Genomic DNA, 113,174 nt, shown 5'->3' on the forward strand with positions numbered 1-113,174 from the left:
GTTGCTGACTGGACGAATGCTGACAGGTGTAGGAGCGCGCTTGCCCGCGAAAAATCTTGCCGGCGCCGGAGAGGTGTCGGGTGTACCTGCTGCATATGGGGGATTGATGGTGTGTCAGCGCGGAATTGGGTGCTTGCTCTATCTTTCGCGGGCAAGCGCGCTCCTACAGTGGGGGTGTGCAGCGCTGCGCGAGCTGGGCTTTTGGTCGCAGCCTTGTCACTACAGATACGCGATCACCACACTCTTGATCACAAACGCCAGAATCCCAAGGCCCAGCACTCCGAAAAGAAGAAAGGTGCCGAAACGTCCGGCTTTGGACTTCTTCGCCAGGTCCCAGACGATGAAACCCATGAACCCGACCAGCCCCGTGATCAGGAGCGTCATCATCCATTTTTCGAACGCTGCCGGATCCATGCACGACTCCTTGCCAGACGCGAGTTAGCCGCGCAAATGAACCAGCGGCAGTTCGGTGCTCGCCAGTACCTGGTTCAGCACAAAGCTCGAGCGCACGCTGGTCACCCCATCGATACGGGTCAGGTGGCCGAGGAGGAATTTCTGATAATGGTCCATGTCCGGCACGACCACCTTGAGCTGGTAATCGGCGTCGATCCCGGTCACCAGGCTGCACTCCAGTACTTGCGGGAGGTTGAGGATGTGCTGCTCGAAGTTCTCGAAGCGGTCAGGCGTGTGACGGTCCATGCCGATCAGCACGTAAGCGGTTAGGCTTAGTCCCAGCTTTTTGCGGTCCAGCAGCGCGACCTGGCGCACGATATAGCCGTCGTCCTCCAGTTGCTTCACGCGTCGGGAGCAGGGCGAGGGCGACAGGCCGATGCGCTCGGCCAGCTCCTGATTGGAGATGCGCGCGTCCCGCTGCAGTTCGGCCAAAATACTCAGGTCATATCTGTCGAGCTTGCTCACGATGAGGGCCTTTAATGAATGGATTGCGCTGGATTATCCATCTGAGGAGAATTATTGCGCAAGCGGTGTTTTCATCAGCAACATTCGCAATCTTGTGTCACCTGCAGAGGCCTATTCTTTTAACCAGAATCACTGCCCGGACATAGCGTCCAGTGCGGCCCGCCCAATCAGGCCAGCCGCGGCCTCCAGCCCGACAGGGTTGATCAGGCCACCGGGCTACGCACTGTCCAGAAGACGATGCGAGGTGAGCCGGCGTCAAAAGCGTCGAGCCAGGACGAAGTATTCGAGAGAGGGCCATTGAGCCCTCTTTTTTTGCGCCCGAAATTCAGCACTGAACGGCGCTAGCGCTTCTAGGGTTTCGTTCGCCACGCTGATAGAGTGCGGCGAACGGCGCACCCGACCCGCAGTCCTATCCATAGGTATCCGCGCCGCAGTGAGGAAAGCATGAATATGCGCATCTGGCGTTTGGCAGGTGTCAGTCTCTTGGCCTTGAGCATCAGTGCTCAGGTGTTGGCCGACGACAATAATCAGCAGCAGCAACAGCAGCAACAGCAGCAGCGCCAACAGCAGCAGCGCGGCTTCGAGATGCAGCGCCAGCAGCAAGAGAACCAGCGCGGCTTTGCCGACGATCAACAGCGTCAGCAGCAGCAACAACGCCAACAGCAGGCGCAGCAGCAACAGCAGCAGCGTCAGCAGGAACAGCTGCAACAAAATCGGCAGATTCAGCAGAATCAGCAAGAGCGCGCCAATCAGCAGCGCCAGCAGCAGGAACGCGAGCGCAACCTGCGCGACGACCAACGCCAACAGCAGCAGCAACAACAGCAACAGCGTCAGCAGATGCAGGACCAGCAACGCCGTCAGCAGGAACAGCAGCAGCAACAGCGTCAGCTGCAGGACCGTCAGGGTGGCCTGCCCATTCAGGGTCGGCCTGACACGGTCGTTCAGACGCAGGAGCCGCGTCAGGGTTTTTACCGGGACCAACCTCAGGACACCCGCTGGCGCGGGGGTGATCATCGCCCCGACAACGGCAACTGGCAGGGCGGCCGTCCCGGTGGACATGGCGACGGTTGGGGCGCGGGCCCACGTTATCGTCCCGGCTACCAGATCGACCGCATGCCAGGCGGTTATTCGCGGGTGCCCTATCGCGGTGGGGATTATTACTACTCCAGCGGGTACTGGTATCGCCCGCAAGGGCCGCGTTATGTGGTCGTAGAGCCGCCGCGCGGTGTTCGCGTCCGCTACCTGCCGGACTACGCGCAACAGGTCTGGCTGGGCAGCTCGCTGTTCTTCGTCGCTGCCGGGACGTATTACACCTACGAGCAGAACACCCAGGAATACGTGGTGGCCGAGCCGCCGCAGGGTGTCGAGCCGGTCTATTCACCGCAGCAGCCGCAGCAGCAGCCGATTCAGCAGGCAGCGAACCCCTACGACGTGGTGGCCTATCCGCCTAACGGCAAGCCGCAACAGGAAATCGAACAGGATCGCTACGATTGCTACCGTTACGCGGTGCAGCAGAGCAACTTCGACCCGGCCAGCGCCGGCTACCAACCCGCACCGGAAGTGCTGGGTGTGTACCGTCAGGCGATGGCCAGTTGTTATGCAGGGCGGGGGTATAGCATTCAGCAGTAACAGCGCGGGTCTGTAACCGCATATGCCTGAGTGGGACCGGCTTCAGCCGGGAAGAGGCCGGTTTGAACACCATCAAATCTGCGGCGTGACAACCGACGCCTTCCCGGCTAAAGCCGGTCCCACAAAGGCATGTACACCCAATGTCCACAAGTGCACGCGGTGAGTCAGTGGGACCGGCTTCAGCCGGGAAGAGGCCGGTGTGTGCGCCGTCAAATCTGCGGTGTGACGCCTGACAGCTTCCCGGCTAAAGCCGGTCCCACAAAGGCGTTGTCAACTCAAAATCGGGCCGCGTTGGTGTGCGCCATCGCGGTTCACGACTTCCTGAGGATCGGCATGCACCAGCACTTCGGCTTTGGGGAATGCCTGCTGAATCGCCGCTTCAACCCGCTCGCACAAGTCATGCGCCACCGACAGCGTCAGCGTGCCCGGCAGTTCCAGGTGCAGTTGTACAAACCAGTGGTTGCCTGAAATCCGAGTGCGCAGGTCGTGCGCGCCCAACACGCCCGGTACGCCCTCGGCCAGTTCGAGCATCTTTGCGCTGACGTCCACGGGCAACTCCGCGTCCATCAGCACCGACACGGTCTCGCGGGCGATGGAGATCGCGCTCCACAGAATGTAAAACGCGATGGCCAGACCGAAATAGGCGTCCAGCTGGGAATAGCCGTAATACGCCAGCCCAAGCGCCAGCATGATGCTGAAATTGAGGAGCAGGTCCGACCGGTAATGCAGCGAGTCCGCGCGAATTGCCGCCGAGCCAGTCGCCTTGACAACGCGGTGCTGCAGCGTCAGCAGCGCGATCGTCAGGCCAATCGACAACACCATCACCAGCAAGCCCAGCCCCGGATCACCGAGCGGATGCGGGTGTTGAATGCGATCGATCGCCTGAAAGCCGATCAGAAACGCACTCACCGCAATGAACAACGCCTGCGCCATGCCTGACAACGCTTCGGCTTTGCCGTGACCATAACGGTGATCGTCATCAGCCGGGCGCAATGCGTAGTGCACCGCCAGCAGATTGAGAAACGACGCCGCGCCATCAAGCAAGGAGTCTGTAAGGCCGGCCAGCAAACTGACGGAACCGCTGAGCCACCATGCCACCGCTTTGGCGACAATCAGGATGCTGGCGACCGCAAGCGACGCACGGGTGGCCAGACGCAATAAGCGGGCGTGTTCGGGGCTGGTGCTCATGGCGCTTCCTTCAAATCAAAAAACTCAAGCCGACGGCACGAGGCCCAGAGCGGCAAGCTGCTGGGTACTGCCTTTGTGCTGAATCAGGCGCGGGTCGTCCAATGGCAGCGAGCGGCCCAGTTCAGTCTGGATAATGGCCTGCAGTTTGAGATTGTCGACCGTGCCGTCAGTGCGAACCGCCGGCGCCAGCTTCTGCGGATCGACCTGCGCTTGTTTGCCGCCTGGCAGGTAGATCGCGCCCGTAGCGAAGTCCACGCCGAAAGCGATTACGCCGGGGATGATGTAGAACAGCAGGCCGATGGCGTCGAGGATGACAATAGCCGGGTCCATCCGGCCGCTGCCCTGAATCTGGCCACGACGTTCAGGGTAAAAAATACTGCCGCAGGCAGTCAGTTGCGTCAGCAGACTGGCAACCAGAACACCGCCAATCAAACGGGAAGGAATGCGCATGGGGATCTCCTCAGAAGAAGTCGCAACTATACAAGGCAAACGCCTAAGCAATAAGAGTATCCGTGGGGGGAGGGAGTTCGGTGGGCGCAGATGAACAAAGCTTTAGCCGCGGCCGTATAATCGTCGCCCTGTTTCAGGAGCCCACATGAATTCACTGCCCATCGATGCCGTCCTGCCCGCTTTGCGTCAGGCCTTTGCCGACCGCAACGAGGCGGTGCTCGAAGCGCCGCCCGGCGCGGGCAAAACCACGCGCGTGCCGCTGGCGCTGCTGCATGAAGACTGGCTGGCGGGGCAGACCATCCTGATGCTTGAGCCGCGGCGTCTGGCTGCGCGTGCTGCTGCTGAAAGATTAGCGAGCGAGCTGGGGGAGCGCGTCGGCGAGACCGTGGGTTACCGGATTCGCCTGGACAGCAAAGTCGGCCCGGATACCCGCATCGAAGTGGTCACCGAGGGCATTCTCACCCGGCGCTTGCAGGATGACCCTTCGCTGGAAGGCGTCGGGCTGCTTATATTCGACGAGTTTCATGAACGAAGCCTCGACGCTGATCTGGCGCTGGCCCTGACCCTCAACGGACGGGCACTGTTTCGTGACGAGCAGCCACTGAAGATTTTGCTGATGTCGGCAACCCTCGAAGGCGAGCGCCTGTCGGGTTTGCTCGACGACGCGCCGGTTATCAGCAGCGAGGGACGCATGTTCCCGGTGTCGATGCAGTGGGGGCGGCCTTTTCAGCCGGGAGAGTTCATCGAGCCGCGCGTGGTGCAAACCGTGCTTGATGCGCTGGGCAACGAATCCGGCAGCGTGCTGGTATTTCTGCCTGGGCAGGCGGAGATCCGTCGCGTCAATCAGCAACTGGCTGATTCGATTGGCGAGCGCAGTGACGTGATGTTGTGTCCGTTGCACGGCGAACTCGATCTGAGCGCCCAGCGTGCGGCAATCGAGCCCGCCCCCAAAGGCAAACGCAAAGTCGTGCTGGCCACAAATATCGCCGAAACCAGCCTGACCATCGACGGCGTTCGGGTGGTTGTCGACGCGGGGCTGGCGCGGGTGCCACGCTTCGATCCCGGCAGCGGCATGACGCGTCTTGATACGCAGCGGATATCCCGGGCCAGCGCGACTCAACGCGCGGGCCGGGCAGGGCGGCTTGAACCGGGTGTGTGCTATCGATTGTGGTCCGAGGCGCAGCACGATCAACTGGCGGCGTACGGCGCGGCCGAGATCCTTCAGGCCGATCTGGCCGGCCTGGCCTTGCAGCTCGCGCGATGGGGTGTCGAGCCGGCGCACTTGATCTGGCTGGACCTGCCGCCGGCGGCTGCCTATGCCCAGGCCCAGGACCTGCTGGCACGACTGGGCGCTTTAACGCGGGAGCCGGGCGGCGCATGGAAAATCACTGCCCACGGCCAGTCGATGGCGCAGGTGCCTGCCCATCCGCGCATCGCCCATTTGTTGTTGCGTGGTCATGAGCTTGGCTTGGGTGCGCTGGCGTGCGATGTGGCTGCGCTGTTGGGCGAGCGCGATATTCTGCGCGGCGCCGGTGCCGATCTGCACAGTCGGCTGACGCTGCTGGCGGGCGCCGAGCGAGCCGCGAAAGGCGCCCAGGGCGGGGTGCAAAGGGCACGGCAGTTGTCTCGGCAATATCGCGGGTATCTAAGGGGGGCGGCATGCAAAGCGGTCACTGACCCTGATCATCCTCGCTGGCTCGGCGCGCTGCTGGCGTTGGCGTATCCCGACCGTGTCGCGCAACAACGCAGGCCTGGTGGCGCGGAGTATCGGCTCGCCAATGGCCGCGCCGCCTTGTTTGCCGAACCCGACGCGCTGATGAAACAGCCATGGTTGGTGATTGCTGACCTGGGCAGTCGGCAGGGCCAGCGCGAGGAGCGGATTTACCTGGCGGCCGAGTTCGAGCCTGCATTGTTTGAAAGCGTGCTGGCCGAGCAGGTGACGGTGTTCGATCAGCTGGATTGGGATGAGCGCGAAGGCGTGTTCCGCGCTGAGCGTCAGCGCAAGGCTGGCGAGCTGATTATTAGCCGTGAGCCGTTGACCGGTCTGGATGATTCAGCGCGCGGCCAGGCCTTGCTGGCGTTGGTGCGACGCAAAGGACTGGAGCTGCTGCCATGGACGCCGGAGTTGCGCCAATGGCAAGCCCGCGTCGGTCTGCTGCGTCAGCTGGATCTCCAAAAGCTGAGCGAAAGCGAGTGGCCTGATGTCAGCAATGACGCGTTGCTGGCAGCGCTGGAGCATTGGCTGTTGCCGTATCTGGGCAAGGTCACGCGGTTGAGCCACTTTGGCAATCTGGACCTGTCGTCGATCCTGCATAACCTGCTGCCGTGGCCCTTGCCGCAGCGGCTCGAAGAGTGGGCGCCGCACCATTTGACCGTTCCCTCGGGGTCCTCCGTACGCCTGGACTACAGCGAGTCACCGCCTGTGCTTGCGGTGCGCCTGCAGGAACTGTTCGGCCTGGCCGACACCCCGCGCATCGCCAACGGCCGGCAGAGCGTCAAACTGCATCTACTGTCCCCGGCCCGCCGCCCGGTGCAAGTCACCCAAGACCTCGCCAATTTCTGGCGCAGCACCTATGCCGAGGTGAAGAAGGATTTGAAGGGCCGGTATCCGAAGCACTATTGGCCGGACGATCCGTTGATCGCCGAGCCGACCGCGCGGGTGAAGCCGAGGAAGTAAACGGGCTGCGCACTGGCATGACAACGAGCGGACGAAAAACAACTTCACACGCCATGAGGTAAATGCCGCTTCAACTCGTGTAATAATAACGAATCGCATTTGCGTTGGTTTTATTTACGGAGTCAGCTCGTGGTCAAGCGCTTTAACCGGATTCATGCATCAGTCCTGCTGTGCTCCGCTCTACCTGGTCTTGCAACGGCTGCTCAGACGGTTACCGAACTGGCGCCCAGTGTCATCCAGTCCACACGCGATGCAGCTGACGGCTCGGGAAGCTATACGGTTTCTGAAGGGAGTACCGCCAGCAAGACCTCAACCCAGAATCGGGATGAAGCCCAAACGGTCAACACGGTCACTGCGCAAACCCTGGACGACTATCAGGTCAAAGACCTGAATGACGCCATGCGCTTCGTTAGTGGTGTGTCACAGACGAATACCTTGGGGGGCACGAAGGATGCTGTGATCAAGCGCGGATTTGGCAGCAACGACGACAACTCCATCTTGCGGGACGGGGTCCGCTCGGCGATTGGCCGCAATCTCGGCGCCACCACCGATCACGTGGAAGTGTTGAAGGGCCCTGCGTCGCTGATGTATGGCGCGCTGGAGCCGGGCGGGCTGATCAACGTGATCAGCAAGCAACCGCAGTTCACCCAAAGCACGACATTGACGGGCTCTGGTTTCAGTGAAGGCGGCGGGACGCTTGGGGTGGACACCACCGGACCGCTCGGTGATACCAATCTGGCTTACCGTCTGGTTGCCGAGCGCTCCCACGAGGACTACTGGCGTAATTATGGTGTCGATGAGCACACGCTTATAGCGCCATCGATCGCCTGGGTCGGCGACCGCGCCAGTTTCTCGCTTGCCTACACCTACAACGATTACGCGAGTCCCTTTGACCGCGGCACCGTATTTGTCAAAGGCCACCCGGCCGACATCAGTTACCGCGATCGCCTGGATGAGCGCTGGGCCAAGACCGTCGGCATCAGCCAAAGCACTACCGCAAAGTTTGAGTACCAGCTCAATGACGACTGGCGAAGCCGGTTGACCTACGGCTGGACGGAGGATCGTTACAGTCTGGCGATTGCCCAGCCCAGCACCTTGAACGGCAGCAACCTGCGCCGGATCGCCAATGGTGGGCACTATGACTATGAGAGCCGCTATACCGCGCTGGACTTCATAGGCGATCAGCAGTTGTTCGGCCAGCGGCACGAGATCGTCGTCGGGGTGGACAACGAGTCGCTGGATAAATACCGCGGCAAAACCTACCGCAACGCCAGTAGCTCTGCGGGCAACCTCAACATCCAGAACCCCACCTACGGCAATCTCGCTGAGCCTTCGACCGTCAGCGCAGCGCAGAGCAACGCCGAAAATAACCTGGTCACGACCTCGGCGTACTTCAAGGACAACTGGCACCTCAATGACCGCTGGATTTTGGTCTTTGGTGGTCGTCAGGAACACTGGGATCAATACAGCGATCAAGGGCTGGGCAGCGCGTACGCACCGGGTGCCGATTCCAACGGCGATAAATTTTTGCCCTTTGGCGGGATCGTTTATCAGCCGGCCGACAACGTCGCGCTCTACGCAAACTACAGCCGTTCCTTCGTGCCGAATGATGCCGACGATGCCGGCAACAGCTTCAAGCCTACCGAAGGTCGCAGCTACGAAGTCGGTATCAAATACAGCCCGGTCCAGGCGCTCAACGTCAACCTGGCCGTGTATGACATCGTCAAGAAAAACCTGGTAAACAGCGTGCTGCAGAGCAACGGCGACAGCATTGACGAGGCGGTAGGGAAGGCCCGCTCGCGAGGGGTCGAGCTGGATGTGACCGGAGAGATAGCGCGCAACTGGAGCATCATCGGCACTTACGCCTATGACCACACGGAGGTGCTGAAAAACGCAGAATCCCCTGAGCAGGAAGGCAACCGTTTGCCCAATGCGCCGATGCACACCGCGAGCCTGTACCTCAGTCATCAACTCGGGCTGCCTGCCGAAACCGGCAAGTGGCATGTCGGTGCAGGTGCCCGATACGTCGGAGAGCGGCCGGGCGACGATGCCAATAGCTTCTGGCTCGACAGCTACACGACGGCCGATGCCTTTGTACGCTGGGATTTACCCACCCATGACTACAAGACCAGTCTGCAGCTGAACATCGACAACCTGTTCAACAGAGAATACTACCCGGCCACCACGGGCAGCAGCACGCTCCAGGTGGAGGAGGGCGCGCTCCGAACCGCGCGACTTACGGCCAGCGTCACGTTCTGATTGCAGCGACCGGTGCCGGGGAATCCGGCACGGGTCGGGCAGGAGCAAGTGCCCCTCTCATGCGCCCGCAAAGAGGGCTCTACAACGGTCTTTCTACTCCGCCTTCGCTGGCACGCTGAACCGCGCAATCACCGGCATGTGGTCAGAAATCAACAACGTATCGGCCTGCCTCACCCGCGCTTCAATCTTCTTCAATTCCGGGCTGTAGAACACAAAGTCCTGCGTCCGGTCCGGGCCGCTGATGCGGGGATCGTTGGGGAAGCGGGTGTACCACTTGCGCCGGTCCTCGCCGTTCACCTCGTCGTTGCTCGGGATCATCGGGAAGCTTTCCCACAAGCCCTGAAGCTCACTCACCGCCGAATACGGTGCGCGTTGTTCAACGGCCAGTCGCTGATATTGCCCCAGCGGCAGCAAGTTGAAGTCGCCGCCGGTGATCCACAACGTGGCGTTTTGCTCGAAGGATTGTTGCAACTGACGCACCGCCGCCACCTGTCGCTGTTGCACGTCGCTGCCTGACGCAACGCCGCTCAGGTGCGTGTTGGTCACGGCCAGGCTTCGGCCATCGCTGAGGGGGAGGTAACTGACCAGCAGCGCAGGTTGGGGCTGAAACAGTCGGCTGATGAAATTGCTGGAGGAGGAGGGCAGGTGCAGGCGTTCGGCGCTGTCGAGTTGATACCGGCTCAGCGTCGCCAGCTTGCGCCCGACGCTGCCGAAGATGTGCCGGTCCGGTACAAAATCCGACTTCCAGTAAAACGCTTCGGTGCTGCACGGGTAGAGATCCGCGACGCGCGCCTGAAGCAGGGCGAGTTGGTTGCCGTAGTCGGTGTTCTTCGCGCCGTCGTCAACTTCCTGCAACAGCAAAACGTCCGGTTGCTCGTCACGAATGACCCGCGCCACCTCGTCGAGGTTATAGGCCAGGTCCTCCGGGGTAGGGCGTTCGTCCGGGCCGCTGCCATCGGGCAGGTCGTACCAGAACACGTATCGTTTGCCGGCCAGGTATTGAATATTCCAGGTCATCACCTTGAGCGTCTGACCTGCCGCCAGCACCGGTGGCTTTGCATCCATCGCGTTGCAGGACACCGCCACGTTCTCCCGTCGGGCAGGATGCCAGGTCAGGTCATACAGCAGAATCCCGGACAGCCCGACGAACACCGCGACGTACAGGAGATAGCGCACCGGACGGGCCATCGTCGTGCCTCAGGTCGGCCGGGCGGGGGTGTCGATGAGCATGAACAGCCGGAACATCACCACGCTGATGAACAACTGCAAGAAACTGGAAACGCTGTCCACCGCGATCGACAGCATCGGGCTTTGCTGGTCCGGCAACACGTAGTAGCTCAGGGCTTCCAGCAGCGACAGCGGAATGTAAACGCACAACACGCAGGTGAAAATGCGCAGCACGTGGCCCTGGGTCATCCTGAAGCTTTCGCGCATCGCCTCAAGCGGGCCCATGCCACGCAGCACCAGCAGGTACTCCGACAGGACCAGTTTGATCATCACCCACACGCCCGGCAGGATGAACAGCGACATCCCGGCCATAATCAACAGCGTGCTCAACGCGGTCAGGACTGCGAACATGGGCCACAGGCGCAGCGCTGCGGCAAACAGATTCGCCTTGGGAGGCTCTTCGCCGCGCGTTTTTGCGTCCAGAAAGAGAATCAATGCGCCGGTGTAGAGGGGGTAAAACAGCAAACCGACCAGCAATTGCACGGTCCCGGGGCCTTGGCCAAAGCCGATCAGTTGCTTGGTCAGTGCCTCCAGAATCACCAGCGGCAGGCACAGCGTGAGAATGCTGCCGAAGTTGCGTCGGAAGAAGTACAGCGAGTCTTGCAGAATGGTCAGCGGATTCATGAACGGATCACAGGGCTAAGCAGGCCAACACTGTAACGTAGACCCGCAGAACGGGCCAACCGGCGGGATGAGGCGGGTGTTCTTAACTTTTTTTACATCCTATTGAATCCCCCTTGAAGGCCCCCATTACTGGATGCGTCCGAGCAATGGCTCGAAACAGAATTCCTACGGCAATCTAACGAGGTCGCCATGAACAGCGAAGAACAAACCCTGATCGACGGCTTGTTTGGCAAACTCAAACAAGCGGAAACCGAATCGGCCCCCCGTGACGCGCAGGCCGAAGCGCTGATCAAGGAGCACCTGACTCGCCAGCCTGCCGCGCCTTACTACATGGCGCAGTCGATTCTGGTGCAGGAAGTCGCGATCAAGCAGCTGGAAACTCAGAGCCGTCAGCGCGACGAGCAGATCCAGCAATTGCAGGCGGAATTGCAGCGCCTGCGAGCCGCAGCGCCCGCCGCGCCGTCCAACAGCGGCGGCGGGTTCCTGTCGAGCATCTTCGGCGGCGGCTCGCGTGAACCGCAGGCTCAGCAGCCGGCTTCGTCGTTTTCTCGCCCATCGAGCCCGCAGCCTTCCACTGGCGGCTGGCGTGACAGCGGTCCTGCAAGCCCGCCGCCCTACAACGCGCCGCAGCAGAACTACGCTCAGCCACAGCAAAACTATGCCCAACCGCAACAGGCCCCGGCTGCACCGGTCGGCAGTGGCTTTCTGGGCGGCGCGCTGAAAACCGCAGCAGGCGTGGCCGGTGGTGTGATGCTGGCCGAGGGCATCAGCAGCCTGTTCCACCACAACAGCCAACCGCAGGAAATCGTCGAGATCATCCAGGAACAGCCGGCGCTGCCTGCCGCCGAACATGATCAAGGCGGCAGCGGTGGTTGGGGTGATGATCAGCAGCGCGTGACGGGAAATGACAACACCGGCAATGATGCCTGGGGCAGTGATCCAAACGGGTTTGCCGACACCGATTACGGCGGCGACACAGGTGGTGGCATGTTTGATGACGACGATTCGTTCGTCTGACCTCGTAGGCGCAAACCCCACCGCCCTGTGGAAACGCGGTGGGTCAGCAGTCCCTGTAGGAGCGCTTGCCCGCGAAGAATTTGTTCCGACGACAGATATGTATCGGATGTACCGGCCTCTTCGCGGGCAAGCGCGCTCCTACACCGTTCTGGGATGAATCGCGACTGCGGGGTGTCAGGAATACAGATTGTGTCCCGCAGTCACCTCCACACCCAATCCTTCAATCCCTCCCTCAAACTGGCATACTGAGCGCCGGTCCGGTTTTCGGCCCCTGTCGCTTGTCAGCGCATTGAGGAATTTGGGTGAGAAGAATCGCGGTCTTCGCCGACGTACAAAACCTGTATTACACAGTACGTCAGGCTCACGGTTGCCACTTCAACTACGCCGCCCTGTGGGCCGACATCAGCCAGCGTGGCGAGATCGTCGAGGCGTATGCCTATGCCATTGACCGTGGCGACAGCAAGCAACAGCAATTCCAGCAGATCCTGCGCAACCTCGGTTTTACCGTCAAACTCAAGCCCTACATCCAGCGCAGCGACGGCTCGGCCAAAGGCGACTGGGACGTGGGCATCACCATCGACATCATGGACGTTGCGCCGAATGTCGATGAGGTGGTGCTGGCGTCGGGCGATGGAGATTTCGACCTGCTGCTGGAGCGCATCATCAGCAAGCACGGCGTCGAAGCGATTGCCTACGGCGTGCCCGGGTTGACCGCGAATTCGTTGATACGCGCCGCCAGCCGATATGTGCCGATTGAAGGCGGGTTGCTGCTCAGGGCGTGATTGCCATGCTGACCAGTGCCGATTGAAACCACATTGTTCGCTAGACTTGGCCGCAAAGGCTGACACCGCCGAACCCGTAGGAGCCGGCTTGCTGGCGAACCCGGCCCGGCTCATGATCACGGGTGGACTGCTCCACCGCGTTCGCCACCGTCGTAACCTCCGACAGCTCCTACGGGGGCGTGCCACGAAGGCAATCAGTGGTGAGCCACCAGAACGATTTCCGAGACTGAGCCTCGCGGCCAGCCGGTCTGCGTTGATTTAAAACACGTTGTTCGCAAGACGTGACCGCAAAGTGACAAACACCGCCAAACCTGTAGGAGCCGGCTTGCTGGCGAACCCGATCTGTCTGATCATCATTGTTCGACTGACCCACCGCGTTCGCCACCGTCGTAACCTCCGACAGCTCCTACAGAGGCGTGCGTGAAGTCGATCAGGGACGTGCGTGGAGTCGATCAGGGGCGTGCCACGAAGGCGATCAGTGGTGAGCCACCAGGACGATTTCCGAGGTTGAGCCGCGCGGCCAGCCGGTCTGCGTTGATTGAAACCACGTTGTTCGCGAGACGTGACCGCAAAGTGACAAACACCGCCAAACCTGTAGGAGCCGGCTTGCTGGCGAACCCGATCTGTCTGATTATTATGGTTCGACTGACCCACCGCGTTCGCCACCGTCGTAACCTCCGACAGCTCCTACGGGGGCGTGTCGTGTTCGCCGAAGGGGTGTTCACTGCTGCATTCGCGCAGCGCTAATACCTAAAACGCGAAAAACCCGCTATTTTTTGAAGGTCATTCCATGCAAGAACGCATCGCCGTCATCGACTTCGAGACCACCGGCATTTCCCCCAGCAGCTACTGCCGCGCCACGGAAATCGCTGTGGTCATCGTCGAGCAGGGTGTGATCGTCGAGCGTTATCAGAGCCTGATGAACGCCGGCGTGCGCATTCCGTCGTTTATCGAATCCCTTACCGGCATCAGCAACAGCATGCTGCGCACAGCGCCACCGGCCGAACGCGTGATGAACGAAGTCGCCGAGTTCGTCGGCCTGACGCCGTTGGTGGCGCACAACGCCTCTTTCGACCAGAAGTTCTGGGATTTCGAGCTGTCGCGCATCAAGCGCAATCGCGTGCAAAGCTTTGCCTGTTCTATGTTGCTCGCGCGGCGTCTACTGCCAAGCGCGCCCAACCACAAACTCGGCACCCTCACCAGCTGGGCGGGCCTGCCCCACACCGGCAAGGCTCACCGGGCCATGGCCGATGCCGAAATGGCCGCCAACCTCACGCTGCACCTGGGCCATCAACTGCGCGACACCCATGGCCTGGCGGGCGTTTCCCACCAGTTGCTGTGTACATTGCAGAAGGTTCCGGCGAAGAAGATTGCCGAAGCGATAAGCAAGCATCGGGGGCTCTAGCCCTGTTCTTGTAATCGGCTCAGCGTTTGGACAGGTATTGGCGATAGCCAGTCTTTGCAATGCCTCCACCTGCTCGAAGTGCCTGCGTGCCGAGGGAGCTTGCGCGTGCAAATGCGTTTCCAACAAGCCAGGCGGGATGAAACCCTGCAGGATGTTCCTCCGCAGGGTTATCCAGCCTCTGGCGCAGGAGGCTTAAGCCCAGTCTGCATGCCCGACCAAGTGGATGAACCCGGCATCGCCTTCGGTTAGTGCAGCAGACTCCGCCACGTTGGCAATATTGAATGCGACCTGCCCACGGCTTGTGCCGCTTTCCAGCGAGTGGACCCAATAGGCCAGGCCGTCAGCGTCGCTCCCTCTGCCCAGCACCTTGTTATACAGCTGGTCTACAAAGGCTGCGTTGCTGCCATTGGGCAGGCTCTGGGAAAATTCGGCAGATTGTACAAAGGTATTCGCAAGCTGCGCACCGGTTTCGCCTGAAGCGCCCACAGACAGCCAGAACTTCAGGCCTTCGGTATCTGGAGCACGATCCAGAATGGTATACAGGCGGCCAATACTCGCCTGCGCCGAGTCGAGAATGAACACATCGCGATCTGCGAAATCAAGCACATTGAAGCCACTCAGCTCAAAGTGCGCAGCAGCACCTGTGGAGCGACCGATTGATAGCGCGTCGGTACCGAGTGCGCTAATCCTGTAGGCGGATGCAGCGTCGTTGAAAATAAACGTGTCGACACCGGCGTTGCCCAACAGATATGAGCCCGCGGTGCTGTCCAGCCTGACTTCCTGCTCGCTGATCTGATCATCACCAGCCGTGCCAATGGCTAAACCCTTGCCCACCATCATATCCAGGTTATTCCAGGCGTTATGATCCACGATCCTTATGAATCCCGTTTCGCCTTCGGAGAAGTCTCGGCTCTCGCGCGAGTTAAGTAAGTTGTCAATGACTGCTGTTCGACTTAAACCATGTTCCTGAAGCGTGTTCCAGTACGACACACCTGAATCATCGCCCGTGCGATGCAGCAGGGTCTTATACAGATCAAGGACAAAGTCCCGGTTATCAAGCACGCTGTAGCGCTGTACTACTTCAGCGGAATTCACAAAAGCATCGCGAATCTCTGCGTACGAACTGCCCATCGCCTGCTGCGCCAGCCAGTAATTCAAACCTTGATAATCGGGCGTACGACCGAACACTGCATAGAGCCTGGCGACGTCAGCCTGGTCCTCAGTGAGCGCGATGTGATGAAGGTCCGTACTAAAACTCAGCGAAACAGTGGCGTCACTCTCGCCGTTGAACGCGCCATACCGGCTGCGAAAAGCCATGAGCAGTTCGTCCAGACTGGCACTGCGGTCCATGAAAGCCAACTGTTCGATGCTTGAGAGCGTGTCCACATCGGACGATTGCGCATCATGAACGCTTAAGGTGGCATTTCTTACAAGCGCGGCATCGTAGGTTGCGAAATAACGGCCCCCTACCTCCGCATACACAGCGGTGTCGATGCCGTTGCCACCGTAGAGCAAATCCGAGCCGGTTCCACCCATCAGCCGATCATTGCCATCGCCGCCTTGCAGCAAGTCATTGCCCGCGTTTGCATTGAGAAAGTTGTCACTGGCATTGCCGATCAGCGCATCCGCACCTGCACCAGTAATCGCGTTCTCGATAACTGTGCCGCGTGCGATTGCAATATTCGACAGGCCGCCGTACACGCTGGAAAAAGCTTCACTTCTCAAATCGACTATTTGAGCGCCGACATAGGCGCTGACGTTGATCGTGTCATTGCCGGCCGAATCATAAATCGTGGCCACCAAGCCAGGCGTAAAGTCGGTTCCGGTGTTAGTCGCATTATTGTTGAAACTGTAAGTATCGTTACCCGTGCGGGTAACGGCGGTGCCGTACAGTGACTGGATGGCCACGATGTCTGCCAACATGGGCGTAGCGACGTAGCCGAAGGAGGCATCGGAGTAAATATTCTGGTCCTGACTGAAGTAGGACATTATCGAATATTTCCAGCTGTCCTCTTGATAGAAGGCATCGTTGGGAAAGACCGCGTCGCCGTTGTAATTGCCCGCATGGCCTAACCCCAGCGCGTGGCCGATTTCATGAATATAGGTTTGCTGATAATACCGACCGTAATTCACCCAATCGGAAGCGATGTTAACGCTGCTGTCCGAGATAACGCTGCCGACGTAATTGGAGCTGCTGTATGCGCCGCTTTTGTTTTCGCTGAAATTGATCGCAGCGGCAGCGGAGGTTTCTACAAAGTGGAGGCCACTGACGTTGGTCCAGGTTTGCAGCGCAGATCGCGCAACAGCCTGGGCGTTCGCACTCAAGCTGGCCAAATTGACGGTGAGCGACCCACCGGCATGCACGTCAAAGTGGTGCTGGGAACCGCCATAGGAATCGTACCAAAACCCATCGGTCAGGTAGCTGGCTTGCTGGTCCAGCGTCAGATGTCCAAGAACCGCCTGGCTGGTGGCTGTCTGTTTGCTCACGCCTTGGCCGGTTGCTCCTTCGGCCCAAAGTTGGGTGAGCGCATCGCACACTGAACACATGTAGAAACTCCGGGGCAAGGCATGCCTGCCCAAATCAATGAAGCGAGAATCGGGTAAGGATCGGGATGACTTCAAACCGCTGAAACGGCTTGAAAGCGGGCGTTGTGACCCTCGAGCGAGTTTCCCTCGCCTTGAAATGACGCTGGTGTTTACTCGGCGAGAAGGTACGCCAGGGCACGCCTAAACCCCCTCAATCCCATTACTGATGAAGTTGTCGGCACGTTTTCTTGTGACTTAAGGCCGTTTATTTCTGCAGCCGATGAAAGACAGGGGGAAGACGCCGGGGAATGCGCTAAAAGTGTACGGGTCGAATAATCCCCATTTGTAACTGACGTCATTGCCCCGGACATTTCTAGAATCAGTCCCACAATAAATGACTGCACCAGAGCCCTTCATGCCTGCCGCCCGCCGTTTTCCCCTGCTGCTCATCGGGGCCTTTTTCGCGCTTTATGTGATCTGGGGCTCAACCTACCTCGCCATCCGCATCGGCATTGAGACCTGGCCCCCACTGATGATGGCCGGGGTGCGCTTCACCATCGCCGGCTCCATCCTGTTCGCCTTCATGCGCTTTCGCGGCGCGCCGATGCCTACTTGGAAACAATGGAAGGCCGCCGGCATGATCGGCTTTCTGTTGCTCGCCTGCGGCAATGGCGGCGTCACCCTGGCGGAACATGCGGGCGTTGCCTCCGGCGTTGCCGCACTGGCGGTGGCCTCGGTGCCACTCTTCACCTTGCTGTTCGGTCTGTTCTGGGGCCATCGCAATACCGGCCTTGAATGGGCCGGCATCCTGCTCGGCCTCGTCGGCATCTCCCTACTCAACCTTGGCTCCAACCTGCAGGCCAGCCCCATGGGCGCGGCGCTGGTTATCTTTGCCGCCGCCACCTGGGCGTTCGGTTCGGTGTGGAGCCGCTACCTGCCGCTGCCTTCAGGACCCATGGCCAGCGCCTGCGAAATGCTGGTGGCCGGCGCCGTGCTGCTGCTCGGGAGCTTCGTCAGCGGTGAGCGCGTCACCCAGTCCCCCGGCCTGTCCGGCTGGCTGGTGATGGCCTATCTGGTGGTGTTTGGCTCCATCGTCGCGTTCAGCTCCTACATGTACCTGCTCAAAAATGTCCGACCCGCTGCCGCGACCAGCTATTGCTACGTCAACCCCGCGGTGGCGGTGCTGCTCGGCGTGTTGTTCGCGGGCGAACACATCGGCTGGGCAGAAGGCGCGGCGATGGCGGTGATCATCAGCGCCGTCGTGCTCATCGGCCTGCCGCAGTGGCGCAAGCAGAAACCGGTAGAGAAAGGGTAAACTGCGCGCAATCGTCTTCTACAGACGCGTGTGCGCTGATCTTTTTCCAACGGTATTCAAATGACATTCGCCTCCCTCGGCCTGATCGAACCCCTGCTGCGTGCCCTCGAAACACTGGGCTACCAGACGCCCACCCCCGTTCAGGCCCGGGCCATCCCGCCCGTGCTCGAAGGCCGCGACCTCATGGCCGCCGCCCAGACCGGCACCGGCAAAACCGGGGGCTTCGCGCTGCCGTTGCTGCAACGCCTGACCATGGAAGGCCCCAAAGTCGCCCCTAACTCGGTGCGTGCGCTGATCCTGGTGCCGACCCGCGAGCTGGCCGAACAGGTTCACGAAGCCATCGCTCAATACGGCGAACACCTGCCGCTGACCACTTACGCGGCCTATGGCGGCGTGAGCATCAACCCGCAGATGATGAAGCTGCGCCGAGGCGTCGACGTGCTGGTGGCCACCCCCGGTCGCTTGCTCGATCTGCATCGCCAGAACGCCGTCAAGTTTTCCCAGCTGCAAACGCTGATCCTCGACGAAGCTGATCGCATGCTCGATCTGGGCTTCTCCGAAGAGCTGCGCAGCATCTACGCCGCCTTGCCGAAACGTCGCCAGACGCTGCTGTTCTCCGCGACCTTCTCCGATGCCATTCGCGCGCTGGCCGAGCAAATGCTCGACAACCCGCTGAGCATCGAAGTCAGCCCGCGCAACGTGGCGGCGTCGTCGGTCAAGCAGTGGATCGTCACCGTCGACAAGAAGCGTAAAAGCGAGCTGTTTATTCATCTGCTCAAAAAGCAGCGCTGGAGCCAGGTGCTGGTATTCGCCAAGACCCGCGTCGGCGTCGATCAACTGGTGGAGCGCCTGCAAGGCCTGAGCATCAACGCCGACGGCATTCACGGCGACAAACCCCAAGCCACTCGCCAGCGCGCACTGGATCGTTTCAAGAGCGGTGACGTGCAGATCCTCGTCGCCACTGATGTCGCCGCCCGTGGTCTGGACATCGACGACCTGCCGACCGTGGTCAACCTCGACCTGCCGATCGTTGCCGAAGACTACATCCACCGCATCGGTCGCACCGGCCGCGCGGGCCAGACCGGCGAAGCGATCTCTCTGGTGTGCGCCGACGAGGTCGACTTGCTCAGCGCCATCGAAGTGCTGACCCGCCAGACCCTGCAACGCCGCGAAGAACCCGACTTCATCCCGGAACACCGCGTACCGGTGACCGATGCCACCGGGCAAATTCTCAAAAAGCCGAAAAAACCGAAGAAACCCAAAACCAGCGGGGGCGGCGGTAAACGCAACCTCGGTAAGTGGGTAGACAGCGGAGAGACTGCGGCGGAAGTGCCAGCGGCCAAGCCTGTTCGGAAAGTGCCGGTGTTCAACACCGGGCCGCGCAAGCGTAAGCCGTAAGGAAAATACGGCGCGAGTCCGGGCGATCTCACCAGTGCCCGGACTTCAGCGCGATCAATGCAGGACCGGCTTCAGCCGGGAAGAGGCCTGCATGAGCACCGTCAGATTTTCAGCGTGACAACCGACGCCTTCCCGGCTAAAGCCAGTCCCACTAGGTGACCGCGCTGTGTCAGTGGGACCGGCTTCAGCCGGGAATAGGCAGGTGTGATCGCCATCAATCCTGCGGCGTGACCACTGACGCCTTCCCGGCTAAAACCGGTCCACAGGGTGAACGCTGCGGTCAGTGGGACCGGCTTCAGCCGGGAATAGGCAGGTGTGATCGCCATCAATCCTGCGGCGTGACAATGCCCCTTTCCAGGCTAAAGCCAGTCCTACAAAAATGCCTATCGCTTGCGCAGCACGTCCTGATACAAATCGGCGTACGCCTTCACCATCGTCGGCGCCGTAAACATCGACTCAAACCGCTGCACCGCTTTCAATCCCATCTGCTTAGCGAGCTCTCTGTCATTCCAGAGCGTCTCCATCGCCACCGCCAACGCATTTGAATCACGCGGCGCCACGACCAGCCCCGTCTCGTTCGCGATGTTAATAAAGGTGGTCCCCGTGCCCATCTCGCACGAGATCATAGGCTTGCCATACATCGCCGCTTCCAGCAGCGAGATGCCGAACGACTCCGAACGCTGGTGTGACGGAAAGACAAACGTCTCACACAGCATCAGCAGCGCGTTCTTGTCTTCATCCGGCAGGCTGCCCACAAACAGGACATTGTCGAGCCCAAGCGCATTGGCCTTGGCCTTGAGTTCAAGCTCCTGATGCCCGCCGCCCATGATCACCACCGGCAAGCGATTCTTCGCCGCAGCTTCCAGCAGGAAGTCGAGGCCCTTGTAATAACGCAGCGCACCGACGAACAAAAAGAAGCGTTCGCCCAGTTGCTGTTTCCAGTGCGCAAGCTTCGCAGGCGACGGGGCAGGGTAGGTGGCTCGATCAAGACCAAACGGAATGATCTCCACCTTATCCTTGAAGCGAGTCAGTACATCGCTGCTGGCGGCGTAGTTGGGGGAGGACACCACAATACGGTCCACGCTGCCGAGGAAGCGATTCATCAGCGGCGCATACAGCTTGAGCAGCGTCTTCTGCTTAATGATGTCCGAGTGGTAACTCACCACCGTCGGCTTATTGATCTGCGCGGCGAAGTGCGCAATGTCCATGTATGGCCACGGGAAGTGGTAATGCACGATGTCCGCTTCGCTCGCCAATTCCTTGAAGTCCCGAATGCCCGACAGCGAAAAACCTGTCGAGGCCACGTACAAGTCCTGCTTCGATCGATGGGCAATGTGGTTGCCGACCGTCTCGTTACGCGCCGCCCCTTCCTTGCTCAGGGAAAGCACTTCGGAATGGATACCGTGAGCCTGACAACCCTGTGCCAGCTGAAAGATGACTTGCTCGACGCCACCGCCCTTGCTTTCCGGGAAGTAGGTCTTGAAGAAGTGCAAAACTTTGGTCATCAGCATTCTCTGACGAAACGATAACGTCCGCTGTTCTCGCGAGGTGTGCTTTGCGTATAAAGCGGAGATGTGTGGTGCGGAGAATAAAGGAAAACCCGAAGCGCCTCACAGCGCTTCGGGTTGGATGTTGCGGAGTTACGCGTCGGCCAGCATCCAGCCAAGCGTTTCGCTCAGCTCGGGTGTCTGCCAGCCTGGGACCAGAGACTTCAGCTTGCTGTTGTCACCACACAGGGTCTTCACCTCGTTGGCTCGCACGAAAGCAGGGTTCACTTCGACGGTAAGGTCGTGGCCCGTGATGGCGCGACACATGTCGAGCACTTCGCGGAGCGAGTGAGTCTTGCCCGAACTGACGTTCACGTACTGACCAAACGGCTTGGCCTCCAGCAGCCCGCGGTAGGCGGACACCAGCGCACGGACGTCGCTGAAGTCACGCCACACATCCAGGTTGCCCAGCTCGATCTTGTCGGCCTTCTCGCGGAAGTGTTTGACGATTTTCGGGAGCAGGAAGTTATCCGCCTGCCCCACGCCGGTGTAGTTGAACGGACGCGCGATGATGATCGGCAACCGCCCGAACCACAGACTGGCCATGTATTCCATGGCCAGCTTGCTGACGGCGTAATCGTTGGCCGGCGCCGGTGTGGTGCTCTCGTCAAGCAACCCCTCCGACGCATTGCCGTACACATTGGCACTGCTGGCGATCAAAACGCTTTCAGGCGTTTTGCCGCAGTGAGCAATGGCTTCGAGCAGGTTGCGCGTACCGATCAGGTTGACCTGATAGAACGCATCCGCTGCGCCGTGCCCGACAAAGGCCAATGCTGCGAGATGAACAACGATGTCCGGCTGAAGCTCTGCCAGCAGCTTGCTCAGACCCACCAGATCGGTGAGGTCAGCCTGATGATAATTGGCATCGTCGGACGGATGACTGCCCAGACCGACGACCTCGCAGCCTTGGGCTACGAGCTCGGCCGCCATGTAGCGCCCCGTGAATCCATGAATACCCGTTATCAGCGCGCGCTTGCCGGCCATACTCATCAGAACGAAAACCCTTTCTCGTTACGACGCAGGTCGGCTTCCACCATCATGCGGCACAGCTCTTCCAGGTTGGTCTTCGGCTCCCAGCCCAAGACTTCCTTGGCCTTGGCCGGGTTACCGATCAACAGCTCAACTTCAGTCGGACGGTAGAACTTAGGATTGACCGAGACCAGGACCTTGCCAGTGTCGGCGCAGGTGCCTTTCTCTTCTTCCGCTTCACCACTCCAGTTGATGGTGATACCGACAGCCTTGAACGCCATCGCGACGAAGTCACGAACGGTTTCAGTGCGGTTGGTGGCCAGGACGAAGGTGTCCGGCTCATCAGCCTGCAGCATGCGCCACATGCCTTCGACGTACTCTTTGGCAAAGCCCCAGTCGCGCTTGGCGTCCATGTTGCCCAGTACCAGCGAGTCCTGAAGACCCAACTTGATCTTGGCAACAGTGTCAGTAATTTTGCGCGTTACGAACTCACGGCCGCGAAGTGGCGACTCGTGGTTGAACAGGATGCCGCTGGTCGCAAAAATGCCGTACGACTCGCGATAGTTGATGGTCATCCAGTGTGCGTACAGCTTGGCAACGCCATAAGGGCTGCGCGGGTAGAACGGAGTGTCCTCGACCTGAGGAATGGCCTGAACCTTACCGAACATCTCGGAAGTCGACGCTTGGTAGAAGCGGACTTTCGGGTTAACGATACGGATGGCTTCCAGCAGGTTGACAGCGCCCAGGCCGGTGATTTCGGCGGTGGTGATTGGCTGCTCAAAGGAAACACCCACGAAGCTCTGCGCGGCGAGGTTGTACACCTCGGTGGCTTCAGTGGTCTGCAGCAGACGGATGCTGGCCGAGAGGTCTGTCAGGTCGTATTCGACCAAGTGCAGGTTTGGATTGTTCTGGATGCCCAGTTCTTCGATCCGCCAGAAATTGACAGAACTGGTACGACGATAGGTGCCGTAGACGGTGTAGCCCTTGCCAAGCAGCAGTTCAGCCAGGTAGGCGCCGTCTTGACCAGTGATGCCGGTAACGATTGCTTTCATGCGAATCCTTTGAACTCCGTTTGGGTGCGCTACTGCACGTATTGAGATGAGGCCATGTAAGACAGGTGTGCATGGTACAACGTGCCAAGCTGCACACCAAGGCCTGACCAACTTGCTAATTCGTCACGTGATCATCCGGCGAACGACGCTCGCAACGCCTAACGTAAAGCCCGTCCATACGATTTAACGTTTAGACGATCTGGCGGTACGGATGGCCGTGCTCGGGCCGCGAAATGTGGCGAGTCTTCTTATTTCACGGACCGTCAAGCCGTCTCAATGTCGCGCAGACGGTGTCTGCCGAGAGTTTATAGCCAAGTGGGAGGGATGGGACATTAAGCGATAGCGCGAGAGTCTGAAAAACAAAGCTCGGCCGGGAAGAGGATGACGCGTAAAAAAGGCCATCTGCCCGAGGGCAGACGGCCGCATGCATGTGTTACTTGGCTGGAAGAATGATCTTCTTGAGCAGAGCTACGCTTTCGCTCCATCTAAGCCATGGCATCCCTACGGCTGCGGGGTGTGAGTTGGTTTGATACAGCTCTAGCCAGCCTTCAACCGCCATCGCTAAAGGCTCAGACTCCAGACCGTCGAAATAGTAAGCGTGATTGCCCGCGACTTCGCGGAACACCGGAATATCGCGAGCAATTATAGGCATACCATGTTGCGCGGCTTCGATCAGCGGCAAGCCAAAACCTTCTGCTTCCGAAGACGCAATCAGGCAATTGCAGGTTTCATAAACCCTTGTAAGGGTTCCGTCGCTTATGCCTTCAAGCCAGAACAATCTCTTGTTCAGCATCGGGTGGCGTCGCAGTCGCCGTACCAGCCGATCAACTGCCCAGCCTTCCTTGCCGACGATTACGAGGTTGACATCAACGTCCCGTTTCCAGAGCTGCTCAAATGCCGCCAGGGTCTGGGCATGGCCTTTGCGCGGTTCCAGAGTCCCCACCATGAGGAATGAAGGGCGCTGTTTTAAAGCAACCATCAACTGTTCATGTTCGCCATCAGGGGCCGTGGGTTCACTGACACTTTCGATATCTGCACCCAGATGGAAGTGGTCCACGTAGGGAATGACTCGTAAACCTTCTCGTTGCAGCAGCCACTGACGGGCGTCGGTCGCAACGGCGTCCGAGATGCCAATCAATCCGTCAGCGTATTTGCCTAGCGAGCGGATCCAGTTCGCGAACGCCGTATCAATTCCTGGATACGCGAAACGGGGGTGAATCAGGGGAATCAAGTCGTAAACCACAAAGTAGATTTTTACATTGGCTCTCTTCATGCGCTCCAACTCGGAGTCAAACTCCGGGAACAGGTGCGCACTTAGATCGAGACCAAGGAAAATATCGCCTCTGGAAAAACTGACGGGTTGTTCGTTTTGGCTGGCGACATACTCACTGGTGTTCGGATAGTTGCTTGCGTAGCGGTAGCCGTGACCAGACGCTCCGAACACAGGCACTACCTGATATTCAGCAGTTTCCGAACGCTGCAGCTCGTTAATCACATTCTTGACGACGCGCTGGATGCCGGTCTTCGCGTCTCTAAAATACAACTCAGACACATCGACGAAGAGCTTCTTGGGCCCTGTCGCCGCTGTTATTTCCTGGCTGTCGCGCCGATAAGGAGTCACTGCCAGACTTAGTTTTTTATCGATCTGCAAACTGTGGATCATGTTGTCGACCCGACGCGATATACGACCCCAGCTGCGTTCAGCCGTCCAGCTCTTCTGACGCTCGACAAGTTCAGCCTTTAACTGTGGCTTGGCTTCGAGCTCCATAATTGCAGTCACAATATCAGCAGCTCTACTGCCTTCCATGCGCCATGTGACTTCTGCCAGATCGGAGAAGATATGGATCGGACTGACCAGGACCGGCTTTAGAGTTGCCAAGCCAATGGTGACAGCAGCACTGGCGCTTTCGTGTGTCTCCTTGTAAGGGAAAATCACGTAGTCCGCGGCCGACATGAGACGCAAGCATTCATTGATAGGAAGATAATCTGTGATCCACGTGATGCTCGCCTCTACGCCAAGCTCATGCGCGCGAGCACGATAGGCATTAAGGGTCTGCTCACTCCTGACGTCCAGGATCGAATGCAATCCGAGCATCCGCACCCCTCTCCCACTGGCTGCGGCCAGCGGCAGCACGGTTTCAATAAGCGTATCGATCCCTTTGTGAGGAAGGATGAAGCCAAAGCAAGCGATCACCAAGTCGTTCTTGGCAATGGAGAGTTCCGTACGGACGTCATCGGAACTGACTTCTGGCAGCGGTTGAATAACCCCCAGACCGATCATCATGACGTTGGCGACCAAACCGAGAACCAGAAGGTTGTTAAGATCCTCAGGTTTATGAACGATTATTCGATCGAGTTTGCGAAGCGCATTGACGCCTGCTTCGGAGATTCGGTGCTCCGCAATCAATGGCAACGTGGAGTGCAGCTCGAGAATCACGACTGCCCCGGCTTCTTGTCGCGCAGCCAGTTGAAGACACAGTTCGTCGTCCAGCCTGAACAGGCTAGGTTGATGCTGAACCAGCAAAACCTCGGATTGGAGGCAGTCCGGGTGCTCCAGTGCCTCTTTTACTGCTTCGGTATCACCGAGTGCCCAAGAGGGTCGGTAGACCGTTTGGGTATCATCGGGTTGAGTCCGAAGGTCGCACAGAACCTTTATGTCGAACTGTGAGCGATCAAACATACTGAGCAGCGAGTGTGTGTATTCCGCGACGCCGCAACGGGTTGCCCACGGGCCGATCACCGCCATACGGGTTTTGCCGACCGTTTGCTTACCTTTGTTTTCTTTCGCCCAGGAAGCGCTCGCCAATACTGCCCTCGCGCTTTTCTCCCAGGTGTAAGTGCTGCGCACATGGCGAAGGCCATCTTGTCTGCGCGTTTCCAGTTCTACATCCTGATTGAGCACTTGACGGAAAACTTCCCGCATCTGCAATGCCAGGCTGGCGACATCAGGCTCAACCCAACAGGCGTCGGCACTTCTCAGGTGGCTTTCGGACTTCGCAAACTGGTATGGAATCAGTGACGCGGTAGAGCGAGTGCAGAAGTCAACATGTGCGCCGTAACCCGTGACGATGACAGGAAGCGCCAGTGCCAGCGCTTCGGCAGCAGGCAGATTGAAACCTTCTCCACGGGTCGGAAGTACCATCGTATGTGAAGAGCGATACAGCTGTATCAACTGCTCATCATTCATATGATCTTCGTTGATCACGATGGCAGGGAGCTTGGCCCGGCCCGCCGACAGCTCTGCAACAAGATCGTGGATCCGGTTATGCGGATTAGGGAATGTCTTGATGTAAAGCTCAACGTTGTCCTGGTCAGTAAACTCATCCAGGTACGCTTTGATGAGTACATCAGCACCTTTACGTTCAAATACCGACGAGATGTGCAGGAACCTGAATTTCGCGCCATCCGCAGGCTTCAACGCACCGATAGGCTCAATGGCATCGGAGATAAGGTGATCGATGCCAATCGGGCATGTGGTGACTGCAATGCGGCATCCGGAGTCCTGCAATGTCTTCTTGACGAAGGAAGTTGCAACGATGATGAGATCAAAGTGCTCATTGAGATAGGCAATGGTGTCGTGCGGCACCACTGTCTCTTCCCAGAAGAAAAAGACGACTTTCAGACCGGCCTGTTCGGCGTCGAAGATCATTGGGTAGTGGTGCACGATCGACAGTATCTTTTCGCTGTCTTCTTCGCGCAGCTCCACATCTACAGCTTCCAGCAAACTTGACTGAGAGAGAGGTATGTCGGTCGGATTCTCATAGAGTTTGCCGTGATAAGGGACGAACTTGAGTTGACCTCCCACCTGCGGCATCAGCGCTGCCGCCAAGCCGCGGTTCACGATTGCCAGGCTGTAATGTCCCTCGATGTGGCCAGTGAAGCGTACGCAGGTAAAGCTTGCGCTGTCGGCACTGGATTCAAGGAAGGAGCCCTCAGGAACCACCGGCTGCGTGGGCATGACTTGTGGGTTGATATGCGCGTAGGCCGTCTCGTGGAGCGGCGGGCGTTGTGAAGAAGCGGCCGTGACCGGGCCTCCAGGTATCAACCCTCTATTTCTTGCAAACAGCTTCAGCTGTTGGTGTACGGCAGGGAACTTGCGAATGACAGAGTTCGCATGTTTGCGTACGGAAGCATTAGCCAGAACTGCCCCCACGGTATTGGTTACCAGGGGACGGACGGCGCGACGAATGATCGCTTTGAATGACAACGTGCGTTTCTCTTGTAGACCTCGCAGCGCTGCTTCTGCCAGATCGGCCCGAATTTCCAGTTCACTCACGCGGCGCTCAAGCGCCGTTGCGTAGGCCACAGCTTGATCGTTATTGAACGAAACGGCAGTGATTGCTTGCTTGGCTTCGACTAAAAGGCCAGCCAAATGCTTGAGCTCGCGGCTCAAGTCGTCAGTCACCGCATCAACGTCCAGCTTGATCAGGTCCACGTCCAGTTTGACGGAATCCGCATCGAGCCTGGCCGCAGCAAACGCTGATCTGGTCGTGTCCACTTCCAGCCTGATCAGCTCAAAGTCGACGCGGGATTTCTCCAGACCGGCCGTGAGGCTCGAGGTCGTCTCGTCGAGTTGAGTCAAGCGGGTGTTGAGTCCGTCCTCGTAGCGCGTAGCCAGCTCGTTCAAGGCAATACCATGATGGGCCGCGAAGGCGCCATCAAACTTCTCCATGACCATTTCGCCGGCTTTTTGGGCGACGATGGCGTAGTCGGGACTGGCCCCCTCCAACACCTGAAAAAGCGATACGTCGGCTGCGTCTATCAGCAATGGAGACTCTTGCAAACGAAGCAGTTTGGTGCGGGCGAATCCACAATGCTCTGTCAGAAACCCCAGGAGCAAATGGGGTATGGGACGTTCGTGAGTGGGGTCCAGATAAAAGTTGTTGGTCCCAACCACCAGGTTCTCTGCGTTGGGGGTCTCCAATATCAGCAGCCCACCCGGTTTCAAGACACGTAGCGCTTCGCTAACCAGCTCCTGAAGCACAGGGAACGGGATATGTTCAGCGATATGGAACCCGCTCACGACAACCTGGCTTTCACTCTCCAGGCTTCGCAGCGCCGTTAGGGCATCAATGTTTTGAGTAGGAAGTCCCAGCGTCGAGCACGCCTCAAGCATACCGTCGTCCAGGTCCACACCCAGCGGCGAGAATCCATGCTCAACAAGGATTTCAAGCCACTCGCCGCGACCGCAACCCAAGTCGAGGGCGTTGCAGGTTTCGTAAATGTCCTTCAGCGGCAGGATAAAGGGCAGGTACACAAGCTGCCGGTGCTTGATGAGCTCGCGAGATCCACGATAACGGTCTTCAAAGTCACGGTAAAAATCTGATGTCATCGGCTGTACTCCAGAGAAGGTGGCACCCAGGCGACGCCCACGAACTCAGGTTTTGAAATGTTGATCATGTTGAAAACGAGGGCCAGGTCCTGCCACTCATAGTTACTCCCGATATGAACGTCATTGGCATGCAGCGCGACGGCAACGGAATATGAGCCCGGACCAAAATTCGCGTCAAACGCGAATCGGTATTCGATGACCTCACCGGGCTGCAGGTCAGTCAGCACGGTTTTCATGTGATGGGTATTCGTGCCGAACAGCTGCTGCCCCAGCCGATCCTTGATGACATAACCCACGACCAGTTCTGGCACTGCATCGTTGATTGCGACCTTGATCTTGAGCGAAACCCTGTCCCCGACAGAGACAAATTCAACGAGTTGGCCGTTCTCTGCGCACAATTGGACCGAGGCAATACTGGCCTCTCCAGATCCCGACCGGGTTTGCTTGGACCCGTCCGCAAGCTCCCTGACCTGCACGGTGCTGTTTTCTTTTTCCGCGATAATGGCGTTGTAGTAGTCCATTACCTCTTCCGGCGCGCCGTCCTTAAGCACAGAACCGTTCTCGAGAAGAATGGCGCGGCTGCACAAGGTTTGAATAGCGCCACGGTCATGGGAAACAATCAGAAGCGTTGTACCCTGCCGCTGAAATTCGCGAATCCTGTCAAAACTTTTGTGCTGAAAATAGCTGTCGCCGACTGAGAGTGCTTCGTCGACGATGAGGATCTCAGGCCTGAACGCTGTTGCCACGGCAAACGCAACCCGCATCTGCATACCGCTCGAATAGGTACGCACCGGCTCGTCAAAATAGTTGCCAATCTCCGCGAAATCCTCGATTTCGTTCATTACGTCAGAGATCTGCTCGGTGCTGAAGCCCATGAGCCCAGCTGCATGGTAGACGTTTTGCCGGCCACTCAACTCAGGGTTGAAGCCCATGCCCAGCTCCAGGATGGCCGCAATACGGCCGTTTACCTGGACGTTGCCCTGCGTCGGCTCGAGCGTGCCAGTAATCATCTTCAGCAGGGTCGACTTACCGGCGCCGTTTTGCCCCACGATCCCGACTGCTTCACCCGCACGAATGGAGAAGTTGATGTTTCGCAACACCCAATGTTCGGTGCTGGCCTTGGTCGGTATATAAAACCAGTTCGCGATGCGCTGCCATTCCGATCGATAGGTTCGATACGCTTTGCCGACGTTGTTAACGGACAATAAATTCATAGCGCATCCACCATTTCAGGAACTGCTCTTCGGAACAGAAATAGACCTACAAGAAGAAGCCCGACGGAGACCCCAACGATGATCAACGGCTGTTGCAAGTCTGGAGCTTTGCCATACAGCAGTATGTCGTGGTACGCGCTGACGATTGAGAACATCGGGTTGTAATCCAGCGTGCCTTTCAAATAGTCGGGGATGATGCTGATGGAATAGACGATAGGAGTGAACCAGAACCATATCTGCATGATGATCGGGATAACCTGGCCCACGTCGCGGACAAAGACGTTAAGGATGCCCAGAATCAGGCCAAGGCCAACGCCTAGCGCCACGACTGCGAGAGTCATGGGAATAAGCCACAGCATCGCCAGCGTGGGGTAATGCCCTAGCAGTGCGAACACGATCATCACTGCGACGAAAAGAAGAAGGTTGTTAAGCAAGCAGGAGCCCACCACGATGACGGGCAGGGTGATCCGCGGGAAACGCATCTTCTTCATGAGGTTGCCCTGTTCGATGAACAGGGTCAGGCAGCGACCAATCAGCTCTGAAAACAGGTTCCAGGCCAGGATGCCCGCCATCAGATAAAGCGCATAAGCGTATTTGTTATCAACGCCCGGCAGCTTGGCCGCCAGCACGTTTGAAAGGATCAATGCGTAGATGGCGACTTGGGCAAGGGGGTGGATGATCATCCACAACCCACCCAGCTTGCTTCTTGCGAAGCGAGCGACAAATTCGTTTTTGATGGACGTGCCAATGAAGCCTCGATAGCTCCATAGGCCTTTAAGCATGCTAAGCATCATTATCCCCATGGTATAGCGGCGTATAAAATCCGCAGGACGGCTGGTTTTCAGCTCTTTTAGAGAGCTCAATCGCCGGGTAGTCAGTGGCCACCGAAATCAGGCAAATCGCCCGTTCCGTGGCACCGCAGTTGAGAAATTCGGAACGCATCCCGGTCGATCCGCAATCGTTGAGCCTGGTTTTACCAGGCATGTGTGGTGCCGCTGCAATGGTAACGGATGGGAGACATATCGAGTACTTGAGGAGGTCACCCGATCCGGGCGACCTCGCGATGGGTTGAAGTCAGACAAAAGTACACCTCAGGTCACGACCGCAGTAACAACGCGACCTGGCGGGTGCGAGCGTCACGCTCGCGATTACTGACCAGCGCGGCCGTAAACATCCTCAAAGCGCACAATATCATCCTCTCCGAGGTAGTCGCCGCTCTGAACCTCAATAAGCACCAGGTCTATGACACCGGGGTTCGTCAAACGGTGCGTGTGGCCGGCACGAATGAACGTCGACTCGTTGGTGTTGAGCATGAGCTCCTGGTCATCGTTAACCACGACGGCCATACCGCTGACGACAATCCAGTGCTCGCTGCGATGGTGGTGCATCTGCAGCGACAGCGAAGCCTTGGGCTTGACCACGATGCGCTTGATCTTGAAGCGCTCGCCATTTTCCAGCGTGGTGTACGTGCCCCAAGGACGGTGAACCGTCTGGTGCAATTGGTGCAGTGTATGGCCCGAGCTCTTGAGCTGAGTCACGATGTGTTTAACGTCCTGCGCGTGATTCTTGTGCGCAATCATCAATGCGTCGGGGGTGTCGATGATCAGCAGATCTTCAACGCCCACCAATGCGGTCAACCGGTCTTCGCTGTTCACGTAGTTGTTACGCGAGCCGTGGGAGAGCACTTCACCTTCAAACCGGTTGCCGTTGTCGTCCTGGGCCGTCAGCTCGCTCACAGCGTTCCATGAGCCGATGTCACTCCAGCCGATGTCGCATGGCACAGTTGCAACCTTGCTGGAGCGTTCCATCAAGGCGTAGTCGATGGAGATGTCCGGGACCTTGGCGAAGGAATCCGGGTCGATGGACAGGCAGTGATAGGCGGAACCTTCGGTCAGGCGAGAGCTGGCGATCGAAGCAGCCGCGGCCTCAAGTACGTCAGGCGCGTGAGCGGCAAACTCTTCCAGCACGGTGCCCACCTGGAAGCAGAACATGCCCGAGTTCCAGAAGTAGTTGCCTGCAGCGACGTAAGCCTCGGCAGTCTTCAGATCCGGCTTCTCGACGAAACGCGCGACCTTCAAGCCGGCGTCGTGCCCGGTGGAGTCACCGGCTTCGATGTAGCCAAAGCCCGTCTCGGGGTACTGCGGCTGAATCCCAAAAGTGACCAGCCAGCCTTTCTCGGACAGATGAACAGCCTTGGCGACGGCGGCAGCGAATGCCTTCTCATCCTGGATCAAGTGATCGGCAGCCAATACCAGCATATGGGCGTCGGCACCGTGCAGCTGCTTGATCTGCAGCGCGGCCATCGCCACTGCCGCAGCGGTATTACGACCGAAGGGCTCGAGGATGAAGCCTTGGGCCAGACCGTTTTTGTTGACGGTGCGGTACTCGTCTTCGGTTTTGAAGAGCAGGTCACGGTTGGTGACCGTCATGACTTCAGAGACGCCCGCCAGCGCGGCCGCGCGCAGGAAGGTTTTTTGAATGAGGTTCTGGCCGTCAGGCAGCGTCATAAACGGCTTGGGATGGGCCTCGCGCGAGACGGGCCACAGCCGGCTGCCTACGCCGCCTGACAAAATTACGGGGATTAAATCCATCTTGATAAACCTCATGCAAACAGACAGCTACTGATGATAAGGCGGAGAGGGTGGACATCTCCGCTTTGCGCTACGGCAGGTAGGCATGCCAAGGGTCAAAACATGCTAGCGGGAGCGACCTATCTGAAATCCGCGTATTCGTGCGCGCAAGGGTACCAGAGAACGGTTCGCTCTCTAAGGGCCTTCTGAAATCGCACAGGCATGCTGCCTCGTAGGCGTTTGCCGGAGCTGACTAGCAACCTGCTGTTGGCTTAAGTGGTAGCCAGCGAGAAAGGGCTTGGGCGGTCGGCGTGCAGTCCATACAGGGCATTCTGCCTGCTGAGATAGCTCTGTAACCACCGGAGTGTGGTGTTAGGGGAATATGCCACCCAGTTAACAGGGTGATCAGGAAAGTGGTTCCTATATCCAGACGCGCAGTTATCTCGCGGCGCCGACTGACCTTTCTGCAACGCTTCGCTCAGATCCATTCGTATGATTAGATGTATCTCCTGCCTTGTATGTGCCGCTAACACCGAGCTGATGTGCATTTCTACATACACCGAACCCTGTGCTTCACGGAGTTACAGGAGTGTGCTTAACTGTCGGGGTCGGCAGTCAGCGGCTTAATTTCCGATAAATCAACATGGCATGTGATGGCGTAATGATAGATTGTGACGCGATGGGAGTATCGAAAGAAATAATTGCCGACGAGCAGGGGTATCGGATCGTTTATTACCGGCATGCCGTCAAGCCAAATAAGCTGATCATCACCTTTGACCCTCATGGCCACGATATCAGGGACGCAGGCTTCGGATGTGATGTGAGTCTGGAGTCAGGGTTCGATAATATATTTATCTCCCATAGATTTAACAGTCAGTATCAAGAATTGAGCCTCGATCAGTTTGCGAGTCATGTTCTGCCATTTATTGAAGGTTATGAAGTCTATACCTACGGCTCAAGCTTGGGCGGCTATTGCGCAATCTATTATGCGGGTGCTGTCAACGCGAGGGCAATAGCTCTAAGTCCTCGTAATTCAGCACATCCCTCGATCAGCTCTCCATTGTTTTCTCACGTTTCATTTGCGCACAGTGACTGTGTCATGTCACCTTCGTCGATGTATCCGCCTACGATACTGTTTGATCATGTGCAGGAAGTTGATCGAAAATTTATCCAGGACTTTATTGTCCCAGCTTATCCTGAGGCCCGTTTGGTGGATATGCCGTATGCAGGTCATCTTATCGCCGAGGCGCTTCTTGAGGTTGGCCTGCTGAAAGCCGTTGTGCTGGGCATAATCAATCACGATGTGGTCAATACAGTAGACTTGAGTCAGTACGACAGCTCCTATTGGTGCGCGGAGATCGGATACGAAGAGATCCGGTCTGGTAATCCGTTATATGGTGCATCGTATTTGATTCGGTCCTTAAAGATCAGGCATGATCCTGCACACTTAGATGAACTGATCGCATTGGCTAGAAGCTCCGAGATTCCAACGAGTTTTCTAAATGATGTGATCCAGCCTTATCTGTGCGTTATAAACGAGAGCGGATTGTTTGACGCCGACTGGTACGTGAGTATGTATGGGCACACGATTCAAGGCGAGCTGGCGCCCGTACTTCATTATCTGCTGTACGGCGGTTATGATCAAAACTGCCCAAGTCCAAAATTCGACTCTGAGTTTTATCTCGAAAATAATCAGGACGTACGGGCTTCGGGTATGAACCCTTTGCTGCATTATGTCTTGTATGGGGAATTTGAAGGCAGAATAGCAAGCAGCGACTAAGAAATTCGCGCAACTGTGGGTAATCTGGGTATCTAAGTCTCGATGTCCGAATGCCAGCTGGTTGGCGGTTCTGCTTAAATGATCATTTGCCCCACAGGTTATCGAAAAAGGGGGCCAGCCCTGCAAAGCCCCCACCTGCACGATGGCTATTCGCCGATGAAGGGAATTCTTCCCGTATTACTGATCAATGCTCCCCATTTATGGATGCTGCTTTCATCAATCGTAGAGTGACCTGTTAGCACATCAGGAAAGCCTAGCGCGCGCCATTTGTCCATCGGGTGAAGGATATGGATCGTGGTCAACCCAAGATCCCCTGGTATTTGAGAATCGGCGACTACGTTGTCACCCACATGAACATGGTTGCTAACACCTTCGCGTCGTAGGTCCGACTTCACCATATGCCACATGCTCCCATTATCCTTACGTTTTTTCTCCTCGCTTGATACCAGAAGTCTATACGGGGCCGCAATGCCTGCCTTTCGGAGCATGAGACTCACTTGGGTCCCGGAGTAATAAGTGTCGGAAATGACCCAAAGAATGTGCCCTGCCGAGGCGAGGCCATTGAAAATATCGACCATTTCATTTTTTGCCAAGATGGAGTCTAAATCCAGTTCAAACTCTCTTTCCATGAGCTGCAGCGCATGCTCCTGTTGGATGTTTAATACGGCGCTGATTTCCATGTATATATCCTTTAAGGATACATCGCCTTGAAAGTTAGATCGCTTTCTTAATGTGTATTCAGCATCGTTTCTGAGCTGCACAAATGAATGCGCCGATTCGACCTGCTTGGCTTGGGCTATCTCTTTTCCAAGCTTGAATTTTGCATAATCTGCAGCGGTGTGTTTACGCCTCACTAATGTATCAAACACATCGAAGCTGACATGGCTAAACGTTTTTAATCTGCTTTGAAATGATTGCAGGCTGTAATGGTAGTTCATCATTATGAACGTATCATCAGTGGTCATTGCATTTGTTTCGGGGTAGTAGAAGAACTGGCGGTACCCATTAGATGCGGCAAGAGGGCCGAGTATGCGTTCCAGTGCATGAAGTGAAGAGCCATCGTTGGGAAGAGGCTCCTCAGGAAAATCTTCATACTTGAGGCCCAATTCCAGTAAATTCTTCAACGCTTGGGGTCGAGCCCAAAACATACCTCCAGCTGGATAGGCCAGGAAATCGTGGGCATGGGCGGAAATATTTAGCGTTCGATACCAATCATTCATGTGCCCTTTGTTCATCGTCACGTGATTGACCCAAGAGGGCATCATCCAGAACGTTGTGGGATAGTAAAGTCCCAAGGTAGTGTCGTCCGCAAATGCGTTCAAAAGCTCTGTTGTGACACGAGGGTCTCTGAGCAAAAACTCCGTGAGGTATTCAGCCCACTGGTGCTGCTCCCGGCCAGAGTATAGGGATTTCTTAGAGTGCAGGTGGCAAAATAGATCGTACTCGGAGAGTTCCGCGGCATATTCAGTTAAAAGAGGTCCGAAGTTTCTGCCCCTATTAGGAACCGTGCAGATTTCGACGCGTTTTACATTCACATGATTTCCGAATGCTTCTCGTGCCAGACTGTCGTCGACGCCGTGGGCCAATGTGATAAATACGTCCACCGCGAGCGGAAAGTTATCCAGTGCCTTGGAAAAGCGTTCAATATAGTCTTCGTAGAAAATGTGAAAACATATCGCTATTTTGAGTTTTTTTGCTTTGGCCGTTAGCCTGTTTTTTGGCAGAATCACGCTGCTGGGCCGCCACTTAACGTGGACAGGTTGGGGTGCTCTTCCTTCCGCTTCACCACTCAAAAGAAAATGCGTAAGAGGGCTCATTTGTGCATGATATACGTCTGAGTACATGCGGTGGTATGTTTCGTTGTCAAACGCAGGTGAGGGATTTACTTGGGAAAAACGGGACTTGTGGAGATAATCCTGGAAGGCTTGAAGCGGCGTTGCGAAGTGTCCACCGTAAGTTTCCTTATACCAGTCGAAATCAAAAAAGCCGCGGCGCAACGCTTGATCGAGTAAGTTCTCTTCATCTTGATTGGATGCGTATGGAATGATCGCAATGTCAGGAGCGACCATCGCAAGCTCAAAATGCTCCGGCTTGGTTTGTCCGTAGTTTTGGGTGAAGTGCTTGAGCGGGTTGATCTTGTCGAAGGCGATATCTGGGTGCAGTCTTCGATAGTCCGTAAGGCTGAAGTTCTCGCTAGTGAACCGGTCTTCTCGATACCCGAAAATGACGAAGTGTAGGAATGGGTGTATGTTCAACGCCCGGACGTCTTCGTTTGCTTGTACATAGTGATGAGTATCGAAGCATGGATGCGGGTTAAGGCCTATCTTCCAGCCTTCTTTTAGGTAGTGTGCAATAGGATCATTATGCTTCTTAGCCGCCCCGTTTCGTTGGGATCTGTAGAAGACTTTGTCAAACGCGCCGCTCGCGTTGATCAGCTCGGTAAGCGCCTTGAGATTTTTTTCGATCAGCTTGTGTTTAGTTGTCATAGATGTTCTACATGGATAAGGGGACGAAGATAAAGTAGTTACAGCCCAAAGATTTCCATTGGGGTTATTTCGCCGCCACCTGCAAAGTCGTCATCGATACTAAATAAATGTCTTACCGCCAGGGGGATTGCGCTTGGAGGGGTAGCAAATGCTGTGTAAAGCAACTCGATCTCCGCCACTGTATATTCGACATTGAGCCTGAACCCCTCTTCCACACCCTGTATAGCGCCATCCAATACGGCTTCAAGGTCCTGATAGAATCGTTGTGGCGCTGCGGATCTTCCATAAAAGAAATCTATGTCGCCATCTGTTCGAATTCTAAGATCTATCACGCTGCCGTGGGGCGCGGTCATCAAGCTCTCAAGCAAGAGGGATCTCTCTAGTAGAATGTAGCCGTCTTGCCATTTTACGTTTTCCTTAAAGACGCCCGCCATCGATGCGGTATTTTTTCCAATATTTTTATCTGTAGAGTCCGTCGCGATGAAATATAAACCGGCGGTGTCCCGGTCTAATAATTGGGTGAGAATTTTTTGAATGGTACCAGCATATCCCAAGTCGAGCATCATAGGGCAGGGCCCCCCGCTTAGATCCAGTTTCTTCAAGTAAGCGGCTAAAGCATGGCGAGTGGAAGCTACAACTTCTTTTAGTTTGGAAGCGTGTGGGGTCAGCCATTGTTTTAAAGCGTCAGTATCTCTAGGGAGTGATACGGGAAATCCTAAAACCTCTGCCGGTACCGCATTGAAAGCTTCATACAGCTTGAGCCCGTATCGCTTTATAAGCAGATCCAGTACCGTGCCTTCGAACTTGTTCTCAAGCCCCAACTCCCATCCCAATTCCTCACCCAACTGGCTTCGCAATAACACGGTCCTAGATACTTTGAGGTAAACGGGATCGTGCTCCAGCGTAATCAGACCGCATTGAGACAGATGGTTGAGCATTTTAAACAAAAGCCATCCTTCACGTGCCAGGCAGACAGCCTTGTGACCTTTCTCTCTGCGGACGAGCTCCCGAACGTAATGGTTCAGCATTGGAGACAGAAAACTGTAGCCAAATTCAAACAGCGCTTGGTAGGAGCTTCTCATTTTCTTCGTATTGTCTCTGCAAAAATTGCTAGGTTAACGATAGGGCTTATTTTGCCCGACCGAGGTCGTTGTAAATAATATTCGTAACAGACGCGAACTAACCCGCCAGCACTAGCACAGCCAAAGCCATGGTCTTTTTAGCTCATGCATCTGCAATTTTAAAAAGTCTGGCCCAACGAGGGTAACGCGCGGTGGTCCGGTGCCGCATTGGTAACGCTAGTCCTCCATAGGGCCCACTCAGATAGTCATGGCTCAGCGCAGGGTGATAATAAGTGTCAATAAATCCATACAGCGACCATTTTTCTATAAAACCCTGCTGCTCGCGATGAGCCCGCGCCCGTTTCTCAGGGCTCACATCCTTCCCCCTGCTCGCAGATTCTGCATGGATCAACTTCGCAAAGGCCGTCCAGACCAGGTTAAGCCCTGACGTCTGAATCCGCAGGCAGAAATCGACGTCATTGAAGGCTACGGGAAACGCCTTCTCGTCCAGCCCACCCAGTTCTTCATACACTGCCTTGCGTACCAACAGGCAAGCCGCGGTTACAGCGCTCTGGCGGCGGGTTAGCTGATTGGTCGCCAGGTAGCCTGGGTCGTTTTCTTCTAGATTATTGCCAGCATGCGCAGCCAGCCCATTGATCCCCACGACAACGCCGCCGTGCTGCACCATGCGATTGGGCCACAACAGCTTGGCACCGACGGCTCCGACATTTTCCCGTAGCAGCTGGCTGAGCATTTCCTTCAGCCAGCCAGCTTCGATGATTTCAATGTCGTTGTTCACCAGGCCAATGATTTCTCCACTGGCGTGTTCAACTGCGCGGTTGTTGATCGCCGAGTAGTTGAACGGAAACGGGTGCGAGAGCACTTTCACGCCTTGGGTTGGCAGGTAGCGCAGGTATTCAAGCGCTTCGGGATCGCTGGACTGGTTGTCGACGACGATGATTTCCAGATGCGGGTAATCGGTATTGTTCAGCAAGCCTTCAATGCACGTTCGCAACAGCCTCACCTGGTCGCGCGTTGGCACGATGAGACTCACCCGCGGAAGTGTCAGCGGCAGCGGCCAGCGGGCGCGCAGCAATGCCGGGTAGTTTGGCAGCGCGCTGACCGTTGTGCCCGGTGCCATGCTCTGGCACAGCCAGGCGATTGCCTGATGGCGGTCCATCGAGGGCCAGGCCAGTTCGGGGCTTGCCGCGCACTGGTGGTGCCGGTGGTAGACGACTTGCGGCAGGTGCGCCACGTTGGCTTGAAGGCGCTCGGTGGCGAGCACGATGCCCGCGATGAGGAAATCCCAGTTCAGCGTATGCAGCTCGTTGGCCGGTGCCAGTACCGAGAGTGCAGCCTGCACAATGTCGGCGCCGAACACGGCGCCGGGCGTAAAAATGTCAGCGCCTATGAACAGATCTACGTCCCAGACCGGTTTGAGCCAGGGGAGGGTGCGTTCACCCTGCGGTCCGTCGCGATCACAGTCGGCGTATCCCCACGCGACACCTTCGCCGATCAGGCCGATTAAATGGTCCAGCGCGCGAGCCGCGAAGTGATCGCCCGCCCTGATGGGGACAATGCAATCGCAGCCTGCTTCCAGCAGTTCTTTGATCTCCGGCAACAGGTTGTCAACCGAAGCCCTCGCCACTTTTAGTGGCGTAGCACGGTGGCCGCGCAGACTTGCCAGGCTCAAGCCTTCAAGCGTCATGTCACCTTCGCTGATCAAGAGGACGCCGATCCTGCTCTTCAGGGGTAGCGTATTTCGCGGAGGGGTGTGTTGAAACACCTCAAACCACTGCGCGTAGTGGTGAAAGCCGGCGCTCTTAGGCAAATGAAGCGCTTGCTCCCTTGCGATCTGGGTGAGCAGGGCCATGGTCTGCTCGTCCGGGCCGTGGTTGTCGTGCTGACGGAGCAACCCTTCAATGCCTTCGGGCCAGCAGCACATTTTAATGGGGCTGCCTGAAAGCGGATCGCCCAAGTCATTTTCAATGTGCAGGGTGTGGACTTCACCGTCCGCGAGTTCCCATGGAAGGTCGATACTAAAACCGTGGTCGCTGGTCGGCCGCTCAGCGAGGGCATGATGATGAATGTCGCAAGGCGCCCGGGCCAAAACGCGGTCACCCTCGCGCACGACCACTTCTACATGGCGTAACGGTGCGTCAGGGTCCCAGGACCATCCGCTCAGACGCAGCCCGCCGCTGTGCCAGACTCGCGAGGCCACGGGGGCGGGGTCTTTACTCGGGCGTGCTGGCAGTTGGAGATCGCCGGCGAGGCCAAAGTCCTGATTCGCAACGCGAGCGCTGATGTGTTTCGCCCCGTCCAGCCAACTCTGGCGCAGCTGCACCGCAAACCCATGAAACTGGTCACCAACCTCGGCGTTTGGTTGAAACTGATCTGCGCGGGTCAGTGCGACGCAGGCACCATCGATCATTATTTCGACGACCAGACGCTGCTCCTGCTGTGCATTGTCCAGCGCCCAGCCTTGCAGAACATCCCCATAGAGGCCGGTAATGGCACCGCACAGTGAAGGCGACTGACTGGCTTGGCGGGTGGCAATCGGTTTTGTTAGCACTTCTTCTGACATCACGCCCGGCTCAGTGAAAAGGGAAGGTGGTTCATCGGCAACGCGCCGGCTTCTTTGGCGACGGCGCTGGTGATGGCGTACAGCGGCAGCCCCAGCGTAGATGCGAGATGCGGCGCTTGCCAGCCTGCGCCTGGCTCGGGATCGAGGCTTAACGCTGCATCGCAACCCGCCAGGGACAGACAGTCGGTGGTTTCCAGCCCTTGCACCTCTGGCAGTGCATGAACCGCGCCAGTGGCGGTCAGGCTTTTCAGCCAGGGACTGTCGCCATTGACGAGCAGCACTACGGGAATATTCTTCCGGGTCATGTGTCGGGCAAGGTCGATCCATCGATCGGCCACATCGCCGTCGCGGAGGTCATCAGCGATCAGCAGCGTTTGTGGTGGTCGCCTTCTCGCGGGTGTTGCCCGGGTTTTTTTGCCGATCACAAGCCGGGCCGACGGCAAGGCCGCAGCATATCGCTTCAATAGCGCCTGCCAGGGTAGGCTGATGCTCTTCGCGTGGCGGGCGAACTCTGCCCATTCCGGCTCGCCGCTCCGTACCAATAGCTCGTCATCGCTGCAGAGAATGCGATAAGGCGTGTTCAGTCGCGACGCGAGCTTGAGAATTTCTGAAGGGCAGCCGGTCAACTGGCCGTACACGACTTCTTCCAACCCTAGCACGCTGAGGTCCGTAGCCAGCTGGTCTGCCTCTTTTGGGAGCTGGTATTCGAGGGTCAGTCCCAGTGGGGCCCACTTTGCGTGCAGGGTTGCCAGTGTGCAGGCGCCGTGATGACGCCACATCAGGCGCAGGGGAGCATCGACGTCCGGACCTTGAATATGCAGGCTTTTCGGGCCCGGTACTTTTTTAACAGTGGTTGTCGCCAAGTGCGCCGACAGCTGGCTTAGGCGTGCACGCTGCAAGGCCTGGCGTGCCGATTTGATCGGGTCTCGCAGGCAAAATGCCTGGTAGCGGTCGGATGCGTTCGGGTAGCGACGTCTGAGGATGGCGTTGTTGTGCGCGACCCGAAGCGTTTTTTCCTCACCAAAAGAAATGCCTCCCTGGTGCGCCACGAACACATTGGGTGCCCCCATATGGCGCCATCCCAGTGAGCGCGCGCGCAGGCACCAGTCGGTTTCTTCCCCGTAGCCGCGTAGCAGGTGCACTTCGTCGAGGTAACCCACCTCGTTGATCGCGTCACGCTTTAGATAAAGACAAAACCCGCACCCTGTCTCGATCTCCATGGCGGCAGCATCGACATTCAGTGCCAATTGGTCGAGCTCGGCCTGTTCTTGAGCCGTGGGCATGGTATGGCTGACGCGGCTGACCGGAAAGCTCATCAGCTCACCGTTGTTGGTGAAGGGCGTGACCGAGGCGATGTCCTTGTCGCGGTAAGCCACCGCGCGCAGGCGATCAAGCCAGTTACCGTGCACGCGGGTGTCGGCGTTGAGCCACACCACGTCGCGCTCGGTGTGCAGTGCCATTCCACGATTGACGTTGCGAATGAACCCCAGATTCGTTGCGTGCTGGATGTGCTCGATCTGGCCGTCGGCGGCCAGTGCCCGCAAGGCGTTGCGCAGCTCCGCATTCGGGGTCGCATCGTCGAGCACGATGACGCGATGCGCAGTCCGATTCTGGCTTCGGTTACGCAACACGCTGTTGATGCATTCCAGGGTTTCTTCATAGCCGTCGTACACCGGGACAAGGATGTCGACCGGCTCCTGACGGGCTGAGGTTTGGCCTTTTGGCGAAGGTGGGTTGAACGCTGGAAGGTTTGAAAACGGGCTTCCGATGAGGGCAGTGCTGTCGTTGAACCTCACGTGCAGCGTTTGCGCGGGCTCGGCGATCAAAACACGCAGCCCTCCGTGCGTTTCACAGATCCCCGCTTTGGAAAGCAGCGGATGGGGCAGGTCAGCCGCGCTTGCGAAGCGTTGCGTGTCCGACTCGATCTCGATGGTAACGACCGACGCAGGGGCCTTCACATTCACCGCCCACCCGGTTATTTCCCGGGTTTGCGGATCGAAGCGAGCAACGCCAATTTCGGCCGGCGCGTCTGTCTGAGCGGCCAACAGCTTGAGGACCAGCGCCAGTTCGGCAGCGTCATCTATCTCGGGCAAGTGAGTGAAGATCAATTTCCGCAGTTTTGCAGGCGGCAGGCTTTGGCTACGAGCGTGCCACAGCATGATTCGCAACGACGGTTCTGTCGGCATCTGCTGCCAGGCACAGGCCAAAAGACGAGTGGCGAGTTCTGGTTGTTGAAGCGCGAGAACGCTGCGTCCGATAAGGGCCCGGACATCGGCACGTCCAGGGGTGGCCTGAGCCGCAGAGCCAAAAAACAGAAAGGCGTGATGAAGGCGCTGCTGTTGCAGCGCCTCGATGCCTCGCCAGATAAGGGCCTCGGGACGGTATTCGGGGGTTTGTAGCGCTTGATCGATAAAAAACATGGCGCGTTCATGCTCGCCCAAATGGCGTGCATGATGAAATTGCTCCATGAGCGTTCCACGCTCAAGGTCGGTGTGTGCTGATTGGGCCATGGGGGTTCGCATAGAAATAAAGAGGGGCGCCCAAAGGTGCCCCTTTTTTCGAGTACCCCCAGCCTTGCGGCTGAGGGTCTTCAAGGTTGCAACGGTGCGAGTGTTTAGACCGCGCCGTGTACCACTACTACGTTGGTGTTGTGCTCAACGCCTTCTGGCGAACCGACGACGCCGATAGCGACGTCAGCTTGAGCGGTACCTTGATCCAGCGCAGCTACCCACAAGGCTTTGCCAGTGTCAACGTCGCCTGGTGCACGACCCAGTGCGTTCTCGTACAGCGAGTCTACGAACTCAGCGTTGGCGTGGTGCGCCGCTTCTGTCGACCCGAAGATCGAAGATACGACGTCCGCACGGCTGTTGCCGCCGATCAGAGCGCCGACCCAGTAGCTGCTGTCGGTAGAATCAGCGGTGCGACCCAGCGCGGTTTCGTACAGTGCACTGATGAAGTCAGCGTTTGTCTGACCCTTTGCCTGTGCTTCTGCCGAAGTACTGATCAGCGCAGCAACGTCTGCTTCAGACTTGCCGGCAGCCAGTTGGTCCTGCCAGTAGGTGACAGCGGTATCTTCCGCAGCACGACCCAACAGGTTGTTGAAGGCCTCGGAGATAAAGTCGCTGGCAACAGCGCCTTTATATTCGGCAGACGACAGGAACGCATCAGCGATGCTGGACAGCGAAGCACCGCTTTGAGCGGCGTTGCCGTAGAACTCGGCACCGCTGTTGTCAGCGTCACGGCCCAACAGGCCATCGAACAGGCGCAGAGCAGCTGCTTCAGCGTCGGTTTCAACGATTGCCAGCGTGTGGTTATCGGTGAAGGTGACGAATTCGCCGCCCTGGATGGTGATGTTGTTAGTACCGGTCAGGTTCAGGAAGCTGCCAGTGACGTCAACGGTGTAATCGGTGCTTGCGCCAGCGACGTTGATCACGTCACGGCCTGCGCCAGCCAGGATGACGTCGTTGCCTTCGCCAGTGTTGATGATGTCGTTGCCAGCACCGGTTTCGATGTGGTCGTTGCCCGCGCCGCCAGTGACGACGTCGCTGCCGCTGCCAGTGATCAGAACGTCATCACCAGTGCCGCCATCCAGAGTGACGTTAGCGGTGCCAACGTAGGTCAGTTTGTCGCTACCGTTACCGCCGTCGATGACCAGCTCGGTCGCGACAGTTGGGTCAACAGCGAACAGCGCTGCTTGAGCAGCAGGAGCTTGCTCGGTCACGGTCAGGCTGACGTTGCTTTCGCTGTCGATGATGATGACTTTTGCATCGGCAGCACCTTCTGGCAGAACCAGGTTGGTGGTAGTGCCGGCAGCGCCAGTGGTTTTGATTGCCAGTACGTCAACAGCCTGACCCGCTGGAGCAGTGACAGCGCCAACGCCATCCCAGCCAGCCAGGACTACGGAAGAACCGGCAGCGTCCAGGCCCAGCAGCGAGCTGATAGCAGCAGCTGTAGAGGCCGAGATGTCTGGGTTGCCAACGATAGCGGTTTTGAAATCAGCGCCGGTAGTAGGAGCATCATATTGCAGTGCCATGAGTCATATTCCTGATGTTTCAGGCCAGTTGGCCTATGTTGCTATCTGTCTGCGTAATCGCAGGTTTTTCCCTAAGAGACTTATGGCGGAGAGCGTTGATCTCGTTTTTGGGAGTAATTGAAAGCTGTATCGCAACCAGCGGCTCACTGCCGCTGGGTCCAAAAAGCATTTGCTCGGCAACGATGGGTTGCGGCGCTGCGCCAGCGAACACCACGTAGCCTGTCAACTCATAAAGAGATCGATCCGGGCCGGTCAGGCCGAATCCCACAGCAACCAGCGCGGCGCCTTTATTGCGGGCACCCGTGAAGCCAGGCGTGAGCACTTTTTGACTCGGGCCTGCGCCAGCGATAGTGCTGGTGTAAGCGAGGTCCACACCGCTCGGCTTGTTTTCCCAATGAATGGAAAAACCCTCAAGGCGAGCCACGCCGTGTTCATCACCCAGACAGTCATTTGCAATAGAGACGTCGCCGAGGGCTTCGACATGGCCGGTGAGATTCAAATTGGCGCGAACGGGCGTCGTTGCGGAGAAAGCCACTGCTTCAGGCGGGCGAGTGGCAGGCATGAAATTGCGCATGATTGCCGCTGACGTGTCGATGCGATCAATACGCAGATCGACCGGGTCGATTTCGACGTCAGCCAGATAATATTCGGTGATCAGAACGGTAGACACGCCACCTTTCACGCGACCGATAATGCAGTCGCCGAGTTTGGTGAGCATGTTTTTGGAGACGCCTTCAGCCGGAAAGAAGTCGATCACGCCCTTGCCCAGAGGCGCCTGCTGCAAGGCAATGCAGACGCTGCGCTCTGCGATGGGCTGTGAGGCGTAACGAAAGATATACATCCCGGGCTCAAGCAGAGTGACGCGGGAGGTAATTTTCAAGCCATCTAATGTTTGCGACTGCACTCAATAAGTTTCCTTCTTATCCCGAGCTGACAGCAGTTGAGAGTCGTAATCCAATCAACTCAGTCCAGAAGCCTTAGAACTTAGTGGCGTACTGGTGGCGTTTGCCGAAGGCTGAGACTAATTGATCCGACGAAAATGTCAATTCATTGGTAGGAAATTTCCTCAGAAGAGGTAAGAACACTCTGGGAGGCATAGTGATATGGATTCACCAATTTGTGGGGACCGTTGGTCAGACTAAAAGAAGACGACTCGACAAGGTGTCTCACGCCGTTAACACATCTCTATGACTTGACATGTGGTGAGCGCAATACCGTCTGTCGAATGGCGCTAAAGAAAACTCCCGCCCTGCCGATTCTGAATCGGAACAGCCGCCTTTAGCCCGTGCTAGAGCGGTTCGCTTTGTGTTGGAGTGTGGGAAATGCAGTTGGCATGCGTCTGCGGGGTGGCGCTTTTTGCCATTGCGCAAAGCAGCTTGGGCGGGTCAACCCTGACGCCGGATGTCCGGACCCGCCAAGGGCCAAGGCGGGGTTTTTAAAGGTCTTGCATGCCTTCAAATGGATAGGGCGGGGCTCCATTCCGAGGCTGCATTATCGGCGTTAACGAAGCGGTAAATATTCACGTTAGAGCTGTTGGATGCGAAGTTTCTGACATCGAAAGTTGCATATCGACATATCTTGAAATTATAAGCAGCTGGATGGTGAGTTAGCGAAAGTTGCAGGCATGTGAACCCGCACTCTGAGTGCGCATCAAACAGCGCAGGTGGTTTTTTAAAAAAAGTTTCATGAAATCTGCCGAGCGGCCGTCTTTTTGATGGCCCTTTAATGCTGTCCGTGCTCGATGCCGATGGTACACTCTGGCGCTTTCGCAGCCCCATCTCATCAGTAATGGATTCCATGAGTCGCTCACACGAAAACAATCTCCAGGCTGCCTTGAGGGCTTGTAAAGGCAGCTTCCTCTCAGTCGGTTTTTTCAGCTTCTTCGTCAACACGTTGATGCTGGTCCCTACTTTTTACATGATCCAGGTCTCCGGTCGCGTGGTGCCAAGCAGCAGCACCTCCACGTTGATCATGTTGACCCTTATCCTGACCATACTCATGGCCACGCTCGGTTCGCTTGAGTGGGTCCGATCGAGGATCATGGTGCGGATCAGTAATCGCCTGGATGTATTGCTCAGCCGTGACGTCTACAGAGCCAGTTTCAAAAAGGCGCTTTCCAGTGGCGGGATGGACGCTTCGGCCCAGTCACTCAACGATCTGACGTCGCTAAGGCAGTTCCTGACAGGCAATGGGTTGTTCGCTCTGTTCGATGCACCTTGGCTGCCTGTGTACACCGCTGTCATGTTTCTCTTCCACCCCTGGTTTGGCTGGATGACCGTCGGTGCGGCGGTGGTATTGATTTTCCTCGCCTACCTGACTCACCGCTATACCAGTAACGCGCTGGCCGAAGCGAACAAGCAGAGCCTCACTGCAAACCTTCACACCACCAAAAGCTTGCGCAACGCTGAAGTGATCGAGTCCATGGGCATGCTCGATACGCTGATGGGGCGTTGGGCGGTCCGGCAGCGTCGTGTCCTCGTTTTGCAGTCCAGTGCCAGCGACAAGAGCGGCATCATCAGCTCAATTTCCAAAACGTTCCGCAACTGGTCTCAATCGATGATGTTGGCGGCTGGTGCCTATCTGACCATCACGCATGAGATCAACCCAGGGCTGATGATGGCGGGTTCCTTGCTACTGGGCCGCGCGCTGTCTCCTATCGATCAGATGATCGGCAGCTGGAAGGGCTTCGTCGCTGCGCGCATGCAATATCAGCGTCTGAACGAAACGCTTGAAAAGCTTCATTCCGAGCCGAAACGAATGTCGTTGCCGGATCCGGAAGGGCATGTGCAAGTTGAAAATCTCGTCGTGGCCCCACCCGGCGCGAAGGCGGCAGTCATCCGCAACATCAGCTTCGTGGCACCAGCGGGCAGCATCGTCGGAATCGTTGGTCCGAGCGCCGCGGGCAAGTCGACCCTGGCCCGGGCGCTGCTCGGCATTTGGCCTCCGCAGCATGGCACCGTGCGCCTTGACGGCGCGGACATCAGCTCCTGGGACAAGCAGGAACTTGGGCCGCATCTGGGCTATTTGCCTCAGGACATTGAGCTGTTCGAAGGCAGTATCAGCGACAATATCGCCCGGTTTGGCAAGGTTGATCCGGAGAAGGTCGTTTTGGCGGCGCGCGTCGCGGGCGTCCATGAAATGATCCTGCAGTTGGTTGACGGCTACGACACGGTGATCGGTAGCGACGGGGTCAACCTCTCAGGTGGCCAGCGTCAGCGGATAGGTCTGGCGCGTGCGGTGTATGGCAGCCCTCGTCTGATTGTCCTCGACGAGCCGAACTCCAACCTTGATGAGGTCGGCGAACGTGCATTGGGCGTGGCGCTGCAAAAAATCAAGGAAACGGGCGCAACGGTGTTCATTATTTCCCACCGTCCGAACATCCTGTCCCGTCTGGACCGCGTCATGGTGTTGAACGCAGGTACGCTCTCGATGTATGGCTCGCGTGACCAGGTTATCGCTGAACTGGCTCAGCAACAGGCCAAGACTCAAGCCCAGGCGCAAGGTCAGACTCAGCCTCGCGTCGCAGCAGCGGCGCCGGGGCCGGCTACTCCGGCTGCACCTGCACCTGCACCGGCGCCCTCCGGTGAAGAACAGCCAAGCGCTTGAAAGGAATTCGTGAATGACCAGTAACGCTATGTCTGTGCTTGAAGAAAATACTGCCGATATGCCGACGTCCGACCGGGGAATCCGGCGGGTCGGGATGACGATTGTTCTGGTGACCTTTGGCCTGTTTGGCACATGGGCAGCATTCGCTCCATTGGGCAACGCCGTTTACGGGAACGGCATCGTCACCGTGCAGAGCTACCGCAAGACCGTTCAGCATCTGGAAGGCGGCATCGTCAAAGAGCTGCTGGCCCGTGACGGGGATACGGTGCACAAGGGCGATCCATTGATCGTGCTCGATGACGGCCAACTCAGTTCCGAATATGAGTCCACCCGCAACCAGCTCATCACCGCACGCGCCAAAGAAGCTCGCCTGCGTGCCGAGCGCGACGATTTGCCTGCCATCCCCGCGCTGAAAATAGACGGTGTGGAAAGCGAGCGCGCCCGGGAGGCGATCAATGGCGAAGCTCAAGTCTTCAGGTCACGACACGACGCGCGGCTGGGCGAGATCTCGGTGCAGAAAGAGCGTATCGGTCAGTTGAAGCAGCAGATCATTGGCCTCAACGACATGATCGGTACTAAGGTCAATCTGGAAAAGTCCTACACCCGCGAGATTACCGAACTGAAGGATCTGCTGCGCCAGGGGTTCGTCGACAACCAGCGCCTGCTCGAACAGGAGCGCAAGCTGGACATGCTCAAGTCAGAAGTCGCTGACCACCAGTCGACCATCACAAAGACCCGTCTGCAGATCAATGAAACCGAGATGCAGATCGTTCAGACCAACCAGAAATTCAGCTCCGACGTCGCCAAGGACTTGAGCGACGTACAAGCCCAAGTGTTCGATTTGCAGGAGAAAGCCAGCGCGCTCAAGGACAGGCTGTCACGCATCGTCATCCGCGCGCCCGAAGACGGCATGGTGCTGGACATGAAGGTCCACACCATCGGCGGGGTGGTCAGCGCGGGTACGCCTTTGCTGGACATCGTGCCGGAGTCTTCTGACTTGGTGGTCGAGGCGCACGTCTCCACCAATGACATCGACCGAATCACTTTGGGTAAATTGACGGACATCCGCTTCAGCGCCTTCAACAGCGCGACAACTCCTGTCATTCAAGGGGAGGTCACGCGTATATCCGCTGACCGCCTGACGGACGAAAAGACGGGTGACGGCTATTACCTGGTAAGAGTGAAAGTGACGGACGAAGGCTTGAAGCGTTTGGGTGATCGCAAGTTGCAACCGGGGATGCCCGCCGAAGTGCTGATCAATGCCGGCGAACGCACGATGCTGGAATACCTGCTCAAGCCTGCGCGCAACATGTTCGCCAAGTCGATGATCGAGGAATGACAGTGGTGCGTTTTCTTCCCGTTCTGCTTCTTGGTGTGTTCGCCCTCAATGCTCAAGCGGTACAGCCCGCTGCCCCGCAACAGGTCAGTGCTTCAACCTATTCGCTCGACCTGATGACGCTTTACAAAGAGTCACGGCTCGAAGACCCGCGCATTCTCTCGGCTTACGCGCACGCCCGGTCTGCCAGGCAGCAGGAGCGTGAAGCGTTCGGCGGGTTGCTGCCGCAGGTATCTGCGAACAGCAACTTCAACAGGATCTTGCGCAAAGACGAACAGACGCGTGAAATCTACGACAACAAAAGCTATGGGCTGAACCTGAGCCAGTTCATCTACAACAAGGAAGCGTGGGAGCGCTACCAGAAGGCCAAGAGCGTGACGTTGCAGAAAGCCTCGCAGTCCGAGGACGCCCAAGCCGAAGCGACGGTGGACTTGGCCAAGCGTTACTTCGCCGCGCTGGCCGCTGACGACGCACTGGAGCTGGTGGTCGCCGAGCGGCGTGCCACCCAGGGCAGTCTTGACCGCATCAATGCGCTCTACGCCAAGCAGATGGCCAAGATCACCGACATGCTGGACCTCAAGGCGCGGGTCGACCTGTTGATTGCGCAGGAAATCGAGGCGCGCAATCAAGTTCGGCTGTCGCGGGAAGGTCTGTCCGAGATTGTTGGCCGCCCGATCAACGATCGCTTGAGCCGCATCCGCAACGACATTGCCCTTGAAGCACCGACGCTGGCGCTCGATGCCTGGATCGCTCAGGCCCTCGATAGCAACCCTCGGCTCAAGGCCTACGAAAGCAACCTGGCGGCGGCCGATGCCGCCATACGCGAAGGCAAGGGCGGGCATTATCCATCGCTGAGTTTCAACCTCGGCGCTTCGCAGAGTGACGTCGGTTACGACAACACCCTGACGCCGCGCAGTGACAGCTACGTTGCGACCATCGGCCTGAAAGTGCCGATCTACAGCGGCGGCTCAACGTCGGCGCGGGTCAGCGGGCTGTATGACGAGCAATACGCCGCCGAGCAGGACCTGGAAGGTGTGCGCAGGCAGGTGGTGAAGGAAACCACCAACGCTTATCTCACCGCTCAATCGGCCGTGGACAAGATCCGCGCCGGGCAGAACGCGCTGTCCTCCGCCAAGCAATCGAGCATCGCCGCGCAAAAGGCCTTTGCCTACGGTGTGGTCAACGCGGTTGATGTGCTGACGGCGGTGCAGAACGAATTCAAGGCGCGAGGCGAGCTGTTGAAATCGCAGTACGACTTCATCACCAACTTGTTCATCCTCAATCGTTGGGCGGGCAAGCTCTCGCAGGAAAGCGTTGCCAGCGTCAACGTGTGGCTCGGTGGCGACGACTCCGAAGCGCTAAAAGACCTGAACAACGCAGCGCCGAAGTAGCCGGAAGCCGATCACGCTTGCGAGTGTGCCGCCAGCACCTTGCGGTACACCGCCAGCGTTTGCCGGGCGCATTCCTCCCATGTGAAGCGAAGCGCGCGCTCGAGGCCCAACTCGATGCGTTCTGCTCGGAGCGCGTCGTTGCTCAATACGTCGAGCATGGCCCGCGAAATGCTTGCGGGGTCCAGCGGGTCGACCGCCCAGGCGGCATTGCCGGTGACTTCAGGCAGCGAGGTTGTGTTGGAGGCGATGACCGGGCACTTGGCAGCGAATGCTTCGATAACCGGCAGGCCAAAGCCTTCATATAAAGAAGCGAAGACCAGCGCGCCGGCGCTTTGCAGCAGTGCGAAGACGTCGGACTGCGGCAGGTAACTCAGCCAACGCCCTTCGCCGCGTTCTTCCAGTGCCTTGAGCTGCGGAATAAGCTCTTCGTTGGCCCAGCCGTCGCGACCCACAACGATCAGTGGGTGTTGCTTGCGTACCGCCTCGGGCAACAGGTTGAACGCCTCCAGCACCTTGGGCAGATTCTTGCGAGGTTGCAGGGTGCCAATGAAAAGGAAGAAGCCGGGTTTCAGACGATGCTTTTCCAGTATTGCGTCGCGGGTCTGCTGAGGAATGCGCTCGAAGTAAATCGGGTCTACGCCCAGCGGCGTCACGCTGATCTTTTCGGGGGCAATCCCCATGTGCGTGACCAGGTCCTGTTTGCTGTGTTCGGAGATGGTGATCAGGTGATCAGCGCTATGAACGCTTCTCGCGAAGAGCCAACCTTTGAGGGTCTTGAGGTTTTGCCTGATCCACTCCGGGTGAATCAACGGAATGGCGTCCATGACCGTGGCAACCACAGGCACGCCCTTGATCCTCGGGATCTGATGATCGGTGGCGTGGACAATGTTGACGTCGCGGGCAATGGCGGCGGAGTTGGGCAGCGGCAGTTTGAGAACGCCGCTGGACAGCACCTGAATGCGGAAGTCGGTTGAAAGTGTCTTGGGTACGCCGCAGGCGAGTTTGGGCAAATGGCGACCGAACGCGTATGGCTTGATAGTGATGTCGGGTTCTTCGCTCGGCTTGAGCGCTTCCATCGCCTGCCACAGGGACCGCGTGTAGACGCCAATGCCATCCAGATGCCCGGCACGTTCACATCCAGCCCACACGGTGCAGCTAAAACCAATATCCATACGCGTTTCCAAACCCACCCGGCAGTCATGAAATGAAAGGCCGCGAGCCTATCATGAGTGGGCTTTTCGGGCATTTCCTTCCGTGCGTGATCTCATCGCGCCATTGCGTTTCCCGACCCAACCCCTCACCATCGCTTTCCGTTATCCATTGCCTGATGGACTAGACAAATTGGCGACACGCCCGGCTCAAAAGCGCCCTGGAATATGGCTGCTGCTGGCGCTTGCACTGACGTGCACGGCGTGTGTGAGCTATTTGCACGCGGATTGGGATTTTTCCCTGATCAGCCGGCGTGCCGAAGCGTTATATGGGCCGTTGGGGGCAGGGCGTCAGCGCATCGATGCCTGGCAGAACCTGCTGGCGACCGAGAAGCAGGTCAGCGAGCTGGACAAGCTCAAGGTCGTGAACCTGTTCTTCAACAAGCAGATGCGTTACGCCGAGGACATCGACCTGTGGCATGAGGTCGATTATTGGGCCACGCCGGTCGAGTCGCTGATCAAGGGCGCGGGGGATTGTGAGGATTACGCGATCGCCAAGTATTTCAGCCTTCGCCGTCTGGGGGTGCCGAGCGAGAAGCTGCTGATCACCTACGTCAAGGCGCTGCGCCTGAATCGCGCGCACATGGTGCTGACCTATTACTCGACCCCCAACGCGATGCCGTTGGTGCTCGACAGCCTGATCGATGACATCAAACCCGCCAGCGTACGCACGGACCTGTTGCCGGTGTATGCCTTCAACGCAGAAGGGCTTTGGTTGCCCGGCGCGCAGGGCAACAAGAAAGTGAGCGACACCAAGCGTCTGTCCCGATGGCAGGACGTGCTGAAAAAAATGACCGCCGAAGGCTTCCCCGCCGAGCCCGAGAATTAGGAGTACTGATGTCTCTGTTCAAACAGCTGTTGATCGCAATCTGTCTGTTTTTGGTGGTCGCCTTTGCGGGGAGTTTTGTCGTCAGCCTCGAAAGCTCGCGGGCGCAGTACGTCAATCAGTTGCGCTCGCACGCTCAGGACGCCGCGACTTCGCTGGCGTTGTCGCTGACGTCCAACATCGACGATCCGGCGATGGTCGAGCTGCTGGTGTCGTCGATCTTCGACAGCGGTTATTACGCGAGCATCCGGGTGGTGGATCTGGCGAGCGGCGACGCGATCGTCGAGCGCAGTGCGACGCCGGACAATCAGGGCGTGCCACAGTGGTTCATCAACGCGATCGGCCTGGAGCCAGCGGGCGGCGAGGGGATTGTCAGCCGTGGCTGGCAGCAGACCGCGCGGGTCGAGGTGGTGAGCCATCCGATGTTCGCGTTGGCCAAGTTGTGGCAAAGCGCGCTGGGCAGCCTGGGTTGGCTGCTGGTGTGCGGCGTGGTCAGTGCGATTCTGGGAGCGATGCTGTTGCGTCGTCAGCTCAAGCCGCTGGACTACATGGTGGCGCAATCCCAGGCGATTGGTCGTCGCGAGTTTCTGACGCTGCCCGAGCTGCCGCGCACGCCTGAGCTGCGGCGGGTGGTGCAGGCGATGAACCAGATGGTCGAGAAACTCAAGGCACTGTTTCAGGAGAGCACCGAGCGCAGTGAAAAGCTGCGCATCGAGTCGTATCAGGACAGCCTGACCGGGCTGTCGAACCGTCGTTATTTCGATATGCAGCTCAACGCGCACGTCAGCCATCTGGAGGACGGGCGCGCGGGGTACCTGATGCTGTTGCGGGTCAAGGACCTGGCCGGGCTGAACCAGCGTCTGGGTGGCAAGCGCACCGACGCGCTGCTGGTGGCGGTGGCCGAGCAGCTGGTGCGTCACTGCGAGAAGTATCCCGAAACCCGCAATCTGATCAGCCGCAGCCGTGGCGGTGAGTTTGCGGTGCTGGCGCCGGGCATGGTCCACCACGAGGCCGTGCAGTGGGTGCAGAACCTGGAGGCGGCGCTGCAGAGTCTTGAGGCCACTGGCGCTTCGGATGTCTCGCCTGTCGCGCACATGGGCCTGGCGCCGTACAGCCCGGGCGATGCGTCGCTGACCTTGCTGGCGTTGGCGGATCAGGCGTTGTCTCAGGCCGAAAGCGGCGGCGAGCAGTCTTGGTACTGCATCGAGCGCGGGGCGATTGGTGATCTGGGAGAGGATCAGCATGAGTGGCACAGGACGCTGGACCGGGCGCTGGCCCATGGGCGTTTTCAGCTGTTCTTTCAGCCGGTGGTTGCGTCTGGCGACGGGACGACCGTGTTGCATTACAAGGTCTTGTCACGGCTGGTCGATGCGGACGGCGTGACGATTCCGGCGGGGCGTTTTCTGCCGTGGCTGGAGCGCTTCGGCTGGTCGAGCCGTCTGGATCTGCTGATGCTGCGGGAGGTGCTGGCGCATCTGGGTACTCACAACGAGCGGTTGGCGCTGAACCTGTCGGCGGCCACGCTTAACGATGCGGCGGCGATGAACGAGGTGTTCGCGGCGCTGCGTCAGCACCCCAAACTGGGCCCGCGCCTGACGCTGGAGATCGGCGAGGAGCAAGTGCCCGAGCAGGCGGTGCTGGAGAAGCTGACCCGACGTCTGCAAGAGGCCGGGTATTCCTTGGCGCTGCAGCGCTTCGGCGGGCGTTTCAGCATGATCGGCAACCTGGCGCATCTGGGCCTGGCGTATCTGAAGATCGATGGCGGTTACATCCGCGCGATTGATGAGGAAAGCCACAAGCGGTTGTTCATCGAAGCGGTCCAGCGCGCGGCGCACAGTATTGATCTGCCGTTGATTGCGGAACGGGTCGAGACCGAAGGCGAGCGCCGGGTGATTGTCGAGATGGGGATTGAAGGGGTGCAAGGACGGTTGTTTGGCGATCCTGCGCCTTGGAAGTGATCGGTTGAGGCATGCGCCTGCGGGTGAGATGCAGTAACGCTGGCCGATTTATCCCTTGTGCTAGACATGATTAACAAATGGAGACACTTACATGAAGCTATGGACTGCAGCAGTACTGATGGCAACCCTTTCAGGTTGCGGCACCATCAAAACCCTCAACGATGAAAAGGGGGCGGCAGATACATTGGCGCGGCACAGTTCCAGTTGCCAATCCATACCTCGCGCCTACAGCGGCGCGGTTTATCAATTCTGCACGTTAGACGCGCCGCCGGTTTCCGGGCCGCATTGGTCTGCGGCCACCATCGCACTGGACATGGCCCTTTCCGCGGTCGCCGATACCGTGGTGCTGCCGTATACGGGGTATCAGCAATACCAGATGGGAAACATCAAGGTGCGCCGCAAGCAGTACTGATCTGTCGCGGCTGTTCCAATCTCCGGGGCTGCCGCTTCGCGCCAGATCGCGGGGCAAAGCCACGCCTCTACCTCTGCCGTGTGCTGCTAGAGAGTGCTGGCAGATGCTCGAATCGTGGGAGTGAGCTCGCTCGCGATTGCGGTGGGTCAGTGCATCTTTCGTCTGCTGAAAGGTCGCGTTCGCCAGCAAGCCGGCTCCTACGAATTATGTGTGGGTTTTGGATGTGCGGGGTGTCAGGCGTCTTCGCGACCGTCGTAACCTCCGATTGCTCCTACAGGGGATTTGCCTTGACGCGGTTTTGCGCGGCGCGTGAATTGTAGGAATTCCCTCGTCGTCCAGACGCTGCGCTGTCGCGCAGCAAACGCCGTTCCTGTGGGAGTGAGCTTGCTCGCGATTGCGGTGGGTCCGCGACATTGATATCAACTGACTGGACGCGTTCGCCAGCAAGCCGGCTCCTACGGATTTGTGTGGGGTTTTGGATGTGCGGGGTGTCAGGCGTCTTCGCGACCGTCGTAACCTCCGATTGCTCCTACAGGGGATTTGCCTTGACGCGGTTTTGCGCGGCGCGTGAATTGTAGGAATTCCGTCGTCGTCCAGACGCTGCGCTGTCGCGCAGCAAACCCCATTCCTGTAGGAGTGAGCTTGCTCGCGAAGAGGCCGGTATATCCGATGCATATCTTCACCGTGCCCGTGATTGCGGTGTGTCAGTGCATCTTTTATCAGCTGGAAGGGCGCGTTCGCCAGCAAGCCGGCTCCTACGGATTTTGTGTGGGTTGTTGGATGTGTGGGGTGTCAGGCGCGGCTGTCGGCGTTTTGGAGAATGCTTTCGCGGGCAAGCGCGCTCCTATAGGTGGCGCTGGCTTGTTCGAGCGCACGCGGACGCGAACACGGGCTTGCCCGGAATCGGGCAGGCGTGTCGTTGCTGCGTGGGGTGGAGCGAGGGCCTTCAGATCAGACGTTGTTCGTCGTCATTGATCAGGTCGCTCAGGCCGCCGAGTGTTTCCCGGGCCTGGGTACGGTCCATCAGTTTTGCCTGTGCGGCGGCGGGGAGGTCGGTGATGTTGAGGATGCCTTTGCTCGTCAGGACCTGAATCAAGTCATCGAGTACCCGGATCATGTCCATGTCACTGGACTTGAGCTGAATCAGGCTCTTCTCTACCACTTCATTGGCAAACCAGGCTTGCACCTGATGATCATCCGGCGGCAGTTGCTCGCTCGCTTCGGCAAAGGCCGTTGCTTCCACGCGAACTAGCGTTCCGTCGGCATCGCGCTGAACGTAAAACATGGCTCATTCCTCAGGGACTAACCGAACTGGCGACCGTCAAAGACGGTCGCCAGCACAGTACAACAGCTCTCGCGACGCAGCTATCAGTGGTGATCGACTTTGATGGTCGGGTCCGCACCGCTCACCAGCGAGTTGACCATGGCATTGCTCCAGGTCACGCCTTCCACCTTGATGTGCACATCGGCCGTGGTCGCCGCGGCGGCCGCAGTGACGTTGGACGCGAACTGCCCGGTGGTGCTGACCTGCAGGATGGTGTCATGGCCATCGTTGCTGACTTGCAGGTACTTGCTGAGGGTGTCGGTGTCTTCACCTTGCAGCAGGTCACGCAGGTCAATGCGGTCGCCAGCGTCCTTGTTGAAGTCCTTGATCACGTCAAAGCCACCGCTGTTGGTGTCGCCGGCTTTCCAGGTAAACGTGTCCGCACCGGCGCCGCCGAAGAGGATGTCATTGCCTTTGCCGCCGACGAGCACGTCATTGCCACCCTGACCAAACAGGATGTCATTGCCATTGCCGCCCAGCAGGGTGTCGTTGCCGTCCAGCGAGGTGGACGACTTGGCAGCCAGGTCAGCCACCTGATCGAGGTGGTTGGTCACGAACGAATGCAGCGTCTTGTCATCGATGGTCGACACGTTGACGTGCAGCGTATCGGCAGCGAAAGCCTTCAGCGCCGTGGTGCCGCCCTGTGTGTTGAAGGTGATCAGATCACCGAACAGGATGTCATTGCCGTCGCCACCGTTGAGGGTGTCGCTGCCCGGCGCGATGGCTTTCTGGTCGCCCAGTACCGCTTTCGCCAGGTCGTCAGCGTTGACGTTGTTCAACGAATGGTGGTCGCTGTCGTAGCGGTCCAGGGTGGCCGTCTTCACGCCCGAGCCCAGGCCGATCGCTTCGATGGTTGGCGACTGCTTCAACAGCAGGGCGTAGCCGGTGTCCGCATCAGCGATCACCTTCTGGCTGCCGTTCATCTCGGGAGACGTCAGGCTGTATTCAAACCCGCCCTTGCCGTCGGCATGGCTGGAAAGCGTACCGACCTGTTGCTTGGTTCCGTCAGCCGCGTAGGTGAAGACGTTGCCTTTGGAGTCAATGGCCTCTTTGCCATTGACGCTGAAGGTGTGCGCCTGTGTCCAGCTCGCCAGCGCCATCGCCACGGTGACATCGGAGCCATTCACGTTGCCCAGCACCGTGCTGGTGTTCTGGTAAACGTTAGGCTCGCCGTCGGTGATGAAATAGGTGCGGTTCTCACCCGTCGGGTTGCTGCTGTTCAAGCCGGCGAACCAGTTTGCCGTGGTCTTGAACGGGTCTTCGTAGTTGGTGGTACCGCCCGAGGTCATGCCGGCCAGCGCTGCGGTCAAGGTCTTCATGGCCGCAGCCTTGTCAGACATGTCCACCGCCACCTGTGAGCGCACGTTGGTGTCGAAATCCACCAGCAGCACGTTGACCTTGCCGGCGTTGGCCGTCTGGGCACCGTTCGCCAGTTTCTCGAAGACCGACTGCAGCTGAGTCTTCGCCGTGTCGAGGTTTTTGCCCATGCTGCCCGAGCTGTCAACGATGAAGGCGATGTTGTAGCTCTTGCCCTGCACGATGGTCGTGCCGCTGACGTCGCCGACGATGATGTCGCCACCCAAGGTGCCGTTCACCGGCGTCGGGTCGGTGCCAGCCAGACCTTCGATTGAAGTGTAAGTCTGCGCTTCGACGTTGACGGCGATGACCTTCGTGTCGGTGGCGCTCTTCACGCTGGTAGCCACGCCGTCCACGTCCGCTTCGGTTGCGGTGGCGGTGATGGTCAGGTTGAACTTGCCGTTGAAGCCAGGCGTGGTGATGCTCAGCGTCGACAGGTCGAACGTGCTGACATCGACCCCTTCGCTCACGTTCGTCACGGTGGCCGTGTGGCCTGCGGCGTCAGTCAGAGTCGAGCCTGCCGGCGCGCCGGTGGCCTTGATCACGTGCGTCTCGGAACCGTCGAGGCTGTCACCGAACATCACTTTGACCGAGCTGAGCTTGATCGCGTTGCCTTCAGTGCCGTGGTTCAGTTCGTAGGCTGAGTAGTAACCCTCACCACTGCCGGCCGTGCCTTCTTGCAGCGACGAGATGTTCGGGTTGGCAGCCTTCAGGTCATCGACCGACGCGTAAAGCGTCGTGTTGGTGCTGTCCAAAGCGACTGCCACAGAGCCGGATTTGGAGGCGTCCAACAGCGTGATGTTGTAGTTGCCCGGCCCGGCTTGGTTGTAGTGATAGACGTCCAGGGTGTAGTAGCCCGACGCGGTAGGTGTGAAGCCCGCGCCCGAAATCTTGCTGCCCGCGCCCCATGTCGCGGTTGCCGCCGTCTGGCCGCCCACGGTGATGAGCAGACTGTCGTCCGCATTACCGCCGAAGGTGTAGGTGTGTCCGGCTTCCATGAAGATCAGGCCGGACAGCTTGGTCCCGGTGCCTGCGGCAATCGAGGAGTCCGCTGCACCTGTAGCGAAGCTGTGAGTGGTCGGCGCACCAGCGCTGTTGAAACCCGCCTTGAGGGCCGACTCGCTCGCGCCCTGACCATTGGTGCCCAAGTCCAGGGTGCCAACATACACATCCTTCGTCAGGCCGTGCGTCACGACTGCGCCTTCGCCCAGCGTGACCACTGGCTTATCGGCAACCGGCGAAATGCTGATCGTGCCAGTTGCTTTAACCGCGCTGGCCAAGCCCTGATCATCGACTGCCTGATAGGTGAACTTGGTGATGCCCGCCCAATCTGCGGCCGGCTTGAAGTACACGGTCGCAGCGTTGCCGATGGCGGCGATGTTGCTCAGGCTGGTCAGTGCGACCTTGCCCGCAGCATCGGCGTAGAACGTGCCGTGTGCAGCCATGTCCACCAGGTTGAAGTGGTCGATTTTGCTGTCTACGTCGGTCGCGCTGAGGTTCACGGCGATTGGCGCGTTGTCTTCGATGCCTTTGGCGGTGGTGGCATCGGCCACCGGTACATCGTTGACCGTCGTGATGTGGATCGTCGACGTGGTGCTGGCGATGTTGTTGCTGGCGCTGCCGTCGTTGACGCTGATGTTGATGATGCGGTCGTCTTTGACAGGGTCGTGAGACGTGCTGTCGAAGGTGATCGACGAAATCGCGGTCTGGTACTGCGCAGCAGTGCCCCCAGCGAACGTGATGACCTTGCCGGTCACAACGTTATTGGTCATGACGTCGGTCAGGGTGTAATTCAGCCCTGCGGTGTCACCGATGGCCAGCAGATCGCCCGCCTTGTAGTTGGTCAGCGTGACCGTAGCGCTTTGCAGGGTCGGGGTGTCAGCGTCATTTAAGGTGAAGTCGGCCGCAATCTTGCCCGGACCTTTACCTGCAGCTTTGACATCGCCGCCGACCAGGGTTTCGTTCCAGGTGTTGCCGAAGTCTTTGCCATTGCCAACATGCCCAATGACCGGCGCGTCGTTCACGGCAATCACGTTGATCTGGCTGTCGTGGACGACGGTCAGGTTGTTGCTGCCGTTGGCATCCGCGTCAGTCACCGCAATGGTCACGTTACGCGCCGCAGTGCTTGGGTTTTCACTGCTGTTGGCGTAGGTGATCGACTTGATCACGGCTTCGTAGTCGGCAATAGACGCCTTGCCGGTCAGGTTGATGAAGATATGGCCATCAGCGTCGTTGCTGAGGCTGTATTTGATCCCCAGGCCTGTGTCGCCGTTGTTGGTGTCTTTGTAGTACTTGGAAACGATCAGGTCCTCAGCCTGAATGCCGGTCAGCGTGATCTTCGCGCTGGTCAGCTCTTTGCTGTCGACGTCGGTGATGCTGAAGTTCTTGACGATTGGCGTCGCTGTGCCGTTTTCGGTGTACGTGATGCTGCCGAAGTTGACGACTGGCGTGTCGTTGACCGGCGCGACATTGATGGTGCCGTTGGCTGGTGTGCTGTCAGCCTTACCCTGGTTATCCACCGCGGTGTAAGTGAACGTGGCATCACCGCTCCAGTTACTTTCCGGCTTGAAGTACACGGTTGCACTGTTGTTGGTCGCGTTGATGAGGCTGCTGCCGTTCAGCACCTGAGTCGCTTGAGCATCGGCGTAGAACGTACCGTGCGTGCCCTTGTTGCTGGCCAGGGTGAAGTGGTCGACGTTGCCATCGACGTCGGTGCCCGTCAGCTTGACGGCGATGATGCTGTCTTCGTTGCCGGTGGCCGTTGCAGGCTTGGTGACCGGAGCGTCGTTGACCGAGATCACATTGATCGCGCTGCCGTGGACCACGGTCAGGTTGTTGGTGCCGTTGGCATCTGCGTCGGTGACCGCAATGGTCACGCCGCGTGGCGTGGTGACCGGGTTGTTGCTGCTGTCGGCGTAGGTGATCGAATTGATCAGGGTTTCGTAATTGGCAACCGAAGCCTTGCCGGTCAGATCGATGTAGATAGTGCCGTCGGCGTCGTTGCTCAGCGTGTACTTGATGCCCAGGCTCGTATCGCCAGATGTGCCGTCTTTGTAGTACTGAGAGACGATCAGGTCTTCAGCCTGAATGCCGGTCAGCGTGATCTTCGCGCTGGTCAGCTCGGTGCTGTCGACGTCGGTGATGCTGAAGTCTTTGACGATCGGAGTCGCCACACCGTTTTCGGTGTAGGTGATGCTGCCGAAGTTGACGACAGGCGCATCGTTGACCGGGGCGACGGTGATGCTGCCGGTTGCCGGGGTAGTGGACGCCAGGCCCTGATTATCGACAGCGGTGTAGGCGAATGGCGTGGTGCCATTCCAGTTGGCGTCCGGCTTGAAGTAGATCGTCGCGCCGTTGTTGGTGGCGGTGATGTCGTTCAAGTTGGCCAGCGGCTGAGTGCCGGCTGCGTCGGAGTAGAACGTGCCGTGGGCAGGCGTGTTGACCAGGCTGAAGTGGTCAATGGTGCCGTCGACGTCATAGCCCGTCAGCTTGACGGCAATGACAGTGCCTTCGTCGCCCTGGCCCGATGCGGTCTGGACCAGCGGTGCATCGTTGACCGAGTTCACAGTGATTTTCAGGGTCTCGACCGTGGTCGCCTTCAGATCGTTGGACTCTGTCGACGTTACGCTCACCTGCAAATTGATCGGGCCGTTGTAATCGCCCGGTGGGGTGATGGTCAGCTTGGTCAGGTCCCAATCCTTGAGCACGACGGTGCCGTCGCCATCCTTCTCGGAGGTGTAGCTGTGCGAGCCATCAGTCAGCACGGCGCCCACCGGGATCCCGGCGACAGTGACAGGGCTCAGTTTTTCCGAGCCATCGGTGTCGGCCAATGCAGTGCTCACGGTCAGCTTGATGGCCGTGTCTTCGTTGCCTTCGGCGTTGATGACGGTGACGATTGGCGCATCTGCCACTGGCGTGACGTTGATCGTGCCTGTGGCCAGATCGCCGGCTGGCAGCTTCTGGTTGTCGACCGCGGTGTAGGTGAAGGTGTTTTCACCCGCCCAGTTGGCGTCCGGCTTGAAGTAGATCGTCGCGCCATTGTTGGTCGCGGCGATGTTGTTCAAGTCGGTCAACGGCTGGGTGCCGGCAGCGTCGGTGTAGAACGTGCCGTTGACAGGCGTTTTGACCAGGCTGAAGTGGTCAATGGTGCCGTCTACGTCAGAGCCCGTCAGTTTGACGGTGATCAGGGTGTCTTCATTGCCCGTGGCCGAGGTGTTGCTGACCTCCGGCGCATCGTTGACCGCGATGACCGTGATCTGGCCGCTGTGGCTGCCGGACACGTTGTTGGTGCCGTGGGCGTCCGCGTCAGTCACCGAGATGGTCACGCCGCGTGGTGTCGTGACCGGGTTCTGGCTGGCGTCTGCGTAAGTGATCGACTTGATCACGGCCTCGTAATCGGCAACCGAAGCCTTGCCGGTCAGGTCGATGAAGATACGCCCATCGGCGTCGTTGCTCAGGCTGTATTTGATGCCCAGGCCCGCGTCGCCACTGGTGCCATCTTTGTAGTACTTGGAAACGATCAGGTCTTCAGCCTGAATGCCGGTCAGCGTGATCTTCGCGCTGGTCAGCTGGTCGCTGTCGACGTCAGTGATGCTGAAGTTCTTGACGATCGCCGTCGGCGTTGCCGCATCGTTTTCGGTGTAAGTGATGCTGTCGAACTTGACGACCGGAGCGTTGTTGACGGCCACCACTTCGATCTGGCCGTCGTGGGAGCCGGTCTGGTTGTTGGTGCCGTTGGCATCCGCGTCCGTCACAGCGATGGTCACACCGCGTGGCGCAGTGACCGGGTTGTTGCTGTTGTCGGCGTAGGTGATCGACTTGATAAGGGTTTCATAGCTGGCAACCGAAGCCTTGCCGGTCAGGTCGATGACGATGTTGCCGGCGGCGTCAGTGCTCAGGGCATATTTGATGCCCAGTGAAGTGGTGCCGTCGGTGCCGCCCTTGTAGTACTTGGACACGATCAGGTCTTCAGCCTGAATACCGGTCAGCGTGATTTTCGCGCTGGTCAGCTGGCTGCTGTCGACGTCGCTGATGCTGAAGTTCTTGACGATGGCGGTCGGCGTGCCGGCTTTGTTTTCGGTGTAGCTGATGCTGTCGAAGTTGACGACCGGGGCATCGTTGACCGCCACCATGTTGACCTGCCCGCTGTGGGCCCCGGTCAGGTTGTTGGTCCCGCTGGTATCACTGTCGACGTCGGTGACCGTGATGTTGACGCTGCGTGGGGTAAGGCTCGGGTTTTTGCTGTCGTCTGCGAAAGTGATCGACTTGATCAGGGTTTCGTAATCGGCAACCGAAGCCCTGCCGGTCAGGTCGATAACGATATTGCCTTTGGCGTCGTTGCTCAGGCTGTAGGTGATGCCCAGGTCGGTGAGGCCCGTGTTAGCGCCTTTGTAGTACTGGGACACGACCAGGTCTTCGGCCTGAATGCCGGTCAGCGTGATCTTCGCGCTGCTCAGCTCTTTGCTGTCGACGTCGGTGACGCTGAAGTTGCTGGCGATTGCCATTGGCGCGCCGCTTTCGGTGTAGCTGATGCTGTCGAAGCTGACGACAGGCGCGTCGTTCACAGGCGTGACGCTGACCGTCAGTGGCTTGGTCGTCGTTGCGGAGTCTTTGTTGGCGCCTTCGATCGACGTCGAGCTCACTAGCAGGGTGAACGAACCATTGAAGTCTTTCGGCGGGGTGATGGTCAGCTTGGAAAGATCCCAGCCGGTGATCCAGACCTCGCTGTCGCCTGTGCTGATCGACGTGTAGCTGGTGGTGCCGTCGGTCAAGGTGGCGCCGATCGGAATGGCGGAAACAACCAGTTGACCCAGGGACTCGGAGCCGTCGGTATCGACCAGTGCGGTGCTCAGGTCCAGCTTGATGGCGGTGTCTTCAGCGCCTTGGGTGTTGGCGACGTTGACGATCGGGGCATCGGCCACCGGCGTGACGCTGATGTTTCCGGTTGCCGGTGTGCTGGCCAGACCCTGGTTGTCGACAGCGGTGTAGCTGAAATCGCTGGTGACACCTGCCCAGTTTTCGGTCGGCTTGAAGTAAATCGTCGCGCTGTTGTTGGTGGCGGCGATATTGCTGAGGTTGGTCAGCTCCTGAGTACCGGCTGCGTCAGCGTAAAACTTGCCGTTGCTGGCCATGGACAACAGGTTGAAGTGATCGATGGTGCCATCTACGTCACTGCCGGTGAGCTTGACGGCAATGGCCGTGTCTTCTTTACCGTTGCCTGCGGTGTTTTCCACCGTCGGAGCGTCGTTGACCGGCGTGATGCCGATCTGACCCGTGGCGCTGCCCGACAGGTTATTGGTGCCATTGGCATCAACGTCGGTGACCTCAATCGTCACGCCGCGCGGGGTGGTGATCGGGTTGTCGCTGCTGTTGGCGTAGGTGATCGAGTTGATCAGCGTGGTGTAGTCGGCAATCGTCGCGTTGCCGGTCAAATCGATCACGATATTGCCGTTGGCGTCGTTGCTCAGGCTGTAACTGATACCCAGCGTGGTGGTGCCACTGGTCCCACCGTTGGCATCGGTGTAGTACGGGGAAACGATCAGGTCTTCAGCCTGAATACCCGTCAGGGTGATTTTCGCGCTGCTCAGTTGGTTGCTGTCGACATCGCCGATCTGCAGGTTGCTGACCAGCGGCTGAGCCGCGCCGTTCTCGACGTAATCAGGGTTGGTGAAGCTGATGGTTGGCGCGTCGTTCACTGGCGTCACGGTGACGATCAACGGCAGCGTGGTGGTCGCCGAGTCCTTGTTGGCGCCTTCAGTCGATGTCGAACTCACTTGCAGGGTGATCGAGCCGTTGAAGTTCAGTGGCGCCTGAAAGGTCAGGTTGTTCAGGTTCCAGCCGTCGATATAAACAGCACCGTCGCCTGTCGCGATCGAGGTGTAGCTGTTGACGCCGTCGGTCAGCACGCCACCGACCGGGATGCCGGACACCACGAGCGGGAACAGGGATTCAGAGCCGTCGGTGTCGACCAGCGCGGTGCTCAGATTCAGCTTGATCGGCGTGTCTTCAGCGCCCTGGGCGTTGATGACGTTGACGGTCGGGGCATCGGCCACTGGCGTGACGTTGATGACGCCGTTTGCAGGCGTGCCGGCTGCCAGGCCCTGATTGTCGACTGCGGTATAGGTGAAGTTGGTGTCGCCCGCCCAGTTGGCGTTCGGCTTGAAGTAGATCGTTGCGCTGTTGGCGGTGGCGGCGATGTTGCTGAGGTCGGTCAGCGCCTGAGTACCGGCAGCGTCGGCGTAGAAAGTGCCGTTGGCGGCCAGGCTCACCAGGTTGAAGTGATCGATGGTGCCGTCCACATCAGTGCCGGACAGTTTTACAGCGATGGTGGTGTCTTCGTCGCCTCTGCCTGCTGCGTCGGTTACCCCCGGAGCATCGTTTACCGGGGTGATGCCGACTTGGCCCGTGGCGCTTCCCGTCAAGTTGGCGGTGCCGTGGGTGTCAACGTCAGTCACTGCAACCGTAACACCGCGCGGTGTGGTATTCGGGTTGTCGCTGTTGTTGGCGTAAGTGATTGAGCTGATCAGCGCGGTGTAGTCGGCGATCGACGCATTGCCGCTTAACTGAATGACCACGTTGCCGTTGGCGTCGTTGCCCAGCGTGTAGCTGATGCCGGAAGCGGTGGTACCGGTGTTGCTGCCCTGGAACGCAGGCGACGCAAACAGGTCTTCGGCCTGAACACCGGTCACGGTGATTTTCGCGCCGCTCAACTGACCGCCATCGACATCGCCAATCTGCAGGTTGCCAACCAGAGCCTGAGCCGCGCCGTTCTCGGTGTACTCGGTGCTGGTGAACGAAACAGTCGGGGCGTCGTTGACCGCTACGACGTGCACGATGCCGGTGACCGGCACGGAGTCGTTCTGGCCATCGTTGACGGTGATGGTGATGGTACGGTCAGCGACGCTTGGGTCCTGGCTGCTGTTCTGGAAGGTGATCGACTTGATCACGGCTTCGTATTCGGCAGCGGTGGCAGCGCCGGTCAGGGTCAGAACAATCTGACCATTGACGGTGGCGGTGCTGACCGCGATGTTCGCATTCGGGCTGCCCACGACCAGCGTGTCAGTGTCCTGAGGGTTGGTCAGGGTGACGCGTGCGCTTTGCAGGTTCGGGCTGTCGGCATCGGTGATGGTCAACTGGTCGGCGATCGATACGCCAGCCTGGCCTTCGGTGAAGGTGGTTTCGCTGTTGACGCCGTTGCCGTTGCCATTGCCGTCGACGACTGGCAGGGAGTCGTTGTCGATGATGGTAGTAGTGACGCTGCCATTGGTGGTGCTGGCGACGACATTCTCGAAGTTGCCGCCAGTGATCGCGCCGATGGCCACGGTGACGTTTTCAACGCCTTCCGGGATGGTGTCATTCAGCGTGTTCAGATCAAACGTGACGCTGCTGCTGTTGGCCGGGATCTTCACGCTGACCACTTGCGTGTAATCGCTGCCGTCGGTCGCGGTGCCGCTGTAGGTCAGGTTGATCGTGACTTCGGTCTGCGCCGGGTTGCTCAGGGTGATGGTGTACGTGGCGGGTTCGCCTTCAACCACAGACTGGCTGCCGGTGATGCTGGCGATGGTCGTGTCGATGGTGTCGGTGATGGTGGTCACCGCCGGAGTCGGGTCGGTCGTCACTACCAGACCGCCACCGCCGGTGGTGCCGGTGATGGTGGTGCTGATGACGGACGGGTCGATATACGGCGTGTTGGTGTTCGGCACCTGAACGGTGGTGGTGCCCGAGGTGTCGCCTGCGCGGATGATGATGCTTGCGCCGTTGGACAGGTTAACTGTCAGGTCGCTCAGCGGTGCCTGGGTCAGGTTCGCGGTGAAGACCAGCGCGCCGCCTGCTTCGGTCAGCGTCGGGGTAGCGCTCAGGGACAAGGTGCCGCTAGGCGTTGGCGTCCCCCCGTTACCATTGCCATTGCCGTTATCGATGGCCAGGCCATTCACCAGTGTCGGTGGAGGCGTGGTGGTGGTGCCCAGACCGTTGGTCGGGAAGCCGATGGTCGGGTCAACCTGCCCAGCGGTCTCGGTCAGCATCACGACGCTGTGGCCGCCGCCGGCGTTGCCGCCATCACCGGGCGCTGCCTGCGGGCCCGCCGCAGTGGCTTCGAGGTCTTTGGTTGGGTCGGCGCCAGCCGCAATGGCTTGCTGCAGTTCCGCAACGGACGGTGCTGCCTGGGCAGTGGCTTCGGCGAGGTTAGTGGTCGACGTCGGGGCGTCGGCGCTCCACTGGCTGTCACGGCCCATGTCCAATTGACGGCCATCAGGAAGCTGCAGCGTGACCGCGCCTCCCGGGCCTGTCAGGACCTGCTCGCCGGTGAACAGCCGGTCACCCTCGATCAGCACACGACGAATCCCTTCCGGGGAAACTGCGACTACCTGGCCAACAATGCTTTTGACGATGGCAACAACACTGCTCATGGGGGTGACTCTCCGAGATTACCGTTCAGTTGGTATCCATCATGCCGACCGGCTTAACTAACGCCGCTTCATACTGGAATACGTATAGATTCGCATTTGTTTCGATACCAGATAACAAGTTAGGGAACTTTCTAAGTTGCTCGTAATCTGGCGTCAATTTATTAACAGCAGGCCGGCACAGGAATTAACTTTCTGCCAAAGTATTGACCTATTCGGCGACATCCTAAACAATCGCATCCGTAATGTCACATTGATATTTGATGAGATCGCGTATTTCTGCAGTGTGATCCCCAGCGCCCTTCAGAACACTCTCGAAACGATCACTTCAATGGCCATTTTTACGATGCGGCAGTGTGTATTGCTGCATTTTGAACAAGTACGTTCTCGGGAAATCACCAAAATGCGTAAGCACCTCTTCACTGCTGTACCCCTTATCCTTTGCGCCGGCTTCGTTCAGGCCCAGACCCTGCAGTCCGCCATGCAAAAAGCCATGGACGAACATCCCGAGGTGCAGGCCGGCATTAATGCCCGCATTGCCCAGGATTACGCGCTGCGCGCTGCAAGAGGCGGCTACCTGCCGCGTGTCGACGTGACGGCGGGCTACGGCCGTGCCGGTTCCGATACGCCAAGCACCCGCGCGTCGACCGGCCGTCACGATTACCAGACGCTGGACCGCGGCGAGGCGCAAATCCGTCTTCAACAGATGCTGTTTGATGGTTTTGCAACAAGTAACGAAGTTGCGCGTCAACAAGCTACCGCCAATTCCCGGGCGTATTCGCTGTTGAATACAACCGAACGTACCGCGTTGACAGTTGCACAGGTCTATCTGGATGTATTGACCCAACGTGAAATGGTTCGGCTGGCCGAAGAAAACCTGAAGAGCCACGAACGTATTTACGACCAAATCAAGTTGCGCACTTCCCGTGGTGTTGGCCGTATGGCGGACATGGACCAGGCCGATGCCCGTCTGGCACAGGCGCGCAACAACCTGATTACCGAACAAACCAACCTGGCCGACGCACAAACCAATTACTTGAGTGCCGTTGGTCTGGAAGCGGACCAACTTGAAGCGCCGTCGCCATTCGCCATGATGCCTGCCGATTTGAACGAAGCCCGCCGCCAGATGCTGGAAAACAGCCCGGTGCTGCGCTCGGCCGAAGCCGACATCGTCGCCGCTGAAAAGCAGTACACCTCGGCCCAGTCAAATTACTACCCACGTTTCGATGCAGAACTGGGCCGCAATGCCGATAACAACATTGGCGGCGACGAAGGCCACAACAATGGCTGGGAAGCCATGGTTCGCATGCGCTTCAACCTGTACGCAGGTGGTAGCAACAAAGCTGACCTGCAATCCAAGTCGTACCTGTCGAGCCAGGCACTGGATATCCGCAACAACGCGCTGCGTCAGTTGAACGAAGAACTGGGCCTGGCCTGGAACGCCTACAACAACGCCAACGCCCAGGTGCCGATCGCTCAGCAGTACGTCGAGCGTGCCGCGAGCGTGCGTACCTCATACCAGCAGCAATTCAGTCTGGGAGAGCGTACCCTGCTCGACCTTCTCGACAGCGAGAACGAGTTGTTCACCGCGCAACAGCGTCTGGTGCAACTGAAGAACCTGCAGACGTACACCCAATACCGCATCAAGGCGGACATGGGCACGCTGCTGAAAAGCCAGGGCGTTGTGGCGCCGATGGCATCGGTTGTGCAGAACGATGTGAAACCGACAGTTCAGCTGCCGGGCATGAACTGATTCTTGACGGAGTCAGCTTCTTTTAACTGTTAAAGAGAGTGTCAGCGTGGACTTGGAATTACCTTCGGCTCAATTAGGTCATGATCCACGCAGCCAGCACGACGACCCCTTACTCGACGGGCTGTTGACACTCTGTGCCCTGCACCACAAGCCGGCGAGCCGGGCGATGCTGACCACCGGTCTGCCATTGCCCGAGCAACGCCTGAGCCCGGATTTGCTGCCTCGCGCCGCTGCCCGGGCCGGCTTGCAGGGACGCTTGCTGCAACGCAAGCTCACCCACATTCCCGAAATCGCTTTGCCCGCCTTGCTCCTTTTGAAAGAAGGGCGCTCTGCCGTGCTGCTGGGTTGGGAGGGTGAATCGGCCCGCCTGCTGATCAGCGAAAGCAACGGTGGTGAAGTGCTGATCGAAACTCAGGCCCTGATGCAGGATTACAGCGGCCGAGTGTTTTTCGCACAACCGCAACACAAATTTGACGTGACCCAGGGCTCGCTTATTCCGCGCGCTCGTTCCTGGTTCAAAGACACCCTCAAGCTGTCGCGCTGGCTTTACGTCGACGCGATCGCCGCCAGCTTCGTGATCAACCTGATTGCGCTGGCCACCCCTCTGTTCGTTATGAACGTCTATGACCGCGTCGTGCCCAACCAGGCCACCGCAACCCTGTGGGTGCTGGCGACCGGTATCTGCGGCGCTTTCATTTTCGATCTGTTGCTCAAGGGCCTGCGCAGTTTGTGCCTGGACCTGGCCGGCAAGAAAACCGACTTGATCATCTCCGCCACGCTGTTCGAGCGCATCGTCGGCATGGCGATGAAGTTCCGCCCGGCGCGGGTCGGCAGTTACGCCCAGAACATCCATGAGTTTCAGGGCATGCGCGACTTCCTCACGTCGCTGACCCTGACCAGCCTGATCGACCTGCCGTTTACGCTGATTATCCTGTTGGTAATCGCGCTGCTGGGCGGGCATCTGGTGTGGATTCCGATCATTGCCTTCCCGTTGGCACTGGGGATTGGTCACTTCCTGCAAAAGCCGCTGACGTCCACCCTTGAGCGCACCATGGCGCTGGGTGCCGAGCGTCAGTCGAGCCTGATCGAAACCCTCGCCGGCCTCGACGCGGTGAAGGTCAACAATGCAGAGAGCGAGCGTCAGTACCAGTGGGAACACACCATTGGTACGCTCAGCCGCCTCGAATTGCGCGTCAAGGTGCTTTCCGGTCTGGCCATGAACATCACGCTGCTGATCCAGCAACTGGCGGGTGTGGCGATGATCTGCTTCGGCGTCTACATGATCATGGACGGCGTCCTCAGCATGGGCGGCCTCGTGGCGTGCTACATGCTCAGCGGCCGTGCGCTGGGCCCATTGGCGCAATTGTCCGGCCTGCTGACCCGTTATCAGCAAGCCAAAGTGACCATGGTGTCGGTTGACCAGATGATGGAGTTGCCGCAGGAACGCAACTTCGACGAGCGTCCGCTCAGCCGTCAGGTACTGCAAGGCGCGATGGAATTCCGCAACCTCGAATTCACTTATCCGAACCAGCAGAACCTGGCGCTGCGCAACATCAATCTGGTGATCCGCCCTGGCGAGAAGGTCGGCATCATCGGCCGCAGCGGCTCGGGCAAGAGCTCGCTGGCCAAGCTCTTGGTGGGCTTGTATCAGCCGGACGAAGGCTCTTTGCTGGTCGACGGCGTGGACATTCGTCAGATCGACGTCAGCGAGGTGCGCCACAACATCGGTTATGTCGCTCAGGACATTCAGTTGCTGTCCGGCACGCTGCGGGACAACCTGATTTCCGGTGCGCGCTATGTCGACGACGAGATGGTGCTGCAGGCCGCCGAACTGGCCGGCGTGCATGAATTCGCCAGCCTGCATCCACAAGGTTATGAGCTGCAGGTCGGTGAGCGCGGACAAAACCTCTCGGGGGGGCAGCGGCAGAACGTCGCCCTGGCGCGCGCCTTGTTGCTCGATCCGCCGATCCTGTTGCTCGACGAACCGACCAGCGCCATGGACAACACCGGCGAAGAACGCCTGAAGCAGCGTTTGCATGGCGTTGTGGAGAAAAAGACCGTGATTCTTGTGACACACCGAGCCTCGTTGCTCAGCCTGGTTGATCGCCTGATAGTCATTGACCGCGGCCAGATCGTGGCAGACGGCCCGAAAGCCGCCGTTATGGAAGCGTTGAAGAAGGGGCAGATCAGTGTTGCTTAAATCAGGTCCAAATTCCGGTGGCGGCATCTTCGGCTACTTCAAAGGCTCGCCTTCGCTGGAAGGCCAGGCGCTGCCCGAAGTCAAAAAGGCGTTGGTGGACGACGCCCCGCGCATTGTCCGGCTGACCATCTGGGCAGTGATCCTGTTCTTCGTGTTTCTGATCGTCTGGGCCAATTACGCCGTGATCGATGAAGTGACGAAGGGCGAGGGTAAGGCCATCCCTTCGACCAAGATTCAGAAAATCCAGAACCTGGAAGGCGGCATCGTCGCGCAGATCTACGCCCATGACGGCGAAATCGTTGATGCCGGCGCACCGTTGATCCGTCTGGACGATACCCGTTTCGCTTCCAACGTGGGCGAGACCGAGGCCGACCGTCTGGCGATGCAGCTGCGCGTCGAGCGTCTAAGCGCCGAGGTTGACGATCGTCCGCTGAACATCAGCGCCGAGGCGCGCAAGTTGGTGCCCAATCAGGCCTCCAACGAAGAGTCGCTGTACAAGAGTCGTCGCCAGCAACTGGTGGATGAAATCGGTGGTTTGCAGCAGCAGTTGATTCAGCGTCAGCAAGAGCTTCGCGAATTCGGCTCCAAGCAGGAGCAATACCGCAGCAGTCTGGGCTTGTTGCGCCAGGAAATCGGTATGTCTGAGCCGTTGGTGGCGCAGGGCGCGGTCTCGCCGGTGGACATTTTGCGGCTCAAGCGCTCGGAAGTGGAAACCCGCGGCCAGCTGGACGGCACCACGCTGGCGATCCCGCGTGCACAAGCGGCAATTGCCGAAGTGCAGCGCAAGATCGACGAAACCCGTGGCAAATTCCGCAGCGATGCGCTGACTCAGTTGAATGAAGCGCGTACCAATCTGGCCAAGGCGCAGTCGACCGCGAAGGGGCTTGAGGACCGGGTCAACCGGACGATGGTGACCTCACCGGTGCGTGGCGTGGTCAAGCAGATGCTGGTCAATACCGTTGGCGGTGTGATTCAGCCGGGCAGCGACATCGCCGAAATCGTCCCGTTGGATGACACCCTGCTGGTTGAAGCGCGTATTCGTCCACAGGACATTGCCTTTCTGCACCCGGGGCAGGAAGCAATGATCAAATTCACGGCCTACGATTACACCATTTATGGTGGCTTGAAAGGCAAGCTGGAACAGATCGGCGCCGACACGATTCAGGACGAAGAGAAGAAGAACACCTTCTACGTGATCAAGCTGCGCACCGACCGCAGCCACCTGGGCACTGACGAGCACCCGCTGCTGATCATCCCCGGCATGGTCGCCTCGGTTGACATCATCACCGGCAAGAAAAGCATCCTGAGCTACCTGCTCAAGCCAGTCTTGAAAGCCCGCGCCGAGGCACTGCACGAGCGTTGATGGCTGTTCGTTGCTTCAGTGGGATCGGCTTTGCTACGGGTGGGGCCGGCTTTAGCCGGGAAGGCGCCAGGTGTGACACTGCAAATTCAGGGGGTTCATACGGGCCTCTTCCCGGCTAAAGCCGGTCCCACAAAAAGCAACGGCGTTTTCCCGGCTGAAGCCGGTCCCACAAAAAGTGACGCGGCGCGCCTGCCGGCGCGGCAGGCTTGAGTTCCCGGGGTCATAAACACAGATCCGACTGCCCACCGCGCACTACCAGTGGGACCGGCTTCAGCCGGGAAGGCGTAATAAGACGCGCCACCATTTCCCGCGTTTGCTATCGGTCCTCACCAGTCGACCGCCTTCGGATCTCAAAAGTTACGGGGACCAAGAAACTTCGCCGAGCACAAAGCCGTTTTAACGGTGACCATGGAACCTCGCCGAACACAAAGTCGTTTTTACGGTGGCCCCGGGGCCACGCCAAACACATATCTGTAGGAGCCGGCTTGCTGGCGAATCGGGTTACCCAGGCGCCGCAGCATTGAATGCCCCACCCGGTTCGCCAGCAAGCCGGCTCCTACAGAGGTTTCAAGGCCCGGTGCCACTGAGCATCGGCGGCGTGCGCAATCACTTCCCGTGCTTGCTATCGATCCTCACCAATCGACGGCTTTCGAATCTCAAACTTTATGGGAATTCTGGAGCTTCGCCAGTAGAAAGCCGTTTTGACGGTGACCACGCCGAACACAAATCTGTTGGAGCCGGCTTGCTGGCGAATCGGGTTACCCAGTTTCCCCAGCATTGAATGCCCCATCCGGTTCGCCAGCAAGCCGGCTCCTACAGAGGTTTCAAGGCCCGGTGCCACTGAGCATCGGCGGCGTGCGCAGTCACTTCCCGCGTTTGCTATCAATCCTCACCAAACGCCCGCCTTCGGATCTCAAAAGTTACGGGGACCAAGAAACTTCGCCGAGCACAAAGCCGTTTTAACGGGGGCCACGCCGAACACAAATCTGTAGGAGCCGGCTTGCTGGCGAATCGGGTTACCCAGTCTCCGCAGCATTGAATGCTTCACCCGGTTCGCCAGCAACCCGGCTCCTACAGAGGTTTCAGGGCCCGGTGCCACTGAGCAGCAGCGGTGTGCGCAGTCACTTTCCTCGTTTGCTATCGATCCTCACCAGTCGGCCGCCTTCGAACCTCAGGTACTGGTACATCCCGTTGCTGGGGCCGTAGATCCATTCCTGGACCTGTACCTGGTCCACCTGGCGGTAGTGATTCACGGTTTCCTTGTAGCCGATGATGTCCTGGCTGACGGGCTGGCCGCATTTCTGCTGCACTTCAAACATCCGGTCACCCACGCTGATCAGCTGACTGCCGCACCGCAGCGTGTCCGCCAGGGCCGCGCCGCTTAATGCGGTCAGCATCAGGATTAGCGTCATGCCTGCCTTTGCGTTCTTCAAAAGTCTCACTCGCTGTCGAGGTGAAGGGGTGTGACAACGCGGCCATCTTTTTCTGGCTGGCCGAGGCGGGTGTCGATGAAGTACACCCGCTCATCCGCCAGTTGTCCCTTGTCCACCAGATAGTCCTTGATGCTTCCGGCGCGCGACTGCCCAAGCTGACGCAGCAGCAACGCGCTCGAACTCCACGAGGTGAGCACGGCGTCACGCAGTTTGTTCTGACGTTCCTCCTTGCCCAGCTCTACCCACTGCGCCGGAGGTTGCTGCTTCAGACGAGTGCGGTAAATGCCCTCAAGCATCGGCGCCTTTTCATCTTCCGGTACCGTCAGGTCACTGGGCTGTGCCGGGACCTTGTCGCCTCGGCGCTGAAGAATCTTGTAGTAGGTGCTCTGGTATTCGCGTTCCAGCCGTTGCTGGGCAATCAGCGGCCCATCGCTCGTCTCGGCGGCAGCGCCTTCAATCTCCAGACGCAACGCCGGACGCGCTTTCAACCCCGCCGCCAGCTTGTCCAGCGATGCCATCGCCTCGGGGCTGAGTTCATCAGCGCCCGGTGCGAACGCAACCGTGCCGAGGTCTTCCGAGCCGCCACCGTTGATCAACCCGCCAATGAACTTGAACGGCGACGCCGCCGCTTTCACCAACAGGTTGCGCAGGGTTTGCCAGACGATCGGCATCACGCTGAACTGCGGGTTGTTCAGATCACCGGTCACCGGCAGCTCAATGGAGATTTTCCCATCGGTGTCTTTAAGCAGCGCGATGGCCAGCTTCAGCGGCAAATTCACGGCGTCCGGGCTATCTACCTTCTCGCCTAGTTGCAGTTGCTCGACCACGACTTTGTTCTCGGCCTTGAGCTGGCCCTTGGTGATCAAGTAATGCAGGTCGAGATTCAGGCGCCCCTTGCGGATTCGATAACCGGCGAACTTGCCGGAGTAGGGCGTCAACGTCGTCAGTTCGACACGCTTGAAGCTCGTGGCGATGTCCAGACTGGCCATCGGGTTGAAGGGGTTCAGCGCGCCTTTGATCGTTACTGGTGCATAGCGATCGACCTTGCCGGTGATATCGACCGACGCGGGCTTGTCCTGGCGATTATCCAGCGTGCCGATCTTGCCGTTGAGCTGCTGAACGGCCGTGGCGAAGTTGGGCGTGAGGCTGAAGTCGGCGAAGTTGGCCGAGCCATTGCTGATATTGACTTCGCCGATGCGGATACCCATCGGTTTTTCATTGCTGGCGGCGGCTTTGGTTTTCGCCGGGGCCGGCGCCTTGTCAGTGGGTTGGGGCACCAGCAAGTCATCGATGTTGGTCGAACGATCGTCGGCAATCATGAATCGCGCATATGGCTGGTCCAGGCTCACGGATGCGATGTTAAGGCTATCGCCAAGCACGAAGTTCAGTCCGTCTACGTTCAGCCGTTGCCACTTCACGAAGTCCCGCGACTTCAACGTGTCGAGGGTGTGCAGCTGATCGACCTGCGCTTTACCGGTGATGCCCAGCGCCAAGGGCTCTGTGCTTTTCAAGTCAATCGCCAGATCGGAATTGAGCATGCCGCTGCGCACTTCCAGACGAATGAACGGCGTGACGTAGGACTGCGCGACGCGCAAATCGATATCGCGGGTGGTGACATTGAGGTTGGCCCGAACCGGTGCCAGATTGACTTCGCCCTCGGCCGTCAGCTTGCCCTGCTTGCCCACGGCGGTGTCGAGCTTGAGCTTGAAGGGCGACTGATTGAGGCTGTCGAAGCCGGTGAGATCAACATTCAGTGGGCCCACGTCGATGGCGACCGGCTCCTTCGGCACCTTATCCGCGAGATGAATGCGGTAGTCGCGCAATTGCGTATCGCGCAGCAGCACTTGCCAGGGTTTGCTCGCCGTGGCGGGTTTGCTTTGGGCGGTGGTTTCGCTTCCCGTGGCGGTGGCAGGTTGATTTTTGTCAGCCTCGGCTTTTTTTGCCTGCGCCCTGGAGGGCTGGCTTGCGAACAGTTTCTGCCAGTCCAGCTCGCCGTCCGACTCACGGGTCGCCCAGGTTTCCAGGCCTTCGCTGCGAATCTTGCCTACGGTGACACGCTGTTTGGCCAGGTCGATGGAGGTTTCGCTGACGCTCAGTTTCTTCAGGCGCGCCAGCGGTCTGCCGTCCGGCGCGTCAATGGCGAACGGGGCAACGCTCAGCGAGGTGTTGTCCAGCAGCAGCTCGGTTTCTTTGGCCAGACTGAGTGTGTAGTGGGTATTGAAATTCAGCACGCCATCTTTCAGCACCAGCGGCAGGGCGTCCCGCACGTAAGGCCACCAGACTTTCATCTTGCCGTCGGTAACTTTGAGTGTGCCCTCCGAGGCAATGGGCACCAGGCTGATGCGCCCGACCCAGTCGATCTGACCGCCCTCGGGGCCTGCGGCGACCAGGGTCATGTCGGCGTTGTCTTCAGGCAGCGTGCTGAGGTTTTTCAGCTCGAAGTTCAACGCGTCGTAGAGGAACTCAATGGGCTCGCTGGGGCGCAGGTCCTGGAAATGCACGTAACCGTCGGCCAGCTTGATTTCGCCGATGCGCAACGGAAAGGGCTTGCTCGGGGGCTCGTCGGCTTTGGCGGGTTCGCTGGCGGGCAGCTTGAACAGGCCGGCAAGGTTGAGCGTGCCGTCTTTGGCAAACAGCAGTTCGGTTTTGGGTTTATCAAGTTCGACGGCCTTGAGGTGCAGCGCCTTGGTCCAAAGGCTGTCGATTTGCAGATTGGCGTAAAGCCGTGCAAAACCGAGCTGTTCCTTGCCTGGCGCCCCGACGTTCAGGCCCCAGAGGGTGACTTCGAGGCTGTACGGGTTGAGCTCAAGCCGGTCGAGACGTGCCGGTACCGTGGCATAGTTTGCCAACTGTTGATTGACGATTCGCAGTGCAACGCCTGGCAGGATCAAAAACCCCAGCACGCTGTAAAGGGCGAAAAGGGCCAGCAGTGCGCCGAGGGCGCGTTTCAATCCTTTGGGCATGTAAGTCGCCGACTCGCTCGATGGGAGGTGCTTGGAGTATGGCACGCCAATCTGGTTCCAAGGCCAGTTGCCTCAGTCCCTGTGGGAAGCTTCCTTAACTCTCAAGATGCTTCAGAGCTGCAAGATCAACGTCTTAAGTGGCGGCTGTTGGTCGTGCGACGGAAAGTCGGCGCCCGGGGTCAGCACCTGGCACTCACGCACCGGTCGGCCAATTTTGCTTGCACACCGCAGCACCTGATCGCGCCAGTCATCCATGCTGACTTTTGCCAGGTTGTTGCAGCAGATCAACACGCCGTTTTCGGCGGTTGTCAGCAAGGCTGGCTTGAGCAGGCTTTGGTAGTCACGCAGCAGATCGACCGTGCCGAAGGCGCTCTTGGCCCAGGCCGGAGGGTCCAGCAGGACCAGGTCATATTGGCGCTGCTCGAGGCGCACGTAAGGGGGCAGTTTATGGCCGCGACGGGAGGCGATGGGCAGACCGGCGAGTTGGCGAATGGCCGGGAAGTAGTCCGACTGCACGAACTGCATCGTTGGCAGCTGCGGATTGAGCAGGCCGTTCTCGCGCCCGACCGCCAGGTTGCCTTCGGCGAAATCCAGATTGCACACCTCGCTCGCGCCGCCTGCCGCTGCGCTCAGACCAACGCCGCAGGTGTAGGCGAACAGATTGAGGACGCTCTTGCCGGCGGCATGCTGCTTGACCCAGCCCCGTGCGTTGCGCAGGTCGAGAAACAGCAGCGGGTCCTGGCCTGCGTGGCGCGCGCGAACGCGGTAATTGAGTCCCCACTCGTGGCCTACCAGATCCGCCAGCGCGGCGTCTTCGGCTTTGTAGACGGGATCGGTCCGGTCAACCCGTGAGTTGCCTTGGGAGCGGTCGTTGTAGACCAGCAGCAAATCAAGGCCAAGCCGCGCATTGACGGCCGCGTGCAGCGCGAGCAGGGAGTCGCGGTCCAGTGTGGTGTGGAAGCTCTGGACCAGCAATTGCGGGCCGTAACGATCGACCGTCAGGCCGCTGGCGCCTTCCTGGCTGCCATGAAACAGCCGATAACAGTCGGTGCCCTGGGCGTGCAGCTCTGCGATCAAGGATTGACGATTATCGAGGGCGACGCTGAGCGCCTGAATCAACGAAGACATGCACGGCCTTGGAGCAGGAATAGGGCGTGCGAGTTTATCAGCTAGGCCAATACCGGTGTTCGACCCGTTTGCCTGCGTGATCCTTGTTCACCGCACCATTGAGGCGTCCGGACTGCCGCCTTCGCCAGCAAGCTGGCTCCTACAGGTTTTGTTTAACCTGCGCAGTCCTCAGCCCCGCCGATCATTTGTAGAGCGCGCTTGCCCGCGAACGCGTCATTTCATTCACCCGATACCTCGCATGGATCACCACAATTCCTCATCCGCTGCAATCCACTGTAGAAGCCGGCTTGCTGGCGAACACGCCTGTTCAGGCAGCCTATTTGCCGACTGATACACCATATTCCCGGGCAAGCGCGTTCCTGCAAAGGGTGCCTGACATCGATTCCTGAACCTCTCCTGAAGGCAACGGCTTTATCCCCCGCATGGCGCATGCTGGCGATTTACTCTCATACAACCCGGGCGTATTCTTCGCCCGTTTTCAACCAATGCGGAGACCCACAGTGGGTACTTGTTCGAGTGACAGACGTCAGCCGGTGATAGAGACCGGCCAATCCTCGGCTCGATAACGCGCAGTTTTTCCGCTGCCGCTATCTCGCCGACCACGTGAGAAGCGGCAGTGCCCGCAGCCTCTGTCCAGAGCCTGCGCTGTTGCCCTTTCCCTGACGCCCAAACCTGCGTGATGACCGACGCGTCTGTCGTTCGTCTGCGCATCGGACGCGTGCGGCCTCTGGTCGTGCGTGGCCGCCTGCGGGGCCTGCTTGTAACGAGCATGGCCCGAAGGTCGGCCGTACCTGCTCAAGGTTCCTGTGCTTTAGCTCCAGCAGCCTTCAGTCCAGGGGACACAGCCATGAAATACACCCTCCTGAAAGAATTCCTCGCAGACCTCCTGCGCTCGCGCACCCTCGGCAGGCACTTCCGTCGCCTGGCGACCCTCGACAGCGTGGCCGAAACCACCGTCAGCCGCGAAGTCCCGCCCACACTTGCGCAAACCCTGACCCGGGGCGCCAGCAGCGAGGTGCCCGAATTGCTCGCGCGCCTGAACAGTCACCCCGACGGCCTCAGCGAAACCGAAGCGCAGGATTTGCGCGCTCGGCATGGACTCAACGAGGTCGAGCACGAACAGCCGCAGCCTTGGTGGGTGCACCTGTGGCACTGCTACAAAAACCCGTTCAACCTGCTGCTGACCCTGCTGGCGTTTATCTCGTGGCTGACCGAAGACATGAAAGCCGCCACGGTGATTTTCTCCATGGTGGTGTTGTCCACGCTGCTGCGCTTCTGGCAGGAGGCCCGCTCCAATCAGGCAGCGGACGCGCTCAAGGCAATGGTCAGCAACACGGCGACCGTCATGCGCCGCACCGACAGCACAGCCTCCGGCGACGCAAGGCAGAAACGCATCGAGCTGCCCATCAAACAATTGGTGCCGGGCGATCTGATCGTGTTGTCCGCTGGCGACATGATCCCTGCGGACTGCCGCGTGCTCAGCGCCAAGGACCTGTTCGTCAGCCAGGCTGCCATGACAGGCGAATCCATGCCGGTTGAAAAATTCGCCCGGCGTCAGGATGTGGATACCGGCAACCCGCTGGACCTGGAGAACATCCTGTTCATGGGCACCAACGTGGTGTCTGGCGCGGCGACCGGGGTCATCCTCGCCACCGGTAATCACACGTATTTTGGCGCCCTGGCGCAGCGGGTCAGTGCCACCGACCGCGCGCCGACCTCGTTCCAGGCTGGGGTCAACAAGGTCAGCTGGTTGCTGATCCGCTTCATGTTCGTGATGGCCCCGCTAGTGCTGTTCATCAACGGCTTTACCAAGGGCGACTGGATGGAAGCCTTGCTGTTCGCGCTGTCCATCGCCGTGGGATTGACCCCTGAAATGCTGCCCATGATCGTTACCTCGACCCTGGCAAAAGGCGCGGTCTTCCTGTCACGCAAAAAAGTCATCGTCAAGCGCCTCGACGCCATTCAGAACTTCGGTGCCATGGACGTGCTGTGCACCGACAAGACCGGCACGCTGACCCAGGACAAGATTTTTCTCGCCCGTCATGTCGACGTGTGGGGCGACGAATCCGACGACGTTCTGGAAATGGCCTACCTCAACAGCTACTACCAGACCGGGCTGAAAAACCTGCTGGATGTCGCCGTGCTGGAGCACGTCGAAATTCACCGGGCGCTGCAAGTGGGCACTGCATTCAGCAAGGTCGACGAGGTCCCGTTCGACTTCAATCGTCGGCGCATGTCCGTGGTGGTACAGCAGCAGGGCGAGGCGCACGTGCTGATCTGCAAAGGCGCGCTGGAAGAAGTGTTGAGCGTGTGCAACCGCGTGCGCCACGGTGATGCCGAAGAAGCGCTGACCCCTGAGTTGCTGGAGCGCATCGTGCAGGTCACCGCCGCGTTCAACGAAGAAGGCCTGCGCGTGGTGGCAGTGGCGGCGCGTGCCATGGACGCAGGGCGTGATGTTTACGGCTTGGCCGACGAAAGCGACCTGACTCTCATCGGTTACGTGGCCTTTCTCGATCCACCCAAGGAAAGCACCGCGCCGGCCTTGAAGGCGTTGGCCGAGCATGGTGTCGCGGTGAAGGTCCTGACCGGCGACAACGAACGCGTCACTGCCAAGATCTGCCGAGAGGTGGGCCTGGAACGTCAAGGCCTGCTGTTGGGCGGCGACATCGAGCGCATGAGCGATGCCGAACTCGCGGTTGCCGTCGAGACCACCAACGTGTTTGCCAAACTGACGCCTTCCCACAAAGAGCGCATCGTGCGGCTGCTCAAAGCCAACGGCCACGTGGTGGGGTTCATGGGCGACGGGATCAACGACGCGCCCGCGCTGCGTACCGCCGACATCGGTATTTCCGTGGACAGCGCGGTGGATATCGCCAAGGAAGCGGCGGACATCATCTTGCTGGAGAAAAGCCTGATGGTGCTGGAGGAGGGCGTGCTGGAAGGCCGGCGGACCTTCGCCAACATGCTCAAGTACATCAAGATGACGGCCAGTTCAAACTTCGGCAACGTGTTCTCGGTGCTGGTGGCCAGTGCGTTCATCCCGTTCCTGCCGATGCTGCCCATGCACCTGCTGGTGCAGAACCTGCTGTACGACATTTCGCAGATCGCCATCCCGTTCGATAACGTCGACGAGGAACTGCTGAAGAAGCCGCAGCGCTGGCAGCCCGCCGACGTAGGACGCTTCATGCTGTTTTTTGGGCCTATCAGCTCGATCTTCGACATCACCACTTTTGCGGTCATGTGGTACGTGTTCGGCGCCAATACGCCAGAGCACCAGACCCTGTTCCAGTCCGGCTGGTTTGTGGTGGGTCTGCTGACACAAACCCTGATCGTGCACATGATTCGTACGCCGAAGATCCCGTTCCTGCAGAGCCGTGCAGCGATGCCGCTGATGATAATGACCGGGGTGATCATGGCGGTGGGCATCTTCCTGCCGATGGGCCCGCTGGCGCACTACTTTAAACTGCAGGCGTTGCCACCGCTGTACTTCGTCATCCTGCCAGTCATCCTGATTGCGTACGTGGCGCTGACCCAGGCAGTAAAAGGGTTTTATGTGCGCAAGTTTGGCTGGCAGTGATGTGCATATGACGCATTTCGCGTTGTAGGACCGCATATCCCTTGTAGGACCGGCTTCAGCCGGGAAGGCGTCAGGCGTCACCCCGCAAAATTGAGGGTGTTCACACCGGCCTCTTCCCGGCTGAAGCCGGTCCTACATGTGGGTTTCCGGCCAGGCTGTTATGATCGGGACAACGCCAACGCCACGCCCTGTCCACCGCCAATGCACAGCGTCGCCAAGCCCTTTTTCGCGTCGCGCTTGATCATCTCGTGGAGCAACGTCACCAGCACGCGGCAGCCCGATGCGCCGATCGGGTGGCCGATGGCAATGGCACCACCGTTGCCGTTCACCTTGTCCATGTCCCAACCCAACTCCTTGCCCACCGACAGGGATTGCGCAGCGAACGCCTCGTTGGCTTCGATCAGGTCCAGCTCTTCCAGCGACCAGCCGGCCTTGTCCAGGCAGCGGCGGGTTGCGCTCACCGGGCCAATCCCCATGATCGCCGGGTCTACACCGGCGTTGGCGTAGGCGGCAATGCGTGCCAGCACCGGCAAACCCAGCGCCTCGGCCTTGTTGGCGCTCATCAGAATGACCGCCGCTGCACCGTCGTTGAGTGACGACGCATTACCGGCCGTTACCGAGCCCTCTTTCTTGAAGGCCGGCTTGAGCTTGGCGAGCGATTCAGCGGTTGTGCCAGCGCGTGGCTGCTCGTCGGTCGCGAAGGACAGCGGATCGCCTTTGCGCTGAGGGATCAGAATCGGCGTGATCTCGTCGACAAAACGCCCGGCCTCAATGGCCGCAGCGGCCTTCTGCTGAGAAGCAGCGGCAAACGCGTCCTGCGCCTCGCGGCTGATCTGGTATTTCTCGGCGAGGTTCTCTGCCGTGATGCCCATGTGGTAGTCGTTGAAAGCATCCCACAAGCCGTCGCTGATCATCGTGTCGACCATGGTTGCGTGGCCCATGCGCAGACCCGTGCGCGTGCCCGGCAGGACGTAGTTGGCCAGGCTCATGTTCTCCTGCCCGCCCGCGATGATCACCTCTGCATCGCCGCAACGGATCGCCTGAGTCGCCAGGTGCAGTGCTTTGAGGCCCGAGCCACAGACTTTATTCAGCGTCATGGCCGGCACAGCGAACGGCAAGCCCGCCTTGATAGCGGCCTGGCGTGCGGGGTTTTGCCCGGCGCCGGCTGTCAGCACTTGGCCCATGATGACTTCATCAACCTGCGCACCGTCCAGGCCAGTCTGCGCCAGGAGTTGGCGAATGACCGCCGCGCCCAGTTCCACTGCAGGAATATTCGCCAGCGAACCCTGGAAACTGCCCACGGCGGTGCGGGTGGCGGCAACGATTACGACGTCTTGCATGGTGCTAATCCTCAGCGATGGGGAAGCTGCGCCGGCCTGCGTTTGAAGAGGCATAAAAGAGAGGGCGGGCAGCGGAATCAAGGGGTGCATGGTTGCATGAATGACGATGGTAATTTAAGCCCTTTGTCGGCAGGACCACCGAATAGAGGTCGGACCGAGCCTGCGGCCACACCTGCTCTTGAGCTTTTCCTTCCAGTCGTGCGGCTTTCCTACGGAAACATACGACAAAACGTGTCTCGGCTTCCCACGGCAATCGGGGATGGGGCTGATTTCCGCCTCAGTTCACGGCATGGACAATCGCCGGCCATTCCATTGCTGACCTTTCAGGAGCCACCCTTTTGCCGAACCCCAACCATGGCGACCAAAGCGGCGACCATAGCCTGAACGTAGGCGTCGGTGATTTTCGTGGCGCCAACGTCAATATCAGCAACAGCGAGCGGCCCACGTTCACACCCGAGCAGCTGTACATCGAGCGTCACCCGGCATTCGGTGGCCGCAGTCTGGACAGCAGCAGCGTTTCCAGTTTCGGCTACATCACCGGTGCCGCCAGCCTGATCGGGTTGTACTTCACGGTATTCCAGCCGCCCCTGGGCGGTCAGAGCTCGTGGTCGACGTTCTTCATGTTTTCATTCGTCGTCGCGGTCATGGCTGTTGCAATGTCGGCGGTGCTGCGTCGGCGAAAGTTTGACCATTTTTTCGGATCGCGACATTACCTTGAGATGAGTCAAAACGGCCGCTTGGCCGTCAATCGCCTGACCGCGCAGTGCCCCTGGTGCGGGTCGTTGATGCACTTGCGTCACGTCGGCCCCAAGGAAGGGCCCCGAGAAGACCTGTTTTTGTGTGAGCGCAATCCACGCCAGCACACCATTCAGCTTGACCCGACGGCGCTGCCGGATCTTGAGGACTGAGCCGAATCACGAAAGCCCATATGCACAAAACCCGCTGCCTCTTGCGAGGAGCGGGTTTCATTTGCTTCAGGGTCAGCACCTACAGCAAGTCAGGTATCAGCCGCGGTGACGACCGCGGAAGTAATTGATCAAGCCTTGAGTCGATGCGTCTTCGGCATTGGTCTCGTCGGTGCCGACAAGTCGGCTGTAAACGTTTTTGCCCAGTTCCTTACCCAGTTCCACACCCCATTGGTCGAAGGCGTTTGTGCCCCAGATAACGCTTTGCACGAATACCTTGTGTTCGTACATCGCGACCAGCGCGCCCAGACGGCGAGGGCTGATGCGCTCGACGACGATGGTGTTGCTCGGGCGATTGCCTGGGATGACTTTGTGCGGCGCGACGCGCTTCACTTCGTCTTCCGCGACGCCCTTGGCGCGCAGCTCGGCCTCGGCCTCGGAGCGGGTCTTGCCCTGCATCAATGCCTGGCTCTGCGAGAGGCAGTTGGCATACAGCCACTGGTGGTGGTCGGACACCGGGTTGAAGCTGACGATCGGCACAATGAAGTCAGCCGGGATCATCTGGGTGCCCTGGTGCAGCAACTGGTGGTACGCATGCTGACCGTTTGCCCCCACGCCGCCCCAGATCACAGGGCCCGTGTCGGTTTTGACCGGCACACCGTCCTGGCGAACGCTTTTGCCGTTGGATTCCATGTCCAGCTGCTGCAGGTGCTTGGTGATATTGCGCAGGTAGTGGTCGTACGGCAGGATCGCGTGACTTTGCGCACCCCAGAAATTGCCGTACCAGACACCCAGCAGGCCCAGCAGAACCGGCATGTTTTCTTCAAACTCGGCGTTCTGGAAATGCTGGTCCATGGTGTAGGCGCCGGACAGCAGCTCCTTGAAGTTGGACATGCCGATCGCCAGGGCGATAGGCAGACCGATCGCCGACCACAGCGAATAACGGCCGCCGACCCAGTCCCACATCGGGAAGATGTTTTCTTCACGGATACCAAACGCCACTGCGGCGGCATTGTTGCTCGAAACGGCGATAAAGTGGCGATACAGCTCGGCCTCGGAACCACCTTGCGCCAGGTACCAGGCGCGGGCCGCCGTGGCGTTCTTCAGCGTTTCCAGGGTGGTAAAGGTCTTCGACGAAACGATGAACAGCGTGGTCTCGGCGCGCAGTTTCTGCGTCAGCTCGTGCAGCTCAGTGCCGTCGATGTTCGCCAGATAATGGCAGCGGACGCCTTTCTGCGCGTAGGACAGTAGCGCTTCGGACACCAGCTCAGGGCCCAGGAAAGAGCCGCCAATACCGATGTTTACCACGTCGGTGATCGGCTTTTCGGTGTAGCCGCGCCACAGCCCATCGTGGATGCGCCCGACCAGGTCAGTGATCTGATTGAGCACTTTGTGGACTTCCGGCATCACGTTGACGCCGTTGACCAGCAGCTTGTCGCCGACCGGACGACGCAGCGCGGTGTGCAGCGCTGGTCGGCCTTCGGAGGCGTTGACCAGCTCGCCGTCGTACTGCGCCTTGATGGCTTCTTTCAAGCCGACTTCATTGGCCAGATCGACCAACAGCTGTCGGGTTTCGGCCGTGATGAGGTTTTTTGAGTAGTCGAGGAACAGCCCGGCACTGCTGAGGGTGAATTCGTCGAAACGCTTGGGGTCTGCGTTGAACGCCTCGCGCATGCTGAAATTCTGCATCGCTTTGCGGTGATCGTTGAGCGCCTGCCAGGCGGGCAGAGTCGTAACGTCATGAGGAGTGCGGTAGTACGCCATCGCTGCGGGTTTCCTTGTACTTGAACTGCTCTTTTGGACACTGAAAAGCAGGATTGGACATGAATTCTTGGGTGCATCGGAGACTAGTCCCCGGCAACGCCGATGTCTGCGCCTTGCTTTACCTTTGCTCGGTACTTTTTCTCACAGGGTAATTGCCGGTGTGACACGAACTGTATCGGTATGGCATTGCAGGTAAGTCGAAAGTTCATCGCCAGCGCCCGTAACTCGCTGGCTGGGCTGCAACCGTGGCACGGCGCAATGAGCATAGGCGCAGATGGTGATCCGATCACGTGACTTTTGCTTCATTCAGGAACGGATGCTACCTGGCGCCGCAGGGGCTGGTTACTCCTTGACCAGATGCAGGTTGTCGATCAAGCGAGTCTTGCCCAGAAACGCAGCGCCCAGCACGACCAGATCCTGGTCCTCCGAGGTCGCAGGGCGCAGGCTGACGGCGTTGCGAATCTCAAGATAGTCCGGACGAAAACCCGCCGCTTCGAGTGCCTTCACGCCGTCGCTCAGCAGTTGGTTATGGTTCTGGTCGCCGCTTCGCAAGGCGTCGCCGATCTGCTTGATCACACGGTACAGGGCAGGCGCCGCAGCGCGCTGGTCTTCGCTCAGGTAGCCATTGCGTGACGACAGGGCCAGGCCGTCGGCGGCACGCACGGTGGGTTCGCCGATGATCTGAATGGGCATGTTCAGGTCGCGCACCAATGCGTTGACGACCGCCAGTTGTTGAAAGTCTTTCTGGCCGAAAATCGCGATGTCCGGCTGGACCATATTGAACAGCTTGCTGACCACTGTAGAGACACCGTCGAAGTGGCCGGGTCGGCTGCCGCCGCACAGGCCCTCGGAAACCACCGGTACGCGAACGATGGTCTGATCGGCCATGCCGTGCGGGTACATCTCATCGACGGTCGGCGTGAACAGCAGATGGCAACCGGCCTGGAGTAGCTGCTCCTGATCGGCCGCCAGCGTGCGCGGGTAAGAAGCCAGGTCTTCGCTGGGGCCAAATTGCAGCGGATTGACGAAGATGCTGGCGATCACGAAATCGGCACGCTGCACCGCTTTGGTCACCAGCGCGATGTGGCCACTGTGCAGGTTGCCCATCGTGGGCACCAGAGCAATGCGTTTGCCTTCACTGCGCGCGCGGGCAACGGCGGCGCGCAGTTCGCGAACGGTTTTGACTGTGTTCATGCCGAGAATCCGTGTTCTGGGGCGGGGAAGCTGAGGTCTTTGACCGCACGAACATACGCGCTGATCGCTGACTGAATGTCCGGCTGGCCGGTCATGAAATTCTTCACGAACTTGGGTACACGGCCGGTGATCGACAACCCGAGCATGTCGTGCAGGACCAGCACCTGGCCATCCGTGTCGATGCCGGCGCCAATACCGATGACCGGAATCTTCACGGCGTGGGTGATTTCCTGGGCCAACTCGGTGGGCACGCACTCCAGCAAAATCATCGCCGCGCCCGCTTGTTCCAGCGTGATGGCATCGGCACGCATCTGCCGTGCCTGCGCTTCCTGACGGCCCTGCACTTTGTAACCGCCGAGCACGTTTACCGCCTGAGGCGTCAGCCCCATGTGTGCGCACACCGGAACGCCGCGTTCGGCCAGCAGCCGGATCGAGTCCGCCAGCCACGCCGCGCCCTCGATCTTGACCATGTGCGCCCCGGCCTGCATGAGCATGGCGCTGTTGGCGAAGGTCTGGTCAGGGGTGGCGTAGGACATGAACGGCAAGTCGACAAGAATAAGAGCGCCCTGATTGCCGCGTTTGACGCCAGCCACGTGGTACGCCATCTCGGCGGTGGTCACCGGCAAGGTGCTGTCATGGCCTTGAAGGACCATGCCCAGCGAGTCGCCGACCAGCAGGACTTCAACACCTGCCTGGCTAGCGGTATGGGCAAAAGTTGCGTCGTAGCAGGTCAGCATGGTGATTTTTTCACCTTTCTGCTTCAGGGCCAGCAGGGACGTAACGGTGATGTCGGGCATGGAAAGTCCTCATTCAGGCGCTGTGAATACTGCGGCGAGCAACGCGTGATTCATCTTGGGAAGCAGGCACATCGTCGTTTCGCGATGTTTGCAACGGCCTGTTCCGCGCCTTGTGGCCGGTCGCCCGGCTTTGGGACGCTTATCTTCGTGAGGAGGGGGCGCGAAGTCAATTCCAGGTGTGACGGCTGCACGTGGGCACCCGCCATTGCTCTAGCCCGGCAATCGCTCAAGGCCTTCAAACGGGCATCCGGCCAGCAAATCATCCAGCCGACGGCCATCGGCAAAGGTCAGGCCGGGCGCCAGTTCGGCGAGCGGATACAGCACGAACGCGCGCGCTTGCATTTGATAGTGCGGCACCTTCAAGCGTGGTTCGTCGATGAGGCGGCTGCCGAACAACAGGATGTCGAGGTCCAGCGTGCGCGGCCCCCAGCGTTCCTGCCGCTCGCGGCCCTGCTGATTCTCGATGGCCTGCAACGCATCGAGGAGCGCCAGCGGGGGAAGCGACGTGTCGAGCGCCGCAACGGCGTTGGTGTAGCGCGGCTGACCCGGCAGCAGCGAGTCGCTGGCATAGAAGGAAGACACCCCTGACAGGCTGCTTTGCGCCAGCCGGGCCATTGCCTTGAGCGCGTCGCGCAGTTGCTCTTCTGGATCGGCCAGATTACTGCCCAGGCCGATATAAACGCGCTCGATCATCAGCTGTTATTCCGAACCGTCGACGCCAGCGCGTTTGCGCTTCCCGCTACTGCTGCGACGGCGTTTGCGCGGCCCTTGGCCAGTGGCATCAGGCTTGCTGCCCAGGTCGCGAATCATGTCGCGGCGACCCGAATCGTTGGCGTCCTGATATTCGGTCCACCACTCGCCAAGTCCGTCGGTTTCTTCTCCGGCGGATTCGCGCAGCAACAGGAAGTCATAACCGGCTCGGAAACGCGGGTTTTCAAGCAGCAGGTCAGCGCGCTTGCCGGAGCGACGTGGCAGACGCTCCTGCATGTCCCAGATCTCGCGGATCGGCAGCGTGAAGCGTTTTGGAATCGCGATACGCTGACATTGTTCGGTGATCAATTCGTGAGCCGCTTCCTGCATGGCGGGAATCGGCGGCATGCCGCGTTCCTGCAGACGCAGCACGCGAGCGGGCAGGGCGGGCCACAGCAAAGCGGCAAACAGGAAAGCCGGTGTGACCGGTTTGTTCTGTTTGATGCGCAGGTCGGTATTGGCCAGCGCCTCGCTGATCAGCGTGTGGGTGTAAGTAGGGTTGTATTCCAGCGCCTTTGAACTGGCCGGGAACAGCGGCTCGAACAGTTCAAGATCCACAAGCATTTCGAACGTGGCTTCCGCGTACCCCGAGAGAAACAGCTTCAGCACCTCCTCAAACAGACGTGCAGAGGGGATGTCGCGCAGCATTGGCGCGAGCGGACGAATCGGCGTTGCGCTGTGTTTTTCGATGCCGAAATCCAGCTTGGCGGCAAACCGCACGGCCCGCAGCATGCGCACCGGGTCTTCCTTGTAGCGCTGTTGCGGGTCGCCGATCAGGCGGATCAGGCGATTGCGGATGTCGTGGACGCCGTTGGCGTAGTCGAGCACGCGCTCGGTGACCGGGTCATAGTAAAGCGCGTTGATGGTGAAGTCCCGGCGCTGGGCGTCGTCTTCCAGCGTGCCGTACACGTTGTCACGCAGGATGCGCCCGCTCTCGTTGCGTGATGACTGGTTGCTGTCTTCATCTTCGTCGTCAATCGGGTGATTGGCGCGGAACGTAGCGACTTCGATGATTTCACGTCCGAAATGGATGTGTACCAGCTTGAAGCGACGGCCGATGATGCGGGCGTTGCGGAACTCGGCGCGGATTTGCTCGGGCGTGGCGCTGGTGGCAACGTCGAAATCCTTGGGAGTGATGCCAAGCATCATGTCGCGGACGCAACCGCCGACCAGATACGCTTGATAGCCCGCAGTCTGCAAGCGCTCGACGATGTTCACCGCATAGCGGCTGAATTGATTGCGTTGCAACGAATGCTGGCTGCTGCTGAGCACCTCAGGCGTTGTGCGCACGTGTTGCTGCGGCTTGCGCAGTGGGGAACGGAATGACTGGAACAGCTTCTTCAGCATGGGATGCACTGTTTGAAGGAATATTCGGCCAATTTCGAAGAGTGACCGCACGATGGGCGGGGATTCTAGCATTTAGTCGGGGGATGGTGTAGGAGGCAGCGCATCGGACAGGTGAGCGCCTTGACTGCAAAGGGGCAGCGGCGGGAAAACGGCTGTCAACAGCGGGTGCGAGGTGCGGCGGGCGGGGATTAAAACGCGGATGCTACTGGGGGAGCCGAAGCTCCCCCAAAGTGCGTGCTCTTATTTTTATTGTCTGATGGGCTTTTTATTTTTGTTGACCGCCCATTCACGGCTTTCGCCAGTGAACTCTCCCAATCGGGAGTCAAGAGCAAACGGATTGCTTTGGTCGCTGTGCGGCAGTGATCTCTCGATCCAACCAGTTCAGGCTCTACCTAAGGGTAGTTTTTGTTGTTCTCGGCCTGGTTGCGGGACAAGTCCCAAATGCAACGCCTCTCCAAAAGAATCAGTTAGCTGCGCCTCCGCCGTGTTGTTTTTGTTATGCGTGAGTCGATTCGTCTTGTTTTTATTATGTTGGTTTTGCAGGTGACTGATTTTTGTTGTTCTTGTACGAATACCTATAGCAGTACCTGTGCCAACTTTCGCAAACCTGGCTGCAAGCCTTTGAAATCAAGGGTGTGGCAAATTGACGCTATTTTCCGCCGGCGAAAAAAAACCGGGGAGTCGTTACCGTATGCCCCGGTTTTGTTACGTCCTGTTCCTGCGCGGTAACAGTTTTTTCACAACGTCTGTAACCCGCGTGCCAGAGCCTTGGGCATGCCCAGCCTCAGGTCTCGCTCGCCACGCCGGTCTTGCGGCGGGGGATGCCCAGCCGCTGGCGACGCTCCCACAGGCACTTGCGACTGACGCCCAGCTTGCGTGCCAGTTCAGTTTCGGTCATGTGGTCCTGATGCTCCAGAACGAAATGCTGGAAATAATCTTCAAGCGATAGGTCTTCAGTCGGCTCGCCGGCAGTGGAGCTCGACGAGCCCGCCGTTTGTGGTGCAAGGCCGATAAACTCGTTTACATCGAGATCGCTCAGCTCGATGTCGATGCCCAACAGTTCAGCAGAGATCTCCGGGCTTTCGCACAGGATTACCGCGCGCTCCACAGCGTTCTCCAGCTCTCGCACGTTGCCAGGCCACGAATATTGCCGAATCGCCAGTTCCGCATCCGGGGCGAAGCGCAGGTCAGTCCGCCCGGCTTTTGCGCTCTGCCGTGCAAGAAACGCGGTTGCGATTTCGTTCACGTCCGCGCCGCGTTCACGCAACGCAGGCAGCTTGAGGGCGATAACGTGCAGACGGTAGTACAAGTCCTCACGGAACTGGCCGACTTTGGCCAGGCTCTTTAGGTCGCGGTGGGTCGCTGCGATCAGCCGCACATCGACTTTTTGCGACTGTACCGAGCCCACCCGGCGTATCTCGCCTTCCTGAAGCACGCGCAGCAATCGCGCCTGTGCTTCAAGCGGCAGTTCGCCAATTTCGTCCAGAAAGAGCGTCCCGCCGTCCGCAGCCTCGACAAGGCCGGCACGCCCGGCACTGGCGCCGGTGAACGCGCCTTTTTCATGGCCAAACAGTTCGGATTCGATAAGCGATTCAGGAATCGCCGCACAGTTGACCGAAATCATCGGTGCCTTGGCGCGGCGCGAAAGGTTATGCAACGCACGGGCGACCAATTCCTTGCCCGTGCCGGACTCGCCCTGAATCAACACATTGGAGTCAGTCGGCGCGACTTTACGGATCTTGCTGTACATGTCCTGCATGGGCGGGCAGGAGCCGATGATGCCTATCTCGCCATTGCTGTTGTCAGGGCCGGCCTTGTCGCCGGTCGCAACCTTGCTCGTGGCCGCGCGCTCGGCCTGCATGCTCTGCAGGGTCTGGCGATCGCGCAGGATGCGCGAGACAGCCTGAAGCATTTCGTCGTGGTCGAAGGGTTTGGCGATGTAATCGACCGCGCCCATTTTCATCGAATCCACTGCCGAGCGTAGGCTGGCGTAGCTGGTCATGATCAGCACCGGCTTGCCCTGACCCAGCTTGATCAGCTCGGTGCCGGGTGCGCCGGGCAGGCGCAAATCGCTGACGATCAGGTCAAACGAGGGAATACTGAAACGTTCCTGAGCTTCCTGCACGGACCCGGCTTCGCTGACCTGGTATTGGTTGCGTTCCAGCAGCCTGCGCAGGGCGGAGCGGATAATGGTTTCGTCTTCAACGATCAAAATGTGGGGCATTGATTCGGTTCTCTCGACGGTCTCAGTTCACGGCGGACGTCGCTTCGACGTGGCGCGGTAAGGTCACCCTGATACGGGTCCCGCGTTGGTGCTCGGGGTCAGCCGGGCTGTCGATGGTGATTTGTCCATAATGCTCTTCAACGATGGAATAGACCAGTGCAAGCCCCAGTCCTGTTCCTTCGCCCGGATCCTTGGTAGTGAAGAAGGGTTCGAACAGACGATCCATAATGGCCTTTGGAATGCCGCTGCCTTCGTCCTCAACGATCAGGTCCACGGTGTGTTCGGAGGCTTCGCTTTTGACCCGCACTGCGCTGCCGGCAGGTGACGCATCACGTGCGTTCGAGAGCAGGTTGATGAGAACCTGGGCGAGCCGCTGCGGGTCACCCTCCACCCAGTGGTTCGGGTTGCACAGATTATAGAATTGCACCTCGAAATTGCGCCGGTTCAGCGCGAGCAGACCAATTGCATCCTGTGCCACCTCCGCCAGGCATACCGGCTCATCGGCGTGTTGATGCCCGCCTGCATGGGCGAAGCTCATCAGCGACTGCACGATGCGCGATACGCGCTTGGTCTGTTCGATGATCTGGCTGCTGATTTCGGTCAGCTCGCTGTCTTCCTCGCGCTCTTCGCGCAGGTTTTGCGCCAGGCAGGCGATACCGGTGATCGGATTGCCGATTTCGTGGGCAACCCCCGCAGCCAGACGACCAATGCTGGCGAGGCGTTCAGAGTGCACGAGTTTATCCTCGAGCATCTGCGTGTCGGTCAGGTCCTCAACCAGAATCACCAAGCCGCTGTTGCCGGGCGCCAGGGGTTCGTCGATCGCTGCTTTGTGCAAGTTGAGCCAGCGCGTCTGGCCGTCAAGCGCCAGCCGCTGCTTGTGTAAATGCTCGTCCGGTACGTTGATGAAGCCGAGCAGCAGTTGCTTCCAGGGATCAACGATGGTTTCGAGCCGCGACCCAACCACGCGCTGAGCACCGATGCCGGTCAGTTCCTCCATGGCCTTGTTCCACATCAGGATTTCCTGATCCTTGGCCAGCGAGCACACGCCCATCGGCAGCTCCTGCAAGGTCTGCCGATGGTAGCGACGCAGGGCGTCGAGTTCGGCAGCGAGACCGGTGAGGCGGGAGTGGTAATCCTCCAGGCGGCTCTCGATGAAATGAATGTCCTCAGTGACGTAGTTCTCGCTGCCGGACTTATACGGCAGGAAGGTCTCGACCATGTCCTGCGCGACGCTCGGCCCCATCAGGCCGGAGAGGTTCGCTTCGATGCGGTCGCGCAGACGCCTTAGGGCATAAGGCCGGCGCTCGTCGAACGGCAGGTACAGATCGCGCAGGGCTTGTTCGACCTCCTTCTGTGCAGCCTTTGCGCCCAAGGGCTTGGCCAACTGCGTGGCGAACTCTTGCGGGGAGGCGGCGTGCAATTCGCGCCGCTGCGGACGACGAACGTTATCCACAGCGCAGGCTTCGGCCGCACTGGCTTCCTCGGGACTGGGGTTGCTGAACAGTGATATCAGAGTGAACACCAGCACGTTCGCGGCCAGCGAGGCGATTGCAGCCATGTGCCAACTGGTGTCGTCGAGCACGTAGATCATGTTCAGCAGCGGGATGTAAAAACCCTGGAAGTTACCGATCAGCGGCAACAACATGCTGATGGTCCACACCACGATGCCCGCGATCAGCCCGGCCATGAAGCCGCGGCGATTGGCGGCCGGCCAGTACAGTACCGACAACACCCCGGGCAGGAATTGCAGGGTCGCTACAAACGCGACGATGCCCAGGTTCGCCAGATTTTGTTTGGCGCCGAGCAGGAGGTAGAAGCCGAAGCCGGCCATGATGATCGCGACAATCAGGCCGCGCCGGGTCCATTTCAGCCAGCGATAGATATTGCCTTCGGCGGGCGGCTGGTAGAGCGGCAGTACCAGATGGTTCAGCGCCATGCCGGACAGCGCCAGCGTGGTGACAATGATCAGCCCGCTGGCGGCGGACAGCCCGCCAACATAGCCGAGCAGGGCCAGGGTTTTGCTGTGCGCGGCGATGCCGATGCCAAGGGTGAAGTATTCGGGGCTGGTGGTGGCGCCCAGTTTCAGGCCGGCCCAAAGCACCAGCGGTACCGCCAGACTCATCAGCAGCAGGAACAGTGGCAGGCCCCAGCTGGCGCTGACCAGTGAGCGCGGGTTGAGGTTCTCGGTGAAGGTCATGTGATACATGTGCGGCATCACGATGGCGGAGGCGAAGAACACCAGCAGCAGCGTCCTCCACGGACCTTCCTGCAGTGGGGTGTGCAGGGCCGCCAGCGCGCTCTGGTTCTGCAGCAACCATTGCTCGAGGCTTTGCGGCCCATCGAATACACCGTATAGCGCGTAGAGACCGATGCCGCCGATGGCGACCAGCTTGATCACCGACTCAAAAGCGATGGCGAACACCAGCCCTTCATGTTTCTCACGCGTGGCGATATGGCGCGAGCCGAAGAAGATCGTGAACAGCGTGATCAGCACACAGAACGCAAACGCTACGTAGTTGCGCACGGGTTCGCGGGTGAGAATGCCGATGGAGTCGGCAACCGCCTGGATTTGCAGCGCCAGCAGCGGCAAAACGCCGATCAGCATGAAGATTGTGGTGAGCGCGCCCGCCCAGGTGCTGCGAAACCGGAAGGCGAAAAGGTCGGCCAGCGAGGAGAGTTGATAGGTGCGGGTGATCTTGAGAATGGGGTACAGCAGGACGGGAGCCAACAGAAATGCGCCCGATACCCCAAGGTAACTCGACAGGAAACCGTATCCGTACTCGTAAGCCAGGCCCACCGTGCCGTAGAACGCCCAGGCACTGGCGTAAACGCCCAGCGACAGGGTGTATGTCAACGGGTGACGAATGATCCAGCGCGGGATCAGTCCACGTTCGCTGATCCAGGCGACTCCGAACAGGACCGTCAGGTAGGCGGCACTGACCAGAATCATCTGGGTCAGGCTAAAGCTCATCGGCATCTCGTTGGCTCTGCAGAATGAAGGTCACTACGATCAGGATCAACCACAGCATGTACGGCCTGTACCAGGCGCCTGTCGCGTCTATCCACCAGTCCATGATGGCCGGCGAAAACAGATAGATGCCCACCACCAGCAGCAGGACCAATCGATAAATGTACATTTGGCCTCCCAGGTTGAACGACCAGTAGATGACGGAGCGGCATGGTAACGGATGGCGATGGGGCTGCAAGCGACGTTTCGGCCAGCGTTGTGCTGCATGAATATGGACCGCTCGGCAGCGCTCAGTCTATTCGTGCTTCCTCGATGGCGCCCAGGCGCGGTATGGAATCGGCATCCCAGTGCGAAATGGCGTGGTCCAGCACCTCTCGCGGGAAGGCGTAGACCAGTTCTCCCGGTACCCACTGGCCCAAAGCCCGCAGCCCCCGGAGCAGCAGCGCAGTGGCCTGATCGGACGGCAGTGGGGGAGAGCGATAGGATTTACCCAGCTTGTGACCGTTTGGCTGGGTGATCAGTGGCACATGGAGATAGCGCGGCTGCGGCAGGCCGAGCAGTTCCTGCAAGTACAACTGGCGCGGCGTGGAATCAAGCAAGTCGGCGCCTCTTACGATGTCGGTCACGCCTTGCCAGCCGTCATCAAGGACAACCGCCAGCTGATAGGCGTAAAAGCCATCCCGGCGGCGAACGATGAAGTCGCCCGAATCGCGCCCCAAATGCTGGCGAAACTCGCCCTGTACTCGGTCTTCGAACCGATACTCAAGTTCAGGCACGCGAATCCGGATCGCCGCGTTGTCGGGTGAATGCCCGGCATCACGACAGAATCCCGGATAAATGCCGTTGTAGTTTTCCAGCTGCTTGCGCGAACACGTGCAGGCGTAGGCAAGCCCGTGGCTGAACCAGCGATTGATGATGTCCTGGTAGGCGTGGTGCCGGTCGCTCTGCCTGACCACTTCGCCGTCCCACTCGAAGCCATAGGCTTCAAGCGTCTTGAGAATACCTGCCTGCGCACCCGGCACCTCGCGGGGAGGGTCGAGGTCCTCCATGCGCATCAGCCATTTGCCACCGGCAGAGCGGGCATCGAGGTACGAGGCCAGCGCCGCGACCAGCGAGCCGAAGTGAAGGTACCCGCTGGGGGTTGGCGCAAAGCGCCCTATATAAGAAGGGGTTTTCATGGGCGCTGATGGTACTGGAAATAAAACGTACTAAATACCGGACGACCTGGCCGGCAGTGTGGGAAAACGCGACGCAGCTGATCGGCGGTTTCGTGGGCTATCCGGGCATCAAACGCAGGTGCCGAAAACAGAAAAGGACGCCGAAGCGTCCTTTTCACGGAAGGAACAGGATCATTTACCGACCTGTTTTTCCTTGATTTCAGCGAGACTCTTGCAGTCTACGCACATGTCGGCCGTTGGACGGGCCTCAAGGCGCTTGATGCCGATCTCGACACCGCAGGATTCGCACCAGCCGTAGTCTTCGTCGAGGATCAGTTGCAGCGTCTTGTCGATCTTCTTGATCAGCTTGCGCTCACGGTCTCGGGCGCGCAGCTCCAAAGCGAATTCTTCTTCCTGGCTTGCACGGTCAGCAGGGTCAGGAAAGTTGGCCGCTTCATCCTTCATGTGATCAACCGTGCGGTCGACTTCCTGCATCAAGTCCTGTTTCCATTTGGTCAGGATCTTGGTGAAGTGATCTCGCATGGGTTTGCCCATGTATTCCTCACCCTTTGTCGCAACGTAGGGTTCGAAATTACTGATTGCCGGGTTGCTCTTTTGCTTTTCTTCGGTGGGCATGAACGGACCGCCTCTCACTCTTCTAAGCCATTACACAGGTTAAGATCCATCGCCGACACCTGCCGGCCCTGCGGCTGCAAGCGGGCGAACTTACCAGATCGAATCGGAGCGCGCTACTCCCGGTTGTCGAGCATGGCCTGCAGCACGCACGTGAGCTATGACCACAGCTCAGGCGCGCGGTTTTATATTATTTTGCAGTGCGCTGAGTCTAGCGCCTGTAGGGCCAAGGCCCGTATTTCTGGACTGTCGGCTGCACCTCGCTTCCTGCAACGTGATAAACGCTGTAGCCCGCTGGGGCGGATGAGTAGAATCGGCCGCCTGACTTGCCACCCCTCACCAAAGGAAGGCCAATGCCACAGCCCTACAGTGCGCGCAGCCGCGCTATCGAACCCTTTCATGTCATGGCGCTGTTGGCGCGGGCCAATGAGCTGCAGGCGGCGGGGCATGACGTCATTCACCTTGAGATCGGCGAGCCGGACTTCACCACCGCCGAACCGATCATAAAGGCTGGTCAGGCGGCATTGGCAGCGGGCAAAACGCGTTACACGGCCGCACGCGGCCTGCCGGAATTGCGCGAGGCCATCGCCGGGTTCTATGCACAACGCTACGGCGTGCATGTCGATCCGGGTCGTATCCTGATTACCCCCGGCGGCTCAGGCGCGTTACTGCTGGCAGCCAGCTTGCTGGTCGATCCCGGAAAGCATTGGTTGCTGGCCGATCCGGGCTATCCCTGCAATCGACACTTTTTGCGCCTTGTGGAGGGCGCTGCGCAGTTGGTGCCTGTAGGGCCAGAGGTCCGCTACCAGCTGACCGCTGATCTGGTTGCTCAACACTGGAATGAGGACAGCGTGGGTGCATTGGTGGCTTCTCCGGCCAATCCGACCGGCACGTTGCTGCACCGTGACGAGCTTGCTGCGCTTGCCGCGTCACTCAAAGCTCGGGATGGCCATCTCGTCGTTGACGAGATCTACCATGGCCTGACTTATGGCACAGAGGCCAGCAGTGTGCTGGAAGTCGACGACGACGCTTTCGTCCTCAACAGCTTTTCCAAATATTTCGGCATGACCGGCTGGCGGCTTGGCTGGCTGGTGGCACCCGAGGCGGCGGTCGCTGATCTTGAGAAGCTGGCGCAGAACCTCTACATCAGCGCGCCAAGCATGGCCCAAACCGCTGCGCTTGCCTGTTTCGAGCCCCAGACCCTCGCGATCCTGGAGCAGCGTCGGGCAGAGTTTGCTCGCCGTCGCGACTTTCTTTTGCCAGCGCTGCGTCATTTGGGCTTCAACATTGCTGTGGAGCCAGAAGGTGCTTTCTATCTATACGCGGACATCAGCACCTTCGGCGGCGATGCTTTTGCGTTTTGCCATCACTTTCTGGAAACAGAGCACGTTGCATTTACGCCCGGACTGGACTTTGGCCGCTATCGAGCAGGTCATCATGTGCGCTTTGCCTATACCCAGAACCTTTCGCGGCTTGAGGAGGCGGTCACTCGCATAGCCCGTGGTCTTCGGAGTTGGCAGGGCTGATGCGATTTTCCCCAGCGCTGGAAGAAGGCCGGCTCATACAACGCTACAAGCGCTTTCTCGCCGACATCGAGACAGCCGATGGCGAGCGGCTGACAATTCATTGCCCCAACACGGGTTCGATGTTCAATTGCATGATGCCGGGCGGGCGCGTCTGGTTCAGTCGCTCCAATGATCCCAAGCGCAAGCTGCCAGGAACGTGGGAGATCACCGAGACACCTCAGGGTCGGCTCGCGTGTGTCAACACTGCGCGGGCCAATCGTCTGGTGGAAGAAGCGCTGATGGCAGGTGTGATTACCGAGTTGGCAGGGTTCACGGCGCTGAAGCGAGAGGTGGCTTACGGTCAGGAAAACAGCCGTGTCGACTTCCGCCTGGATTACCCGGACGGCCCGCTTTATCTCGAAGTCAAAAGCGTAACGCTGGGCTTCGATGACACCCGCGTGGCTGCGTTTCCTGATGCAGTGACTCAACGCGGCGCCCGACATCTACGCGAGCTGGCGTCGCTGGCCAGAGAGGGCGTGCGCGCCGTTCTGCTCTATTGCGTGAACCTGACGGGCATTGATGCCGTGCGGCCTGCCGCAGAAATCGACGCGGCGTATGCCAGCGCGCTGGTCGAGGCCGTGGCAGCGGGGGTCGAAGTCCTGGCGTACGGCGTGAAACTCACCGCGGATGAAGTCTGCATAGATCGCAGCCTGGAGATTCATCTCACAGAGTCTCGCCCCATTAGTCCCGTGCCGCTGGGTTGATCCAGATGCCCCGAGCGTCTTCTGCGCACTCGATGGCCCTCAGGGATTTGCCCTCGCAAGGGCCTGCGACGCACTCGCCGTTCTCTATCAGGAAGAGGGCGCCGTGGGTAGCGCATTGGATAAGGCTGGCGCTGGCGTCGAGGAATTCATCAGCCTGCCATTCCAGCGGAACGCCTCGATGCGGGCATCGATTGGCGTACACGTAAACCTGCCCTGCTCGCCTCACGGCCAGAACTTTGAGCGCATCAACGTCAAATCCGATGCTTTTGCCTTCAATCAGCGCAGCGCTGTCGCACAGGTACTTCAACCTAGCCTCCTTTGCGCAAGACGCTCGAATGCAAATAATCAACGGATGCCCGGCTTAGCAGGCTGCGCATTCTGCCAGCACCCAAACCCGCCAGTCGATAACGGAACGGAGTCAATGGTAGACCGGTTGACCCACTTCGCCGTCGTTTCCCGATATCAGCGGCATTAGCCAGTTCTGCCGACACAAAAGCTCACATTTTGACGTTTGTGCAGGCAACGTCCTTCGGACATTTCTTGTAATCAAGTAGGGCTGCTCCTTAACGTCTTTTATGCCGTTCAGGCGCGTGCGCTCTCGATTATTGTCGCGCCAAACCAAAGGTATGGAGACGCGAAATGAACAAGATGAGTGAAGTCAGCGACGCGGGCGAAGTCGATGAGGCGCTGGCACAGCAGGTAATTGGCATCCTGGAGCTGGCTTCACTGAATGCCGACGACACGCCGCAGAGGATCATCGCTCTGTGTCAGCGAGCGCTGACGCCGGTCGGTCATGTTGCAGCGATCTGTGTGCTGCCCAGGTTCGCCGGGCTCGCTCGCCGCACACTCGACAGCCTTTGCGCACGCGATATCAAGGTTGTGGCCGCGGTCAATTTTCCTGGCGGCTCGCCTGCTGTCAGCTCAGCCGACATGGAGGCTCATGCGGCGATCGTCGCGGGTGCTGACGAAATCGATGTGGTCTATCCGTTTCACGCGCTGCTGGGTGGGGACAAGCAGGTGGGTGCAGACATCGTGAATGCCTGCCGGGTCAGGTGCGGCAATAACGGCGTGTTGACCGTAACGTTGGAGACCGGGGTGCTGCGCGATCCGCAAGTCATACACGGGGCCAGTTGCGTTGCGATTGAGGAGGGCGCGAACTTCTTGAAAACCAGCACCGGCAAACAGGCCGTCAATCCGACTGCACAGGCCAGCCGGATTCTGATCGCGGCCATTGCCGAATCGGGTGCGCATGTCGGGCTCAATGTCTCGGGAAATGTCCGTACGCTCAACGAAGCGCGGGTACACATGGATCTTGTAAGAGCACGCTTTGGGCTGCGATGGCTTGAACAGGGACGACTGCGGCTAGGGTCGACCAGCCTTCTGGATGATCTGCTGGTGCATCTGGGTGTGAGCGCTTGAAACCGGAAGAGGAGTCACCCATACAGGCAAAAAAAGACCCGGCAAGAGCCGGGTCAAAAACCGTGATTAGCCTGATGAGGAGATAATCTGAGCGTCCGAACCAAGGAGCCATTCAGGTTATCGGCCAGTCTCGCGACCGGATGTGATAATCATAGTGATTCTCATTTGTAAGTCAACACTGTCCCTCAACTATTTATTGCCACCGGCCCAAAGCTCATGCGGGCTATGCACCAATGCCGTCCAGTTTTTGGTCCAGCGAAATTTTGCGGCCCGCTGGCAGGTCGCACCAGTGACGGTCGAGCAGGGCGCCTTCCAAGGAGTAGAGCAGGACTTTAGAGGGGCGAAATCCTCTGATTTTGACGGCCCTATACGCTTGGATCGCTCCAAGCCGGCGCAGGTCTGCAGCGTTGTGAATGCCCGCAGCGTGAAGCCATTGAACCGAGGTCTTCCCAAGGTTCTTCATGCATTGAAGATCATCGTCCATGAGTCGTCGTCCTTATAAAACTCCGTGTATTAACTGCTCCCTAGGTTCGGCACAGACTGGAAAGGCGAACCATGCCCTTGAGCGTAGTAGAGGAATGACGCGAGCGCGGCGGTTCGCTCGCCAAATGCGCGCTTCGCCGCTGAATGGTAGGGACAAGATCGGCAAGACGCGCAAGCCCGGCATGGAAATTCATGCAGGGCGCAAAAAGGTGTCGATGGTTAGCGGGTGCGATAACGCAGGCGGGTACCGAAGTTCACGGACATGAGAATCTCGTCTGCACTCAATTCCGGAGGAAAGTAGGCACCCGATATCTGGGCGTGGGCGATGCTGGCGCCTTCCAGCTTTGTCGTCCGAAAATCTACGCCGCGCAGATCTGCCGACCTGAAATAGGCGTCGCTGAAGTCAATCCCGTCAGCATTGATTTCGCGTAGATCCAGGCCACGAAAGTCCCCCGCCGAAAGATCGACAGGACCTTGCGCGGGCCGTTCGAGATTGAATGCGGTCACGTCGTCTTTTCGCAGCAACGCAAAAAGGGGGGAGTCGAGCTGCTTGGGCTGGTTCATCGGGCGCCTCCTTGTTGGAATTCTGACGCCACTATAATGCCACCAGTGAGGAGCCGTGAAGCGATATCCATCACGACTCGACCACTGGTGAGCCTACCCTCTTAGAGGCCTGGCAAATGCTGACGAATGTCAGCGACCAGTTTGTCGAGATCGCCACTGACGTTGGTTTCGACGTGTCTGCTGCGCAAGATTTCATCAGCCGTCAGAGGCTCACGACTGGCCAGTTGGGCTTCGATGACTTCCATGGTTGCGTCGGATGGGTCCTGATTTTGCGCGCGACGTTGGGCCAGCCAACCTTCGATCACGGCTTTTGGCGCTGCGCAGTCAATGATCAGGAAAGGAGCTCCCAGTGCCTCGGCAACCTGCGCGGTCGTTTGACGCTGATTGAGTTTCAAATAGGTGGCGTCGATCACCACCGGCAGCCCGGCGCTGAGGACGATGCCCGCCAGCTCGTTCAGGCGTTCGTAAGTGGAGGCACTCACGTCGGTGGAATACAGATCGGCACTGTGCGCAAACAGGCGTTTGCGTTCCACATCGGACCGCAGACGAATGGCCCCGAGCGCTTCGACCAGTCGCAGGGCGACCTGACTTTTGCCGACAGCGGAAACACCGTGCGTGATCGCCAGAAAGTTCGATGGAATAGCGCTGTAGCTCTCGGCCAGGTTTGCGTAGTTACGGTACTGGCGCAGCGTCGCGGCACGCTGTACCTGGTCGGCATCGGCGTTCAGGCTGAACAGTGCAACCTTGGCACGCACCAGTGCCCGGTACGCTTTGTAAAAATTGAGCAACTGAAGGCCTGCGTAGTCGCCGGTCAGTTCCAGGTACTGGCTGACCAGCCGACGGGAAAGGCTTTTCAGACCGCGATCCTCTAGGTCCATGGCCAGAAACGCGATGTCCGCGTACACATCGGTCATGCGGAACGGCTCGTTGAACTCGATGCAGTCGAAGATCACCACCTTGCCGTTGATCAAAGTAGCGTTGCCCAGATGGATATCGCCATGGCATTCACGGATGAAGCCGTCCAGCTTGCGCTGATTCATCAAAGGCTTGAGGCGTTCGAAGCTGGTTTTAGCCCATGCCTCCAGTGCTTCCAGCTGAATCAGGTCAGATTTTTCATTGAGGAATGGCAGAATCTGTTCAAAGTTCTGCGTGACCGGTGCCATGGCACTGTCAGCGCTACCCAGCGGATTCTCCATCGGAACCTTGGGCGACTTCAGGTGAAACTCCGCGATCTGACGCGCCATGTCGTCGATGTGAGCGGTCGTCAATTCGCCTTTGGCTTGCAGGGTGCTGAGCAGTCCATCCTGCGGGAACTGGCGCATTTTCAGCACGTACTCGATCGCTTCGCCTTCACCATTCAACTGGGGAGCGTCGATGCTGCCGGTGATGGGGAGCACTTCCAGGTACAGATCGTCCGTCAGGCGCTGGTTCAGCATCAGTTCCTGCTCACAAAAATGTTTGCGCGCCTTCAGGCTGGTGAAATCCAGGAAACCGAAATTGACCGGCTTCTTCATCTTATAGACGTATGGGCCGGTGAGCAGGACCCAGGAAATATGCGTCTCGATGACCTGAAACTGTTCCGCCGGATGTGGGAACAGGGCAGGGTTTTGCAGCGCGGCTATCAGTGTCTGGCTCACGGACGATCCTTGAATGTTGGTAAGTCGGTAGTCGTAGCGAAAGGTGGCCATTATGGCCGCTGAGGACATTGCTGCAAACCGCTTATAGGGTGGTCTGTCGGGCCCATTGAAAGTGCGTATAATCCGCCGCCATGACCCGATCCCGCACCCCGAAAAAATCCCCCAAACCCACCAACAGCCGGCTGCGCAGCCTGTTGGGCTGGGCCCTGAAACTCAGTCTCGTCGGGCTGGTGATCCTTGGCTGCTTCGCCGTTTACCTGGACTCCATCGTTCAGGAGAAATTCTCCGGCAAGCGCTGGACCATTCCCGCCAAAGTCTACGCACGACCGTTGGAGCTCTTCGTTGGGCAAAAGCTGTCACGCGACGACTTTCTTCTGGAGCTCGATGCACTGGGCTACCGCCGCGAGGGCGTAGCCAACGGTCCCGGCGCTGCGTCGGTCAACGGCAATACCGTAGACCTCAACACCCGTGGCTTCCAGTTTTATGAAGGTGCTGATCCGGCGCAGCAAATTCGCGTGCGCTTCTCCGGCGATTACGTGGCGGAACTGGCCGCGGCCAATGGCGCCAAGCTTGCCGTTGCGCGTCTCGAGCCGCTGATGATTGGCGGCCTGTATCCGAAGAACCTGGAAGACCGCATCCTGATCAAGCTCGATCAGGCGCCTCCTTATTTGCTCGACACGCTCGTCACGGTTGAAGATCGGGATTTCTACCATCACTTCGGCGTATCCCCGAAGGGCATCGTACGGGCTTTCTGGATCAACGCATCTGCCGGTCAGATGCGTCAGGGCGGGTCGACGCTGACTCAGCAATTGGTCAAGAACTTTTACCTGACCAATGAGCGCAGCATCACGCGCAAGCTGACAGAAGCGATGATGGCTGTACTGCTGGAAATCCATTACAGCAAGCAGGAAATCCTTGAGGCCTACCTCAACGAAGTGTTCGTCGGGCAGGACGGGCAGCGCGCAGTTCACGGCTTTGGCCTGGCGAGTCAGTACTTCTTCAGCCAGCCGTTGTCGGAGCTGAAACTGCATCAAGTCGCTTTGTTGGTCGGTCTGGTCAAGGGGCCTTCCTATTACAACCCCCGTCGCAACCCGGATCGTGCGCTGGAGCGGCGCAATCTGGTCCTCGACCTGCTGGAACAGCAGGGCGTGGCGACAGCGGAAGTCGTAGCGGCAGCGAAGAAAATGCCGTTGGGTGTGACCAAAACCGGCTCGCTGGCTGACAGTTCGTTCCCGGATTTCCTCGATCTGGTCAAACGCCAATTGCGTCAGGATTACCGTGACGAAGACTTGACCGAAGAAGGGCTGCGGATCTTCACCAGCTTCGACCCGATTCTGCAGATGAAATCCGAAGCAGCGGTGCGCGAAAGCTTCGCCAAAATATCGGGCCGCAAAGGCGCCGACGAGATGGAAACGGCCATGGTCGTGACCAATCCGGAAACCGGCGAAGTCCAGGCACTGATTGGCAGCCGTCAGGCCGGGTTCGCCGGTTTCAATCGGGCGCTGGATGCCGTTCGCCCGATCGGCTCGTTGGTAAAGCCGGCCATTTACCTGACCGCTCTTGAACGTCCGCAGCAGTATTCGCTGACCAGCTGGATTCCGGACGAGCCCTTTCAGGTGAAAGGCGCCGACGGCCAGATCTGGAAGCCCCAGAACTACGACCACAAAGCCCACGGCAATATTTTCCTGTATCAGGGGCTGGCGCATTCCTACAACCTGTCCAGTGCGAAACTGGGACTGGACCTGGGCATTCCGAACGTATTCAAGACACTCACCAAGCTGGGTGTGACCCGCGAGTGGCCTGCCTTCCCGTCGATGCTGCTGGGCGCCGGCGCGCTCACCCCGATCGAAGTCGCAACCATGTACCAGACCATTGCCAGCGGTGGCTTCAACACGCCGCTGCGGGGGATTCGCAGTGTTCTGACTGCCGAAGGTGAGCCGCTCAAGCGTTATCCGTTCCAGATTCAGCAACGTTTCGACCCTGGCTCGATCTATCTTCTGCAGAACGCCATGCAGCGGGTGATGCGAGAAGGCACCGGTAAGTCGGTGTACAACGTTCTGCCAGCGACGCTGAATCTGGCCGGCAAGTCGGGGACTACCAACGATTCACGCGACAGTTGGTTTGCCGGATTCAGCCAGGATTTGCTGGCGATCGTGTGGATGGGCCGCGACGACAACGGCAAGACGCCTTTCACCGGTGCTACCGGTGCTTTGCAGATATGGACCAGCTTCATGAAAAAGGCCGATCCCCTTCCGCTGGACATGGCCATGCCCGACAACGTGGTGCAAGCCTGGGTCAACGCCAGCACGGGACAAGGCACTGACGCGAGCTGCCCGAATGCCGTACAGATGCCGTATATTCGCGGCAGTGAACCGCAACCCGGTCCGACCTGCGGCGGGCCTGCAGCGCCTGCCGATTCGGTGATGGATTGGGTCAAGGGCTGGTTGAATTAAGCCTTATCGAATCAAGCAAAGAGGATGTGACGTGAACAAGTGGTGGATTCCGGCTGTAACGGCTCTGGCTTTGCTCAACGGCTGCGCGTCCCAGACGCGCAGCGCTATTCCGGTGGTCGACTCAGGGTCGCGCGTTTCCAACGGCGAGCGTGTGTCTTCAAACCGTAACAACACCTACCGAGCGCCGGTTCAGACGCCGTCGCAGTCGCAGGCCATTCAGGAAGATTCCGGTGTGACGGTGATGGTGCCTGGTGGCGCCAACGCGAGCGGTGCGCCTATCTCTACCTTCGTGCCGCCAGCCTCGGCCCCGATCAGCACGGCCCCGATCGATACCTCGCCGGTCAGCCCGGCGCCGGCCAACACTACCTACACGCCGCCGGCCGCCACCGGTAGCACCTACAACATGCCTGCCTCGGCACCAACGGGCATTCCGTCGGCGTCCAGTGGCGGGCTGTCGGAAGATGAGCAGCTCGACGGCCCGGTGCTGGCCTTGCTGACCACCGCCCAGCAGCAACAGTCCGGTGGCGATCTCAATGGTGCAGCTTCGAGCCTTGAGCGCGCGCAGCGTGTCGCCCCCCGCGAGCCGCAGGTCTTGTATCGACTGGCGCAAGTGCGGTTGGCGCAGGGGGATGCGCCCCAGGCTGAGCAGCTGGCGCGTCGTGGCCTTACCTATGCAAACGGTCGCGCCAGCCTTCAAGCCAGCCTCTGGGGTCTGATCGCTCAGTCACGTGAAAAACAGGGTGACGCTGCCGGCGCAGCACTGGCTCGGCAGAAAGCCAATGGATAAACGCCTGCCGACCATCGCAGATCAACTGCTGTTGATCGAGCGCGAATTGCGAGTACTGGGATGGTGGAAAGAAGTGCCCCCCAGCGACGAAGCGCTGTCGAGCCGTGAGCCTTTTTGCGTCGACACGCTGGATTTCGACCAGTGGCTGCAATGGATCTTTCTGCCGCGCATGAAGACCATTCTTGAGCAGGACCTGACCTTGCCCACAGCATCGGGCATTCTTGAAATGGCGCAGATGGTCTACGCCGGCAATGCTCGAGAAACCGCCACTCTGCTGGGGCTGCTGAGGGACTTTGACCGGCTTATCACCGAGTCTGCCTGAGCCTCAGTTGCACTGATCGTCGAGGTACTGCTTGACCTCGGCGATGCGGCCCTGGCGTTCTTCTTCGGTAAAGCGCCTAAACTCCCCGTTCACTTCCTGTCGCACCCGCGGGTTGTTTTGCAACTGCGCGAGGTTGGTGCGCTGTTCCTCACAAATCTCTTTACGCTTGGCCTCTTGGGCCGCGACCTGCTTCCTGACCTTGGCATCAATCGCTTCCTGCTCCCGCGCGCCTTCCTGATTCTGTGGCGGCGGGGGAGGGGATGCGGTGACCGGTTTGCCAGTGTCGATTTCCTCCGCTGTCTGCCCGGCAGGAGGCTGCGCGTCAAAATGCGTCACTCCCTGGGCGTCGACCCATTTATATACCTGCGCTGCCTGGCTGGTGGTCTGACCCAGGGCAAGTGTCAGCGTCGCTGCAAGAATCATCCAGCGCATTCCCGGTTCCTTACGTCTGTGGCAGTGGCCGGAAACCTATCACAAGCGCGGCGCAACGACCTCATTCGGTGCCTTTTAACGAGCCGCGGACGAAGAAAGCGCATCGATGACTTGACTTGAGGGGGGCGAATCCGAACAATCCAAAGTTCGCTGTAGAGGGACTGCCAGAAGCAGACCGTCTCGGTAGATCATGAGGCGCACACCCGCGCCGACCCGTAACACCCGCAACGCGTTACCTCGCGCTGGGTGGGAAGACCCCGAAACACGTACAGGGGCGATCCCAATACTTGCTCAGTCAGTGCTGACGTAGTCGGCGACCACCGTCGCTCATGCTCTGCTTTGCAGTAAACCTATTAAGACCCGTCTCCTCGCTTGTGTGGACGGTATTCTGGCGTTTTAGAGGTGAACAACGTGGAGCTTTTATCTGGCGCTGAAATGGTCGTCCGCTTTTTGCGTGACGAAGGCGTAGAGCACATCTACGGGTACCCCGGCGGTGCCCTCCTGCATATATATGACGCGCTGTTCAAAGAACCGGCTGTGAGCCACATCCTCGTTCGTCACGAACAGGCCGCAACTCACATGGCTGACGGTTACGCCCGCGCCACCGGCAAGGCAGGTGTTGTGCTGGTGACTTCCGGTCCCGGCGCAACAAACGCCATCACCGGTATTGCGACCGCCTACATGGATTCGATTCCGATGGTGGTGCTGTCCGGCCAAGTCCCGAGCAATATGGTCGGTACCGACGCGTTCCAGGAAACCGACATGATCGGTATCTCCCGGCCAATCGTGAAGCACAGCTTCATGATCAAGCATCCATCGGAAATCCCGGAAGTCCTGAAAAAGGCGTTCTACCTGGCGCAGTCCGGCCGTCCTGGTCCTGTCGTTGTCGATATCCCGAAAGACATGACCAATCCGGCTGAGAAATTCGAATACATCTTTCCCAAGAAAGCCAAGCTGCGTTCCTACAGCCCGGCGGTGCGCGGCCACTCGGGCCAGATCCGCAAGGCGGTGGAAATGCTGGTCGCCGCCAAGCGTCCGGTCATCTACGCGGGCGGCGGTGTGATCATGGGCAACGGTTCGGCGCAGTTGACCGAACTGGCGCAGCAATTGAATGCGCCCGTCACCAACACGCTGATGGGGTTGGGCGCCTACCCGGGCACTGATCGCCAATTCGTCGGCATGTTGGGCATGCACGGCAGCTACACGGCAAACCTTGCGATGCACCACGCTGACGTGATCCTCGCGGTAGGGGCTCGTTTTGATGATCGCGTGATCAATGGCCCGGCCAAGTTCTGCCCCAACGCAAAAATCATTCACGTGGACATCGATCCTGCGTCGATCTCCAAGACCATCAAGGCCGACGTGCCCATCGTCGGCCCGGTCGAAAGCGTGCTGTCCGAGATGGTTGCTACCCTCAAAGAGCTCGCTGAAAGCCCGAACAAGGACTCTGTGGCGACCTGGTGGAAGCAGATTGATGAATGGCGCGCCGGCGGCGAACTGTTCCCGTACAACCGCGGCGACGGCAGCGTCATCAAGCCGCAGACGGTAATCGAAACACTGTGCGAGGTGACCAACGGTGATGCCTACGTGACGTCCGATGTGGGGCAGCACCAGATGTTCGCGGCCCAGTATTACCGCTTCAACAAACCCAATCGCTGGATCAACTCCGGCGGTCTCGGCACGATGGGCTTTGGCTTGCCGGCTGCGATGGGGGTCGCGCTGAGTTTTCCGAATGACAACGTCGCCTGCGTTACGGGCGAGGGCAGCATTCAGATGAACATCCAGGAGCTGTCGACCTGTCTGCAGTACAACCTGCCGGTCAAGATTATCCTGCTCAACAACGGTGTGCTCGGCATGGTCCGCCAATGGCAGGACATGAGCTACAGCGGCCGTCACTCGCATTCCTACATGGAGTCGCTCCCTGACTTCGTAAAGCTGGTCGAAGCGTACGGGCATGTGGGCATGCGCATCACCGACCTGAAGGATTTGAAGCCGATGATGGAAGAAGCGTTCGCCATGAAAGATCGCCTGGTGTTTCTTGATATCAAGGTCGACGTCGGCGAGCACGTCTACCCGATGCAGATCCGAGACGGGTCCATGCGTGACATGTGGCTGAGCAAGACGGAGCGGACATAACCATGCGCCACATCATTTCGCTATTGCTGGAAAACGAACCGGGCGCGCTGTCTCGGGTGGTCGGGCTGTTTTCGCAGCGCAACTACAACATTGAGAGCCTGACGGTGGCGCCCACCGAAGACCCGACCCTGTCGCGTCTGACGCTGACCACCGTTGGCCAGGATGAAGTGATCGAGCAAATCACCAAGAACCTCAACAAGCTGGTCGAGGTGGTCAAGTTGGTCGATTTGTCGGAAAGCGCCCACATCGAACGTGAGCTGATGCTGATCAAGGTGAAAGCCACGGGCGCTCAACGCGCCGAGATCAAGCGCACTACCGATATCTTCCGCGGCCAGATCGTCGACGTCTCCAGCAGCGTCTATACCGTGCAGTTGACCGGGACAAGCGACAAGCTGGACAGCTTCATCCAGGCGATCGGCACCACGTCCATTCTGGAAACCGTACGCAGTGGCGTCACGGGTATTGCCCGCGGCGACAAAGTACTGAGCATCTAACCTAATTTTGCAAATGGCCTTGCGGCCACGTTATCAGGGGAATTTCATGAAAGTTTATTACGACAAAGACTGCGACCTTTCCATCATCCAGGGCAAAAAAGTTGCCATCATCGGTTACGGTTCCCAGGGCCACGCTCAAGCGTGCAACCTGAAAGACTCCGGCGTTGATGTCACCGTTGGCCTGCGCAAAGGTTCGGCTACTGTCGCCAAAGCTGAAGCTCACGGCCTGAAAGTGACTGATGTCGCTTCCGCCGTCGCCGCTGCAGACCTGGTCATGATCCTGACCCCGGACGAATTCCAGTCCCAGCTGTACAAAAATGAAATCGAGCCGAACATCAAGAAGGGCGCAACACTGGCCTTCTCCCACGGCTTCGCGATCCACTACAACCAGGTTGTTCCTCGTGCCGACCTCGACGTGATCATGATCGCGCCGAAAGCACCGGGCCACACCGTGCGCACCGAGTTCGTCAAAGGCGGCGGTATCCCTGACCTGATCGCCGTTTATCAGGACGCCTCGGGCAATGCCAAGAACGTTGCGCTGTCGTACGCTTCGGGCGTTGGTGGCGGCCGCACCGGCATCATCGAAACCACGTTCAAGGATGAGACCGAAACCGACCTGTTCGGCGAGCAAGCCGTTTTGTGTGGCGGTACCGTTGAGCTGGTCAAAGCTGGCTTTGAAACGCTGGTCGAAGCCGGTTACGCGCCAGAAATGGCTTACTTCGAGTGCCTGCACGAATTGAAGCTGATCGTTGACCTCATGTACGAAGGCGGCATCGCCAACATGAACTACTCGATCTCCAACAACGCCGAATACGGCGAGTACGTGACCGGCCCTGAAGTTATCAACGCCGAATCCCGTCAAGCCATGCGCAATGCTCTCAAGCGCATCCAGGACGGCGAATACGCGAAGATGTTCATCGCCGAAGGCGCCAGCGGCTACCCTTCGATGACTGCCAAGCGCCGTAACAACAAAGCGCACGGTCTGGAAATCATCGGTGAGCAGTTGCGCTCGATGATGCCTTGGATCGCGAAGAACAAGATCGTCGACCAAGCCAAGAACTAAGATCACAGATCAGGTTCCTGCATGAAAAAAACGCGGCCCTCGGGTCGCGTTTTTTCGTTGTGAGGACTCATCTGGTATAAAGCTGCATCGTTTGTCGGCCCAAGGCCACAAGCATTTGTCGAAATTCTTCAGCTGCAAGGTATTGTCCATGAGCGAACGTCCCGAAGAGCCGAACAAGGCATCTGACGCCGAAAGCCTGCTACCCATCGATGAACATATTGAAGAGGGCCATGACGCCGAAGGGCGCAAGGTTCGCCATCGCGGCATTTATCTGCTGCCTAATCTGTTCACTACCGCCAATCTGTTTGCCGGTTTCTACGCGATCATCAGCGCAACGAGTGCGCAAAGTGCGATGAGTGCCGGTGATCAGCTAGGTGCCAGCAAATACTTCGCGTTCTCCGCGATCGCTATTTTCGTGGCAATGGTGCTCGACGGGCTTGATGGCCGAGTCGCGCGAATGACCAATACCCAGAGCGCATTCGGCGCCGAGTACGATTCGTTGTCCGACATGGTCGCGTTCGGCGTGGCGCCCGCGTTGCTGGCGTTCGGCTGGGCACTCGGGGACATGGGCAAAGTCGGCTGGATGGTCGCGTTCATCTACGTCGCAGGCGCTGCATTGCGTCTGGCCCGCTTCAATACCCAGGTTGGCAAGGCTGATAAGCGTTACTTCATCGGGCTGGCCAGTCCGGCCGCTGCTGGCGTGGTGGCGGGCACCGTTTGGGCGTTCAGTGATTACGGGATTCAGGGGTCCAAGCTGTCCTTTTTGGTCGCGCTATTGGTCGCCGCAGCCGGGATGCTGATGGTCAGCAACATCAAGTACAACAGCTTCAAGGAGCTGGACCTTAAAGGGCGTGTGCCTTTTGTGGCGATCCTCGCCGTGGTCCTGGTGTTCGCCGTGGTGTTCAGCGACCCGCCGCGCATTTTGCTGCTTATCTTCCTCGGCTACGCAGCGTCCGGTCCTATCCAATACCTGCTGCGTCTGCGTCGCCAGAGGTAGTTCATCCGCCTCCATTTACCGCATACTCCGTAGCTATAGATGCTTCAGTTCTCTATAGCTGCGGAGTCATCATGATCATCAAAATACCTTCCAGATCCGATTGCAAAGAATCGGACGTCACTCCCGAATCCTTTTATCTGTCGCGTCGAGCATTGCTTGGCAGTTCCCTTGCGGGATTGGCCGTTAGCGCAATCCCTGGCTGGGCAAATGCTGAGGAAGCCTCCCGTTACGCCGACGTCGAAGCCGGCGCTGCGCCTGAGTGGTTCAAAGGCAAATTGCCTACAACCAAGTGGCAAGCCGTCACCGTCCAGGGTGAGACGATCACACCATTCAAGGATGCAACGCACTACAACAATTTCTATGAGTTCGGCACTGATAAAGGTGACCCGGCGCAAAACGCGGGCTCCTTGAAGACGGAGCCGTGGAGCGTTGTCATCGACGGCGAGGTAGCCAAGCCAGGGCGTTATGCACTGGAAGACTTCATGAAGCCTTATCAGTTGGAGGAGCGTATCTATCGTCTGCGCTGCGTAGAGGCGTGGTCGATGGTGATCCCATGGCTCGGATTTCCGATCTCTGAACTGCTCAAACAAGTTGAGCCGACTGCCAATGCGAAATACATCCGCTTCGAAACGCTGCAGGATCCGAAGACTATGCCCGGTCAGCGCTCAGGCTTTGCGTTAATCGATTGGCCCTATGTTGAGGGGCTGCGCCTGGACGAGGCGATGAATCCTCTCGCAATCCTGGCAGTGGGTATGTATGGGCGAGAGCTTCCCAACCAGAACGGCGCTCCGCTGCGTTTGGTGGTCCCGTGGAAATACGGTTTCAAGAGTGTGAAGTCGATTGTGCGCATAAGCCTGACCAGCGAGCAGCCGAAGACTACCTGGCAAAGCATCGCGTCGAGCGAGTACGGCTTTTATGCCAACGTTAACCCGACGGTAGACCATCCCCGGTGGACCCAGGCTCATGAGCGGCGGCTTCCGAGCGGCCTGTTCAGTCCGAATATCCGCCAGACCGAGATGTTCAATGGGTACGGAGAGCAGGTTGCCTCTCTTTATACCGGGCTCGACCTGCGGAAAAACTATTGATGCGTTTCATGTACTGGCGGGTATTCGTGTTCGCGGCTGCGGCTGCAGTGCCGTTGTTCTGGCTGTACCAAGCATGGATATTTGCCCTTGGTCCTGACCCGGGGAAGGTCTTGGTAGATCGCTTGGGGCTCGGGACGCTGGTCATGCTGTTGATCACGTTGGCGATGACCCCGCTGCAGCGCACAACAGGTTGGCCAGGCTGGATTGCGGTTCGTCGGCAGCTGGGTTTGTGGTGCTTTGCGTATGCGACGTTGCACATGTTGGGTTATGGCTTCTTTATCCTGGGCTTTGACTGGGCGCAACTGGGCGTCGAGCTTGTGAAGCGGCCCTACATTATCGTCGGCGCGCTGGGCTTCCTGGGTCTCCTGGCTTTGGCGATCACCTCCAACCGCTACAGCCAGCGTCGGTTGGGCACGCGCTGGAAGAAGCTGCATCGTCTGAGTTATGGGGTGCTCGGGTTGGGTCTGCTGCATATGCTGTGGATTGTGCGGGCAGATCTTAAAGAGTGGGCTATATATGCGGCGATTGGCGTATTGCTGCTAGCCGTCAGAATCCCCCTCATTGCTGGCCGTATTCAGCGTCGCCGGGTTCAAAAGCAGAATGTTGCGACTAAAGTTTAAATAAGTGCTTGACGCCCCTCTGGATCTGTCTATAATTCGCCCCACTTCCGGCG

75 protein-coding genes are annotated in these 113,174 nt (G+C 58.8%); 32 read left to right on the plus strand and 43 right to left on the minus strand.

Annotated features, from left to right (window positions below):
* Positions 1 to 219: 219 nt before the first annotated feature.
* The 3 genes from QRN48_RS08470 to QRN48_RS25170 form a co-directional block, all read right to left on the minus strand.
* Entirely contained in the window at positions 220 to 414 is a 195-nt protein-coding gene (locus QRN48_RS08470) for a DUF2788 domain-containing protein (RefSeq protein ID WP_191946042.1), read from the minus strand.
* Positions 415 to 438: 24 nt separating this feature from the next.
* On the minus strand, positions 439 to 918 hold the full coding sequence (locus tag QRN48_RS08475; RefSeq protein WP_037018030.1) for an Lrp/AsnC family transcriptional regulator: 480 nt from the start codon (positions 916 to 918) through the stop codon (positions 439 to 441).
* A gap of 255 nt (positions 919 to 1,173) precedes the next feature.
* Positions 1,174 to 1,797 carry a hypothetical protein gene (locus QRN48_RS25170; protein ID WP_420850634.1) on the minus strand — a complete coding sequence of 208 codons (624 nt, stop codon included), beginning with the start codon at positions 1,795 to 1,797 and terminating at the stop codon, positions 1,174 to 1,176.
* Here QRN48_RS25170 and QRN48_RS08480 point away from each other — a divergent pair.
* On the plus strand, positions 1,756 to 2,547 hold the full coding sequence (locus QRN48_RS08480; RefSeq protein ID WP_350310422.1) for a DUF6515 family protein: 792 nt from the start codon (positions 1,756 to 1,758) through the stop codon (positions 2,545 to 2,547). The two genes, QRN48_RS25170 and QRN48_RS08480, sit on opposite strands and share 42 nt — an antisense overlap.
* Positions 2,548 to 2,817: 270 nt before the next feature.
* Here QRN48_RS08480 and QRN48_RS08485 read toward each other — a convergent pair whose 3' ends face one another.
* Positions 2,818 to 3,735: a cation diffusion facilitator family transporter gene (locus QRN48_RS08485; protein ID WP_191946041.1), complete on the minus strand. Its 918-nt coding sequence runs from the start codon at positions 3,733 to 3,735 to the stop codon at positions 2,818 to 2,820.
* Between the two features lie 24 nt (positions 3,736 to 3,759).
* The gene (gene pmcY / locus QRN48_RS08490) at positions 3,760 to 4,185 is read right to left on the minus strand and encodes a periplasmic Zn2+ metallochaperone PmcY (RefSeq protein ID WP_037018032.1); all 426 of its coding nucleotides are present in this window, start codon (positions 4,183 to 4,185) and stop codon (positions 3,760 to 3,762) included.
* A gap of 145 nt (positions 4,186 to 4,330) precedes the next feature.
* Between pmcY and hrpB the strand changes: the two genes are divergently transcribed.
* Both hrpB and QRN48_RS08500 read left to right on the plus strand, forming a co-directional pair.
* The gene (gene hrpB, locus QRN48_RS08495; RefSeq protein ID WP_285350033.1) at positions 4,331 to 6,862 is read left to right on the plus strand and encodes an ATP-dependent helicase HrpB; all 2,532 of its coding nucleotides are present in this window, start codon (positions 4,331 to 4,333) and stop codon (positions 6,860 to 6,862) included.
* A gap of 129 nt (positions 6,863 to 6,991) precedes the next feature.
* Positions 6,992 to 9,121, plus strand: coding sequence for a TonB-dependent siderophore receptor (locus QRN48_RS08500; protein ID WP_502944585.1), 2,130 nt, complete (start codon positions 6,992 to 6,994; stop codon positions 9,119 to 9,121).
* A 93-nt stretch (positions 9,122 to 9,214) separates the two neighbouring features.
* Here the strand turns inward: QRN48_RS08500 and QRN48_RS08505 are convergent, their stop codons facing one another.
* Positions 9,215 to 10,309 (minus strand): endonuclease/exonuclease/phosphatase family protein, encoded by a 1,095-nt coding sequence (locus QRN48_RS08505; RefSeq protein WP_285350034.1) that lies wholly within the window; start codon positions 10,307 to 10,309, stop codon positions 9,215 to 9,217.
* Positions 10,310 to 10,318: 9 nt separating this feature from the next.
* Entirely contained in the window at positions 10,319 to 10,972 is a 654-nt protein-coding gene (locus tag QRN48_RS08510; protein WP_191946037.1) for a YciC family protein, read from the minus strand.
* A 189-nt stretch (positions 10,973 to 11,161) separates the two neighbouring features.
* On the opposite strand from QRN48_RS08510, the gene QRN48_RS08515 reads away from it, so the two are divergent.
* The 3 genes from QRN48_RS08515 (at position 11,162) to QRN48_RS08525 (ending at position 14,176) form a co-directional block, all read left to right on the plus strand.
* On the plus strand, positions 11,162 to 11,989 hold the full coding sequence (locus tag QRN48_RS08515; RefSeq protein ID WP_191946036.1) for a DUF2076 domain-containing protein: 828 nt from the start codon (positions 11,162 to 11,164) through the stop codon (positions 11,987 to 11,989).
* Positions 11,990 to 12,291: 302 nt separating this feature from the next.
* Positions 12,292 to 12,771 carry an NYN domain-containing protein gene (locus tag QRN48_RS08520; RefSeq protein WP_037018047.1) on the plus strand — a complete coding sequence of 160 codons (480 nt, stop codon included), beginning with the start codon at positions 12,292 to 12,294 and terminating at the stop codon, positions 12,769 to 12,771.
* A 790-nt stretch (positions 12,772 to 13,561) separates the two neighbouring features.
* On the plus strand, positions 13,562 to 14,176 hold the full coding sequence (locus QRN48_RS08525; protein ID WP_191946035.1) for a 3'-5' exonuclease: 615 nt from the start codon (positions 13,562 to 13,564) through the stop codon (positions 14,174 to 14,176).
* A gap of 192 nt (positions 14,177 to 14,368) precedes the next feature.
* On the opposite strand, the gene QRN48_RS08530 is transcribed toward QRN48_RS08525, so the two are convergent.
* Positions 14,369 to 16,663, minus strand: coding sequence for a DUF4214 domain-containing protein (locus tag QRN48_RS08530; protein ID WP_285350038.1), 2,295 nt, complete (start codon positions 16,661 to 16,663; stop codon positions 14,369 to 14,371).
* Positions 16,664 to 17,117: 454 nt separating this feature from the next.
* Between QRN48_RS08530 and yedA the strand changes: the two genes are divergently transcribed.
* On the plus strand, positions 17,118 to 18,017 hold the full coding sequence (yedA, locus tag QRN48_RS08535; RefSeq protein WP_191946033.1) for a drug/metabolite exporter YedA: 900 nt from the start codon (positions 17,118 to 17,120) through the stop codon (positions 18,015 to 18,017).
* 60 nt (positions 18,018 to 18,077) lie between these two features.
* Positions 18,078 to 19,415, plus strand: coding sequence for an RNA helicase RhlE1 (gene rhlE1, locus QRN48_RS08540; RefSeq protein ID WP_285350040.1), 1,338 nt, complete (start codon positions 18,078 to 18,080; stop codon positions 19,413 to 19,415).
* A 383-nt stretch (positions 19,416 to 19,798) separates the two neighbouring features.
* Here the strand turns inward: rhlE1 and QRN48_RS08545 are convergent, their stop codons facing one another.
* From QRN48_RS08545 to QRN48_RS08575, 7 genes are all read right to left on the minus strand, one after another.
* On the minus strand, positions 19,799 to 20,920 hold the full coding sequence (locus QRN48_RS08545; protein WP_285350042.1) for a glycosyltransferase family 4 protein: 1,122 nt from the start codon (positions 20,918 to 20,920) through the stop codon (positions 19,799 to 19,801).
* 135 nt (positions 20,921 to 21,055) lie between these two features.
* Positions 21,056 to 21,952, minus strand: a complete 897-nt coding sequence (locus tag QRN48_RS08550; RefSeq protein WP_285350044.1) for a GDP-mannose 4,6-dehydratase — start codon at positions 21,950 to 21,952, stop codon at positions 21,056 to 21,058.
* Positions 21,952 to 22,983 (minus strand): GDP-mannose 4,6-dehydratase, encoded by a 1,032-nt coding sequence (gmd, locus tag QRN48_RS08555; RefSeq protein WP_037018062.1) that lies wholly within the window; start codon positions 22,981 to 22,983, stop codon positions 21,952 to 21,954. Before gmd ends, QRN48_RS08550 begins: the two co-directional genes overlap by 1 nt.
* A gap of 433 nt (positions 22,984 to 23,416) precedes the next feature.
* Entirely contained in the window at positions 23,417 to 28,315 is a 4,899-nt protein-coding gene (locus tag QRN48_RS08560; RefSeq protein WP_285350046.1) for a glycosyltransferase, read from the minus strand.
* Positions 28,312 to 29,529, minus strand: coding sequence for an ABC transporter ATP-binding protein (locus tag QRN48_RS08565; protein ID WP_191946028.1), 1,218 nt, complete (start codon positions 29,527 to 29,529; stop codon positions 28,312 to 28,314). The genes QRN48_RS08560 and QRN48_RS08565 overlap by 4 nt, the downstream gene beginning before the upstream one ends.
* A complete protein-coding gene (locus tag QRN48_RS08570; protein ID WP_191946046.1) occupies positions 29,526 to 30,320 on the minus strand; it encodes an ABC transporter permease in 795 nt (264 codons plus the stop codon). Before QRN48_RS08570 ends, QRN48_RS08565 begins: the two co-directional genes overlap by 4 nt.
* A 357-nt stretch (positions 30,321 to 30,677) precedes the next feature.
* Entirely contained in the window at positions 30,678 to 32,120 is a 1,443-nt protein-coding gene (locus tag QRN48_RS08575) for a mannose-1-phosphate guanylyltransferase/mannose-6-phosphate isomerase (RefSeq protein ID WP_191946027.1), read from the minus strand.
* Between the two features lie 658 nt (positions 32,121 to 32,778).
* Here QRN48_RS08575 and QRN48_RS08580 point away from each other — a divergent pair.
* Positions 32,779 to 33,879 (plus strand): hypothetical protein, encoded by a 1,101-nt coding sequence (locus QRN48_RS08580; RefSeq protein WP_285350049.1) that lies wholly within the window; start codon positions 32,779 to 32,781, stop codon positions 33,877 to 33,879.
* 146 nt (positions 33,880 to 34,025) lie between these two features.
* Here QRN48_RS08580 and QRN48_RS08585 read toward each other — a convergent pair whose 3' ends face one another.
* From QRN48_RS08585 to QRN48_RS08610, 6 genes are all read right to left on the minus strand, one after another.
* Positions 34,026 to 36,365 carry a rhamnan synthesis F family protein gene (locus QRN48_RS08585; RefSeq protein ID WP_285350051.1) on the minus strand — a complete coding sequence of 780 codons (2,340 nt, stop codon included), beginning with the start codon at positions 36,363 to 36,365 and terminating at the stop codon, positions 34,026 to 34,028.
* A 38-nt stretch (positions 36,366 to 36,403) separates the two neighbouring features.
* Entirely contained in the window at positions 36,404 to 37,447 is a 1,044-nt protein-coding gene (locus QRN48_RS08590; protein ID WP_285350053.1) for an HAD family hydrolase, read from the minus strand.
* A gap of 142 nt (positions 37,448 to 37,589) precedes the next feature.
* Positions 37,590 to 40,010, minus strand: coding sequence for a glycosyltransferase family 2 protein (locus QRN48_RS08595; RefSeq protein ID WP_285350055.1), 2,421 nt, complete (start codon positions 40,008 to 40,010; stop codon positions 37,590 to 37,592).
* Positions 40,010 to 42,478, minus strand: a complete 2,469-nt coding sequence (locus QRN48_RS08600; RefSeq protein ID WP_285350107.1) for a glycosyltransferase family 2 protein — start codon at positions 42,476 to 42,478, stop codon at positions 40,010 to 40,012. Before QRN48_RS08600 ends, QRN48_RS08595 begins: the two co-directional genes overlap by 1 nt.
* A 146-nt stretch (positions 42,479 to 42,624) precedes the next feature.
* On the minus strand, positions 42,625 to 44,043 hold the full coding sequence (locus QRN48_RS08605) for a DUF4214 domain-containing protein (RefSeq protein ID WP_191946020.1): 1,419 nt from the start codon (positions 44,041 to 44,043) through the stop codon (positions 42,625 to 42,627).
* Positions 44,044 to 44,062: 19 nt separating this feature from the next.
* Complete coding sequence (locus QRN48_RS08610; protein WP_285350108.1) at positions 44,063 to 44,884, minus strand: hypothetical protein; 822 nt, start codon at positions 44,882 to 44,884, stop codon at positions 44,063 to 44,065.
* Positions 44,885 to 45,840: 956 nt separating this feature from the next.
* On the opposite strand from QRN48_RS08610, the gene QRN48_RS08615 reads away from it, so the two are divergent.
* The 3 genes from QRN48_RS08615 to QRN48_RS08625 are packed head-to-tail and all read left to right on the plus strand — an operon-like array spanning position 45,841 to position 50,376.
* Complete coding sequence (locus QRN48_RS08615; protein WP_191946019.1) at positions 45,841 to 47,649, plus strand: type I secretion system permease/ATPase; 1,809 nt, start codon at positions 45,841 to 45,843, stop codon at positions 47,647 to 47,649.
* Positions 47,650 to 47,662: 13 nt separating this feature from the next.
* Entirely contained in the window at positions 47,663 to 48,988 is a 1,326-nt protein-coding gene (locus tag QRN48_RS08620; protein ID WP_191946018.1) for an HlyD family type I secretion periplasmic adaptor subunit, read from the plus strand.
* Positions 48,985 to 50,376, plus strand: a complete 1,392-nt coding sequence (locus tag QRN48_RS08625; RefSeq protein WP_191946017.1) for a TolC family outer membrane protein — start codon at positions 48,985 to 48,987, stop codon at positions 50,374 to 50,376. Before QRN48_RS08620 ends, QRN48_RS08625 begins: the two co-directional genes overlap by 4 nt.
* An 11-nt stretch (positions 50,377 to 50,387) precedes the next feature.
* Here QRN48_RS08625 and QRN48_RS08630 read toward each other — a convergent pair whose 3' ends face one another.
* Positions 50,388 to 51,548: a glycosyltransferase family 4 protein gene (locus QRN48_RS08630; RefSeq protein ID WP_285350058.1), complete on the minus strand. Its 1,161-nt coding sequence runs from the start codon at positions 51,546 to 51,548 to the stop codon at positions 50,388 to 50,390.
* Positions 51,549 to 51,717: 169 nt separating this feature from the next.
* Here QRN48_RS08630 and lapG point away from each other — a divergent pair, with 169 nt between their 5' ends.
* The 3 genes from lapG (at position 51,718) to QRN48_RS08645 (ending at position 54,780) form a co-directional block, all read left to right on the plus strand.
* Positions 51,718 to 52,413 carry a cysteine protease LapG gene (gene lapG / locus QRN48_RS08635; protein WP_502944587.1) on the plus strand — a complete coding sequence of 232 codons (696 nt, stop codon included), beginning with the start codon at positions 51,718 to 51,720 and terminating at the stop codon, positions 52,411 to 52,413.
* An 8-nt stretch (positions 52,414 to 52,421) separates the two neighbouring features.
* Complete coding sequence (lapD, locus tag QRN48_RS08640) at positions 52,422 to 54,368, plus strand: cyclic di-GMP receptor LapD (RefSeq protein ID WP_285350059.1); 1,947 nt, start codon at positions 52,422 to 52,424, stop codon at positions 54,366 to 54,368.
* Between the two features lie 91 nt (positions 54,369 to 54,459).
* The gene (locus tag QRN48_RS08645; RefSeq protein ID WP_191946014.1) at positions 54,460 to 54,780 is read left to right on the plus strand and encodes a YceK/YidQ family lipoprotein; all 321 of its coding nucleotides are present in this window, start codon (positions 54,460 to 54,462) and stop codon (positions 54,778 to 54,780) included.
* 946 nt (positions 54,781 to 55,726) lie between these two features.
* Here the strand turns inward: QRN48_RS08645 and QRN48_RS08650 are convergent.
* Both QRN48_RS08650 and QRN48_RS08655 read right to left on the minus strand, forming a co-directional pair.
* On the minus strand, positions 55,727 to 56,065 hold the full coding sequence (locus tag QRN48_RS08650) for a hypothetical protein (protein ID WP_037018113.1): 339 nt from the start codon (positions 56,063 to 56,065) through the stop codon (positions 55,727 to 55,729).
* A gap of 83 nt (positions 56,066 to 56,148) precedes the next feature.
* Positions 56,149 to 66,867, minus strand: a complete 10,719-nt coding sequence (locus QRN48_RS08655) for a retention module-containing protein (RefSeq protein WP_285350063.1) — start codon at positions 66,865 to 66,867, stop codon at positions 56,149 to 56,151.
* A gap of 400 nt (positions 66,868 to 67,267) precedes the next feature.
* Between QRN48_RS08655 and QRN48_RS08660 the strand changes: the two genes are divergently transcribed.
* Genes QRN48_RS08660 through QRN48_RS08670 form a run of 3 tightly spaced genes read left to right on the plus strand, consistent with a single transcriptional unit; the run spans position 67,268 to position 72,180 of the window.
* A complete protein-coding gene (locus QRN48_RS08660; RefSeq protein ID WP_037018555.1) occupies positions 67,268 to 68,617 on the plus strand; it encodes a TolC family outer membrane protein in 1,350 nt (449 codons plus the stop codon).
* Positions 68,618 to 68,663: 46 nt separating this feature from the next.
* Positions 68,664 to 70,817 carry a type I secretion system permease/ATPase gene (locus tag QRN48_RS08665; RefSeq protein ID WP_191946012.1) on the plus strand — a complete coding sequence of 718 codons (2,154 nt, stop codon included), beginning with the start codon at positions 68,664 to 68,666 and terminating at the stop codon, positions 70,815 to 70,817.
* On the plus strand, positions 70,807 to 72,180 hold the full coding sequence (locus tag QRN48_RS08670; protein WP_037018120.1) for an HlyD family type I secretion periplasmic adaptor subunit: 1,374 nt from the start codon (positions 70,807 to 70,809) through the stop codon (positions 72,178 to 72,180). Before QRN48_RS08665 ends, QRN48_RS08670 begins: the two co-directional genes overlap by 11 nt.
* A gap of 1,121 nt (positions 72,181 to 73,301) precedes the next feature.
* On the opposite strand, the gene QRN48_RS08675 is transcribed toward QRN48_RS08670, so the two are convergent.
* The 3 genes from QRN48_RS08675 to QRN48_RS08685 form a co-directional block, all read right to left on the minus strand.
* Positions 73,302 to 73,577, minus strand: coding sequence for a DUF2845 domain-containing protein (locus QRN48_RS08675; RefSeq protein WP_285350066.1), 276 nt, complete (start codon positions 73,575 to 73,577; stop codon positions 73,302 to 73,304).
* A gap of 41 nt (positions 73,578 to 73,618) precedes the next feature.
* A complete protein-coding gene (locus QRN48_RS08680) occupies positions 73,619 to 76,576 on the minus strand; it encodes a DUF748 domain-containing protein (protein ID WP_285350068.1) in 2,958 nt (985 codons plus the stop codon).
* A 111-nt stretch (positions 76,577 to 76,687) separates the two neighbouring features.
* A complete protein-coding gene (locus QRN48_RS08685; protein ID WP_285350070.1) occupies positions 76,688 to 77,704 on the minus strand; it encodes a class I SAM-dependent rRNA methyltransferase in 1,017 nt (338 codons plus the stop codon).
* An 847-nt stretch (positions 77,705 to 78,551) separates the two neighbouring features.
* Between QRN48_RS08685 and mgtA the strand changes: the two genes are divergently transcribed.
* Complete coding sequence (gene mgtA / locus QRN48_RS08690; protein ID WP_285350072.1) at positions 78,552 to 81,281, plus strand: magnesium-translocating P-type ATPase; 2,730 nt, start codon at positions 78,552 to 78,554, stop codon at positions 81,279 to 81,281.
* Positions 81,282 to 81,439: 158 nt separating this feature from the next.
* Here the strand turns inward: mgtA and QRN48_RS08695 are convergent, their stop codons facing one another.
* Positions 81,440 to 82,621 carry an acetyl-CoA C-acetyltransferase gene (locus QRN48_RS08695; RefSeq protein WP_285350074.1) on the minus strand — a complete coding sequence of 394 codons (1,182 nt, stop codon included), beginning with the start codon at positions 82,619 to 82,621 and terminating at the stop codon, positions 81,440 to 81,442.
* 338 nt (positions 82,622 to 82,959) lie between these two features.
* Between QRN48_RS08695 and QRN48_RS08700 the strand changes: the two genes are divergently transcribed.
* Positions 82,960 to 83,529 (plus strand): hypothetical protein, encoded by a 570-nt coding sequence (locus QRN48_RS08700; protein WP_037018135.1) that lies wholly within the window; start codon positions 82,960 to 82,962, stop codon positions 83,527 to 83,529.
* Between the two features lie 96 nt (positions 83,530 to 83,625).
* Here QRN48_RS08700 and pgi read toward each other — a convergent pair whose 3' ends face one another.
* The 10 genes from pgi to dksA form a co-directional block, all read right to left on the minus strand.
* Positions 83,626 to 85,290 (minus strand): glucose-6-phosphate isomerase, encoded by a 1,665-nt coding sequence (gene pgi, locus QRN48_RS08705; protein ID WP_191946006.1) that lies wholly within the window; start codon positions 85,288 to 85,290, stop codon positions 83,626 to 83,628.
* A gap of 342 nt (positions 85,291 to 85,632) precedes the next feature.
* Positions 85,633 to 86,484 carry a pantoate--beta-alanine ligase gene (gene panC, locus QRN48_RS08710; RefSeq protein WP_285350078.1) on the minus strand — a complete coding sequence of 284 codons (852 nt, stop codon included), beginning with the start codon at positions 86,482 to 86,484 and terminating at the stop codon, positions 85,633 to 85,635.
* Positions 86,481 to 87,281, minus strand: coding sequence for a 3-methyl-2-oxobutanoate hydroxymethyltransferase (gene panB, locus QRN48_RS08715; protein ID WP_037018141.1), 801 nt, complete (start codon positions 87,279 to 87,281; stop codon positions 86,481 to 86,483). The genes panC and panB overlap by 4 nt, the downstream gene beginning before the upstream one ends.
* A 210-nt stretch (positions 87,282 to 87,491) precedes the next feature.
* Positions 87,492 to 87,974, minus strand: coding sequence for a 2-amino-4-hydroxy-6-hydroxymethyldihydropteridine diphosphokinase (folK, locus tag QRN48_RS08720; RefSeq protein WP_285350081.1), 483 nt, complete (start codon positions 87,972 to 87,974; stop codon positions 87,492 to 87,494).
* Positions 87,975 to 87,980: 6 nt separating this feature from the next.
* On the minus strand, positions 87,981 to 89,378 hold the full coding sequence (locus tag QRN48_RS08725) for a polynucleotide adenylyltransferase PcnB (protein ID WP_037018147.1): 1,398 nt from the start codon (positions 89,376 to 89,378) through the stop codon (positions 87,981 to 87,983).
* A 784-nt stretch (positions 89,379 to 90,162) separates the two neighbouring features.
* Positions 90,163 to 91,602: a sigma-54-dependent transcriptional regulator gene (locus tag QRN48_RS08730; RefSeq protein WP_037018149.1), complete on the minus strand. Its 1,440-nt coding sequence runs from the start codon at positions 91,600 to 91,602 to the stop codon at positions 90,163 to 90,165.
* Between the two features lie 22 nt (positions 91,603 to 91,624).
* On the minus strand, positions 91,625 to 94,579 hold the full coding sequence (locus QRN48_RS08735) for a sensor histidine kinase (RefSeq protein ID WP_162835422.1): 2,955 nt from the start codon (positions 94,577 to 94,579) through the stop codon (positions 91,625 to 91,627).
* Positions 94,563 to 94,739, minus strand: coding sequence for a hypothetical protein (locus QRN48_RS08740; protein ID WP_002552060.1), 177 nt, complete (start codon positions 94,737 to 94,739; stop codon positions 94,563 to 94,565). The genes QRN48_RS08735 and QRN48_RS08740 overlap by 17 nt, the downstream gene beginning before the upstream one ends.
* Before the next feature lie 121 nt (positions 94,740 to 94,860).
* A complete protein-coding gene (gluQRS, locus tag QRN48_RS08745) occupies positions 94,861 to 95,748 on the minus strand; it encodes a tRNA glutamyl-Q(34) synthetase GluQRS (RefSeq protein ID WP_285350086.1) in 888 nt (295 codons plus the stop codon).
* Positions 95,749 to 95,919: 171 nt separating this feature from the next.
* A complete protein-coding gene (dksA, locus tag QRN48_RS08750) occupies positions 95,920 to 96,363 on the minus strand; it encodes an RNA polymerase-binding protein DksA (protein WP_037018156.1) in 444 nt (147 codons plus the stop codon).
* Between the two features lie 350 nt (positions 96,364 to 96,713).
* On the opposite strand from dksA, the gene QRN48_RS08755 reads away from it, so the two are divergent.
* Both QRN48_RS08755 and sfsA read left to right on the plus strand, forming a co-directional pair.
* On the plus strand, positions 96,714 to 97,886 hold the full coding sequence (locus QRN48_RS08755; protein WP_191946001.1) for a pyridoxal phosphate-dependent aminotransferase: 1,173 nt from the start codon (positions 96,714 to 96,716) through the stop codon (positions 97,884 to 97,886).
* Positions 97,886 to 98,629, plus strand: coding sequence for a DNA/RNA nuclease SfsA (gene sfsA / locus QRN48_RS08760; protein WP_191946000.1), 744 nt, complete (start codon positions 97,886 to 97,888; stop codon positions 98,627 to 98,629). Before QRN48_RS08755 ends, sfsA begins: the two co-directional genes overlap by 1 nt.
* Here sfsA and QRN48_RS08765 read toward each other — a convergent pair.
* Positions 98,607 to 98,936, minus strand: coding sequence for a Rieske (2Fe-2S) protein (locus tag QRN48_RS08765; protein ID WP_037018163.1), 330 nt, complete (start codon positions 98,934 to 98,936; stop codon positions 98,607 to 98,609). The two genes, sfsA and QRN48_RS08765, sit on opposite strands and share 23 nt — an antisense overlap.
* 332 nt (positions 98,937 to 99,268) lie before the next feature.
* Between QRN48_RS08765 and deoC the strand changes: the two genes are divergently transcribed.
* Complete coding sequence (gene deoC, locus QRN48_RS08770) at positions 99,269 to 100,048, plus strand: deoxyribose-phosphate aldolase (RefSeq protein WP_502944586.1); 780 nt, start codon at positions 99,269 to 99,271, stop codon at positions 100,046 to 100,048.
* A gap of 223 nt (positions 100,049 to 100,271) precedes the next feature.
* Here deoC and QRN48_RS08775 read toward each other — a convergent pair whose 3' ends face one another.
* From QRN48_RS08775 to QRN48_RS08785, 3 genes are all read right to left on the minus strand, one after another.
* Complete coding sequence (locus tag QRN48_RS08775; RefSeq protein ID WP_285350090.1) at positions 100,272 to 100,532, minus strand: TfoX/Sxy family protein; 261 nt, start codon at positions 100,530 to 100,532, stop codon at positions 100,272 to 100,274.
* A 218-nt stretch (positions 100,533 to 100,750) separates the two neighbouring features.
* Complete coding sequence (locus QRN48_RS08780; protein WP_037018168.1) at positions 100,751 to 101,095, minus strand: pentapeptide repeat-containing protein; 345 nt, start codon at positions 101,093 to 101,095, stop codon at positions 100,751 to 100,753.
* 101 nt (positions 101,096 to 101,196) lie between these two features.
* Positions 101,197 to 102,732, minus strand: a complete 1,536-nt coding sequence (locus tag QRN48_RS08785) for a bifunctional aminoglycoside phosphotransferase/ATP-binding protein (RefSeq protein WP_285350093.1) — start codon at positions 102,730 to 102,732, stop codon at positions 101,197 to 101,199.
* A gap of 131 nt (positions 102,733 to 102,863) precedes the next feature.
* Here QRN48_RS08785 and mrcB point away from each other — a divergent pair, with 131 nt between their 5' ends.
* Genes mrcB through QRN48_RS08800 form a run of 3 tightly spaced genes read left to right on the plus strand, consistent with a single transcriptional unit; the run spans position 102,864 to position 106,294 of the window.
* Positions 102,864 to 105,185, plus strand: a complete 2,322-nt coding sequence (mrcB, locus tag QRN48_RS08790; RefSeq protein WP_037018174.1) for a penicillin-binding protein 1B — start codon at positions 102,864 to 102,866, stop codon at positions 105,183 to 105,185.
* 31 nt (positions 105,186 to 105,216) lie between these two features.
* Positions 105,217 to 105,972, plus strand: a complete 756-nt coding sequence (locus tag QRN48_RS08795; protein ID WP_191945996.1) for a tetratricopeptide repeat protein — start codon at positions 105,217 to 105,219, stop codon at positions 105,970 to 105,972.
* Entirely contained in the window at positions 105,965 to 106,294 is a 330-nt protein-coding gene (locus QRN48_RS08800; protein WP_037018179.1) for a YqcC family protein, read from the plus strand. The genes QRN48_RS08795 and QRN48_RS08800 overlap by 8 nt, the downstream gene beginning before the upstream one ends.
* 3 nt (positions 106,295 to 106,297) lie before the next feature.
* Here QRN48_RS08800 and QRN48_RS08805 read toward each other — a convergent pair whose 3' ends face one another.
* Positions 106,298 to 106,726: a DUF4124 domain-containing protein gene (locus QRN48_RS08805; RefSeq protein WP_285350095.1), complete on the minus strand. Its 429-nt coding sequence runs from the start codon at positions 106,724 to 106,726 to the stop codon at positions 106,298 to 106,300.
* Between the two features lie 411 nt (positions 106,727 to 107,137).
* Here QRN48_RS08805 and QRN48_RS08810 point away from each other — a divergent pair, with 411 nt between their 5' ends.
* The 6 genes from QRN48_RS08810 (at position 107,138) to msrQ (ending at position 113,121) form a co-directional block, all read left to right on the plus strand.
* Positions 107,138 to 108,862, plus strand: a complete 1,725-nt coding sequence (locus QRN48_RS08810; RefSeq protein ID WP_285350097.1) for an acetolactate synthase 3 large subunit — start codon at positions 107,138 to 107,140, stop codon at positions 108,860 to 108,862.
* Between the two features lie 2 nt (positions 108,863 to 108,864).
* On the plus strand, positions 108,865 to 109,356 hold the full coding sequence (gene ilvN / locus QRN48_RS08815; protein WP_037018184.1) for an acetolactate synthase small subunit: 492 nt from the start codon (positions 108,865 to 108,867) through the stop codon (positions 109,354 to 109,356).
* 46 nt (positions 109,357 to 109,402) lie between these two features.
* Positions 109,403 to 110,419, plus strand: a complete 1,017-nt coding sequence (gene ilvC, locus QRN48_RS08820) for a ketol-acid reductoisomerase (RefSeq protein WP_037018564.1) — start codon at positions 109,403 to 109,405, stop codon at positions 110,417 to 110,419.
* 148 nt (positions 110,420 to 110,567) lie between these two features.
* On the plus strand, positions 110,568 to 111,416 hold the full coding sequence (gene pssA, locus QRN48_RS08825) for a CDP-diacylglycerol--serine O-phosphatidyltransferase (RefSeq protein WP_285350101.1): 849 nt from the start codon (positions 110,568 to 110,570) through the stop codon (positions 111,414 to 111,416).
* A 71-nt stretch (positions 111,417 to 111,487) separates the two neighbouring features.
* Positions 111,488 to 112,501 (plus strand): protein-methionine-sulfoxide reductase catalytic subunit MsrP, encoded by a 1,014-nt coding sequence (msrP, locus tag QRN48_RS08830; RefSeq protein ID WP_037018188.1) that lies wholly within the window; start codon positions 111,488 to 111,490, stop codon positions 112,499 to 112,501.
* Positions 112,501 to 113,121, plus strand: coding sequence for a protein-methionine-sulfoxide reductase heme-binding subunit MsrQ (msrQ, locus tag QRN48_RS08835; RefSeq protein ID WP_037018191.1), 621 nt, complete (start codon positions 112,501 to 112,503; stop codon positions 113,119 to 113,121). The genes msrP and msrQ overlap by 1 nt, the downstream gene beginning before the upstream one ends.
* Positions 113,122 to 113,174: the final 53 nt, after the last annotated feature.

Origin of the sequence: Pseudomonas sp. ME-P-057 (genome assembly GCF_030208975.1) — a bacterium.
GTDB classification, from domain to species: Bacteria; Pseudomonadota; Gammaproteobacteria; order Pseudomonadales; family Pseudomonadaceae; genus Aquipseudomonas; species Aquipseudomonas lutea.

What these genes read in the sequence shown, in the direction of transcription:
- QRN48_RS08470 (WP_191946042.1), bottom strand. Translation starts at nt 414, where the DNA reads ATGGATCCGGCAGCGTTCGAAAAATGGATGATGACGCTCCTGATCACG.
- QRN48_RS08480 (WP_350310422.1), top strand. Translation starts at nt 1,756, where the DNA reads ATGCAGGACCAGCAACGCCGTCAGCAGGAACAGCAGCAGCAACAGCGT.
- QRN48_RS08485 (WP_191946041.1), bottom strand. Translation starts at nt 3,735, where the DNA reads ATGAGCACCAGCCCCGAACACGCCCGCTTATTGCGTCTGGCCACCCGT.
- pmcY (WP_037018032.1), bottom strand. Translation starts at nt 4,185, where the DNA reads ATGCGCATTCCTTCCCGTTTGATTGGCGGTGTTCTGGTTGCCAGTCTG.
- hrpB (WP_285350033.1), top strand. Translation starts at nt 4,331, where the DNA reads ATGAATTCACTGCCCATCGATGCCGTCCTGCCCGCTTTGCGTCAGGCC.
- QRN48_RS08505 (WP_285350034.1), bottom strand. Translation starts at nt 10,309, where the DNA reads ATGGCCCGTCCGGTGCGCTATCTCCTGTACGTCGCGGTGTTCGTCGGG.
- QRN48_RS08510 (WP_191946037.1), bottom strand. Translation starts at nt 10,972, where the DNA reads ATGAATCCGCTGACCATTCTGCAAGACTCGCTGTACTTCTTCCGACGC.
- QRN48_RS08515 (WP_191946036.1), top strand. Translation starts at nt 11,162, where the DNA reads ATGAACAGCGAAGAACAAACCCTGATCGACGGCTTGTTTGGCAAACTC.
- QRN48_RS08525 (WP_191946035.1), top strand. Translation starts at nt 13,562, where the DNA reads ATGCAAGAACGCATCGCCGTCATCGACTTCGAGACCACCGGCATTTCC.
- yedA (WP_191946033.1), top strand. Translation starts at nt 17,118, where the DNA reads ATGCCTGCCGCCCGCCGTTTTCCCCTGCTGCTCATCGGGGCCTTTTTC.
- rhlE1 (WP_285350040.1), top strand. Translation starts at nt 18,078, where the DNA reads ATGACATTCGCCTCCCTCGGCCTGATCGAACCCCTGCTGCGTGCCCTC.
- QRN48_RS08545 (WP_285350042.1), bottom strand. Translation starts at nt 20,920, where the DNA reads ATGACCAAAGTTTTGCACTTCTTCAAGACCTACTTCCCGGAAAGCAAG.
- QRN48_RS08550 (WP_285350044.1), bottom strand. Translation starts at nt 21,952, where the DNA reads ATGAGTATGGCCGGCAAGCGCGCGCTGATAACGGGTATTCATGGATTC.
- gmd (WP_037018062.1), bottom strand. Translation starts at nt 22,983, where the DNA reads ATGAAAGCAATCGTTACCGGCATCACTGGTCAAGACGGCGCCTACCTG.
- QRN48_RS08560 (WP_285350046.1), bottom strand. Translation starts at nt 28,315, where the DNA reads ATGACATCAGATTTTTACCGTGACTTTGAAGACCGTTATCGTGGATCT.
- QRN48_RS08565 (WP_191946028.1), bottom strand. Translation starts at nt 29,529, where the DNA reads ATGAATTTATTGTCCGTTAACAACGTCGGCAAAGCGTATCGAACCTAT.
- QRN48_RS08570 (WP_191946046.1), bottom strand. Translation starts at nt 30,320, where the DNA reads ATGCTTAGCATGCTTAAAGGCCTATGGAGCTATCGAGGCTTCATTGGC.
- QRN48_RS08575 (WP_191946027.1), bottom strand. Translation starts at nt 32,120, where the DNA reads ATGGATTTAATCCCCGTAATTTTGTCAGGCGGCGTAGGCAGCCGGCTG.
- QRN48_RS08580 (WP_285350049.1), top strand. Translation starts at nt 32,779, where the DNA reads ATGGGAGTATCGAAAGAAATAATTGCCGACGAGCAGGGGTATCGGATC.
- QRN48_RS08585 (WP_285350051.1), bottom strand. Translation starts at nt 36,365, where the DNA reads ATGACAACTAAACACAAGCTGATCGAAAAAAATCTCAAGGCGCTTACC.
- QRN48_RS08590 (WP_285350053.1), bottom strand. Translation starts at nt 37,447, where the DNA reads ATGAGAAGCTCCTACCAAGCGCTGTTTGAATTTGGCTACAGTTTTCTG.
- QRN48_RS08595 (WP_285350055.1), bottom strand. Translation starts at nt 40,010, where the DNA reads ATGTCAGAAGAAGTGCTAACAAAACCGATTGCCACCCGCCAAGCCAGT.
- QRN48_RS08600 (WP_285350107.1), bottom strand. Translation starts at nt 42,478, where the DNA reads ATGGAGCAATTTCATCATGCACGCCATTTGGGCGAGCATGAACGCGCC.
- QRN48_RS08605 (WP_191946020.1), bottom strand. Translation starts at nt 44,043, where the DNA reads ATGGCACTGCAATATGATGCTCCTACTACCGGCGCTGATTTCAAAACC.
- QRN48_RS08610 (WP_285350108.1), bottom strand. Translation starts at nt 44,884, where the DNA reads ATGTATATCTTTCGTTACGCCTCACAGCCCATCGCAGAGCGCAGCGTC.
- QRN48_RS08615 (WP_191946019.1), top strand. Translation starts at nt 45,841, where the DNA reads ATGAGTCGCTCACACGAAAACAATCTCCAGGCTGCCTTGAGGGCTTGT.
- QRN48_RS08620 (WP_191946018.1), top strand. Translation starts at nt 47,663, where the DNA reads ATGACCAGTAACGCTATGTCTGTGCTTGAAGAAAATACTGCCGATATG.
- QRN48_RS08625 (WP_191946017.1), top strand. Translation starts at nt 48,985, where the DNA reads ATGACAGTGGTGCGTTTTCTTCCCGTTCTGCTTCTTGGTGTGTTCGCC.
- QRN48_RS08630 (WP_285350058.1), bottom strand. Translation starts at nt 51,548, where the DNA reads ATGGATATTGGTTTTAGCTGCACCGTGTGGGCTGGATGTGAACGTGCC.
- lapD (WP_285350059.1), top strand. Translation starts at nt 52,422, where the DNA reads ATGTCTCTGTTCAAACAGCTGTTGATCGCAATCTGTCTGTTTTTGGTG.
- QRN48_RS08645 (WP_191946014.1), top strand. Translation starts at nt 54,460, where the DNA reads ATGAAGCTATGGACTGCAGCAGTACTGATGGCAACCCTTTCAGGTTGC.
- QRN48_RS08650 (WP_037018113.1), bottom strand. Translation starts at nt 56,065, where the DNA reads ATGTTTTACGTTCAGCGCGATGCCGACGGAACGCTAGTTCGCGTGGAA.
- QRN48_RS08655 (WP_285350063.1), bottom strand. Translation starts at nt 66,867, where the DNA reads ATGAGCAGTGTTGTTGCCATCGTCAAAAGCATTGTTGGCCAGGTAGTC.
- QRN48_RS08660 (WP_037018555.1), top strand. Translation starts at nt 67,268, where the DNA reads ATGCGTAAGCACCTCTTCACTGCTGTACCCCTTATCCTTTGCGCCGGC.
- QRN48_RS08675 (WP_285350066.1), bottom strand. Translation starts at nt 73,577, where the DNA reads ATGCTGACCGCATTAAGCGGCGCGGCCCTGGCGGACACGCTGCGGTGC.
- QRN48_RS08680 (WP_285350068.1), bottom strand. Translation starts at nt 76,576, where the DNA reads ATGCCCAAAGGATTGAAACGCGCCCTCGGCGCACTGCTGGCCCTTTTC.
- QRN48_RS08685 (WP_285350070.1), bottom strand. Translation starts at nt 77,704, where the DNA reads ATGTCTTCGTTGATTCAGGCGCTCAGCGTCGCCCTCGATAATCGTCAA.
- mgtA (WP_285350072.1), top strand. Translation starts at nt 78,552, where the DNA reads ATGAAATACACCCTCCTGAAAGAATTCCTCGCAGACCTCCTGCGCTCG.
- QRN48_RS08695 (WP_285350074.1), bottom strand. Translation starts at nt 82,621, where the DNA reads ATGCAAGACGTCGTAATCGTTGCCGCCACCCGCACCGCCGTGGGCAGT.
- pgi (WP_191946006.1), bottom strand. Translation starts at nt 85,290, where the DNA reads ATGGCGTACTACCGCACTCCTCATGACGTTACGACTCTGCCCGCCTGG.
- panC (WP_285350078.1), bottom strand. Translation starts at nt 86,484, where the DNA reads ATGAACACAGTCAAAACCGTTCGCGAACTGCGCGCCGCCGTTGCCCGC.
- panB (WP_037018141.1), bottom strand. Translation starts at nt 87,281, where the DNA reads ATGCCCGACATCACCGTTACGTCCCTGCTGGCCCTGAAGCAGAAAGGT.
- folK (WP_285350081.1), bottom strand. Translation starts at nt 87,974, where the DNA reads ATGATCGAGCGCGTTTATATCGGCCTGGGCAGTAATCTGGCCGATCCA.
- QRN48_RS08725 (WP_037018147.1), bottom strand. Translation starts at nt 89,378, where the DNA reads ATGCTGAAGAAGCTGTTCCAGTCATTCCGTTCCCCACTGCGCAAGCCG.
- QRN48_RS08730 (WP_037018149.1), bottom strand. Translation starts at nt 91,602, where the DNA reads ATGCCCCACATTTTGATCGTTGAAGACGAAACCATTATCCGCTCCGCC.
- QRN48_RS08735 (WP_162835422.1), bottom strand. Translation starts at nt 94,579, where the DNA reads ATGCCGATGAGCTTTAGCCTGACCCAGATGATTCTGGTCAGTGCCGCC.
- QRN48_RS08740 (WP_002552060.1), bottom strand. Translation starts at nt 94,739, where the DNA reads ATGTACATTTATCGATTGGTCCTGCTGCTGGTGGTGGGCATCTATCTG.
- gluQRS (WP_285350086.1), bottom strand. Translation starts at nt 95,748, where the DNA reads ATGAAAACCCCTTCTTATATAGGGCGCTTTGCGCCAACCCCCAGCGGG.
- dksA (WP_037018156.1), bottom strand. Translation starts at nt 96,363, where the DNA reads ATGCCCACCGAAGAAAAGCAAAAGAGCAACCCGGCAATCAGTAATTTC.
- QRN48_RS08755 (WP_191946001.1), top strand. Translation starts at nt 96,714, where the DNA reads ATGCCACAGCCCTACAGTGCGCGCAGCCGCGCTATCGAACCCTTTCAT.
- sfsA (WP_191946000.1), top strand. Translation starts at nt 97,886, where the DNA reads ATGCGATTTTCCCCAGCGCTGGAAGAAGGCCGGCTCATACAACGCTAC.
- deoC (WP_502944586.1), top strand. Translation starts at nt 99,269, where the DNA reads ATGAACAAGATGAGTGAAGTCAGCGACGCGGGCGAAGTCGATGAGGCG.
- QRN48_RS08775 (WP_285350090.1), bottom strand. Translation starts at nt 100,532, where the DNA reads ATGGACGATGATCTTCAATGCATGAAGAACCTTGGGAAGACCTCGGTT.
- QRN48_RS08780 (WP_037018168.1), bottom strand. Translation starts at nt 101,095, where the DNA reads ATGAACCAGCCCAAGCAGCTCGACTCCCCCCTTTTTGCGTTGCTGCGA.
- mrcB (WP_037018174.1), top strand. Translation starts at nt 102,864, where the DNA reads ATGACCCGATCCCGCACCCCGAAAAAATCCCCCAAACCCACCAACAGC.
- QRN48_RS08800 (WP_037018179.1), top strand. Translation starts at nt 105,965, where the DNA reads ATGGATAAACGCCTGCCGACCATCGCAGATCAACTGCTGTTGATCGAG.
- QRN48_RS08805 (WP_285350095.1), bottom strand. Translation starts at nt 106,726, where the DNA reads ATGCGCTGGATGATTCTTGCAGCGACGCTGACACTTGCCCTGGGTCAG.
- ilvN (WP_037018184.1), top strand. Translation starts at nt 108,865, where the DNA reads ATGCGCCACATCATTTCGCTATTGCTGGAAAACGAACCGGGCGCGCTG.
- ilvC (WP_037018564.1), top strand. Translation starts at nt 109,403, where the DNA reads ATGAAAGTTTATTACGACAAAGACTGCGACCTTTCCATCATCCAGGGC.
- pssA (WP_285350101.1), top strand. Translation starts at nt 110,568, where the DNA reads ATGAGCGAACGTCCCGAAGAGCCGAACAAGGCATCTGACGCCGAAAGC.
- msrP (WP_037018188.1), top strand. Translation starts at nt 111,488, where the DNA reads ATGATCATCAAAATACCTTCCAGATCCGATTGCAAAGAATCGGACGTC.
- msrQ (WP_037018191.1), top strand. Translation starts at nt 112,501, where the DNA reads ATGCGTTTCATGTACTGGCGGGTATTCGTGTTCGCGGCTGCGGCTGCA.